Here is a 110,355-nt window from a genome sequence, read left to right on the forward strand (position 1 = left end):
GCAATTGCCGAAATTTTCCGAAGACCTGTTCCAGACGACCGATGGCCGCTGGCTGATTCCGACAGCGGAAGTCTCGCTCACCAATGCGGTGCGCGAACAGATTCTCGGCTCTATGGACCAGCCGATCCGCATGACCGCGCTGACCCCCTGCTTCCGCAGCGAAGCGGGCGCGGCCGGGCGCGACACGCGCGGCTATATCCGCCAGCACCAGTTCGAAAAGGTCGAACTGGTCAGCGTGTGCCGCCCCGATCAATGGCAGGCGGAACACGATCATATGGTCCACGCGGCGCAAAGCGTGCTTGAAGCGCTGGACCTGCCCTACCGCACGATGCTGCTCTGCGCGGGCGATATGGGGGCGACGGCGAAGAAGACATACGATCTCGAAGTCTGGCTGCCGGGGCAGAACGCCTATCGCGAGATTTCCTCGATCAGCTGGTGCGGCGATTATCAGGCCCGCCGGATGAACGCCCGCTTCCGCCCCCAGGGGGAGAAGCGCACCGAATTCGTCCACACGCTCAACGGTTCGGGGCTGGCTGTCGGCCGCACACTGGTGGCGGTGCTGGAAAACTACCAGAACGCGGATGGCTCCGTCACCGTGCCCCCCGCCCTGCTGCCTTACACCGGCGGCCTCGCCAAGCTGGAGCCTGCCGCCTGATGCGTATCCTGCTGACCAACGACGATGGCATTCATGCCAGCGGATTGCGCGTGCTGGAGGCGATCGCCCGGCAATTTAGCGACGATATCTGGGTCTGCGCCCCCTCCGAAGAACAATCGGGCGCGGGCCATTCGCTGTCGCTGTCCCGCCCGGTGCGCCTGCGCCGCCATGGCGAACGGCGTTTCTCCGTTACCGGCACGCCGACCGATTCGGTCATGCTCGCGCTCAACCAGGTGCTCGATTCCCCGCCCGACCTGATCCTTTCAGGCATCAATCGCGGCGCCAATCTGGGCGATGACGTGACGTATTCGGGCACTGTTTCCGCCGCGATCGAAGGAACGCTGGCGGGCGTGCGCTCCATCGCGCTCAGCCAGGTCTATGCCCGCGAAGGCATGGCCGACACCGTGCCTTTCGCCGCCGCCGAGGCATGGGGGGCCAAAGTGATCGCGCCGCTGCTCGACGCGCCGTTCGCCGAACGCACGCTGGTCAATGTCAATTTCCCGCCTGTCGCCGCAGAAGACGTCAAGGGCATCCGCGTGGTCCGGCAGGGTTTCCACGATTATGCCCGCACCACCGTGGTTGAAGGGCGCGATCCGCGCGGCTTCCCCTATTATTGGTTCGGCCTTCATGGTATCGAGCATACGCCTGCCCAGAGCACCGATTTGGAGGCGATTGCAGATGGTTACGTGTCGGTCACGCCGCTGATGCTCGATCTGACCCACGATGCCTCGCTGGCCGGTCTATCAGGCAGGTACAGCGAATGAAGCGGGCGCTGCTTGCCGCCATGGCGGCTCTGCTGGTCGCCGCCTCCCCCGCCGATGAAACACGCCACACCGTCCGCGACGGCGAAACGCTGAACGGCATCGCCAATCGCGCCGGGGTTTCGCCCGCCGCCCTGGCCGAAGCGAACAAGCTCACGCCGCCCTATGCCGTGCGCGTGGGGCAGGTGCTGGTGATCCCGCGCGGCGCGAAGCGGGCGTCTGCCCCGGCCAGCAAGCCGGCAAGCGGCACTTCCGGTTCGGCTTACGTGGTGAAAGACGGCGAAACGCTGAACGGTATCGCCAACCGCGCCGGGGTCTCGCCCGCCGCGCTCGCCGCCGCCAACAAGCTCACGCCGCCCTATGCCGTGCGCGTGGGGCAGAGGCTGACTCTGCCGCGCAGGAGCGCTGCGGCCGCCCCCGCCGCGAAACCGGCGGGCGAACGCCCCGCCCCAGCGCCCGCGTCCGCTAGGAGCGCGCTGCGGATCGATACCGAAACCAGCCATGTCGTCAAACCGGGGGAAACCTTCAATGGCATCGCCATCCGCACGGGCATTCCCCGTTCGGTTCTGGCGCAGGCCAACGGGTTGACCGCGCCCTACGTCGTCAAAGTGGGGCAAAGGCTGCGCATTCCGCGCCAGCGCACCCATGTGGTGGCCGAAGGGGAAACCGGCTTCGGCATCGCTTTCAAATACGGTGTGCCTTACGACGATATCCTCACCGCCAACGGGCTGGGCAAGGATGCGGTGATCAAGACCGGGCAGAAGCTGGTGATTCCGGCAATGGTCCACGATGCCCGGGCAAAGGAAGCGGCCAGGGCATCGCAGGAGGCGGCGGCGGCGGCCAGGGCCGCGGCGACCGACAGCGGATTCCGCTGGCCGCTGACCGGCAAGGTCATCACCCGCTTCGATGCGCAGGCGGGCCATCGCGGCATCGATATCGATGCCACGCTCGGCCAGGCCGTCGCGGCGTCCAAGGCGGGCAAAGTGATCTATGCCGGGGAAGAACCCGTACGCTATGGCAAAGTGGTGGTGCTGGAACACGATGGGCAATGGTACAGCGCCTATGCCCACCTGCTGTCCATCGGCGTGGCCAAGGGCGAAACCGTGAAAGCGGGTGATGTGGTCGGCCACGCGGGATCGAGCGGCGAAGCCACCCAGCCCCAGCTTCATTTCGAACTGCGTCAGGCGAACCGCCCGATCGACCCGTTGACCAAGCTGCCGTGATCCCTCGCCTGCCCCGCATCCACCGCGTGGCCACGCTCCGCCGCAATGTGCGGTTGCCGGTCTGGGCGGATGTAGCGTTGCGGCTCGCCGCCGTCCTGTTCCTGATCTTTTTCGTCGTCCTCATTCATTACTGGGAACGGCAAGGGCTGGTCGACGCTCACGATGGCGAGGTCAGTTTTCTCGACGTGGTCTATTTCACCATGATCTCGATCACGACCACCGGCTTCGGCGATATCACGCCGGTCAGCGACAAGGCGCGGCTGATCGAAGCGGTGATCGTCACCCCGATCCGCATCGCGGTGCTCTTCATTTTCGTGGGCACGGCCTACACTTTCCTTATCAAGCGCGGCTGGGAGAAATGGCGCATGGCCCGCATCCAGGAACAACTCACCGGCCATATCGTGGTGCTGGGCTTCGGTGTCAGCGGCTACGAATCGGTGTCCGAACTGATCCAGCGCGGCACCGATCCGAGCGATATCGTGGTGATGGACCCGCTCGAATCCCGCCTGTCCGTGGCGGCGGCGCTGGGCTGCAATGTCATCGCCGGCGATGCCACGCGCAACGAAACGCTGATCGATATCCGGGTCGCCAATGCCCGGGCCATTCTCGTTTCGGCGGGGCGCGACGACACCTCGATCCTGATCGTGCTGACCGTGCGGCACCTTGCCCAGCATGTGCCGATCAGCGTGGTGGTGCGCGCGGAAGATAACGAACTGCTGGCCCACCGGGCGGGCGCGGACAATGTCATCAACCCGGTCCGCTTCACCGGGTTGCTGCTGGCCGGGTCCGCACAGGGCACCCATGTCGCCGATTATCTGTCCGATCTCGCTTCGGTGGCGGGCAGCGTGCAACTGGTCGAACGCCCCGTCCGCACCGACGAAATCGGCGGCAGCCTGTCGCGGCTGGCCACCGGCGGCCTCGGGGTCAGGCTCTATCGCAAGCGCCAGGCTTATGGCTATTGGACGCCCGAAGCGCAGGATCTGCAGCCGGGCGATACGATCGTCGAAATCGTACACGCGGAAAAGGACGCCCCCGCCGGCGGGCAGGATGCGCCGCAGGACGCACCGGCCGGGACATAACGCGGCGCAGTACGGCAGGAACCCGGTAGGCCCCGCCTCGCGCCCTGCCCGCTGCCAGCGCCGCCCGCGCCAGATGCCCCGCTTCCTCGAACGAAGCGGCCACCGCGATCGGATAAGGAAACGCCTGGCCCGCTTTTGCCGTGCGTTCTTCCATAGCGGCGCGTTCGCCCGCATCTTCCGCCACGTAAACTGTCAGGCGGACTTTGGCGCCCAGTTCTTCCCGCCGCGCCTTGAGCCATTGCGCCAGCGGCTTGCCCGCCTGCGGTGCGGGGCGTTGCGCGGCATCGACAATTGTCACCACAGCGTCATGCCGGGCCAGCAGGTGGTCGTACGCTTCAGTCCAGGCGACGCCGTCGGCAGCGTTCTGCAAGAGCCGCGAACCGGAACGATAAATCCCCTCGGCCAGCGGAACGAAGAAATCGGTCATGGAGCATCTCCGAATATTGATATTGATTATCAATATATATTCCCATGTGCGGATACAAGCCAGCTTATCGGAAACCTGCCCGGCGGCGCCTGCTGGTTTGGCGCTATCGCCCTGTCAGCGCCGGATCAGCCGAGAATCCAGAACACCAGCCCCATGGCGAGGTACGCCACCAGCCAATAGCCGCCATCGATCACGCCCAGCCGGGTGGCGATACGTTGATGCAGATAGCTGAGCGCGAGCGCGGGAATCACGAAGAACAGCGCCAGCCCGCCCGACATCATGAAATAGAGCCACGGTTTCACCGCCAGCGTTTCGGTGCCTACCCGCGCGAACATATGGCCCATCATCGCGGCGGTGAGCAGCAGGAGCAGCACGGTCACCACCGCCGTGCGCGCGGTGCTGGTGCGCGCGGCCATGCCGCCCGGCCCGACCGCCTCCAGCTTCGCCCGGCCGAACAGCGGACCGTACCACAGCCCCGCCACGCCAAGCGCCGCCAGTGCCGCGACAAACACCGCCATCCAGTTTACCGGTCCCATTCTCACTCCACTTCCGTCCGCAACAGTAGCCTTTACAGCGCAAGCCGTGTAGAGGCGCGCGCGCAATGGCCACGACAATCCCCCAAGCGCGCCGAGTCGGCATGGTGAGCCTCGGCTGCCCGAAAGCGCTGGTAGACTCCGAGCGCATCCTGACAAAATTGCGTGCCGATGGCTATGCCATGTCGGCCGACTATGATGGCGCGGATGTCGTTCTCGTCAACACCTGCGGTTTTCTCGACTCCGCGAAAGAGGAAAGTCTGGCCGCAATCGGCGAGGCGATCGCCGAAAACGGGCGGGTCATCGTCACCGGCTGCATGGGCAACGAAGCCGATGCGATCCGGGCCCGCTTCCCCGAAGTTCTGGCGATCACCGGCGCGCACCAGTATGAAGCCGTGGTCGAAGCGGTGCACGAAGCCGCCCCGGCGACGCAGGGGCCCTTCGTCGATCTGATCCCGCAGCAGGATGTCAAGCTGACGCCGCGCCATTACAGCTATCTCAAGATTTCCGAAGGCTGCAATCACGCCTGCGCGTTCTGCATCATCCCGCAATTGCGCGGCAAGCTGGCCAGCCGCCGGATCGATGCCGTGCTGCGCGAGGCGGAAAAGCTGGTCGCGGCGGGCACGCAGGAATTGCTGGTCATCAGCCAGGACACCAGCGCCTATGGCGTCGATGTCCGTCATGAGGAACGCACGTGGAAAGGCCATCCCGTGCGCACGCATATGACCGATCTGGCCCGCGAACTGGGCCAGTTGCGCACTGCCGAAGGGCGCGCGCCGTGGGTGCGGCTGCACTACGTCTATCCCTATCCGCACGTCGATGCGGTGATCCCGCTGATGGCCGAAGGGCTGATCACGCCCTATCTCGACATTCCTTTCCAGCATGCCTCCCCATCCGTCCTGCGCGCGATGAAGCGCCCAGCGAACGAAGCGAAAGTGCTCGAACGGCTGAAGGGCTGGCGCGAGATCTGCCCCGATATCGCCATCCGCTCCAGCTTCGTCGTCGGCTTCCCCGGCGAGACGGAGGACGATTTCCAGTACCTGCTCGACTGGCTGGACGAAGCCCAGCTCGACCGGGTGGGCGCTTTCCGGTTCGAACCGGTGGAAGGCGCGGCGGCCAACACCCTGCCCGATCCGGTGCCGGAAGAAGTGAAGGAAGAACGCTACGCCCGCGTGATGGAAAAGACCGAGGCGATCAGCGCGGCCAAGCTGGCGGCCAAAGTCGGCCGCACGATCCCCGTCATCATCGATGAAGTGGGCGAACCGGACGAGGACGGCGATATCGGCGCCACCGGCCGCAGCCAGGCGGACGCGCCGGAAATCGACGGGCACGTTTACCTGCGCAATGTCCCCGCCGATCTGCAACCCGGGGCGATCATCGATGTCACCATCGAAGAAGCCGATGCGCACGACCTGTTCGGGGCTCCGGCCTGATGCGGCAGCAAACGGCGGTGCTGGATTTCCAGACCGCCGGGCGCGATCTGCTGGAAATCACCGGCGAAGTGCGCCGCTGGGTACAGGTCAGCGGCATTCGCACCGGCCTGCTCACGCTGTTGTGCCAGCATACCTCGGCATCGCTGCTGATCAACGAAAACGCCGCGCCCGCGGTGCGCCGCGATCTGCTGCGCTGGCTGGACCGCATCGCCCCCGAAAGCACCGCCTACGAACATGACGACGAAGGGCCGGACGATATGCCCGCGCATATCAAGGCCCTGCTCACCGGCAACAGCCTGACGATTCCGGTGGACGGCGGGCGCCCGATGCTGGGCACATGGCAGGGCATCTATCTGGCCGAACACCGTGCCCGGCCCCATCGGCGGACGGTGGCCGTGCATCTTCTCGGCGCATAGGCGCGCCGGTCAGGCGCGTTGCCGCTCTGTTTCGGCAGGCAGGCCCGCCACCCCCTTTATCCCAATGCAACCAATGCTATGCTGCCCGCCTGTTTGCCAGGCACAACGGGGCCGCATCTGCATGAGACACATCGCCAATCCTCCCGCACCAACGGCTCGTCCCGTCAGGCGGCGGGCATGATCGAACTCGTCGCGGCGGATATCGGCGGCACCCATGCCCGTTTCGCACTGGCCGCCATTGCGCCTGACGGGGCGATCGCGCTGGGCGAGGTATTGACGCTGCGCACTGACGATTATCCCGGCCTGCCCGCTGCCTGGCGCGCTTTTGCGGACCATATCGGCCGCCCTCTGCCGGGCGCGGCGGCCATCGCCATCGCCGCCTCGCTCCATGGCGGCCTGATCCGCATGACCAACAACGACTGGACAGTGGACCAGCACACGCTAGCGGCGGAACTCGCGGTCGACCGGCTCACGCTGGTCAACGATTTCGCGGCGGTCGCCCATGCCGTGGCCCACGCGGGCAGCGATCTGCTCCCCGCGCTCAGCGGGCCGGACAGGCCGCTGCCCGCCACCGGCACGGTCAGCGTGATCGGCCCCGGCACCGGTCTCGGCACCGCATCCTTCCATCGCTTTGCCGGTGGCTATCATGTGCAGGATGCCGAAGGCGGGCATATCGCTTTCGGGCCGCTGGACGATGTGGAGGATGCCATCCTCGCCCATCTGCGCCGCCGCCATGCCCGCGTTTCGGTGGAACGGGTGGTATCGGGGCCCGGCCTCGCCGCGATCTACGAAACGCTGGCCGCACGCGAAAGGCGCAGCATATCCCCCATGCCCGACCGCATCCTGTGGGAACGCGGCATAGCCGGGGAAGATGCGCTGGCTGTTGCCGCGATCGAGCGGTTCTGCATGATCCTGGGCAGCGTAGCGGGCGATTTCGCACTGGCGCACGGGGCCGATGCGGTGGTGATCGCCGGCGGGCTCGGCCTGCGGTTGCGGCAGATTCTGCCCGCATCCCGTTTCGCGGAGCGTTTCTGCGACAAAGGCCGTTATCAGGCATACATGGCCACGCTGCCGGTGCGGCTGATCACGCATCCGCAACCGGGCCTCTATGGCGCGGCCGCCGCTTTCGCCGGGGAACACGCCATCATTCCAGCACAGCGAGCATAACGATGCTGAACACCATTCCCGATCTTCTCAGCCATCTTCAGCAATTGCACGCCCACACCAGCCGGATGCCGCTGTTCAACCCGGTGTTTCAGCTCGCGCTGGACCTTTCGCGCGAACTGGAAGCGGGCGATATCGCTCTTTCCGATATCGAGGCGATGATCGCCGAACTGGAATGCGAAGCGCTGCAACACCGCGCACGGCGGCTGCGGCGGCTGGTCGAACCGGTGGCCCCGGAACGCAATCGCGCTTCCTTCGCCGCCAGTCTCGATGGCGAACCTTCGGATTTCAGCGCTTTCCGCGCGCGGTGGGAAAAGCCGCAACTGCACTGCGTGTTCACTGCCCACCCCACATTCCTGCTCTCCCCCGAACAGACCCGCGCAGTGGCCGCCGCCGCATCCTCGGCGGGCGAAATCGGCGCCGAAGCCTGCGTCGCCTCCCCCGAACGGCCCACGATCACGCTGGAATACGAACATCGAGCGGCGATGGCCGCTATCGCCCATGCGGGGGACGCGCGCGATACCCTGGTCGCCACGCTGCTGGAAAAGGCGCGGGCCCGCTGGCCGCAGGATTGGCAGGCATTCCGCCCGCTGCCGTTCCGCTTCGCCAGCTGGGTCGGCTACGACATGGACGGGCGGACGGATATCACCTGGCATGACAGCATCGGTTTCCGCCTGCGCGAAAAGGCCGAGCGGCTGGCCCGCTATTGCACCGCGCTGGACGCCATCGACGGGGCGCATCCGGTTCTCGCCACTCTGCGCGCGGCAACCGCCTACGCGCGGGATCGGGCAGACGATTTCGCGGGCGACCTGTCCGATCCCGAAACGTTCTCCGCCGTCGCCAACCGGCTGACAGCAGACGATCCGGCCAAGCTGCTGAGCCTGGCCCCGGTGATCGAAGCGCTGGAAGAAGACGCTATCGCCGCCGATCCGGCACAGGCGATCCGGCTCAAGACACTGGCCGCCGCGATGCGCGCCGATGGCCTCGGCATGGGCTGGATCCATTTTCGCGTCAACGCCGCCCAGCTTCACAACGCCATCCGCCGGGTGATCGATCCGCTCGGCGAACTCGACCTGTCCAGCCGGGGCGCACTGGTCCGCCTGCGCGAGAAACTGGCCGCAGTCCGCCCGCTCCGCTCCAATTTCGCCGCGCTGGCAATCGAAAGCAGCACCGCCATCCGGCAATTCCTCGCCATGGCGCAGATTCTCCACCATATCGATGCCGATGCGCCGATCCGCATGCTGATCGCCGAATGCGAACAGCCCGCCACGATCCTTGCCGCGCTCTATTTCGCCGAACTGTTCGGCATCGCCGGCAAAGTCGACGTTTCCCCACTGTTCGAAACCGAAAACGCGCTGGAACACGGCGGGCGCCTGCTCGATGCCCTGCTGGCGGAAGATGCCTATCGCGCTTATGTGCGCGGGCGTGGGCGGCTGGCGATCCAGACCGGGTTTTCCGATGCCGGGCGCTTTGTCGGGCAAATTCCCGCCAGTCTCGCCATCGAACGGCTGCAGGGGCGGCTGGCCGATGCGATGGCCGCCAACGGGCTGACCGATGTCGCCGCGCTGATTTTCAACACGCATGGCGAAAGCATGGGGCGCGGCGCGCACCCCGCATCGATGGCGGACCGGCTGGCCTGGCCGCTCAGCCCATGGGCGCGGCGGCGGTTCGTCCGCGCAGGGATCACGCTGGAACCCGAAGTCAGCTTCCAGGGCGGCGATGGCTATCTGTTCTTCACCACGCCCGAACTGTCGCTGGCCACGCTCACCCGCATTCTCGAACATCGCCCCGCCGAAACCGATCCCGATGCGCCGGCCGATCCGTTCTATCGCCGCACCGATCTCAGCCTCGATTTCTATCGCGCGATCCGCAACCATCAGCACGCCCATCTCGAAAGCCGCACGTATGCCCGCGCGGTCACCGCGTTCGGGCTCGGCCTGCTCAATCCCACCGGCAGCCGCGTTTCGCGCCGCCAGTCGGACATCTCCGCCGACCGCGAGATGAGCCTGCGCCAGATTCGTGCGATCCCGCACAACGCCATTCTCCAGCAGCTCGGTTATCCGGTGAACGTGATCTGCGGCATCGGCACCGCGGCGGACGGCAATTACGAGGAACTGGCCGCGCTGCTGCGCGAAAGCGAACGCGGGCGGCAACTGATGCGTCTCGCCCGTTCGGCCAATGCGCTGGCCAGCATCAAGACGGTGGCCGCGTTCGGTGAACTGTTCAATTCCGCCTATTGGGCATCGCGCCCCTATCGCGGCACGGAAACCCACCTGTCCGAACCGTGCGAGGCGCTGGCGGAATACCTGATCAAGGATGACCGGGCCGGCGTGTTCCGCCGCCTGTCGTCCCGCCTGCGGGTCGATGCGCTGAAGCTGCACCGCCTGCTCGCCCTGCTGCCCGACGAACAGCCTCTGGCGGAGCGTGAGGAAGTGCGCCGGATGATCGGCGTGTTGCAGGCGCTGCGGCTGACACTGTTCCAGCATATGTTCCTGCGCGCCGTTTCGGTGCCGGTATTCAGCCGGGCCAACGATATCAGCCGCGACGATGTGCTCGAAATGGTCTTCACCCTGCGGATCGACGAAGCGCTGGCCCAATTGCGCCGGGCCTTTCCCACCAGCTTCCCCAAGATCGGCGATTTCGCCATGGCGGAACCTGCCGATTACCCCGATGGCGCAGGGGATGGCTATGCCCAGATCCAGCGCGATTACATCGACCCGATCGAACGGGCCTATCGCCTTTCGCTGCGTATCACGATCGCCATCGCCAACGAATTCGGCGCCCATGGCTGACCGGCGCCTTCGATCAGGCTGGGCGGCGGAACCGTGTCAAGACGAGACGCCCGCCCGGCACTGCTGGCCAGGCACCGCGATTTTCCGCACACGGGTGGCATGAACACGGCAGGAAAATGGATCGGCGGCGGTATCGCGGTGGGCGTGGCGCTCCTCGCCGGGGTGATGGTGGGCACGCGCCTGCCGAGCAAGACGCCCACGGCGCACCACGCCGCCGCACCGGCACAGACCGCCTCTGCCGACACCCCCGAACCGGCGGACACGGAAACGGAAACGGTTGCCGATGGCCCCTTCGTCATCAAGCGCGTGCTGCCGATCCAGGGGCCGATCAGGTATGGCGAATGGCACTGGGACGATGCCGATGTGCCCGATGGGCCGCTGCTCGTCACCGTCGATCTCGAAGCGCGGGTGATTTCGGTGTTCCGGGGCGGTTATGAAATCGGGGCCGCGGCGGTGCTGCTCGGCACCGACGATCATCCCACCCCGCTCGGCACGTTCCCGATCATCGCCAAGATCAGGGACAATATCTCCAGCATCTATGATGCGCCGATGCCTTTCACCATGCGCCTGACCAATGACGGCGTCGCCATCCACGGCGCGCCGGTGGAAAAAGGCTATGCCAGCCACGGCTGCATCGGCACGCCCGATGCGTTCGCGCAGAAGCTGTTCGCCATCGCCAAGCTGGGCGACAAAGTCGTTATCACGCGCGGTAAGAAAGTCGATCTCGGCCACGACCTCTCCGGCGGGCAAGCGCTCTAGAGCCGATCCGTCCGATGCAGAGGGAATGAAGACTGTATGCACGGCCGATAGCGGACATGCGCATGTCTGCTAATGCCGGTTGCTCCCGGCCCGGCGCGGCGGTTCCTTGCGGAACACCCATTCGCCCGAGGGGCCGTGGCGCGCCACCACGCCTGCCAGCGTGCCATCGCGCCCTGCGGTAAGCCGGGCGATCAGTTTCGCCACCTCGCCCCCGCGCGGCACACCGCTGAGCAGGGCGATGGCACGGCCGACGATGCGCAGGCGGATCGCGGCCGGGGCCAGCGGGCGATAGACGATCGCATCCTCGCTTGCCTGCACGCATTCGGCCCATTCGCGCTGGGTCGCCCATTGCAGGACACCCTCGGCATCGGCCAGATGGCTGGCGCTCATCGCCAGTGCGGCCGGATCGAGCCAGTCGCAGGTTTCCAGCGCCTTGCGCACTTTCACCCGGTCGAACCGCAAATCCTCGTTGCTGGGGTCCTGCACCGCGTCGAGCCCGGCCGCGTTGACCAGTTCGCCCAGATCGGCCCGGCGCCAGCCGAGCAGCGGGCGGAGCAGCGGCATATCCGCCCCCGGCACCACCGTGCGCAGGCGCACCCCGGCAAGACCCGCGATGCCGCTGGCCCGATTGAGCCGCATAATCAGCGTTTCGGCCTGATCGTCGGCATGATGCGCGGTGGCGATAGCGCCAAGGCCGCGCCGCGTGGCCCATGCGTGCAGCGCCCGGTAGCGGGCGAGCCGGGCCATGTCCTGCAAATTGCCCTGCGGCACCTGCACCGGCAGAATTTCATGCGGAATGCCGTGCCCGGCGCACAGTTCCGCCACCATCGCCGCTTCCGAAGCGCTGGCACTGCGCAGCCCGTGATCGACCGTCGCCACTTCCACTTTGCCCGGCATGACCGCTTCGGCCAACAGCAACAAAGCCAGGCTGTCAGGCCCGCCGGACACCGCCAGCCCCAGCCGCTCCCCCTCGGGCCAGATCCGCGCGAGATCGCCCGCGAACCGGGCGATCAGCGGATGAGGCGCGTGTTCCGATGCGGTCTTAATTGCACTTCACCTTGGCGCGATTGGCATCGTATTGCGACTTGAGCCGCCCGGTGGCGAGCGCGGGATAGGTTTCGCTGAATTTGGCAAGCGCGATGCACGCACGCTTGGTGTCCTTGATCGCGATCATCGATTCAGCGAGATACAGCAGGCTGTCCGCCGCGCGGGCACCCTGAACATCATCGTCATAGTTCTTCACGAACCAGGGCGCGGCATCCTTGGGCTTGCCATCGTCGAGATAGGCGCGGCCGAGCAGATTGCGGCCATAGCTGATCATCCGGTGCGTGGGATACTTCTGGACATAAAGCTGCAATTGCTGCTGCGCTTCGGGGTAGAGCTTGGCTTCCCACAGCCGGAAACCGTAAGTGTATTCGTCTTCCGCCGCATCGGCTGTCGCCGGTTTGGTGATCGCCTGAACCCGCGCCAGCCGTTCGCTGCTTGGCCCGGCAGGCTTGGCGGCGGGGGCCGTGGGCGTGGCAGGCTTCGGCGGGGTGACCGCTGCCGGCGCAGAGCCGGTGGCCGGGGCCGATCCGGGGGCCGATGCCTGCGGTTGCCCGATGCCCGCGCCACCTTCCAGCGTCGCCACGCGGCCGGAAAGCAGGGCCATGGCATTGGCGTTGGTTTCGACTTGCGCCGTCAGGCTGGCGAGGCGCGTTTCCAGCGCATCGAGCCGGGCGAGAATATCGGTTACTGCCGAAGTGGCCGGGGCCGCGCCTGCCGCCTGGCCAGCACCGGCGGTGTTATCCTGCGGGAAATATTGCCCGCTGCCGCCAGGGAACACCTTGCGCTGCATCGCGCGGACTTCGGCTTCCAGCTTGCGCATCCGCGCTTCGTCGACCTGAGCCGAAGCCGGTGCTGCCGTTCCGATCACGGCCAGCGCGGACAATGCCAGCACCGCGCCGCGCCCTCCCCGCATCATTACGCCAAGTGAACGCCGACCCGTCTTCATCTGTCAAGCTCCTGTTCCTGCTTCCGCAAACAGGCGCCTGATACAACCATGACCCCGAATTGCGGCTGAACGATCCACCCCCAGCTATGCCTGTCATGCCCCTAGCTGTCGAGAATCTGGCGTATTTTAGCTGTGGGTGAACGCAAACGGGCGGCGCGATCCGATTTCGCGCCGCCCGTTTGCGCATACCGCGTTGCGCCCGGATCAGCGGGCCGGGGTGGCCGGTGCCGTTCCGCCAGCGGGGGCTGCCCCGGCGGGCCCTGCCGATGCCGTGGCCGGAGCGGCGGCGGGCGCGGCGGCCTGTCCGCGCGCGAGCAAGGCTTCGGCCGTCACCGGCACATCCTTGACGATCCTCTGCCGGTCCGCCAGCGGCGCGACCGCGCGGCCGCCGACCGTGATCGCCAGCGCATCGGGGCGCCCGGTCCAGACTTTCGGATCCTGCGCATCGGCGGGCACCGTGAACGTCTCGTCCTTGGCCATTTCCTTCTGCAGCAACTGCTTGCCCGCGCCGTCGTAGAATTTGACCCAGATGCCCGGTTCCAGCGCGGTGAAAACCACCGCCCCGCCTTGCGGCGCCGGGGCCTGCGCCGCCGCCGCCGCGGGTTTGGCCGCCTGGGCCGCCTGCTGCGGCTTGTCTTCGGTCAATTCGGGCAGAGTCGCCGCCGGGCGGAGGAAAATGAACGCCGCCACCAGCAGGGCCACCGCCACCAGCGCCATCAGCCAGCCAAGCTTGGCCGAGGGAACGCGCGCCGGATCGGCGGGCTCATAAGTGCTCAGCCGCCGGGGCGGTTCGATGCCGCTGGCGTTGAGCGCGGCGCGGACCTGCGTGGCGATTTCCGCCGGGTCCAGCCCCACCACTTTGGCCACGCTGCGTGAAAAGCCCACGGCATAGGTGCGGGCGGGCAGGCCGTCGAAATCGCTGGCTTCGATCATTTCCAGATGGCGCTGCGCGATGCGCGTTTCGGCGGCCACCTGGGCCAGGCTCATCCCCGCGCGTTCGCGGGCCGCCCTGATCTGCGCCCCGACGCCCACAACCACCTGTTCCTGTTCCAGTTCTTCGCTCAATTGCCCATTCCCGTTCCCGGCCACGGCGCGGACAAGCCCCGCCCCCTCGCAGCGCGCGCTAACAATAGCTGCGGCACCGGCAAGTCAAGACGGCCATTTCCGGCCGTTGACACCTTGCGCCAAGCCGGTGCCCGGCTGCGACAAATCCTGTGATACAAAGATATCCTAATCGCTGTCGAGCCCATGATCGAGCGCCCATTGCTGGACTTCGGCCCTGAGGTCCACAGGCGGATGGGCCAGCCAACCGTCCATCGCTTCCTTGATTTCGGCCAGATTGGTCTTGCAGACGAGTTCCTTGATCGGCCCGACCGCCGCCGGAGTGATCGACAGGCGCTTGATCCCGATGCCGAGCAAGGCCAGCGCTTCCAGCCTGCGCCCGCCCATTTCGCCGCACACGCCCACCGGCACGCCCGCCGCATCGGCGGCTGCCACCACCCGCCGCGTGAAGCGCAGGATCGACGGGTTGAGCCAGTCGTAGCGTTCCGCCAGCTTGGGATTGGCCCGATCCGCCGCGAACAGGAACTGGGTCAGATCGTTGGTGCCGATCGAAATGAACGATAGCTTGGGCAGCATCACATCGAGCATTTCCGCCAGCGCGGGCACTTCCAGCATCACGCCGTAATTGATCGCTTCGGGCAACGTTTTCTTGTGCTGCTTGAGGAACTTGCACTGCGCTTCGAACACCGCCCGCGCGGCATCGAATTCCCACGGTTCGGACACCAGTGGAAACATGACGTTGAGCGTGCGCCCGGCCGCCGCTTCGAGCAGCGCGCGGGCCTGCGCTTTCAACAGGCCTTCGCGTTCGAGCGCGAGGCGCAGGGCGCGCCAGCCCATCGCCGGGTTCTCGTCATTTTCGGCGTCGCCATCGCGCAGATAGGGCAGCGCCTTGTCCCCCCCGATATCGACAGTGCGGAAAATCACCGGCTTGCCGCCTGCGGCATCCAGCACATCGCGATAGAGCCGCATCTGCCGGTCGCGCTGCGGCAGTGTGGCCGAAACGAGGAACTGGAATTCGGTGCGGAACAGCCCGATGCCATCGGCGCCGGTCATATTCAGCATCGGCGTATCGTCGCGCAGCCCGGCATTGATCATCACGGTGATCCGCGTGCCATCCAGGCTGACCGGCTGGACATCGCGCAGCTTGGCATAGGCGGCCTGGCGTTCCTTGCTTTTGGTGAACCGCGCGTCGAACGCCTGAACCAGCGACGGGGCCGGCCGGATGGTGACCGTGCCGAGATCGCCGTCGAGCAGGAGTTGATCGCCTTCCTGCACCATGCGGCGCAGACCCGGCATGCGCCCGAGGACCGGCACCCCCATCGCCCGCGCCACGATCACCACATGCGAAGTGAGCGAGCCTTCCTCCAGCACCACGCCTTTCAGACGGCGCTTGTCGTATTCCAGCAGTTCGGCCGGGCCGAGATTGCGGGCCACCAGGATCGTATCCCCCCGCAGCCCCTTGGCCGCCGCCGTGCCGAGTTGGCCCGACACGATCCGCAGCAGGCGATTGGACAGATCTTCCAGATCGTGCATCCGTTCGGCCAGCAGCGGATCGTCGATTTCGCGCATGCGCATGCGGGTGCGCTGCTGGACGCGTTCGATCGCGGCTTCCGCCGTCAGCCCGGAATCGATCGCTTCGTTGATCCGCCGCGCCCAACCTTCGTCGTAAGCGAACATCTTGTAGGTTTCGAGCACTTCCTCATGCTCGCCGCCTACGCCGAATTCGGCCTGGCTGGTCATGCGGTCGATCTGATCGCGCATCTTGTCGAACGCGAGATAGACCCGCTGGCGTTCCGCTTCGGTGTCTTCGGCAACGACATGTTCCACCGTCACGCGCGGCTGGTGGAACACCGCCGTCCCGCTGGCCAGCCCTTTCACGAGGCTGAGGCCGCGGACGATTTCCGAGCCGCTGCGCGAGGCATCGCTGCCCAGCAATTCTTCCTCGTCCACCAGATCGGCATTGGCGATCAATTCGCTGAGCACCATCGCGGTGGTCTGCAACGCTTCGATTTCGATGTCTTCGTAGCGGCGCGGATCGACATGCTGGACGCAGAGCACACCCACCGCGCGTTCGTGGCGCACGATCGGGACACCGGCGAAGGAATGGAATTTGTCCTCCCCCGTTTCCGGGCGATAGGAAAAGTCGGGGTGCGCCGTCGCCTCGGCCAGGTTCAGAGTCTCGATATTCTCGGCAATGGTGCCGGTCAGACCTTCGCCCACCGCCATGCGGGTGACGTGGACCGCGCTCTGGTTCAGCCCGCGCGTGGCGAACAGTTCGAGCATCCCTTCGCGCAGGAGATAGATCGAGCAGACCTCGCTGTGGAGGCTGTTCCCGATGATTTCGACCACCTGGTTGAGCTTCGCCTGCGCCGGCAGGCGCGACGCCATGACCTCATGCAATCGGGTGAGGATATTCCGGGCGGCGGTCGCGGCTGAGGTCATGCATCCGGCCTATCCCAGATCGGCCGGTTTGGGAACGGTTAACCTGCGAAAAGCCTCCACCGGCCCTGCCCGGCGGCGGCGCTTTGCGCCACCTCCGGAGACCGGACGCAGGAACGGCCATCCCGGCCATCCCTGCGCGGGCGATTATCAGATAGACCCGATATCTAGATCTGCGCGATCTCTTCCTTGATCCGCAGCTTCCGCTTCTTGAGCGATTGAATGATCGTCTCATCCGGCGACGGGCGACTCATTTCGTCACGGAGTTGCTGTTCGATACCGCGATGCTTGAGTTGCAGGGCACTGATATGTGACGATTCCATTTGGGTACCTCCTTGAAGGTTACGTGTTGGTCCCCGAACCTTGTTGTGCGACTCATACCCGCAGGCATGGCCTGCGATTGTCATCCAATCACATTATCCCTACTTTGCAAAACGACTTTGAGGGGGCAATGCGGCAGAGCCCGCCAGAGGCAAGGCGAATCGTCCGCAAGGGTTTCAACGAGCAGGTGACCGGTGACCGAAGAAGAGATGCGCAAGCGGCTGGAAAGTTTGCGGATCGAACATCGCGATCTTGATGCCGCCATCGGCGCTCTGACCACGGCCGGAAGCCCCGACCAATTGCAGATCGCCCGGCTGAAAAAGCGCAAGTTGCGGCTGAAAGACCAGATCGCACTGATCGAAGACGCGCTGCTGCCCGATATCATCGCCTGAACGACCGTTTCTTTCATCGCCCGCCGTCCCCCGGCGCGCGGGCGTTACCCGGGGCGATGGCCCGGCCTCCGGCAAAAACAGTATCGCTAAGGGACAGGTCGAATTTCGGGGCGGGAAAACCCCGCCGGGTAGTGGTGCGTGAACGCGGCTTGGCCTAGCCGGTGAAGCATGACGCAGCCGGTCGATCTCAACCGCCCCATTATCGAAGGGCTCTATGCCGAAGCGCTCGTGCTGGCCGATCAGGTGCGCCGGTCGTTCGACCATGCGGCCCTTGGCACGGCGCAATTGGACGATGAAGACCCGATCCGGATCGCGCTGTCATGCGAAGCGCTGCGCACCGCCACCCGGATGATGCATGTCATAGCCTGGCTGCTGAACCAGCGCGCCTATTACAACGGCGAAATCAGCGAATTCCAGTTGCGGCGCACCGGCAGACTGCCCTCGGGCGGCAGCCGCTCCACTCCCGAACAGGCCGCTCTCCTCCCACCGAACCTGCACGAGCTGGTGGCGGCCAGCGAACGCTTCCACGCGCGCATCGCCCGGCTGGAAAGCGCCTGGCACGCGCGGTTCGCAATGCATCCCAGCGCCATCCACCGCCTGCGCGAACGGCTGGGGCAGGAACTGCACTGCCGCTGAGCGGGCGGGACAGGCCCCCGCCCTCATTCACGCTGGCAAACGCTGCAATCGTCTAAACCAAGGCGGTTATATCGCTAAGGCTATTATATCGTTGGCAGCTATGGGCTGGGCCCAATTCCCGTTCGGCCTGAGCTTGTCGAAGGCCGAACGGATGGAGTATTTGCAGACGCTGCAATCGCCCAAGCTAAAGCGTGCGCAAGGCCGCCTGCCACGCGGACAGCCGCTGCATGCGCGTGGTTTCATCCATCTGCGGTTCGAAACTGCGCCGCGCGCCGCCCATCGCTTCGCCCGCTGTGGCCAGATCGGGAAACAGCCCCGCCCCCACCGCTGCCAGCATCGCCGCGCCCAATGCGGTGGTTTCCACAAAATCGGGGCGTTCCACCGTCAGCCCCAGAATATCCGCCAGATCCTGCGCCAGCCAGTCGTTGGCCGCCATGCCGCCATCGATCCGCAGCCGTTGCCAAGCCGCGCCATCGGCCGCGAACGCCTCCGCCAGATCGCAGGTCTGATGCGCCATCGATTCGAGCGCGGCCCGCACGATATGCGCTTTCCCGGTCGACAGGCTGAGCCCACGGATCACCCCGCGCGCTTCGGGCAACCAGTGCGGCGCGCCCAGCCCGGACAGCGCGGGCACGATCACCACCCCGCCATTGTCCGCCACCGACCGCGCCAGCGCCTCGGTTTCCGCCGCGCTGGCCAGCAGGCCCAGCGAATCGCGCAGCCACTGAATCAGGCTGCCAGCGACGAACACCGAACCTTCCAGCGCATAGTGCCGCTGCCCGGCCATCTGATACAACACCGTGCCCAGCAGGCGATGGCGCGACCGGGGCGGCGCGGTGCCCGTGTTGGCCAGCACGAAAGCGCCGGTGCCGTATGTCGCCTTGGTATCGCCGGGCGCGAGGCAGCTCTGCCCCAGCGTCGCCGCCTGCTGATCCCCCGCCATGCCGGTGATGGGGATCGCCCGCCCGAACCATTCGGGCAAAGTGCGCGCCAGATCGCCCGCGTTGTCGCACACCTCCGGCAGCGCGGTGCGCGGCACGCCGAACAGGCTGCACAGCCCTTCATCCCAGCTTTCCCCGGCCAGCGGGAGCAGCAAGGTCCGGCTGGCGTTGCTCGCGTCGCTGATATGCGCCCCGCCGGCGAGGCGGAACACCAGCCAGCTTTCCACCGTGCCGAACGCCAGCCGCCCGGCATCCGCCGCCTCGGCCACGGCGGGCACATTGTCGATCAGCCAGCGCATCTTGGTGGCGGAAAAATAGGGATCGAGCAGCAGCCCGGTGGCATTGCGCACCGCATCCTCGTGCCCCTGCGCTTTCAGCGCCTGGCAGCGGTCGGCGGTGCGCCGGTCCTGCCATACCAGCGCGCGGGCCAGCGGTTCGCCGCTGACCCGGTCCCACGCTACCACCGTTTCGCGCTGGTTGGTGATACCGATAGCCGCGATCCGGCCCGCTTCCCCCGCCTGTGCTGCGACATCGCGCGCGCAGACCAGCGTCCGCTCCCAGATTTCCGCCGGATCGTGCTCCACCAGGCCCGGCGCCGGATAAAACTGCGTCAATTCCTGCTGCGCCAGCGCACGAACCTGTCCATCCAGCGCGAACAGCATCGCCCGGGTCGAAGTCGTACCCGCATCGAGCACCAGGATCAGTTCGTCGCGCATCGTTCCTCCCGCTCGCGCATCGGCCGTTCGCTCTCGACTTAACAGCATCCCGTCCCCATATGCCACCGCATGGATGCTTCTGCCCGCCCCTGGCCGACCGGAAAAGTCGAACAGCTCGAACCGCTGGTGCGGCGCGTGCTCGCGCCCAACCCTTCGGCATTCACGTATACCGGCACGCAGACTTACCTGATCGGCGATCAGGCGGGGCTGGTAGTGCTGGACCCGGGCCCCAACGATCCCACGCATATCGCCGCGCTGGTGGAGGCCATCGGCGATGCCCCGGTGCTGGCGATCACCTGCACCCACACCCATCGCGACCATTCGCCCGCCGCCGCCCCGCTCAAGCAGGTGACCGGCGCCCCGATCATCGGCTGCGCGCCGCTAGTGCTCGACACCACGGGTCCACGCGCCGATGCCCCGTTCGACACCACTTACGCCCCCGACCGGGTGCTGCGCGATGGCGATACGCTGGGCGGCAATCACTGGACTTTGCGCGCCGTGGCAACGCCCGGCCACACGTCGAACCACCTGTGCTTCGCACTGGAGGAAAGCGGCGCGCTGTTCACCGGTGATCATGTCATGGGCTGGTCCACCAGCGTGGTCTCCCCGCCCGACGGGGACATGGCGGCCTATATGCGTTCGCTCCAGCTGCTGTATGACCGGGAAGACAGGATCTATTATCCCGCCCATGGCCCGGCGGTGGAAAAGCCGCGCCAACTGGTGCGCGGCATGGTCGGCCACCGCCGCCAGCGCGAACGGCAGATTCTCCGCCAGCTCGAAAAGGGCGCGCAGACGATCCCCGGCATGGTCCCCGAAATGTACAAAGGCACCGATCCCGCGCTTTACCCCGCCGCCGGCATGTCGGTGAAAGCCCATCTGATCGATCTCGCGCAGCGCGGCAAAGTGGCGCTCAACGGCGAAACATGGTCACTGGCGGGGTAAAGAATGTGCTCTCACGCTCACCCGTCGCCCGGTTTTCCCACCGTTCGCCCGGGATTGCGGTGGCAACGGGGCAGATTTTCCTTGGGCGTTGCCCGTCCCGCCTCTAGGGACGGTGCAACACAATATCCCTGAAGCAGGAAGGGACTCATGACTATCCACACCGCCGACCTCGCTGGTATCGACGTGCGCGCCGAAATCGAACGGCTGCGCAAGGAACGCAACGCGGTGATCCTGGCGCACTACTACCAGAAACCGGAAATTCAGGATCTTGCCGATTTCGTCGGCGATTCGCTCGAACTGAGCCGCAAGGCCGCCGCGACCGATGCCGATGTCATCGCCTTTTGCGGGGTCAAATTCATGGCCGAAACGGCCAAGATCCTCAGCCCTGAAAAGATCGTCGTGCTGCCCGACATGGAAGCGGGTTGCAGCCTTGAGGATTCGTGCCCCCCGGAAAAATTCAAGGCTTTCCGCGAAGCGCATCCCGATCATATCGCGCTGACTTACATCAACTGCTCGACCGAGGTGAAAGCGCTCAGCGATATCATCGTCACTTCGTCCAGCGCGGAAACGATCCTGCAGCAGATCCCGGCCGATCAGAAGATCATCTTCGGGCCCGACCGGCATCTCGGCGGCTATCTCTCGCGCAAGTTCAACCGCGAAATGCTGCTCTGGCCGGGCGTGTGCATCGTGCACGAAGCGTTCAGCGAAACCGAACTGCTCAAGCTCAAGCAGCAGTATCCGGGCGCGCCGATCGCCGCGCACCCCGAATGCCCGCCGACGATTGTCGATCACGCCGATTATGTCGGTTCGACCAGTGGCATTCTGAACTATGCCAAGACGATGGCGGGCGACACGCTGATCGTCGCCACCGAACCGCACATCATCCACCAGATGGAAAAGGCGCTGCCGGAGAAGACCTTCATCGGCGCGCCGGGTGCGGACGGCAACTGCAACTGCAACATCTGCCCCTACATGGCGCTGAACACGCTGGAAAAGCTCTACCTCGCGCTGCGCGATCTCGAACCGCGCATCGAGATCGAGGAAACCCTGCGGCTCGACGCCAAGCGCTCGCTCGACCGGATGCTGGAAATGGCGGGCACCACGGTCGGCAAGGGCGACCTCGGCAACCGCTGATCCTGTTGCAGGGGGTGGTCCGGCAGGATTCCCCCTGTGTGCCCGGCCCAGGCCCCCTCAGGGGCGCGTGTTGGCCTCCACGGCCGCGCCGATGGGATCGGGGGTGGCCGGAATGGCGGGCGCCGCGGGCGCGGGTGCTGCGCCATCGGCTACGGCTTCTTCCGCGGAGGCTCCGCCTTCCGCTGTCTCTGCGCCCGGCTTGCCGCCCGTGCCCTTGGCCGGTTCGGGCGGGGCGAGAGGCGATTCCGAGCGCAGTTCGTCAATCGGAATCATCCCGTCGCTGATCGTGCCTTCGAGCACCTGGGCCGATGCATCGCGCCCTTTGCCTTTCCCGCCGCTATCGCCCCCGCAGGCGGCCAGCGCGAGAGCGCAGGCAAGAACGGGCACGGCAAAAGCAAGAGAACGGCGGATCATGGGCGGCTCACTCCACACGGTGTTTCCAGCGCCGCGAGGAAATCGGCGGCGCGGGCGATCAATGCCCGATCCCACTCCCCCGGCGCAACAGCAATGCCAAGTTTTTCGAGGCTGGTAACGCCATATTCGGCGATGCCACACGGCACGATCCCGGAAAAATGCGCCAGATCGGGCGCTAGATTGACTGAAAAGCCGTGCATCGTCACCCACCGGCGCACCCGCACGCCGATGGCTCCGATCTTGGCTTCCGCGCCACCCGCATCGCGCGTCCAGATACCCACGCGATCGGGCACGCTCCAGCTTTCGACGCCGAAATCGGCCAGCGTAGCGATCACCCAGCTTTCCAGCGCATGGACGAACTTGCGCACATCGCGCGCGCGGCGCGACAGGTCGAGCAGGACATAGCCGACCCGCTGGCCCGGCCCGTGATAGGTGTAGCGCCCGCCGCGCCCGGTGTTCACCACATCGAAACGCGGATCGAGCAGTTCCTCCGCCGCCGCGCTCGTCCCGGCGGTATAGACCGGCGGATGTTCCAGCAGCCAGATCAGTTCGCGTGCCGATCCTGCCGCGATGGCCGCGTTGCGCGCCGTCATCGCATCGAGCGCCGCGCGATAGGGCACCGGATCGCTTTCGCAGCGCCATTCGATCCGCTCGTTCTCATTTCCGATCATGCCGATTGCGTGGCCCTATCCGCTTCGCTTATCAAGTGCCGCTTTGCAGGTGGAGACCAGACTGATGATATTCGACATGAACCGGGCTTGGCGAGAAGCCACTGAAATGGTGAACGCCAACCGCGAGGTCATGCTCATTGTCGCGGGACTGTTCTTCTTCCTTCCCGGCCTGGCATTTTCGCTGTTCGTGCCTGCCCCGCAGCCCGCCGCCGGAATGACCCCGGAACAGGCCATGGCTCTGGTCAGCGGGTTCTATTCCAACAATGCCGTGTGGCTGATCCTGATGGCGATCCTGCAGACGGTGGGCATGCTGACGCTGCTGGTGCTGCTGCGCGATCAGGCCAAACCCACGGTGGGCGATGCGTTGAAACGCGCGGCCACCGGCATCCTGCCCTATCTGGCATCGCAGTTTCTGGTCGCGCTGGGTCTGGTCCTCGTCCTCGGGCTGGTGGTCGGCCTCGCTTCGGCCACGGGCGTGGCCGCACTGGTGGCAATCGCCCTGATCGCCGCGGGCGTGGCGATGATCTATGCGATGGTCAAAGTCTCGCTGTGCCCGGCGATCATCGCCATCGAACGGCGCAACAACCCGATCACGGTGCTCACCCGGTCGTGGGCGCTGACCAAGGGCAACAGCTTCCGCCTGTTCCTGTTCTATGCGCTGCTGGTGGTGGCTATTGGCGTGGCGGCGCTGGTGGTCGGCGGTATTCTGGGCATCGTGTTCGCGGCGCTGGGCGGCACCGTGCAGCATATCGGGCAGGCGCTCGTTTCGGGGCTGATCGGCTCGGTGGCAACGGTCTATTTCGTCGGGCTGCTGGCTTCGATCCATCGCCAGCTGGCCGGACCTTCGGCGGAAACGATCACCCGGACGTTCGAGTAAGGCCGCACCGGCATACGAAAAAGCCGGTGCCGCGCTGGTCTGGCACGGCACCGGCTGCGATCCTGTGATGGCGAAAGTTACTGGTCTTCCGCGTCCTTCCAGCCCCAGAAAAGCTGGCAAGGCAGGATGTTGAACAGTTCGAACCCGTTGTCGATGCGGGCGAAATGGCGGGCCATGAAATCGCGCGCCTTGGCCGAGAACTGGTACACCAGAAAGGCCCCGCCGGGGCGCAGGACGCGGTGGGTTGCCGCCGCGATGGCCGGACCGATCCCATCGGGCAGCGTGGAAAACGGCAGGCCCGACAGCACGTAATCGGCATGGTCATGACCATGCGCGCGGACGATGTCCTCCACATCGGCGGCCGATCCGTTGACCGCGATGAAGCGGCTGTCGCCGATCGTGCGCTTGAGATAGTCGATATAGAGCGGATTGGTATCGATCACGATCAGTTGCGCGTCGCGCCGCATCCGCTCCAGAACCGGGCGGCAGAACGTGCCGACACCGGGCCCGTATTCCACGAACAGCTTGCATTCGTCCCAGTTTACCGGGGCCAGCATCTTGTTGATAGTGAAACGCGAGGAGGGAATGATCGAACCGACCATCACCGGATGTTTGAGAAAACCCTCGAGAAAAACGCCCCAGGGACCCAGCGCGTTGTGCAGCGTGTCTTTCCACCCTGCGCGGCGGCGGCCCTGTGAAAGCTCCGAACCGGTCATGCGTGTCGCAACCTCTCTTGCGGGGGCCCCAAGCAGACCGGGACCAGAAACTATGCTTCGGCGTGGCAAATTCACGCGGTCATTGCAACCCGGCCTGCGACAATCGGAAACCGGGGCACTCTGAAATCAGAGGATTTCCCTGATCTTTTCCGGCGGGCGGCCAAGCCGCACCCCCTTTTCCGTTTCCACCAGCGGCCGTTCGATCAGTTTGGGATCGGCCACCATCGCAGCGATCACCGTGGCGTCGTCGGCTTCGGTCAGCCCGCGTTCCTTCGCGTCGGTCCCGCTGGTGCGCACGCCTTCGCGCGCGGCCATGCCCGCATCGCGATAAAGTTGCGCCAGCTTTTCGGCACTGGGGGGATTCTTAAGGTACTGCACCACCGTCAGCGCAACGCCCGGCGTTTCTTCCAGCAGAGCGAGCGCCTGGCGCGACTTGCTGCAATTGGGGTTGTGCCAGATGGTCGCCTTCATCGGAATCCTCTTCAGCCTGTTCTATCCTCCCGCCCTAGCGCGCCGGGAGCAGCACGCCAAGGGCGGGGTTCAATTCTCCGCCACCGGCGGCAGCGCGGGCACGGGTCCTGCGCCTTCCCCGCGCATGATCCGCCCGGCCTGCTGCACCGCCCGCACCAGACGCGGATAGACGCCGCAACGGCACAGATTGGGTATCGCCGCCTTGATTTCCGCCTCCTCCGGCGCGGCGTTGCGCTGGAGGAGCGCGGCCGCGCTCATCACGATGCCGGGCGTGCAGAAGCCACACTGAATCGCCTGTTCCGCCACCATCGCCTGCTGCACCGGATGCGAACGATCGCGCGACAGCCCCTCGATCGTGGTGACGAAGCGCCCTTCGGCTTCCGCCAGCGTGATCAGGCAGGACCGCAACGCCTGGCCATCGACCAGCACCATGCACGCCCCGCAATCGCCGACGCCGCAGCCATATTTGGTGCCGGTCAGATTGGCCGCATCGCGCAGCGCCCACAGCAGGGGCGTGGCAGGGTCCATCGAAAATTGAACCGGCTGGCCGTTCACTGTCAAACGCGACATCTTGCCCCCTTTTCACCCCCGGTGCGGAACGCGATCATCGCCCTGGCGCGCTCGCTTATCCCGCCAACATATGACACGCGCGTTACTTTGCGAACCGCGCCGCGAGCGCCTGCGCCGCTTCCATGACATCGCGCCAGGTCACTTCGAAACCCGCCTCGTCCCCGAAATAGGGATCGGCCACGCTCTGCCCTTCACGCCCCGGCACCATGTCGAGCAGCAGCGAAACCTGCGCCGTCGACCGCGCCGGGGCAATCGCCCGGATATCGTCCAGATTGGCATGATCGAGCGCGAAGATATGATGAAACCGGTTGAAATCGTCCGTCACCAGTTGGCGCGCACGATAGCTGTCGATTGCGATGCCGTTACGCGCCGCCATGGCGATGGCGCGGCGGTCGGGCGGATTTCCGACATGCCAGTCGCCTGTCCCGGCCGAATCGATGCGCATGGCGAGCCCGCGGTCTTCGGCCACCTTGCGCAAGGCAGCTTCGGCCAAAGGCGAACGGCAGATATTTCCCAAACAAACGAACAAAATCGAAGGTATATTCGTATTATTCATCAGTTGAACTCTCACGACTTCTTTTTTCAAGGGCATTGCTGCCGTCTTTTTGTGCTGATAATCGGACAATATGGCTTTTTGCGAAACTTGCCGCGTACGTAACCGGGCGATCTGCGCGGCGCTCGATGCCTCCGAAATTCAGGCGCTTAACGCCATTGGCCGCCAGCGCAAGCTGGAAGCGGGTCAGTCCCTTCTTTGGGAAGGCGAGGATTCGGTGCTCGTGGCCAACGTGATCGAAGGGGTGCTCAAACTTTCGACCGGCACGGCCGACGGGCGCGAACAGATCGTCGGCGTGGTCTATCCCTCGGATTTCATCGGCCGTCCCTTCGGGCAGCAGACCGCGCACAGCGTCACCGCGCTGACCGAAGCCACCGTCTGCGTGTTTTCCCGCACCGATTTCGACAATTTCGCCCGCGAACACCCCGCGCTGGAACACAAGCTGCTGCAACGCACGCTGGCGGAACTCGATCGCACCCGTGCATGGATGCTGCTTCTCGGCCGCAAGAGCGCGGGCGAACGGATCGCCGCCTTCCTCCTCGAAATGGCCGAACGGCTGGCCGCGAACGGCGCCTGCGAAAACGTGGGTGGGCACGAGACGTTCGATCTGCCGTTCTCCCGCCAGCAGATCGCGGACGTTTTGGGGCTGACTATCGAAACCGTCAGCCGCCAGTTCAGCAAACTGAAGAACGACGGGGTGATCGACCTGCCATCGCGCCGCAGCGTCACCATTCTCAACCGCGACGAACTGGAAGATCGCGCGGGCTGATCGCGCCCCTGCGGCCATCATCGCTTCACGCGATGAAACCGGCCAACCGCTGTTTGATGATCGCCTCCGCTTCGGCCACGATCCGTGTCACCAGTTCTTCGCAACTCGGGATATCGTGGATCAGGCCCTGAACCTGCCCGGCCCAGATGATGGCGTGATCGATATCGCCGTTTTCCAGCCCTTCGCGCCCTTTCGCGCCGGACACCAGCGGGCGGATATCCTCGAACACCGAATCCGGCCGGGCGAGGATTTCCACCACTTTGTCCGACACGCTGTTCTTGGCCACGCGCGCGGTGTTGCGGAATTTGCGGAAAATGATGTTGGTCGCCCGCTCGTCGTTGCCGACGATGAACTGCTTGATGTTCTCGTGGATCGGCGCTTCCTTCGTGGCGCAGAACCGGGTGCCCATGTTGATCCCTTCCGCCCCCAGCGCCAGCGCGGCGGCGAGCCCACGGCCATCGCCGAACCCACCGCTGGCCAGCATCGGCACTTTCACCTTGTCGGCCGCCGCCGGGATCAGGATCAGCCCGGGAATGTCATCTTCGCCGGGGTGGCCAGCGCATTCGTAGCCATCGATCGAGATTGCATCGACGCCCATCCGCTCCGCCGAAAGGGCGTGGCGCACGGCGGTGCATTTGTGGATCACCTTGATCCCGTGGGCTTTCAACTCGTCGACATGTTCCTGCGGCTTGTACCCGGCGGTTTCGACGATCTTCACGCCCGAATCGATGATCGCCTGGCGATATGCCGCATAGGGCGGCGGATTGGTCGACGGCAGCAGTGTCAGATTCACGGCAAAGGGCTTGTCCGTCATCGTGCGCATGCGATCGATCTCATGGCGCAGGGCATCGGGGGTCGGCTGGGTAAGCGCGGTGAGAATGCCGAGCCCGCCCGCGTTGGACACCGCCGAAGCCAGTTCCGCCCGGCCCACCCACATCATGCCGCCCTGCACCACCGGATGTTCGATGCCGAGCAGTTCCGTGATGCGGGTCTTGAGTGCCATAATCCTGCCGTCCCTCTTGTCCGGCCCGCGCGAAGGATAGAGTGCGGGTCCGATTGCGTGCGCGTTTCTGCCGCCAATGCGAAGCGAATACAACTGTGCCTGTGCAAGCGCAGCATCAGGGCGGCAGCATCAGCCCGCGATGGCGGGCCACCGTTTCGATCATCCATTTCGTCCCTGCGCGGATACGGGCAAGGTTGTGAGTGTCCTTGTGCGTCACGATCCAGAAACTGCGGGTGATCCGCCGCTCCGGCAGGACAGTGCGCAAGGCTGGATCGCTGTCCCCCAGGAAACACGGCAGAACCCCGATCCCCGCCCCCTGCGCCAGCAGGCGCTGCTGGGCGTTGATGCTGGAGGAACGCACGGCCGCCGCAAGGCCGGGCAATATCTCATCGAGATAGCGCAGTTCGGGGGCATAGAGCAGATCGGGGATATAGCCGACCAGCCGGTGCCCCTGCGCCAGATCTTCCGCCCGCTCCGGCGTTCCGGCCTGCGCCAGATAGGCCGGGCTGGCGTAGAGCCGCAGCGCATAGTCGGACAGCTTGCGGGCGATCACGGGCCCTGCCTGCGGGCGGGAGAGGACGACGGCGATATCCGCCTCGCGCTTGGACGGGCTGAGGAAGCCGCTGCTGGCCACGAGATCGAGCGTCAGCCCCGGATGGGCGGCGGCGAATTCCGGCAGGCGGCTGGCGAGGAAGCCGGTCCCGAACCCTTCGGACACGCTGATGCGCAAGGTGCCGCTCAATCCGCCGCCACCGCGCTCCTCCGATACGCCGGATACCGCGCGATCCATCGCCTCGACCGCGGCCAGCAGCCGTTCGCCCGCTTCGGTCAGCACCTGCCCTTCACGGGTTTGTTCGAACAGCGTGGTGCCCAGCCGCGCCTCCAGCCGGCGCAGGCGCCGCCCCACCGTGGTGGCGTCCACCCGCATCGCGGCGGCGGCGCGGGCCAGTTGCCCGGCGCGGGCAATGGCGAGAAACGCCTGATAATCGCTCCAGTCGATCCCTTGCATCGCGCCATCACCTGCAAAATTGCAGGCCACACTCGCAGAATTTGCCCTTGCCTGCAATCTGTGAGGGAGTACCTCTTATATCCATCCGACAATGCCAGACTCGCCCCCGAGGCCAGCCGAGAGAGGTTTTACCATGCGCCAGATCGACCATTTCATCGCTGGCGGCGCGGCCGGTTCCGCCGTCCGCCTGCACGATATTTTCGACCCCAATCAGGGCACCGTTCAGGCGCAGGTCGCGCTTGGCGATGCCGCGCTGCTCGACAAGGCAGTGAACGCCGCGCTCGCCGCGCAGCCGGAATGGGCCGCCACCAACCCGCAGCGCCGCGCCCGGGTGATGTTCAAGTTCAAGGAATTGGTCGAAGCCAATATCGATGAACTGGCTCTCATGCTCTCGTCGGAACACGGCAAGGTCGTGGCCGACGCCCGGGGCGATGTGCAGCGCGGGCTGGATGTGATCGAATTCGCCTGCGGCATCCCGCATGCGCTGAAAGGCGAATACACTCAGGGCGCGGGCCCGGGGATCGACGTTTATTCGATGCGCCAGCCCATCGGCATCGGCGCGGGCATCACCCCGTTCAATTTCCCGGCGATGATCCCGATGTGGATGTTCGGCGTCGCCATCGCCTGCGGCAACGCTTTCATCCTCAAGCCGTCCGAACGCGATCCCTCGGTGCCGGTGCGCCTGGCTGAACTGATGCTCGAAGCGGGCGCGCCCGAAGGCATTCTCCAGGTCGTCCATGGCGACAAGCAGATGGTCGATGCGATTCTCGACCATCCGGCCATCGGCGCGGTCAGCTTCGTCGGCTCCTCCGATATCGCACATTACGTGTACAATCGCGGCGTCGCGGCGGGCAAGCGCGTGCAGGCGATGGGCGGCGCGAAGAACCATGGCGTGGTCATGCCCGATGCCGATCTCGATCAGGTGGTGAACGATCTCGCCGGGGCCGCTTTCGGTTCGGCGGGCGAACGCTGCATGGCGCTGCCTGTTGTGGTGCCGGTGGGCCATGACACCGCCGAACGCCTCAAGGCCAAGCTGATCCCGGCGATCGAAGCGCTCAATGTCGGCATCTCCACCGATCCGCAGGCCCATTACGGCCCGGTGGTGACGCAGGAGCACAAGCAGAAGATCGAAAGCTGGATCGCCAAATGCGCCGAAGAAGGCGGCGAAATCGTGGTCGACGGACGCGGGTTCAGCCTGCAAGGCTATGAAAAGGGCTTTTTCGTCGGCCCGACGCTGATCGATCATGTCACGCCCGAAATGGACAGCTACCACAACGAAATCTTCGGCCCGGTGCTGCAGATCGTGCGGGCGGCCGATTTCGAAACCGCGCTCGAACTGCCGAGTAAGCACCAGTACGGCAACGGCGTGGCGATCTTCACCCGCAACGGCCACGCGGCGCGCGAATTCGCCGCCCGCGTCAATGTCGGCATGGTCGGCATCAACGTGCCGATCCCGGTGCCGGTGGCCTATCACACGTTCGGCGGGTGGAAGCGTTCGGCGTTTGGCGACACCAACCAGCACGGCATGGAAGGGGTGAAATTCTGGACCAAGGTCAAGACCGTCACCCAGCGCTGGCCCGACGGTTCGCCCGACGGCGGTAACGCTTTCGTTATCCCGACAATGGGTTAAGGCTGGTTCCCGGTTCGGCGCGGCGGGATAACTTGGCGGCGGCCAGCGTTGTCCTGCTGGACGGACAAAGGAGTTGACTCCATGCGCAAGACCTTGGTTCCCCTGACTTTCGCCGTGCTGGCCCTGGCGGCCTGCGGCGACAGCAAGACGAACGAACCGGACAACCCCGCCACACCGGGGGCAGAGATTCCTGCCCCGGCAGTCCCCACCCCCACGGATCAGGGTGCCGCACCGGCCGAACCGGCCGGAAACGGTATCCCCATCGCGCTGCAAGGCCGCTGGGGCATGGTCCCGGCCGATTGCACCAGCACGCGGGGCGATGCCAAAGGGCTGCTCAAGATCGACGGCAAGACGCTCGAATTCTATGAATCCGTCGGCACGCTGGGCGAAGTGAAGGAACAGTCGGCCACTCGCCTGCGCGCCACTTTCGCATTCACCGGCGAAGGCATGAACTGGAGCCGCGACGAAGTGCTGGACGTGCAGGACAACGGCCAAACGCTGGTCCGCCGCGAATACGGCGAGGATGCATCGCCCGAGCCGTTCAAGTATAGCAAGTGCGCTTAACAGGAGGATTGTACGATGACGATGAAGCCGCTGTTCCTGATCGCCCCCGCGCTGATGCTTGCCGGATGCGCCGCCGCCCAGCAGGATGCCGAAAGCACGCCGCCTCCGGGCAAGTGCAACGCCGAACCGGCCCAGTCGCTGGTCGGCTCCACCGCCAGCGAAGCGGTGGGTACACAGCTGCTCAAGCTCACCGGGGCCCGCGTGCTCCGCTGGGGTCCGCCGCGCACGCCGATGACGATGGATTACCGCTACGATCGCCTGACCGTCTCCTACGATGACGATCTGAAAATCCAGCAGATCGCCTGCAACTGATCGCAAAGAGCAAAACGCCAACCCATGACCGCCCAATTCGACCTGACCGAAGACCAGTCCGCCATTCAGGACATGGCCCGGCGCTTCACCGCCGACGCCATCACCCCGTTCGCCGCGGAATGGGATGAACAGCACGCTTTCCCGCGCGACACGATCAAGGCCGCCGCCGAACTCGGCTTCGGCGCGATCTACGTCAGCGAGGAAGCGGGCGGAATCGGGCTCGGGCGGCTGGAAGCGGCGCTGATCATGGAGGCGATGGCCTATGGCTGTCCCTCCACCAGCGCGTTCATTTCGATTCACAACATGGCCGCATGGATGATCGACCGGTTCGGGTCGGACACGCTCAAGGCCAAATATCTGCCCGATCTTATCACCATGGATGCCATGGCGAGCTACTGCCTCACCGAACCTTCGGCCGGGTCCGATGCCGCCGCGCTCAAGACGCGGGCCGTGCGCGATGGCGATCACTACATCGTCAACGGGTCGAAGCAGTTCATTTCCGGCGGCGGGTCGAACGACCTCTACGTCACCATGGTCCGCACGGGTGATGACGGGGCCAGGGGTATTTCCTGTCTCGCCATCGGCAAGGACATGCCCGGCGTCAGCTTCGGCGCGCAGGAACGCAAGCTCGGCTGGCATTCGCAGCCGACCGCGCAACTGATTCTGGAAGACGCGCGGGTGCCGGTGGAAAACCTGATCGGCGCGGAAGGCGAAGGCTTCAGGATCGCCATGACCGGGATCGACGGCGGGCGGCTCAATATCGGCGCCTGCTCGCTCGGCGGGGCGCAGCGCGCGCTGGACGAAGCGATTGCCTACACCAAGGAGCGCAAGCAGTTCGGCAAGGCAATCGCCGATTTCCAGAACACCCAGTTCAAGCTGGCCGAAATGGCGACGGAGCTGGAGGCGGCCCGCGCTCTGCTCTATCTCGCGGCGACCAAAGTCAGCGCCGAAGCGCCCGACAAGACGCGCTTTGCCGCGATGGCCAAGATGTTCGCCACCGAAACCGGATCGCGCGTGGTCGATCGCGCGCTGCAGATGCACGGCGGCTACGGCTACCTGATGGATTATCCCATCGAACGGCTGTGGCGCGATCTCAGGGTTCATTCGATCCTCGAAGGGACCAACGAAGTCATGCGCCTGATCGTGGGCCGCGACCTGCTGCGCGATTGAACGGCCCCTCCCCGCCGGACCGGAAGAAAAGACGCCCCTATGACCGACGAAGTCCATATTCACGTCCACGGCCAGGTCGGCCATATTTCGCTCAACCGGCCCAAGGCGATCCATTCGCTGACGCTGGCCATGTGCGAAGCGATGACGCAGGCGCTGCTCGCCTGGCGCGATGACGCGGCGATCCGGCTGGTGATCGTCGACCATGCCGAAGGACGCGGGTTCTGCGCGGGCGGCGATGTCACGCTGCTGCGCCGTTCGGCGCTGGAAGACGGCGGCGCGGCGGCGCGGCACTTCTTCGATGTCGAATACAAGCTCAACCACCTGATGTTCACCTATCCCAAGCCCATCGTCGCGTTCATGGACGGGATCACGATGGGCGGCGGCGTGGGCATTTCGCAGCCCGCGCAGTATCGCGTGGCGACGGAGAACACCCGTTTCGCCATGCCCGAAACCGGCATCGGCCTGATCTGCGATGTGGGCGGCGGCTGGTATCTGCCGCGCCTGCCGGGGCAGACGGGCAAGTTCCTCGGCCTCACCGGCGCGCGGCTGGACGGAGCGGAATGCCTCTGGGCGGGCCTTGCCAGCCATTACCTGCCGAGCGAGGCGCTGGCCGAAGCCAAAGCGCGGATCATCGCCGATCCCGCCGCCGTGGAAACGGTGCTGGCCGATCTGTCCGCCCAGCCCCCCGCCCCGCGCCTTGCCGCCAACCGGGACGAGATCGACCGCCTGTTCGCGCCCGATACGCTGGAAGGGATCGTGGCCGCGCTTCATGCCGATGGCGGCGAATGGGCGGGCAAGGAAGCGCAAACGCTTGCCACCAAGAGCCCGCGCACCTGCAAGCTGGTGCTGCGCCAGCTTGCCCTCGGCGGTGCGGCGGCAACGTTCGCCGAAAACATGGCGATGGAATACCGCGCGGCTGGGCGAGCGGTGCTGCTGCCCGATTTCGCCGAAGGCGTCCGTGCGCTGCTGGTCGACAAGACCAACGATCCCCACTGGCAACCCGCCACCCCCGAGGAAGTGAGCGAAGCGATGGTCGATGCCATCTTCGCCCTGCTCCCCGCCGGAGAAGAATGGAAACCCCTATGAGCTACGAAACCCTTCTGGTCGAAACGCGCGGCGCGGTGACGCTGATCACGCTCAACCGCCCGCAGGCGCTGAACGCGCTCAACTCGCAGGTTCTCTCCGAACTGACCGAAGCGTTCGCCGCATTCGAAGCCGATCCGGCGCAGCGCTGCGCCGTGCTCACCGGCTCCGGCGAGAAGGCTTTCGCCGCTGGCGCCGACATCAAGGAAATGGCCGACAAACCCGCCGCCGATTTCTTCCTGGAGGATTTCTTCGCCGGGTGGACGGCGGACCTGGTCAAGAAAGTGCGCAAGCCGTGGATCGCGGCGGTCAACGGCTTCGCCCTCGGCGGCGGGTGCGAACTTGCGATGATGGCCGATTTCATCATCGCGGCGGACACCGCCAAATTCGGCCAGCCGGAAATCAAGCTCGGCGTCGCCCCCGGCATGGGCGGATCGCAGCGGCTGACCCGCGCGGTGGGCAAGTCCAAGGCAATGGAAATGTGCCTTACCGGGCGGATGATGGGTGCGGAAGAAGCCGAGCGTGCGGGCCTCGTCGCCCGCGTGGTGCCGCTCGCTGACCTGCTTGACGATGCGCTCAAGACTGCCGAGACCATTGCCGCGATGCCCCCGCTGGCCGCCATGGTGAACAAGGAAATGGTCAACGCCGCGTTCGAAACCACGCTGGATCAGGGCCTGCTGCACGAACGGCGGCTGTTCCAGATTCTCACCGCCACCGAAGACAAGGCCGAAGGGATGAACGCCTTCGTCGAAAAGCGCGCCGCGCAGTGGAAGGGGCGCTGAGCTCCACCCCCGCGAACGCGATACCCAGGAGATGATGCAATGAAGATCGCCTTTATCGGCCTCGGCAACATGGGCGGCGGCATGGCTGCCAATCTGGTCAAGGCCGGCCATGATGTGAACGCTTTCGATCTCAGCCCCGATGCGCTGGCGCGGGCCCAGGACAATGGCTGCGCGCCGTTCACTTCGGTGCGCGAAGCCGTGGCGGGCGTGGACGCGGTCGTTTCGATGCTGCCCAACGGGGCTATCGTCGAAAGCGTCTATACCGCCGACGTGCTCGGCCAGGCGCCCGCCAGCGCGCTGCTGCTCGACTGTTCGACCATCGATGTCGCCACCGCGCGCAAAGTGGAAGATGCAGCGGCGGCGGCCGGGTACGCCATGGTCGATGCCCCGGTTTCGGGCGGGATCGCGGCGGCCAACGGCGGAACGCTGACTTTCATGGTCGGCGGCAGCGACGCGGCGTTCGCCCGCGCGGAACCGATCCTTTCGGCCATGGGCAAAGCCGTGATCCACGCGGGCGACGCGGGCGCGGGGCAAGCCGCCAAGATCTGCAACAACATGATCCTCGGCGCGACGATGGTCGCCACCTGCGAGGCGTTCAAGCTGGCCGAACGGCTGGGGCTCGATCTCCAGACGTTCTACGACATTTCCTCCAAGGCTTCGGGCCAATCGTGGTCGATGACGAGCTACTGCCCCGTCCCCGGCGTCGGCCCGCAGAGCCCGGCGGACAACCAGTACCAGGGCGGTTTCGCCACCGCGCTGATGCTCAAGGATCTCAAGCTGGCGATGGAAGCGGCGCAGACCGCCGGCAGCGACACCCCGATGGGCCGGCGCGCGCGCGAACTCTACGAAGCGTTCGACGCGGCGGGCAACGGCGGGCTGGACTTCTCCGCGATCATCAAGACGCTGTAAGCGGGGCTACGGAAACGATTGGGCCGGGGCAAGATGCGTTGCCCCGGCCCTTTCCGTTTGTCCGCCCCCGGTTCCCGCTCAGCCCCCCTCCCCTCGGCGCATCCGTCCATCCCCCCATCGCTCATCCTGAGCCTGTCGAAGGATGCGCACAAACGGCAGCCCTACCTTCCAACCCGGTCCCCGCCACACCCTGACACGCGTCCTTCGACAGGCTCAGGACGAGCGGGGGTGGGTTTGTCCCTCTGATTCACCCACCCCGCAGGTTGACGCAGAATGGCCCGAAAGTGCGGCCCCTGCACCGTCACCACCACACACTCCGATCATGCCCGCGCAAAGCCCGGTCATACTGCGAGAGCAGCCGCAACAGCGCGGTATCGCTGGGCTGGCGGCTGACCGCAGCAAAGCGCCCGCGATACATTCGCACCAGCACCGGCCGGCAAAAGCGAGCGCGGGCAGATCATCGGGTGTGACTTTCCGCGCCGGTATCCTGATACCGGCCCGCCCGGCCAGCGCGGCATCCCACGCGGCGGCGAACCCTGCCGCATCGGCCCGGCGGCGCAGGCGATAGGCGCTCTCGCGCGAACGCCCCACCCGCGCGGCGGCTTCGGAGACGGAGCCGGTCTGCGCCAGCCAGCCGATAAACTGCCCCTGCCGCACAGCATCCCACCCATCGCGCCGGGCGCGCACCGGGACGGGCACGAATGCGGGCAGGCGGCGGTAGGACGGCCACAAGGGACGGGCCGATGATTTACGGGAGCGGGCTTTTCGGGCGGTTGCCTGCCGGGGACGGACGGACGGATTTCTGCGCTGGATCATCCGGCAGGTTAGGGCAGATTTCGGGCGTGTAGGAAAGTGTTTTGCCGGGGGATACTGTCGGTCCCATTATCCCCAAACCTCGTCATTCCCGCGCAGGCGGGAATCCAGCCGCAACCGTAGAACTGGATTCCCGCCTGCGCGGGAATGACGAAGGGAGTGTCAGGTCAGCCTGCATGGCAAGCTGACCGGAAAGCCAATGCCCCCAAGTCCCCCATCCGTTCGTCCTGAGCCTGTCGAAGGACGCGCCCCACGGTAGCGGCTATGCCACCAGCGCATGGGGCCAATGGCGGCGCGTGGCCTTCGACAGGCTCAGGACGAACGGGGTGGGGTCTTCGCCCTTCCCCCGCCACCCGCACGGCACTGCCCCGTCGGCCCGCGGCCTTTCGCCGGAAGCCGTGCCCGGACACCTGAAAAGCCACCCCCTAAAAAGATGAAAAGCCTGCCGCTTTTCGCGATATAGGAAAGACGAGAAGCCGACGATGGAGGGGGTATGGCTGATGCGACCGGTGCCGGTGAGGCCGGGATACATCCACGGCCGTTTGTGCGGGATTTCCGGCAGATTCTGCTGTGGCCGATCCAGCTCCTGCCCCCGGCCGAAGGGGCGCAGTCGCGGCAGCAGCATGGCGAACGGCTGGCCCGGCTCGGCGGCCCATGGGAGGAGATCGCGGACGAATTCACCGAAGACGTGCGCGATTTTCAGGAACGGCACTATGCCGAATTCGTCACTTTCATGCCCGATGTGCAACGCTTCCTCTATGGCGAGGCCGCCGGCGCCGCGTATGGCGCATCGCCGATCCGGGTCTTTCGCCGGCGCGATGTCGCCACCGCCCGCGCACAGTTCCGCCCGGGCGAAACGCCGGTGGAATTCACCGTGGCGCGCGTCGAACTCTATTTCTTCTACGATATCGATCTCGCCATCATGGCGGTGGAGCTGCTCTGCCACGATCTGAGCCTGGCGCAGGCGCAGGACGCGCTGTTCCGGCTCGGCCGTGCCTATCCGACGACATGGGCCCCCGATGGCGGAGGGACGAACTGCTGCGCGCGGATCAGCCTGCACGATGCCGACGGCGCCGAACTCGCCGCATCCGATTACGAGCACAAGGCGCGCTATCTGGCGCAGGTCTGCCGGCACCGCACGCCGCGCATCGCCGCGCACTGGCAATACCTGATGCATCCGCTGACACCGGATGAAGGGCCCGAATCCGCAGGGCAGGAGGGGGCGGACGGCGGCATCCGTTTCCGCCCGCTCGAACATCAGCGCATCCCCGTCCTCGGCTGTCTGGCGGTGGCCGATCCGGCGGCGATCGCGCGGGAGGACTGGATACGGCTCGGCCTGCTGGCCCCGCCGGGGGATGCGGGCGTCACGCCTTTCGCGCCCGCGTTCCTCGCCGATTTCGAAAGCCGCCATTGCTATGACCGCTTCTGGGATGCGGATGGGCGGCACGACCAGATCGTGACCCGGATGCTTTGTTCGGGGCAGGCTTTCGTCATGGTCGGCGATGCGGGCGATCCACGCTATACCGATGTGTTGACCGGGATCACCTGCCAGTTCCGCCATCAGTATTTCCTGCTCGGCCTGATCGCCCATTTCCACCGTGCCGCGCTGTTGATTTTCCGCGACCGGCTGGTGACGGCGATCAGCGGCCTTGCCGACTATGCGCCCGAAACGGTCAAACGCTTCAAACGCGCGGTGCGGCTGACGCACGAGAATTTCCTGCGCTTCGCCCATCGCTACTGGTTTCAGGAACTGTCCAACCAGGCCCCGGCGCGCGATCTGTTCGCCATGTGGACGGGCCATCTGGGATCGAACCAGTTGTTTGCCGAAGTCCGCCAGGAAGTGCTCGACATGATCGATTATCTCGACAGCGATTCGCTGCGGCGGCAGGCGAACACCGTGGTCCGGCTGACTGTGGTCACGTTTTTCGGGCTGATCATGTCGCTGACGGTGGGTTTCCTCGGCGCGGAGCTGATCAATATCGACAACCGGCCCGCGCACGAAAAAGCCATGCATTTTCTCATCGTGATCGTGCCGATGGCGGCGTTCATCTTCTACACCGCGAAGAAATCGCACCGGCTGGCCGAATTCGTCGACGCGATTTCGGATGAACGGCAATCCATCGGCTACAAGCTGCAGGCGTTTGTCCGCATCTGGAAGCGCAAGCGATAGGCGGCGGCTAGCGCCTGTGCGGATGGGCGCGCCGCCACCGCAGCCCGATCATCAGCACCATCGGCCAGAAGATCGTGTTGAGGATATCGAACGCGCTGTCGGGCATCCGCCACGATCCGTGCGCGAGCCGGTCGGCCCCTTCCTTGGCCAGGGCCGCCGCGAGAACGCACAGGAACGGCGTCCACGTGGCGAGCGAACGCCGGGTCACGATGCGGGCGAGAAACAGGACGATCATCCCGCCATGGACATGCAGCAGGCTGTCGGACGCCCCGGTGCTGAGGCTCAGATTGCCGCTCAGCGGGCGGTAGAACTCTATCAGGCTTTCCATCGGGCTTCCTCATCACCGGGCAAATGAACCTGCCGTTACCAATTCGCCGGGCATGGCCGCAACCGGGCGCGGAACGCGCCGCGATGCCCGGCGCATCGGAACAACCGATTTTGCACGGGCGCGCGCTCTCCGGGGAACGATGCAAGGTCTGTCTTAGGATGCCCCCGCCTCACTCTGCCACGAACAGATTGGGGAACTGCCGGGGCTGACAGCGGAGGAACTGGTCGGCGGCTTTCACGCGCGCGCCCAGATGCGCCGCGGCGTGCCAGGGCCAGCGCGGATCGTAGAGGATCGTGCGGGCAAGGCAGACCATATCCGCATCGCCGGTGCCGACGATCGCTTCGGCCTGATCGAAATCGGTGATGAGCCCCACGGCCGACACCGGCATGCCCACGGCCTGCCTCACCGCGCGGGCCAGCGGCACCTGATAGCCGGGGCCCACGGGAATCTGCTGCCGGGCGTGGAGCCCGCCGCTCGATACGTCGATCGCAGCGCAGCCGCGCGCTTCGAGCGCGCGGGCATAAGCGGCGGTCTGTTCCACGTCCCAGCCGCCTTCCATCCAGTCGGTGCCCGACACGCGCAGCATCACCGGCTTTTCCGCCGGGAACGCGCCGCGCACCGCATCGAACACTTCCAGCGGGAAACGCATGCGGTTTTCGAGGCTGCCGCCGTAATCGTCCTCCCGCCGGTTGGAGAGCGGGGAAAGGAACTGGTGCAGCAGATAGCCATGGGCGGAATGGACCTGCACCGCATCGTAGCCGAGCCGCGCGGCGCGGCGGGCCGCCTCGCCGAAGGCGTCGCGGATACGCGCCATGCCGCCGCGATCGAGCGCCACGGGCGGATGGTCGGTTTCGGCAAAGGGAATCGCGCTGGGCGCGACGGTCTGCCAGCCCAGGGCATGATCGGGCGGCAATTGCGCGCCGCCATCCCACGGCTTGGCGCAGGATGCCTTGCGCCCGGCATGGGCAAGCTGGATCGCCACCGGGATATCGCTGTAGCGCCGCACCGCATCCAGCACGCGCGCCATCGCCGCTTCGGTCGCGTCGTCCCACAATCCGACATCGCCATAGGAAATCCGCCCTTCGGGCAGCACGGCGGAGGCTTCGACCACCAGCATCCCCGCCCCCGACAACGCCAGATTGCCGAGATGGATCGTGTGCCAGTCGGTCATCCGCCCCTGTTCGGCGGTGTACTGGCACATCGGCGCGACCACGATACGGTTGCGCAATGGCAGCGATCCGATCCGGATCGGATCGAACAGACTGGCCCTGATCATTCCTGACTCCATGCTGGCCCAAAGGGGCCCCTGCTGTGCACGGCGGGAGGGGCGCTTGTCCATGCCGGTCGTGCGCAAAAGCGAGGGGCGAGGGGCGCGGCGATGGAATCGTTTGCCAATACTCCACCCGTTCAGCCCGAGCGGGAATTGTGCCGGGGCCGTTCGTATTTGCAAAGAAAGAGCCCGGACCAGCGCCCCGAAAAGGGCGCCGATCCGGGCAAGGCATGGACAACGCCAGCGGGGAGAGGTCGTGGCATCGGTCCGTCCACCCGAAACGCAGCAGGTAAGCATCCGGGTGAGAAGAGAACGGGCGCTTCCGGGCAAACCATGGAAAAGTACCGGAAACGTCCGCAACCCTGTCTGCAAGGCTTGTGCCATTATTGATATCAATTCGCAATAGCTATTTTTGCACGCCGGAAGTGCATGGCGATTTTCGGCGTGGGCGGCTCTCCACCGACGCGCCGGAAGCCCCGGAAACGGCCATTCATCCGCCGGACGGCGTTGTAACCGCCCGCCCGCGAACCGGCACGCCCGGTTACACTTTAAGACCAATCCCCCCTTGCCCGGCATATCCGTGCGACAGGCGCGGGGTAGGTTCTGCTCAGGCCCGCAGAGGGCGCGAACTTTCGCTGAGGAGAATCAGTCATGAAAAAGATCATCGCCGCCGCCATCGTTTTCTCGATGATGGGCACTTCGGCCATGGCCGCCCCCGCTTACGGCGGACACAATCGCGGCCAGATGGCATGGAACGACCATAACCGCGGCCACGGCACCTATCGCAACCACGATCGCCGCCCCGCCCAGCAGCGTCACGTCCAGTGGCGCAAGGGCGAACGGTTCGACCGCCACCGCGCGCCCGATTACCGGGTGATCGATGCGCCCCGTTCGTATCGCCTCTACGCGCCGCCGCGCGGCTATCAGTGGGTCCGTTCGGGCAACGACGCGGTCCTGGTCGGCATCACCAGCGGCATCGTTTCGGCAATCATCGCCAACGCGATCCGCTAGGCCGGCCCCCTTCCCACCCGATACCCCCGTCCGCCGGGGGTATCGGCGCATTCTTTCCGGCGCTTTCCGCCGATGACACGGGGCTCGCCGCGCGATAGGCAGGCGCCATGGCCCCTTCGAAAATCCAGCGCGGCACACCGGCCTATCGCCGCATCACGTTCGCCATGCTGCTGGCGGGGCTGGCGACATTCGGCGCTTTCTACTGCGTTCAGCCGCTGCTGCCGCTGTTCAGCCAGTTGTTCGGCGTGAACGCGGAGGAGGCCAGCCTCACCGTTTCGATCACGATCGGCCCGATGGCTTTCGCGCTGCTGGCGGCGGGCATGGTATCCGATAGAGTGGGCCGCCGCCCGCTGATGATCGCTTCGCTGCTGCTCGCCGCCGTGTTCACGCTGCTCTGCGCGGCGGCACAGACCTGGGCCATGCTGCTGGCCCTGCGGCTGCTCGTGGGAGTGACGCTGGCAGGGGTGCCCGCCGTGGCGATGGCCTATATCGTCGAGGAAGTGGACGATCCCTCGGTCAGCCATGCGATGGGCGTCTATATCGGCGGCACGGCGATGGGTGGGCTGGCCGGGCGTCTGCTGGGCGGGATCATCACCGATTTCGCGGGCTGGCGGGTGGCGCTGGCCGTGGTCGGCGGGTTCATGCTGATCACCGCGCTGGCATTCTGGCGCAGCGCGCCGCCATCGGCCCATTTCGCCCCGCGCCCGGTTTCGCCGCGCGCCTATGCGCAAGGGATGAAGCGCCTGTTCAGCGACCGCGCGATTCCGCTGCTGTTCGCCGAATCGTTCCTGCTGATGGGGGCCTTCGTCGCGCTCTACAATTATGTCGGCTTCCGCCTTGCCGCACCGCCCTACAATCTCGGCCCGGCTCTCGTCAGCGCGATTTTCCTGCTCTATCTGCTCGGCTCGTTCAGTTCGACGTTCGCGGGATCGCTGGCCGGGCGGCATGGCCCGCGGCGCATTCTGTGGATTGCGCTGGCGATCTTCCTCGCCGGGATCGCCATCACCCTGCGCGCGCCCTTGCCGCTGGTGGTGTTCGGCGTGGCCGTGGTCACCATCGGCTTCTTCGGCGCGCATGCGGTGGCATCGGCCTGGGTCGGCCGCCGCGCGCGGGCGGACCGGGCACAGGCATCGGCGTTCTATCTGTTCTTCTACTACATGGGCGGCGGCATTCTCGGCTCCATCGGCGGCTTCGCCTGGACGCATGGCGGCTGGCCCGGCGTCGCCGCTTTCACCGGTGGGCTGATCGCGCTGGCGGTGCTGATCGGCATGCGCCTGGCCCGCATCCTGCCGCTGCCGCCCGAAAGCGGCGGTCCCGCCCGATAATCGCAGCGGGACCGCCGCCGGACCGATGCCTACATCGCCAGATAGACGAGCCCGGCAATCGCGCCGACAATCGCTATTGTCAGAAGCAGGCCGTTGCCGAGATCGCGGATCTTGAACCCGTCGACATGGTCGGCGCGAAACTGCGCATAACCTTCGCGGATGCTCTCGTTCTGGGCGAGCAGCCCGATATCGAGCGCGGAGGCTTCCCGGCGGAACCAGTGCAGCAATTGCTGCACCTCCTCCTGCGAAAGGGTGGGATAGGCTTGCAACTGCGCTTCGGCGCGCAGCCGCTTTACAACGCCGTCATCGGCGTTGGGGGACATGTCTTGCATGATCGCTCCTGAAGTCGTGCGTTGGGGAACCGGCGCGCGCGGCGCGCGCCGACGACGTTTCAGGCGGGGGGCGGCCCCCGGGGGTGGAGCGTGAGAGGATACCATTCCCGTGCCGGCGGGGCGGTGGAATCGGGCCGAAGCGCGGGGCCGCGCGGCAGCGCACGATCCGCCAGCAGCGCAGGGACGGCGGCCCACAGCGGCGGCGGCACCAGCGGCGGCACGAACCGCACCTGCGGCGCCGTGTCCTGCCGCAACGTCAGCACGGCGACATCGTTCGTCCCCACGCTGAACGCGGAACCGCGCTGGGCCGGGGCGCTGTCCGGCGCACGGCCCTCCAGCGCCTGCACACCGATTGTCATCAGCAGCAGGGCAAGCAACAGCCGGATGGCCGTGAACCGGGCGGACAGGGCGGACATGCCCCGCAACGTATGCGCGGGCGGCCGATATTTCAATTTCGGGGGGCGCGGACCCGGGCCCGCCTGCCCGCAATCAGAAGGGGAAGAACACCAGAATCATCATGATCGCCATGACGCAGGTGATGAGATTGAGCGGCAACCCCATGCGCACGAAATCCATGTAGCGATAGCCCGCCATCTGATAGACGATGACATTGGTCTGATAGCCGAACGGCGTGGCGAAGGCCGCGCTGGCCGACATCATCACCGCGACGATGAACGGGCGCGGGCTGACCCCGAGGCTTTCGGCCAGCGCCACCGCGATCGGCGTCACCAGCACCGCCACCGTGGCGTTGGACAGCAGTTCGGTCAGCACCATGGTGATGAGATAGAGCGTGATCAGCGCCACCAGCGGGCTGAGGCCGTGGACCGAATTGATCAGCAGCTTCGATGCCTCTGCCGCCAGCCCGCTCTGTTCGATAGCGATGCCGATCACCACCATCCCGGCGATCAGGATCAGGATTTCGGGCTTGAGCCCGCGATAGGCTTCATCCGCGCTGATGACGCGCAGGATAATCAGGAACACCGCCCCGGCAAAAGCCGTGGCCGCGATCGGCGCGACGTTCATCGTCGCCAGCACGATGGCCCCGGCAAAGGCGCCCAGCGCCGCCCAGGCTTTCCACGGCACCAGCGGGCGCCGTTCCTCGAACACATGGGCATCGCCGACCTGCGCGTTGCCAATATGGGTTTCGTCCACCGTGAACGCGGAGACGGGCAGATCGGCTTGCTCCTCCTCCCCCTTGCGGACCAGCCGCCCGCTGAAGAAGTAGAGATAGATCCCGCCGATGATCGCCATCGGCAGCCCGACCGGGGTCACTTCGAAAATCCCGAAGCGCGGCTGCCCGGCAACCGCCGCCATATCGTCCACGATCAGATTGGTGGACGTGCCGATCAGCGTGCAGCAGCCCGTCAGCACGGTAATATAGGACAGCGGCAGCAGGAACCGCTTGGGCGACATCTTGAGCGCATTGGCCACATCGCGGATGACAGGCGCGGCCAGCACCACGATGGGCGTGCTGTTGAGGAAGCAGGAGGCCGAGCCGATCATCGTCAGCATCGCCCAGATGCCCGATGCGCCCATGCGGCGGCACATCCGCACCGCCAGAGTGATCGCCCGGTCCAGCAGCCCGGAGAGTTCGAGCGCATAGACGATCACGAACAACGAGGCGAGCGCGATGATCGCCGGGCTGGCGAACCCGCCCTGCACGTCCACCGGGCGCACCACGCCGGTCATCAGCAGAACAGCGGACCCTGCCAGCGCCACGACATCCGCGCGGATCTTGTCCCAAATCAGCATCCCCACCACAGCGGCGAGCACGAGCAGCGTAAGTATCTGATCCACTGTCATACACAGGTGCGTTCCTTCCAACGCGGCCTGTGTCAATGGCAAATGCCCGATTTTTCCGCCTGCCCCTCTATAACCGGCGCATGGTGTTTGTTATGCCTGCCCCATGCATGAGCCCGAATTCCGTACCAGCAGAATAGCCATTGCCCTTGGATTCCTCGCCGTTCTGGCGGTGGGCGGCGGCGGTTTTCTGATCGGCCGCTACATGGCTCCGCAGCCGCATCCCACGCAGGCGGCGCCGTCCGCCCCGATGATTACCCTGCCCACGGAACGCCCCATGCTCTCGCGCGCGGACTTCCTTTCGCTCGCCGGCAAGGCGGCCGATGCAGTCGCTTCCGGCGCGCCTATGCCCCAGGAAGTCCGCGATGCGGCCGGGCGGCGGTTCGATCTGGTGATGCCGGTCGGCTGCGACGCGCCTTCGGAGGAGCGGAAGGACCGGCCAAGCTGGAGCTATGACGAAAGCCGGGGGCGGCTGCGCATCACCATCCCCGCCATCACCTGGGAACCGGCGGACTGGCGGCTGGGCGATACGCCCAAGATCAATGCCATCGAAGGGTTCTGGATCACCCGCCCGTGGACCAGCAGCGACACCTGTCCCCCGCCGGTGGCCTTGCCCACGCCTGCCGAACAACCGGCCGAAGCGTCCGCGCAGGAAGCGGCTACCAAGGAACGGGCCGCCAAGGAACAAACCGGGCCGGACAGCGACACGCAACCCACCCCGCCCGCTGCCGCCGCCGAAGACGCCGCCCCTGCCCCGCTCGCGCCCCGCGCCCGCGAAACGCTGGCGGTGGCGCAGTTCTTCCTCGACAACGGGACCAGCGGCATCCGCCGCATGGGCCGCCCCTACAGCATCATCACCCGCATCGCGCCGGATCAGTTGAAAGCGGCGCAGGGGTTCCGCATCCGGCTGACCGGGCGGGTCGACCGCGTTCCCGGCGGCGACCCGGTGCAATGCACCCAGCCGCTCGGACGGGACAATCCCCCGTCATGCGTGATCGCCACGGTGCTGGACGAAGTGCGGGTGGAAAATCCCGCCACCGGCGCGGTGCTCGCCACGTGGAGCGCGGGCCACTCCAGCCGCTAGAGCAGTTTCGAAACGGGCGGCATCACCTGCCGCCCCCGCACCACCCGTCACCGGGTGATGCGCACTTCCTCGATCCCGCCGGTAAAGGGGAAGCGGCCGGTATAGCCTTTGCCGACCGGCGATCCGCAGCTTTGGCCCACGCAGAACGCGCCGAGATAAGACGGCATGAAAATGCGCGGCACCGGCGCCTGGCCGACTTCGCGCCCGTTCACCAGCAGCCGGCCGATCTGCGTGCCGTTTTCCGCGCTGAGCACGAACGAGACGGTCGCTTCCCCCGCGGGCAGGGCTTCGACCGACCGGATCGTGTCGTAATGCACATCGGCCAGATTGTTCTCGTACACGAGATGGCCGTCCTTGAGATAGAACGCGTATCCGCCATCGCGCGCGCCGTTGGCGGCGATAATGCCGTTCGCATCGGTGGCGGGCACCGTGATTTTCGCGTCGATCCGGTGCGGCCCGAACAGCATCGGAACCCCGAATGAGGGGATCGGCGCGGTCGTGCGCTTGTAAACGAATTCCTTGCGCCCGCGATCGAGCGAAGGCTGGGCCTTCATCAGTTCGGCGCTCAGCGTCTGCGCCGTCAGCGGCTGGGCATTGTTGCGCCTGGCCTCGCTTTCGAACAGCGCCTGCATCTCTTTCAGCCGTTCCGGCTCCTGTGCGGCCAGATCGGTCGCCTGGCTGAAATCCTTGTCGAGATTGTAAAGCTCCCACCGGTCGGCGCTGAGCGGCTTGTCTTCCTCATGCAGCAGCCACGGCGTGTGATGCCGCGCCCCCGCCATCCAGCCGTTGGCATAGATCCCGCGATTGGCATGCATTTCGAAATACTGGGTGCGCGGCGCCTGCGGCACCGGGGCTTTCAGCGTCGCGGCGAAACTGATGCCGTCGATGCTCATCTGCTCGACGCCATCCACCGCCTTGGGCGGGGTGATCCCGATCAGTTCGTAAAGCGTGGGGGCGACATCGATCACATGCGTCCAGGTCGAACGGACTTCGGCCCCCTTGGCGGTGCGGCCCGGCCAGCTCAGCACCATCGGATTGCGCATTCCGCCAAGATGCGATGCGATCTGCTTGGTCCACTGGAACGGCGTGTCGCTGGCCCAGGCCCAGGCGCTGGCAAAATGGTTGTCGGCCTTGGCGCTGCCGAGATCGTCCATCCGGGCGATCTGCTGCGCCAGCGGCTGCCCCTTGCCGGTGATCATGTCGAACAGATTGCGATCCGACCCGTCCAGCCCGCCTTCGGCGGAGGCGCCGTTATCGCCCATGATATAGATCACCAGCGTGTTGTCGCCGCCCGGCCCCTTGCGCGCTTCGTCGATCATGCGGCCGATTTCGTGATCGGTCTGTTCGAGGAAACCGGCATAGACTTCCATCTGCCGCGCATAGAGCCGCCTGGCATCGGCGCTGAGGCTGTCCCACGCGGGCAGTTCGGCCGGGCGTTCGGTCAGCTTGGCATCCTTGGGGATCACGCCCAGCTTCTTCTGGCGGGCGAACGTCAGCTTGCGCATTTCGTCCCAGCCGGCATCGAATTTGCCGCGATACTTGGCGATCCATTCCGGCGCCACGTGATGCGGAGCGTGTGTCGCCCCCGGCGCGAAGTAGAGGAAATAGGGCTTGCCCGGCGCCAGTGACTGGTGCGTATGCAGCCAGCCGATCGCATCGTCGGCGATATCGGTGTTGAAATGATAGCCGGGCGTATCGGGCGCCATCATCGACACCGTGTTGCGATAGAGGATCGGCTGCCACTGATCCCCTTCGCCCGCCATGAAGCCATAGAAATATTCAAAGCCCAGCCCCGTCGGCCAGCGGTCGAACGGGCCGACCGGGGTTGCCTCCCAGTTGGGCGTGTTGTGCCATTTGCCGAAGGCGGCGGTGCTGTAGCCGTTGTCTTTCAGCACCCGCGCCACCGATGCGGCCGATTTCGGCCAGATGCCGTTGTACCCGTCGACCGGCTTTTCCTGGCCCGAGACATTGCCGAACTGCACCCGATGCTGGTTGCGCCCCGTCAGCAGCGCGGCGCGCGTGGGCGAACAGACCGCCGTGGTGTGAAACCGGTTGTAGCGCAGCCCTTCGGCCCCCAGCCGGTCGAACACCGGCGTGGCGATCGGCCCGCCGAATCCGCTGGCCGCGCCGAAGCCGACATCGTCCAGCAGAACGAGAATCACGTTCGGCGCATTCTTGGGGGCGGTCGGCTGCTGCCAGTCGGCCACAGGCGGGGCCTTGGCTTCCTGTGCGGCCAAGGGCCCGCCTGCCGCCAGCCCCACCGCGAACGCCAGCCCGCTCACCATCGCGCGCATCTGCCTGCTCATACCTCATCCCCTCTCTGTCCGGTCGTTCGGCTGTGCCCGCCGGGATTTGCCGTTCGGCCTTGTCCGTGGCCTCTGAAATCTTTAAGTGCACACACTTAACGGAGGCGTTTTATCGCCACCTGCCATGACCGGCAAGTTGCAAAATGCACGCGGATCGTCAGAAAGCGGGCCATGCCAAACCAGCGCTGCACCATTCCCGAAATCACCGGCCACCACGGCACGCGCGAGCGGCTGATGATGGCGGGGGAAGCGCTGATGGGGCAGCACGGCCTGGGCAAGGTGCCGCTTGAGGAAATCGCCCTCCATGCGCAGCAGCGCAACAAGTATGCGGTGCAGTATCATTTCGGCAACCGCGATGGGCTGGCCCAGGCGATCATGGACGTGCGCTTCCGGCAGATCGAACAGCGGCGCGGCGAATTGCTGGAAGCGATCGATCCGGCGGATATCCACGCGATCCTGACGGCTTTCATCTATCCGCTGGCGGAACAGACCGATGCGCAAGGCCAGCACAGCTTCGCCCGCTTCATGCTGCAATTCATTACCCGCGACGATCCGATCGCGCAGATCATGCACCCGGTTTCGGCCGCGCGGGCGGGCAGCCCGACTGTCGCCCTGTTCGACATGGCGTGCCGCGCCATCGGCATCGATGCGGCGAATCTCTATGAGCGGGTGAAACTGTTTCTCCCGGTGCCGCTGGGGTTCCTCGCCCGGCAACCGGGCGGAACCGATGTGCCGGTTATCCCGCCCGCGTTTCCCGGCGTGATCCGCATGATCGCGGCGGCGCTGTCTGCCGATACCGGCACGGACAGCGGCGGACCGGCCTGATCCTGCGCAGGATTGGCCCGCTTGCCGACGCGGCGAGAGGAGCCCCTACGTCACCCCTGAACCTGTCTGGCGTTCATATTCTTTAGACAGGTAAGCTTCCTTGTCATTCCCGCGAAGGCGGGAATCCAGCTGCCACGCCGGAACTGGATTCCCGCCTTCGCGGGAATGACGAAGGTTGTTTGGTGCAGTGGGATAATCGCCAAGCCGGTTCAGAGGCGCGATGGATGCTGAACCCAGTTCGGCATGACGGAACAGGAGGAGGAGGCAGCGCCCGCGATTGACCCGCGATTCCACACCGCATGACCCACACCCAAAAGAAAGATGGCGGTATACCCCCAACCCCGCTCGTCCTGAGCCTGTCGAAGGACGCGCGCAACGGCAACCTTCCACGCTCAAAATCCTGGCCACACGTTCGGCGCGTAGCCTTCGACAAGATCAGGCTGAGCGGAAATTGCGCCAGAGCAATTCGTCTTGGCAAACGACACAATCCCCAAAAAGAAAAGGGGCGGGGCACCGGCCCCACCCCCTCTGCAATCGTTGTGCCCCGGATCAGAAGGCGAAGTTGACTTCCAGACCGTAAGTCCGGCCGTTGATGTACTGGATCGTCTGGACGATGGCGGTCGGCCCGAACAGCGCCACATCATCCTTGTCGAACAGGTTCTGACCCCAGAGCGATACACCCACTTTGCTGCCCATGAACGGCATATCGACAAGGCCAATCCGGCCATCGACGATCCAGTGCCCCTTGGAAACAGCCAGCTTTTCCAGCGCCGGCGTATCGGGCGCAAACGTACCCAGTGCCACCGTCGAGCGATAACGCCCATCAAGCCGGGCCATGAAGTGGCCGCCACTTGAGAATTCGGGGAAATTGTATTGTCCCGAGAAGCGCATGTTCCACTTCGGTGAATAAGTCGGCTGGGCAATATCCGACACGTCGGTCACTACACCGCCAACGGCCGAGAGGTACTCCTTATACTTGAAATTGGTGTAACCGATGTTGGCTTCAAGCGTCAGGCCATCGGTGGGCACGGCGGTGAATTCCGCTTCGAGACCCCAAATGCGCGCCTTGCCTGCATTTTCGAACCGTTGCACACCGTCCTGGAATGTCTGGATCTGCATGTCCTTGTAGTCCATCAGGAAGGCTGCAAGGTTTGCACGCAGACGGCGGTCGAACAATTCACTCTTCAGACCGATTTCATAGGACGTCAGCTTTTCCGGATCGTACGGAATGGCGCTGAGGATACCGCCCGCCACATAGCCGGTCGAGATTTTCGCATAACCGGTGATATCGCTGGTCGGACGATACGTCGCAATCGCCGTATAAGTGAACTCGTTGAAAGTCTTACGATAGGTGCCTGGCGGCAGAATGCCCCCGCTACCCAGCCCCGGCGCGCCGATAAAGATCAGTTCCATCTTGCGCTTGTCTTTGGTGTAGCGTCCGCCCAGCGCGATATCGAACTTGTCGGTCACGTGGAACGTCGCCTGCGCATAACCGGCGTAGGACTTGTTGGTCGCGGTATTGACGTTGATGCCGCTGCCGAACGCTGCGTCAAACGGCGTGGCGATCACATTGCCACCCACTGTCGGCTGCATCACGCCCAGCACGTTCTTCGCAGGCGAACGTTCACGGAAATAGAACCCGCCGAACGTCACATCGAACACATCGCCCGTGTAGATTCCCTGCAATTCCTGCGTGAACTGCTTTTGCGACGTGCTCCTCGCGGTCAGCAAGGTATAGAGGTGATCGTTCGGCCCCGGCGGATTGGCAGCAATAATTGCTCCCTTTTCTGCGTCAGTCAGTTTTGGGTTCAACATGGCGCCAAGCTGTGTCTGAGTGAACAGGAGCCCACCAGTTCCAGCAAGGTCGAAGGCATTCGGCTTCTGCTTGAACTTGCGATACCCCGAAATACTCTTCACAACGAAATTATCGCTCGCCTGCCAGGTCAGCGTCAGGTTATGCCCCTGCACCGTCAGCGGTTGCACCGAAGTCGCGTTGGCCACCGTCTTGAGCGGCTTGCCGCTACCCACAAAATTGGTGATACCGCCGTAATACGGCTGCAGGGCAAAAATCGCCTGGGTCAGGCCGGCGAGTTGCCCCGTATGACCGAGGACCTGCACCGGCGCGCCCACCGTTTTGCTGTCCGTGTAATCGAACCGGTAGTCAGCCGTGACATCGCCCATATCCAGATGCGCGGCAAGCTGGACTGCGTCGACATTGCGCGCGCCCAGGCGATCCGCATAAGTCAACGTCCCGAAACTGGGAATGCGCGCAGAATAGTTCATTTTCTGCCCGCCGAGCTGGTTCTTCATCCAGCCATGCGATTCATCATGCAGATAGGAAACCTTGACCGATAACGGGCCCATTGCCGGCAGATTGACCGTAGTACGCAGGCGCAGCGAATCCTGATTGCCGTACGAAGCCATTGCCTTGACACCGAATTCGCCGGTCGGCTTGGCCGTCACAAGGCTGATAGCGCCGCCAGTAGCGTTGCGGCCGAACAGTGTTCCCTGCGGCCCGCGCAGGACTTCAACCTGCTGGATATCGGCAAGATCGAAAATCGCGCCCACCGAACGACCGATATAGACGCCATCAAGATAGACGCCGATCTTCGGGTCGACCGCGTTATCCGATGTACCCGAGTTGATACCGCGCATGGAGATGGTCGGGATCGACTGGATCCCCTGCGACGAAATCTGCAAGTTCGGCGCCAGACCGGACAGGTTCTGCACGTCTTTGACGCGCATGTTATCCAGCGTATTGCTGTCCAATGCGGTCACGGCAACCGGAACGTCCTGAATGTTTTCCGAGCGCCGCTGCGCCGTGACGACGATTTCGCTCAACCCGCCCGAACGGGCGCTTTCTTCCGTCGTCTGCGCCGAGGCCATGCCCGGCATGGCCGCGCCGGCCGCTATCGCGACGACCGCTGTCCGCACCAAAAGACTACGCTTATTCATCCTCCCAAACCCTTTCCTTAGACGTTCTTGAGACGTTTTGCCATTGTTATACTTGCTATTGTTCCGTCAGTGCCCGCTATTCTTACCAAGCATCACACCGCGTCTTTGCAGACCCCTAAAAACCTAAACTATAGTCTATTTTGTTGCTGGCAGACATGATCACAGCCGGAAAAATCAACCGGCCAAGCCACATCGCAAACGGGAAAAATGGTTCCGGAAAGGCAAGACGTTTCACAAGCGGATTGCGTCACTCCGCAAAATGTCGGCCATTTCAAGGGAATCAAGCAACACCCCGGCGGCACGAGTGTGCCCGGACCATTGTAAGCGACCCTTCGAATGCCACAGGGCTCACCTTCATAAGCCACCTCCCCAGCATATCCGTATATATCTTTATTATCTACTTGCGATGCTACCGCCGAAAATTCGATTCGCAAGGTGTAAATAATTACCGGCAAAGTTACCGTTCTCCGCGCGGCGCAAAGGCAACACCTGCCCAGCGCCGTTTGACGGGGCCGTTCGCCTGGCGGCCTGCGCACCGCCGGAAAATCGCCACCAAACCCATGAATCGCCTGCCATGGCTTGGCGGCCGGGCCGGAGCGTCCTATTCCCGCGTCATGGCCCGTTGCGGGCCGGCCATCCGGGGGAGCCGCCGTCGCCATGCCCAGCACCGAGCTTACCGAGCTTCCCGCCCTGCTCGGCATTCTCGATCTGGCCGGGATCGCGATCTTCGCGCTTTCCGGCGCGCTGCTTGCCGCGCGGCTGGGGCAGACGTTCGTCACGCTGTCCTTCTTCGCGGTGATCACCGGGGTCGGCGGCGGTTCGGTGCGCGATCTGCTGATCGGTGCGCCGGTGTTCTGGATTCACGATCCCTGGGTCGCGCCGGTATGTCTCTGCGTGGCGTTGCTGGTGTGGTTCACCCCGCATCGCCTGTGGGACGGCAAACTGCTCGAATGGGCCGACGCCGTGGGCCTTTCCGCCTATGCCGTGCTGGGGACGGCCAAAGCGCTGAGCTATGGCGTCGCCCCCGTCACCGCCGCGCTGATGGGCGTGATCAGCGGCTGCGTCGGCGGGGTCATCCGCGATGTGCTGGCCGGACGCCCGTCGATCATCATGCGGCCCGAACTCTATGTCACGGCCGCCGCACTGTCCGCCGCCCTGTGCGCGGCGGGTACGGAACTGGGCCTGACCGGCTGGATCGTATGGCTCGCTTCCGCTGGAGCCGGTTTCTGCCTGCGCGGCGCGGCGATCCATTGGGGGCTGGGCCTGCCCGCCTACCGCCACCGCTGATACCTTGCGGGCGGATATCTTGCGGGGCGGGCGATCAGCCTTCGCCCGTCATGATCCGCATCCCCGCGCGCAACCGGCGCCCCACGTCCGCCACGCGATTGGCCGAGGGGCGCGCGAACTGCGTCAGCGCCACCCCGATCGACCACAGCGATTGCAGATGAGCGGTGAGCGCTTCCTGCCGGTCGGCGGAAATCCGCCCGTCGGGCGCGCCGCGTTCCAGCCGCATGGCCAGCGCATCGGATGCCAGATCGGGTTCGCGCCAGCCCATCAGGAACAGTTCGCATGACGCCAGGAACAGCGGCACATCGCCCACCCGCTGCTCGACGATCATATAGGTGAAGACATCCGCCATGCGCCCATGCGGCCCGGATGCGGAAAAATGCGGCCATTGCGCCATCTGCGTCAACGGTTCGGCCGCCATGAAACGCTGGTGCACCGCCCGGTAGAGCGCGGTCAGCAAGGCCCGCCGATCGGGGAAATGATACAGCACGGAGGACGGCGCGACCTGCGCCCGCGCGGCGATCTTGCGATAACTCAGCGCGTCGGCCCCGGTTTCCGCCGTCAGCGTGACCCCCGCGTGAAGGATATCGGCCGGAACGCCGCCCTGCCTCTCCACTTCCGCCGGCCCTTTTCCGGGCCGCTTGCCGCGCAGGGCGCGAAAGTGCGCCAGCCAATAGCCCGCGCCCGCTTCTTCCACCCGGCATGCGAGGCTGACCAGTTCGCGGTTCAGCACATCGCTTTCCCGCCGGAAAAGCGCGGGGCCGCTGGCCAGGACAAGGCCGACCAGCAGTTCGACCAGGAACAACGCCTCGTCCGGCTCCAGCAGGGCCGCATGCGCCAGCGCCGCGGCCGTTTCCGCCGCCCATCGCTCCGCCAGCGCGGCATAGGCGGGATCGCGCACGGCTTGGACCAGCAGATGCAGCACCACGGCGGTGTGTATCGCCGCCGCGCCTTCGCGCAGCCATTCGGCGGCCAGCGCCACGGTGATATCCCGCCGCACCGCGCGCCGCACCGAATCGGGCTCGCCCCCTTCCCCACCGGGGGCAAGCGCGGACAGAACGGCCGCCGAACCCGCCAGATGGCTGGTGACTGCCTGCGCGTAGATCGCTTCGAGCAAGTGCGCCTTGCTGCGGAAATGGTGTTGCAACGTCGGCGGCGGAATGCCTGCCCGCTCCGCAATCGCGCGCACGCTGGCCCCTTCCGGCCCGGCCTGCGCGATCAGTTGCCCGCCGGCTGCGAGAATCAGATCGGCGGTTTGCCCGTTGCCCATCCCGCTGGCGTAGCAGAGCCGCCGCCGCTTGGCCAAGCGCGCCCGCATCCCATCCGCACACATGTATTGCCACCCTGCTCAAACCAGCGGATTTTTGAAGCCTCTGTCATGAACCTGACATATAAATTGCCCAGATACCCCACGAATCTTTTGATTTACTGTACGACACGTATTGAAACATTCGTATGGTCCTGATAGCCACTCCTCAAAATCGGGAGGATTGAATGACTGAATGGGGTAAAGCTTTCTGGTTGCTCGCAGGCAGCAGCATCGCACTGACCGCGACGCCCGCCACAGCCCAGACGGCTGACGAAACCGCTGCCGCGGAAGCGGGGGGCACGGAAATCATCGTCACCGCACAGCGGCGCGATCAGAAAATCACCGACACTTCGGTTTCGGTCGCGGCCTTTTCCGAAGAACGGCTCGAAGCGCTGGGGGCGCAGGATGTGCGCGATGTCGCGCTGTTCGCGCCCAGCCTCAATTTCGTCAAAAGCGCGCAGATCAACCAGATCGCCATTCGCGGGCTCGGCTCGCCCGGGCTGGACGAATTCGAAAGCGCGGTCGGTTTCTACACCGATGGCGTCTATTCCTCGAAATCGCGCAGCGCGCTGACGCCGTTCTACGATCTCGCCGGGGTCGAAGTCTTGCGCGGCCCGCAAGGGGTGCTGTTCGGCAAGAACGCGCTGTCCGGCGTCATCAGCATCCGCACCGCCGAACCGGAAGAGGATTTCGGCGGCTATGTCACCGCGCAAGCGGGCAGTTTCGGCCTGTTCGAAGCGCAAGGCGCCGTGACCGGGAGCGTGGGCGACAATGTCAGCCTGCGCCTGGCCGGGATCGCGCGCACGCGCGGCGGCTATCTCGACGATCTCGCCCCCGGCAAAAGCAACGGCGGGCGCCAGCGCACATACGGTCTGCGCGGCCGCGCCAATATCGACCTGAGCGACACCACCCGGCTCAAGGTCAAGTACGAATGGTTCCGCGACACCGAATACGGCTACACCCGGCAATTGACCGCGGTCGGCCCGGCCGATGCCGCCAACCCGCTGTTCAACGGCATCGAGACCAAGCTCGATCGCAGAGTCTATTCGGGGCAGACCGGGATCTACAACGTCGATGCGCTGGTCGGCACCGAAGCGCATATCGCCATGGCCGAACTGGAACACGAACTGGGCAACGGCGACACGTTGACCGTGGTTGGCGGCTATAACAACTTCTACCACCGCCTGCGGCGCGGCGACGCCTTGCCGATCGACACGCTGTTGCAGGCCAACCCCACCCGCAACGAAGCCGCGACGGCGGAAATACGGCTGACTTCGGCCAGCGACCGCCCGCTGCGCTATATCCTCGGCGCTTATGGTGACATGACCTGGACTTCGCGCAGCGGCTATTCCGCGCTCAACCTCGCCGCTGTCGGACGGGGCGTGCGCCAGGCGCTGATCGGGCAAGGCATTCCCGAAGCGCTGCTGCCTTCGCTGGCCGGATTCGACGCGGCCAACACGCTGGTTCTCGCCAGCCCGTTCCGGCAGCGCGGCAAAAGCTGGGCGGTGTTCGGCGAAGTCAGCTACGACATCACCCCCGCGCTGACGCTGACAGGCGGCCTGCGGTATAGCTGGGATCGCGTCAGCGTGCGGCGCGGCTTCGGCAACACGCTCGATCTCAACGGCCACCGCTTCGCCTCGGTGGATAGCTACGGCGCGGTCGTGCCGGTGCCCGGCTTCGAACTGCGGCCGGGCCTGACGGTGGAACAACTGCTCGCAGGCACGATGCAGGGCGTCTATGGCAGCATCGTCGCCCTGCCCGGCACGCCGGACGACAATCTGCGGATGAGCGACGGGCGCCTCCAGCCCGCCCTGCGCATCGAATACCGCCCGTCAAACCGCCTGCTGATCTACGGCACGGTGCAGACCGGGACCAAGCAGGGCGGCTTCAACACTTCCAGCCTGCTGCCCGCCACTTCGTTCTCCAAGGAGAAGGCGCTGGCTTACGAAGTCGGGGCGAAATACGATTTCGGCAAAGGGTATTTCACCCTTTCCGCTTTCCGCACCACGTTCGACGATCTGCAGGTTTCGGCGACCAACACCGCCGGCGCGGTGGACACCACCAACGCGGCCAAGGCCGTTTCGCAAGGGTTCGAAGCGGAACTGGCGGTGCAGCCGGTGCACGGCCTGCGCCTTGGCGCGTCCTATTCCTATGTCGATGCGCATTACCGCCGCTTCGCCAACGCGCCCTGCACGATCGACCAGCTTCATGCCAAGCCCACCGGGTGTTCGCAGGATCTGAGCGGGCGCGCCCTGCCCAACGCGCCGCGCCATTCGGCATCGGCCTATGCCGATCTGAACACGCCGCTCAGCGATGGGGTCAACCTGCTGGCTTCGGCCAATATCGGCTGGAAAGCGGGCTATTACACCGAAATCACCGACACGCCCCAGCAGCGGGCGGATGCGCTGGCGATCGTCAACGGCCGCATCGGTGTGGAACTGCCCGATACCGGGCTGACGGTGGCGCTGATCGGCAAGAACATCTTCAACGCGCGCGGTGCGCTGATGGTGCAGCGGGCTTCGAACGCGCGCGATCCGGGCACGCTGATGTCGATGATGAACGAACCGCGCAGCATTGCGGTGGAGGCGCGAATCGCGTTCTAAGAGTATCGCGCGGAAAGCGGAGCAGCCGGTCTTTCCGTATCGTGCGATCCGATGGCGAGAATGGGGGCAGGCGGCCCATGGCATATGGCCGCCGCCCGCCCCCGGCCCGGGGACCCTCGGTCTGGGCCCCCTGAGTTGGGAAAGAGGAGACCCATAAATGAAAGCGAAATCCCTGAAATTCGGCGCGGCGATCCTGTCCGCCGCCCTGCTGGCCACCGCCGCCGGCGCACAGACGGAACAGCCCGCCTTCGTGCCCGATGCGCCCGGCCAGAAAGCCAACGGCTGGACCAAGGCGCCGGAAGCGCGCCCCGACACCATCCGCTTCGTCGTGGTCGGCGACCGGACCGGCCTGGCCCGGCCCGGCGTGTTCGAACAGGCAGTCAAGCAGGCGGACGGGCTGAAGCCCGAATTCATCATCAACGTCGGCGATCTGCTCGAAGGGTACACCTCTGACCCCGCCGAACTGGCCAGCGAATGGGCGGAAATCGAAACCGCCGTCGCCGCATCCAAGACCCCGTTCTTCTTCGTGCCGGGCAATCACGATCTCGGCAACCAGCTCATGCTGGACAGCTGGCGCGAACGGCGGGGCGAACCCTATTACGCCTTCACCTGGAAAGGCGCGCTGTTCCTCGTCCTCGACACGGAAGATCCGCCGATGGACATGCCCGCCGATTTCGCCAAGATGTTCCGCGAAATGGCCATGGGCATGCGCACCGATCCGGTGGGGACCGAAGCCAAGCTGAAGGAAGCGCTGGGCGATGTGAACGCCAACCGCGCCAAAGGCCAGTCCGATGGGGCGATGAAAGCGCTGGAAGGCGCGCGCTTCAGCAAGAAGCAGGTCGACTGGGCGCTGGATGTCCTGTCACGCCACAAGGATGCGCGTTGGACATTCGTGCTGATGCACAAGCCCGCTTGGACGCTCAATTCAGCGGAATTCGACCGCATCGAAAAGGCGCTGGGCAATCGCGGCTACACCGTGATCGCCGGCCACAATCACTATTACAAGTATGACCAGCGCAACGGCCGCGATTACATCACCATGGGCACTGCGGGGGCGATTTCGCACCAGCACGGGCCGGGCGAGATGGATCATCTGGCCTGGGTGACGGTGGAAGATGGCGCCCCGGAAATCTCGCTGCTGAAGCTGACCGGCATTCTCGACCGCAAGGGCGAAAGCGGCCAGCCGCTGGCCAAGTAAGACGGCGGCATGCGCTGATCGGGTTGAGGGACCCGGTCAGCGCGGCTCCGTCCCCCGGACGATGATATCGACGATCTGTTCGATATCGATCGTCCGGTCGGGCAGCGCGCTGATCAGTCTGGCATAGACGATCGCGCCCACCGCGATGTCGAACAGGGCATCGCTGTCCACATCCTTGCGCACCATGCCGCGCGCCTTGCCCTTGGCCAGAACGCCGCGAAACATCTCGCGCGCTTCCTGTTCCTGGCTGGCTTCCAGTTCGCCCCGCAAGGCGGGATCGCGCTGCCAGGCGACCAGCGCCCCGATGGAAGCCGCCGCCACATCCTTCTGGCTGTAGCGATCGTGCAGCAGAGTGAGAATGGCCCGCATTTCCGCGCGCATCCCTTCCTCCTCGATCACATCGGGAAACACGGTATTGCCGCGTGTGGCGATATCGGTGACGAGATGCGCCTTGCTGGGCCAGCGGCGATAGATCGAAACGCGTGAAATGCCCGTTGCCTGCGCCACCGCCTCGAATGTCAGCGCATCGGCCCCCTGCGTCGCCAGGATTTCGCGCGCGCAGGCCAGGATCGCCGCGTCGTTGGCGGGGTTGCGCGGCCGGCCGCGCGTTCTCGGCTTGCGCTCACCTTCCGTTTCGCCAACCTCGCGGGTCATGCTATTCTCCGTTCCGTCATAACGCATGTTCTAGCCCCCAAGCGGGCCGGATCACAAAGATTAAATTACACCTTGTTCACTATATCGGAATGTTATACGTTACGTTTTGTACCGTAAATAGGATGGACGTGCGGGCGATTCCCGCCCATCCCCAGCAAGGTTTGAGAGGACGCTATGGGTTTCGATCTGCTCATCAAGAATGCCCGCATCTGCGACGGTTCGGGCGGCCCGTCTTTCACCGGTTCCGTCGCCGTGCGTGACGGGCGGATTGTGGCGGTCGGCGACGTTACGGGCGATGCCGCCGAAGCGATCGACGCGCAGGGCCTCGTCCTCGCGCCCGGGTTCATCGATCCGCACACCCACTACGATGCGCAGCTCGTGTGGGATGGTCTCGCCCAGCCCGCGCTCGAACATGGCGTGACCACGATCGTTCCGGGCAACTGCTCGCTCAGCCTCGCCCCCGTGCGTGCGGCGCACCGCGCACTGCTCGGCGCGACGTTCCGCAAGATCGAGGAAATGCCGCAGAACGCGTTCGACGCGGGCCTCACCTGGAACTGGGAAACCTTCGGCGAATATATCGCCGCCATCCGCAGCCAGCTCGGCATCAATATCGCGCCGCTGGTCGGCCACAGCCTGCTGCGCCTGTGGGTGATGGGCGAAGATGCGCGCAAGCGCCCGGCGACCGATGCCGAAATCGCCACGATGCAGGAAGCGCTGGCCGAATGCCTGCGCGACGGCGCCATCGGGATGAGCGGTTCGTGGGTCGACATCGATCATGAGAACATGCCGGTTCCCGCCCGCCTCGCCGAACCGCGTGAGCTTGACGCGCTGTGCGCCACGCTGGGCGAACACGGTGCGATTCTCCAGATCGTGCCCGAATTCTGGGACCCGGATCTGCTCTGCGCCCGGATCGACATCATGGCCGATCTGTCGCGCAAGCATGATCTCACCGTCACCTTTTCGCCGCTGTTCGACAGCAACTCCTCGCCCGATCTGGTCGATATCGCGCATGAACGCGTGCGTTTGCAGACGGCGTTCGGTGCGCGCGTGGTGCCGCAGATGCAGACCCGCCCGATCGACCTTTCGTTCGATCTCACCGCGCCGATGTCGACTTTCGCCACGCTGCCGACCTGGTGGGCCACCACGCTGCTCCCGCACGAGGAAAAGATCGCCGCGCTGCGCGATCCCGCACACCGGGAAAAGCTTCGGGCCGAAATCGAGAATTTCATGATGCCGATCGGCCTCCATCTCGATTTCGCCGACGCGTTCGTGAAACGCCCGGGCAAAGCCAGCGCGGACCTCGTCGGCCGCCGCCTCGGCGATATCGCCAAGGAACGCGGCTGCCATCTGGCCGATGCGATCATCGATATCGCGCTGGCGGACGATCTGCAGACTTCGTTCGGCCTTGAATCGCTGGGCCACAGCCGCACCGACAAGATCGCGCATTTCCTGGCCGATCCGCTGATCGGCATCGGCGCGGGCGATGGCGGCGCGCACGTCACCAACTTCTCGACCTATGGCGACACCGGCTTCCTGTTCAGCCATTATGTCCGGGGTCTGGGCGCGATGTCGGTCGAACAGGCGGTCCACAAGCTGACTTACGATGTCGCCCGCATCTGGGGGATCAAGGATCGCGGGCTGCTGAAGCCCGGCTATGCGGCCGATCTGGTGCTGTTCGATCCGGAAACGATCGATCGCGGCCCGGAAATCGCGGTGCACGATCTGCCCGCCCCCGGTTTCCGCTTCATTCGCCAGGCCGAAGGCGTGCGCGAAGTGTTCGTCAACGGCCAGCGCGCCTACCATGTCGAAACCGGCTACACCGATGCCCGCAACGGTGCCGTGGTTCCGCAGGCCGCCTGAGACTGGAAAAGAGATAGACCATGCTTAACAACGTCACCATTCCGCCCCGGCGCGCTTTCATCCAGCCGGAGTTCGGCGACACGTTCGAAACCCTGGCCAAGCGCCTGCTGCCTGACGAACCGCTGGAAGAAGCCGTCCAGAAGCTGACGAGCTGGAACCTGTTCCTCGCGTTCCGCCCCGGCGGCGGCGGCATGACGCCGTCGGACCTGTTCTTCACCGAACCGCCGCACGCCCCCATGGCGATGCCGGGCATGGATTGAATGTTGCTGGATGACGGCAACCATTGAATCGATCGGCTTCACCGCCACGCATGATGGGGAGGTCGCTCTGGCTGTCCTGATCCGCTTTCCGAACGGCGGCATGTCGCAAGTCCAGATCCTGAACGAAGATATCGCGAAAGTGATGGAAAAAGCGGATGTCGCCGCGGCGGGCGAACTTGTCGGCAAGCCGTGGAGCGTTCTCAATATCTGATGGGCGGGGCCTTTCCGGGGCCCCGCTCTTTTGCTTCCATTCTTCCAGAATGCGTTGAGGCAGGCCCTTGGCGTGCTGGCAAATTCCCCGGGAGGCTGGAACTTTTTCGGCCATGGATCGCTTTTTCCGATGCGACAATTTTGGAGAATGCCATGCTGGGAAAGATTCTTGGCGCCGTTGCTGGCGAACGCGCATCGCGCCATTTTACCGGGATTGACGGCCCCATGGGTGCCGCGTTGGGCGCCGGGGCCATTTCCCTGGCGCGGCGCTGGCCGCTGGGTCTCCTTGCGGTGGCTGCGGGCGGCTATGCGATGAAGCGTTACCGCGACCGGCAGGACCGCATGCCGACTGCCCGCCCCCCTGCCGCCCCGGCAGCGGATAAGGCGGCAGCTACGCCCAAGGCGTAGGTTTTTCACCACAGGGGCCAAATCATAGAGGATCGGACACCATGAAGAAACTTGCTCTTACCGCTGCCCTGACGATGGGTCTGGGGCTTGCGGCCTGTTCTCAGGAAACTTCGGATCATGCATCCAACGCCGCCGAATCCGCGAGCGAGGATATGAAGCGGGCCGCCGATGCAGCGGGCAACGCGGCGGAAGACGCGGCGAAGGCCGCCGGTTCGGCCGCCGATGCCGCCGCGCACAAGGCGGACGAAGCGGCCAGCAAGGCGGGTGCCGCGGCTGAAAAGCTGGGCGCGAAAGCCGAGCAGAAGGCCGCCGAAGTCGAAGCCGCGGCCCAGAACGAGCCGGTCGAAAAAGCCAAGGTCGACTGACCTTCGCCCAAGTGAATGAAAGGCCCCGCCTGCTGACCCGAACGGGATGCGGGCGGGGCCTTTTTCATGGCGATTCCCCGGTGGATAGCGCCCCCCCCTCCATGCGCCTTGCTTGACGGCACGATCGCCGGGTATGCGCTTTCCATGCCTACCTATCGCGTTCTCGCCATTCTCGCTGCTTGCGTTTTGACGCCCGCCTGCAGCCCCGCCCCGGCGCCCGAAGCCGCTGCACCCCGCCCTGCCACACCAAGCCCTACCTCTTCGGCTCAGGGCGCCGCGCAGGGTCAGGCCTTTGCCGCCGCCCACTGCGCATCCTGCCATGGCGTGGCCAGAAACAGCCTCTCCCCCATTCCGCAGGCCCCCGCTTTCGAAGTGATCGTGAACACGCCCGGCCTGACGCCGCAAACGCTCGCCACATGGCTGCGCGATTCCCACAATTATCCCGAGATGATGAATTTCGAGATCGCGCCCGAACAGCTTGATAGCCTGTCGGCCTATATGCTGACTCTGCGGAATACACGCTGATCGCGTACGCCATTGGGCAAGCGCATTGACACTGTCCCGGATTTGGCATTGTGCCATCCGGATACCGCGCCATGGGAAGGGATGCCACATTGATCCGCCATCGCATCGATACCGATGTCACCGAAATCGCCCGCTTCGGCGAACCGGCGCAGCTTGCCGCGGAAGTGCTGCTGCCTGAAGGGCAGGTGCCCGATCTCGTTTTCGTCTGCCTGCCCGGCGGGGGGATGAACCGGCGCTATTTCGATCTGCCCACACCCCCGGGCGAAGCGGAAGCGAGTTTCGCGCAGGCGATGCTCGCCCGTGGCCATGCCGTCGTCCTGATCGATCCGCTGGGTGCGGGGGACAGCACCTGTCCGGCGGACGCCTATCTGCTGCATCCCGACCGCACCGCCGATGCGGCCGCACTGGTGACGGACCGCATTCTGGCGGGCCTGCGCGAGGGCGGCCTCGTTCCGGGCGTTCCGGCGATGCCCGCGCTCCGCTCGGTCGGCGCGGCGCATTCGCTGGGCGCCCTGATGACGATCGTCCAGCAAGCCCGCGCGGGCCAGCATGACGGGCTCGCTCTGATGGGGTTCCACACTGCCGGGGTTCCCGCACATCTGACGGATGCGGACCGGGCGCTGGATGTCGTCCATGCCCGCGAAAATCTGGTCGCACTCGCCCGCAAGCGCTTTCCCGCAGGGCCGTGGCATGAATTGCAGGCCCAGCCCACCAAGCGCGCCGTTTCGGCAGCGGCCGCCATCGAACGCGTTATGATGACCCCGTCCCTGATGGCCATGCTCCCCGAAATCATCGCCGGGGATGCGGCATCGATCACCGTGCCTGTGCTGATCGCCCTTGGCGACAGCGATCTCCACGGCGATCCCTACCGCACGCCGCAGGCTTATGGCGCCAGTCCCGAAGTGACATTGCTGGTGCTTCCCGAAACGCGCCACAACCACTTCGTCTATCCCAGCCGCACCCACCTGTTCGAACGCGTCGCCCGCTGGGCTGAGAATCTGCCTTAAGGCCGGGTGGCGCGATAACGACAGCAGTTGCAGCCAGCCCGCCAGTGCGGCAAGGAACGGACAAGGGGTGGGTGGAGTGAAGCCATCCAACTTTCGAACATCATCTCATCCAACGCCGACCCGCTTGCAGCGGTGAAGGCGTAGGGGACCCTTATGCAATCCTACGCGGAACTGTTCGACAAGAGAGGGGCCGCATACGATTTTGCGATGCATCGCTACCCCGATGCACGGCAAGCGGAATTCGCCCAGCTTCTCCAGCTCGCGGATATCCAGCCGGGCATGCGCGTGGGGGATATCCCCGCCGGCGGCGGTTATCTGAAAGCTTACCTGCCTTCCGGAGCGATCTGGGAAGGGCATGAACCCTGCGCGAGTTTCACCAATCACGGCACGGGCCAAAGCGCTTCGGCAAGCCGGCCGCTGCTCCCGCTGCCGTGGGATGATGACGAACTGGATGTGGTTGTCAGCCTGGCCGGGTTACATCATCTGGAGGACAAGCGCGAACTGTTCACGGAAATCGCCCGCGTTCTCAAGCCGGGCGCGCGCTTCATCCTGTCGGACGTGGCCGAAGGCAGCGCAGCCGCGCGGTTTCTCGATGGGTTCGTCGGCGATCACAACAGCACCGGCCATGACGGCAGGTATCTGGGGGAACGGACGTTCGAGGAACTGCAGGCCGCAGGCTGGCACATCGCATCCAGCCAACAGCAGAATTTCACCTGGGATTTCATAGACCGTGAAGGAATGGGCGATTTCGCTTATCACCTGTTCGATATCTGCAAGAGCACCCCTCACGCCGCAGCCGATGCCATCGAACGGGAACTGGGCATCGTAAATCTGCCCGATGGGCGGGTCGGCATGAACTGGTCGCTGCTGACCATTGCCTGCGTGAAACCTGAACGGCATTCGACGACACGATGACAACCGATGCCAACCCGAACCGCGAAGCCTGGTCGGTGGTCGGGCCAGTGCAACTCATGCCCGGCTATGGCTATGGCTTCAGCTATCCCACCATCCTGCTCAACGTCACCATCCCTTCGCTGACCGGTGACCGGCGGCAAGAATTGTGGGAGGAGTTTCGGGGCCTTTTCAGCGGGCTCCCCGATCTGCCGCCCCTGCCCCCGGTCAACGATGCCGTTCCAGCTGACGAAACGGACTATATCGCAACGATCAAATGGTTTGCGCGAACCGTCGATCACCTTGCAATCATCGCCCAGTTGCCGATTGCGCAAACGACAAGCTGCGTAGGCATCGACGCCCCTACCACTACGTTCGCGATACCGGGCTTGGCATTCGGCAGAACGCCGCAGATGAACCTCGTTATTCAGGCACTGGCACTCTTTCAATCGCTGGCGCGCGGCACGGTCCCGGAACAAGAAAGGGCGGACGCGCGGCAGGCATGGCATGAGCAATTCAGGCTGTTGCAAGATACAAGACCACGCAACAGCAATGTGCCGCGCATGCTCTGCGCCGCTGTGCAAAACGGCATCGCGTTTCAGGAACTGCCGGGCATACAGGCCATCCAGTATGGCCTCGGACGGAAATCCGTTCTGTTCAGCAGCACTTTGACCCAATTCACACCCGTGCTGGGCACGCACCTTGCGCGCAATAAGCACGAAGCAGCCTTGATCCTGCGACGCCATCGCCTCCCCGTGCCCTTGCATCACCTTGCCGGGAATGAGGATGAGGCGCTTCGGATCGCCGAACAGCTGGGCTATCCCGTCGTGGTCAAACCGGCCGACAAGGACGGCGGGATCGCCGTGCATGCCGATCTGCGAACAGCGGATGAAGTGCGCGAGGCCTACGCAGTGGCGAGGCAGAAATCGCATCTCGTCCTCGTGGAGCAATTCGTCAAAGGCAACGATTACCGTCTGACCGTGTTTCGCGGCCAATGTGTGTGGGCCGTGGAACGACAACCCGCCGGGGTCGTGGGAGACGGCGTGTCCACCATTCAGCAACTGGTGGACGCGGCCAATACGAACCCCGCGCGCGGCGAAGGGCCCCATACTCCGCTCAAGCGGCTCAAGCTGGATGACGAAGCGCAGGGCCTTCTCGCCCGCGAAGGTCTGGCCATCGATGCAATTCCGGATGCGGGCCTGTTCGTCCGGATGCGGCGGTCCTCCAATGTCAGCAGCGGCGGCATGCCGGTGGCCGTCACCGAGAGAATGCATCCCGACAACGCCCTTCTGGCTGTCCGCGCAGCGCAAGCCCTGCAACTGGATGTTGCCGGGATCGACCTCATCATCCCGGATATCGCGACAAGCTGGCAGCAAAGTGGCGGCATGATCTGTGAAATCAACGCCCAACCGCAGCTGGGCGGCACAACAGGCAATCATCTTTACCCGTTGCTGCTCCAGACGATGCTGGGCGGTGATGGGCACATTCCCGTGATCGCCGTGCTTGGCGGGCAGACGGCCGAACGCACTTCGCACCAACTCGCTCTTGCGCTGGCAGGCCAAGGCATCCGTGCCGGACTGCACAACCGGGCGGGCATTGCGATCGGCACGACTCTGCTCGAACAGGGCCCGGTTTCGCAACTCGCCGCAGGCCAGATGCTGTCGATGAACCGCGCGGTCGATCTGCTGATCTTCGGCGCGACCGATGCCATGCTCCTCCAGGAAGGATTCCCTGTTCCCCGGATCGATATGCTCGTGCTGACCGGAGAGTGTCTCGAGCGCGGCGGATTGGCTATGGACGGTACGGATTCATGGCTGATGAGCCTCGCGCTACGTCTGCTCGCTCCGGCGGCGCGCACTGTGGTTCTGCTTGATGAAGCATCCGGTCAGGCTGGCGATGTGGCATCTGCCTTGGACGCCTTGCGCATTCCCTTTCAGACGGCGGGACAGGAAGCCATTCTGAAACACGCCGAACACCTTTACAGAACAGTTTAGGCAGCCCCGCAAATTACCCGTTTACCCGTGGATCGGTGGAAAGCGGTACAGGCCACTTGCGATAGAGCCGGGCGCGGTGCACCAAGGAAGCGGTTCGGCCAAGCGCCGCCGATTTGGCCCATGAATAGTTTGATCGCGCCGGTGGCAGGTCCTGCGATCCACCGCCGCTAAGGGAGGAATGGCATGTCCGCATTTTCGTTGACGCTGCGCACCGGGCATCGCCGGGCCGCGCGGAGAGGGGCTGCGGGGATCGCGCTGGCGGGCCTGCTGATGGCGACGACGGCCTTCGCGGCGGCGAAAGCGGATATGGTGTTCCTGCATGGTAATGTCGTGCCGATGACGGCCCCCGATGCACGGGCCGAAGCCGTGGCGGTCAAGGATGGCAAGATCCTCGCCGTCGGCAGCGACAGCGAGATCGAGCGTATGCGGGGCCGCACGACCAAGGTGGTCGATCTGCAAGGCAAGACGGTGCTGCCCGGCTTTATCGATGCGCACGGCCATATCACCGGCGTCGGCCAGCAGGCCGATCTCGCCGCGTTGCAGCCTCCGCCGGTGGGCCCGGTTTCGGATATCGCCAGCCTGCAAGCCGCCCTGCGGCAATATGCGCAAACCCATCCGGACGGATGGGTGATGGGCACCGGCTATGACGATGCCGAACTGGTGGAGAAGCGCCATCCGACCCGGCAGGAACTGGATGCCGTTTCCGCCGACCGGCCGATCCTGATCGCCCATGTTTCAGGCCACCTCGCCGTGCTGAACACCAAAGCGCTGGAACTGGCGAAACTGCTGCATACCGATGCCGACCCGCCGGGCGGCGTCATCCGGCGCGAAGCGGATGGCAAGACGGCATCGGGCGTGATCGAGGAAAGCGCCATCTTCGTGGCTTACGCCATCACCCCGCGGCCCACGCCGGAAAAGCAGGTTGAGCAGCTCAAGAAAGCGCAGGCAATCTATGCCAGCTACGGCCTGACCACGGCGCAGGATGGCGCCGCCCTGCCCGAGACATGGACTCTGCTGGAGACCGCGGCAAAGCAGGACGCGCTGTTCATCGATATTCATGCCCTGCCCCTGATGCAGGCATGGCCGACCGGGCTGGAGCAGGTTCCCTTTTCACGGACATACACGCAGCACCTGCGCGCGGCGGGGGTGAAGATTCTTGCCGACGGATCGCCGCAAGGGCGCACCGCGTGGCTGACGCATCCCTACCATATCGTGCCCCATGGGCGGGAGAAGGACTACAGCGGCTATCGCCAGATTCCCGATGACGTGCTGCAGGGGCTCCTGCGCAAGGCGGCGGATCACGATTGGCAGGTCTTCGTCCATGTCAATGGCGACGCGGCGATCCAGCAGTTGATCGACAGTGTGCAGGCGGTGGGGCAGACGCGCGGCAAACCGATGCAGCGGACCATCGCCATCCACGCGCAAACGGCGCGGGTGGACCAGTTGCAAGCGATGAAAACGCTGGATATCGAGCCTTCGTTCTTCGCCGCGCATACGTTCTACTGGGGCGACTGGCACCGCGAGGTGACACTGGGCCTGCCGCGTGCGGAACATATCTCGCCGCAGCGCGACGCGTTCGATCTGGGCTTGCACCCGAGCATTCACAACGATGCCCCGGTGGTGCCGCCCGATGTCATGCGCATGATCTGGTCGGCCACCACGCGCCGCACACGCTCGAACGACATTCTCGGTCCGGAAGAGCGGGTCACGCCCTATGAGGCCCTGCTCGAAGTGACGCGCAACGCCGCCTACCAGTTGCACGAGGACAATGTGAAAGGGACGTTGGAACCCGGCAAGCTGGCCGATCTCGTCATTCTCGACCGCGATCCCACGGCCACATCGCCGGAACGGCTGCTGGATATCAAGGTTTCGGGAACCGTAAAGGAAGGGCGCTATATCTACGGCGCCCCCTGATGGCGCCCGCCTGTTACCGGCCCATCGAAAACATCACGATCGCGACGATGGCAAAAGCGATGACCGCCACCGCCCGCGCCACCCACGGCGCGATCAGCCAGCCGCCGATGGCGCCAACCGCCTTGCTGCCCGCATCGCTTTCCGCAAAGCGGGCCAGGCCGGATTTTTCCGCGATCGGATAGCCGCATTGCGGGCATGCGGCGGCCCTGGTCGAAACCTGATGTTTGCATTCGGGGCAAGGGATGAGCGCCATGGTCTGTCTCTCTGCTTGAAGTCTGTTGCTAGGCCGGGGGCGGAAGGAGGCTGATTTCCACTCTGCGGTTGCGTTGCCGCGCTTGCGGATCGTCACTGCCATCGGGGTGGGCATTGGCGGCCACCGGCTGCCGTTCGCCCATGCCTTTCACCGTCGCATCGCGCCCAGTCTTTTCTTTCAGCCATGCGGCCACGGTCTCAGCGCGGCGGAGCGAAAGCCGGTCGTTGTAGGGATCGTCCCCCTTGGCATCGGTGTGGCCGACGACACCGAGCGGCGCGCGTTCGTATGCGCTGATCAGCCGTGCGGCCTTTTCCAGCGCCTGGGCCGCATCGGGGCGCAAATCCGCCTTGTCGAAATCGAACAGGATATCGGCGGGCAAATCGAACTGGATCGAGCGATCCGGCATCTCCCGCGCTTTCAGCTCGGAAAGCAGGGTTTCGGTTTCCGCCAGCCTGTCCGGGGCGACCTCAGCCGCGCGGAAGACGGAATCCTCCCCGGCCGGGCGGAAGCTGCTTTCCCATGCGCGGTTCGCCCCATCGCCGTTCTGCTCCAGAAGAACCATGCGCGATTGCGGCGCATCGTCGCGCACCGTCATCCGGCTTTCCATATCCTTCAGACTGCGCGGTTCCGGCCGCCATTCGCAGCCGGACAGCAAGGCCGCACCCGCCAGCATCAGCACCGCCACACGGCAAGCAACCGGGAATACGGCTGAGCCAACGCCCGAAACGCCCTGCCATCTCATGCCCATCCCCCTTGCTGCGTTGTATCCCGCGCAAGGTAACCGCAGCTTTTTGAAAGAAGAAATCGCCTCACCGCACACAGGAACCGGGCAATCCTGATATCGAAGGTTGCGAAGGGGTGGGCCGAGCGGCGTGCTTCGCAATTGCCACTGCCCCCGTTCGGCGGCACAAACAGGGCAGTGGCAATATACGGCAACATCAGGAACCGAAGATGGCACTGGCCCGGACTGTTATAGCGTGCACCATCCTGCTTACCGCCACCGCCGCAGAGGCGGCCAAACCCGACAGGTCCTATGGCATCTGGCAGAACCCCGGCGGCAGCGTCCAGGTCCGCGCGGAACCGTGCGGACAGGCGATGTGCGGGGTGGTCGTCTGGGCCAGTGACAAGGCGATTGCCGATGCCCGGAAAGGCAGCGATCAACCGCTGGTCGGCTTGACGCTGTTTCGCGATTTCAGGAAAGTGAGAGACGGGGTCTGGCGCGGGCGGGTCTATGTCCCCGATATCGGCAAGACTTTCTCGGGCACGATCACCGTGCGCGGCAAGGACCGGCTGGAAGGCAAGGGCTGCCTGGTCGGCGGCATCGGCTGCCGTTCGCAGATGTGGACCCGCCTACCGGGCTGAGCCGCCCGCTGTCCAAGAACTCTTGCGATCCGGCGCAATTGCTGTGAAAAGCCCGGCCTTCATTCTCGCAGCATAAATAGAATCCTCGGAAGCTGCGCCGGATCGGGAAGGTGTCCATTGGCCGTTCAATATCCCCGCTTTCTGGGGCCTCGCATGGTGTTGCAGGCCTTCCTGATCTTCAATCTCGCCATCGGCCTCACTTACGGCGCTTTCGGTGTCCTGGTCACTCCGATGGAAGCACGGATGAACACCGAACGGTCGGTGGTGGCGCTGGGCATTTCCCTGATCATTCTTGCCAACGGCCTGCTTTCCCCCGCGCTCGGCTGGCTGATAGAGCGCTTTTCCATCCGCAAGCTCATGCTGTTCGGGGCCGTGCAGGCCGCGCTCGGCTATGCCGGGCTCGCCTTCGCCGGAAGCGCGCTCGAAATGCTCGTCTGCTATGGGCTGTTCATCGGCCCCGGCATCACTCTGATGGGCCCGATTCCGTGCTATACGCTGGTTTCCAACTGGTACAGGGAAGGTCAGGGCCGCGCGCTCGGGCTGGTCAACATGCCGATCCTGGCGATGGCGGTGCCGCTCGCCGTGGTCCAGCTCCTGCCGCTGCTCGGCTTCCGCGATCTCTGCCTTCTGCTGGGCCTTTGCTATCTGGCCGCGATCCCGATCATCTGGACCGTGATCGATCAGCCCGCGCAGGTCGGGCAGATGGCACGCGGCCAGACCGCAGCGGATGAAACGGGCAAAGTGCAGGCGGAACAGGCAGAAACCTCCGCCTGGGCCCTGCTCAGGACACCCGCTTTTCTGCTGCTCGTCGCCGGTTCCGGCCTGCTGGTGGGTGCCGGGGTGGGCAAGACGGCCCATATGGTGCCGCTGTTGACGGAAGCCGGATGGGACTATGGCCGGGCTGCCTTGCTCCTGTCGATCTCCGCCGGAACGGGGATTATCGGCTCGGTCGCTTTCGGCTGGCTGGCGGACCGGCTGAATGCCAGTGTCGCGCTGACCGCCAACGCCCTGCTGCAGGCGGTGGTGTGGATCATTCTCATCATCCCGGTCAGCTATCCGCTTCTGATCCTCGATGCGGTGCTGATCGGCGCTTGCGGCGGCGGCTTCATCAGCGCCAAGGGCGTGCTGGTCTCCCGCATCTACGGCGCCCAGCGCTTTGCCACCGTGATGGGCATTTCCGGGTTCGCCACGTTGCCGTTCCTGTTCGGCATGGCCCCGCTGGCCGGGCTGCTGCGGGAAGCGATGGGCGATTACGATCTGGCGGTACAGGTCTATATCGGCGGGTTCGTGCTGGCGGCGATCTGCTTCGCCCTGCTCGCCCGCGTGGAACGCCGCGCGGTCAGCGGCGCCTGACCGCGCAAGGCCGCAGCGGTGTTATAACAAGAAACCCCGCCATACGCCGGTCCGGCGCATGGCGGGGCGAAATTCAGGCCGGTCGATCCACGGAATATGTGCCGCGAAGCTGCCCGCCCATTGGATGGCCGGCATGGGGATAACGGCTGCGCCCCTCCCCATGCCGGCAACCGATCAGAACTTGCCGATCAGGCTAACCCCATAGGTGCGCGGTTCGCCGAATTCGGCCACCGTCTGCGCCCTCAACGAAGCGAAGCTGCCCAAGGCGACCGTGCGATAATCTTCGTTGAAGATGTTCTTGCCCCACAGTTTGAATTCGACGCTGCCATCGCCACCCACGTTCCTGCGGATGAGCGAAATGCTGGCATCGACCAGATTGCGCGCATCGAGCATGCGATCATCGGTGAGATTGGTCGAAGTGTGCATCTTGCCCTGATAGGAATAGCCGATGTGGGTGGAGATACCCCAATCATCGGTAATTTCCCGATCATAGTCGACTGACAGCGTGCCTGAGAATTTCGGCGCGTAGGAGAACGGCTTGATGAACTTTTCCGTCACGGTTTCGCCGGTATCGCGCAGCACGTTGAGCGAACTCTGCCCGAACTTGGTGTGCAACAGACCCATGCTTCCGTTCAGGCGCAGCCCTTCCGTCACCGCCACTGTCACGTCCGCTTCGATGCCGTAGATCTTGCTGTTGTCGATCCCGACGAAGTCGCGGTCACCCGGCGTCGAACCGGTCTGCACGCTGGCCTGATAGTTGTCGATCTTCACATAGAAGGCCGCCATGTTGAAGCGCACGCGGCGATCGAAGAAATCGCCCTTGATGCCCGCTTCATAGGACATCAGCTTTTCAGGCTCGAACCCTTCGGTGAAATTGGTCGGGTTGGCCGAACGTTGCGACGAGCCGCCGCTCTTATAACCAGTGGCCGCCTTGGCATAGATGCGCACATCGGGGTTCACATCGTAGCCGATCGTCAACGCCGGGCTGAAATTGTGGAATTTCTTCTTGTAGCGCGCGCCCTGCACCGCCCCACCGGGCGTACAGGTCTGCCCCAGCGCCGCGAAAGTGCTGGCAAGATACGCGCAATTGTCCGCCGTGAAGCCGCCCAGTGCCGCGAAGGAGAGGGAATTCTCGTTCACACGGTTCGCTTCCCGCTTGTCGCTGGAATAGCGCGCACCCAGCGTGATGTGCAGCCGCCCGTCATCGCCGCCCGGCGTGTAAGTCAGCTCGGTGAAAGCCGCCAGAGACTGGTTGTCGACTTCGGCGAACGCTTGCGCACGCGGGCCGGTGATTGCTTCGCCCGGCGCATCCTGACGGCCGTGGTCATCGTAGAAATAGACCCCGGCGACATAATTCAGATTGCCGCCGCCGATATCGGCATCGCCAAGAATCTGCAGTTCCTGTGAGAAATTGCGATACTTGGTATGCGCATTCGTCGCGCTGACCGCCCACGGCCCGTTCCTATTTAGAACGGTTCCGGCGGGGAGGCCCGGCGCACCCGGTGGCAGAAGGATCGTATCGAACTGTCCGGTCTGCGTCGGCAGGCTGGTGGTGTACGACCGGCTGTCGACCTTGCGATAGCCGGTGATCGAACGGACGGTGACACGATCCGCCGCCTGCCATTCGGCAGTGAAGGTGTGACCATAGACCTCGGACCGCGACGGCAGGTATTCCCTCAGCGCCTCGGCGCTCTTCGGGCGCTTGGAACTGAACGGGAAAGGATCCGAATATTTCACGATCAACGTGGGCAGCGCCATCCCGATCCCCGGAATGGACACCGGACCGGAAACCGGAGTGCTGAAGTTGCCGCCCCCGGCGATAGGCACCGAAAGGTTGCCGGTATCCTTCACCAGCGAATAATCGAACGCATAGTCGAACGTCAGGTCCGAACTGGGTTGCAGGCGGAAGGCCGCACGCATCGCCTTGCGGTTCTGCTCCGCCCAATCCTTGCCGAGGCCGGTGTTCTTGTACAGCCCGTCACGCTTGGTGATCAGCCCGGACAGACGGAACGCAGCGACATCCTTGGCAATCGGCACATTGATCGACGCCTTGGCGTTGCGATAATCGTAATTGCCGTAGCTCAGTTCCACCTTGCCGCCGAAATTGTCGGTGTTGGGCTTGAGCGTGATAAGGTTGATCGCACCGCCGGTGGCATTGCGCCCGTAAAGCGTCCCTTGCGGCCCGCGCAGCACCTCAATCCGTTCGAGATCGACCGCATCGAAGCCCGCGCCGAAGGAAGAACCGACATAGACGCCATCGATATAGAGCGCGACCGAGGGGTCCTGCGTCACCGATACGTCGTTCTGGCCGATCCCGCGAATGAACAGGCGGACCGTATCCGCGGTGCCGTTGAAATTGTTGACGAACAGATTGGGCACATTGCTCGCCAGATCCTCGATCTTGGCGATGCCCAGTTTGGCCAGCTTCTCTTCACCGAAACTGGCGATCGAAATCGGCACGTCTTTCAGCGACTGTTCGCGCCGTTGCGCGGTGACGATGATTTCTTCAAGCCGGGTGCCTTGCCCGCCCTGTTGCGCCTCTTGCGCAAAGGCTGGTTCGGCCAGCGTCGCGGCAGCGACAACCGACGACATCAGGACTGTCCGTAATTTCATTTGCCCTCTCCCCTCATTATCATCGCAGGCAATGCCTGCGTGCTTCCACGTGCTCTCTTAAGTGAGCTTCGTGGTCCGCCAGATATCCCAAATATGTGACACAGTGTAAAGGTTATACAGGTTGTACAGGCGCCAAGATCCGCGCCTGGGAAACAATGTTTCCTTACAAGGAAATAAGCAGATTCTTCGGGAAGGATTCGGAGAACCAATTGAATTTATGGACTTAAGTACATCTTCTCTACTTCCGGATTTTCGTGCGACTCGCTTGCGGGCCGGTGCAAATCCACGCGGCCGATCGCATCAACGCACGACCAGAACCGGGATGGAACTGCGCGCCAGCACGGCGGACGTCTGGCTGCCCAGCAGGACACGCCCCAGCCCGGTGCGCCCGTGCGATGCCATCACGATAAGCTGGCAATCTTCGGCTTGCGCCGCCCCGATAATCGCATCGGCGGGGCACGCATCGCGCACATGGAGCGTTCTGGCCGCGACACCTGCCCGCCTTGCCGTGGCCTGTGCGGAAGCCAATGTTTCGCCGGCGATTTCGTCCTGGCTCAGGCTGTCTTCATAACCAGGCCGTTCGCCCGATGCCGGGTCCCATTTCAGCGTCCCGCGATGATGGCCAAGCCGCTCGGTGACAGTGAGGATCGTGACTTTGGCCCGCAGGCTTTTCGCCAGATCGAGGCCGCATTCGACCCCCTTTTGCGCCACGTCCGAACCATCGGTCGAAATCAGAATATGCTCGTACATCCCTTGCTCCACAGCCAACGGGGGGCTTTCGCCCGGCGATCGTGCGACTGTCCTACAGCGGGGGACGGCAGGATTGACTGATCCAGATCAAGAACATGGAAGCATGGATCATCATGCTCGACAATTGTATCGCGGCGGCATAGGGGCCTTGGCGATTCCTTAAATCGCTTCTTTTCAAAGGTCCGTTGCAACATGCACAGCATCAAATTTCTCATCATCGCAGCATCCCTGGCCACTGTGCCCGCCATGGCGCAGGAAGCCAGCGCACCTGCTGCTGCTTCTAACGTGAAGCAGGGCGTCATGGTCTATTCTGCTGACGGCCGCCGGATCGGGCGTGTGGATCGCGTGCGCGATGGCGCTGTAAGCATCATCTTCGATGGCCGCATCGTCAGGATTCCGGTCTCGACGCTGAGCGACGCGGAGAAGGGCGTTACCACGTCGCTGACGCGCAAAGACGTCACCAAGCTCTGATCGCAAACCAAGCGATAGCGAAACCCCTCTGGAGGCATGGAGCTTCCGGAGGGGTTTCTTGTATCAGCTATTGGGGGCGCATGACGGGCGGCCCAACAGCCCACACTTCCCCACCACCACCTGGCGGATGATGGCCGCGCGACGCTGGCCGGGAACGGATTGCAGAGCAGGAGGTTCAGACACGGGCAACAGGAAGAACGCGGCTGGAGAACCCGATAGATTGGCCTGAAACCCCATCCATCTCCTCGTCGCCTCTCGGCCTGCAAGCCTCCACACTTTCAAGAAGGATGCCATGGAAGGCCTGGACCAAACGCTCATCTGGCCGATTGTCGGGGCAATGATAGCAGGCGCTGTCATCGGTGCAGAGCGCGAATATCGCGCAAGCCCTGCGGGACTGCGCACGCATGTCCTGGTCAGTCTGGCCTGCTGCCTGCTGATGGTGTCGGCGGTGCACCAAATGGCCTGGCTGAGCGACACGCCGATAGACGTTATTCGCATCGATCCGGTGCGTATGGCGCATGGCATTCTCACCGGCATCGGCTTCCTGTGCGGCGGCGTCATTTTTCGTGAGGGCTTCACGGTCCATGGTCTCACGACTGCCGCCTCCCTCTGGGCCACTGCAACGCTCGGAACGCTTTTCGGGATTGGCTTCTATCAACTGGCGATCGCCGGAACCGTGGCCACCGTGCTGGTCCTGGGCGCGGCGACGCTAACGGAAAACCGCTCTCTTAAACGCCGCATTGCGCACATATCGGTGGCGTTCGAGGCCACGGCAGAATGCAGCATCGCCGAGTTTCGCCAGATTCTGGCGGATCATGGATTGAAAGTCGGCGTCACCAGGCAGGATTTCACCGGGCATTCGTTTGAATATACCGCCGTTGCCAGCGGTTACACCGAAGAGGCGATGGACGAATTGGTCGCCGCCTTGCGCAAGGATGAGCGTATTCGCAGCTTCACCATCAAGCCGCAAACCAACTGATCCGATGGGTCGGTCCGCACGATTTGCAGCCGCGATCAGGGCTTGGCGTCGCTCGTCGATAGCGCAGCGGGAAACGGCGCATGGCCACGCCTTCGTCCATGCAGAACGCGGGTGCAGCGGCAGAGTAGATGTACATTGGTACATCTACCAACCGAGCGGAAGTCTACTAAATGATTGGAAAAGTGGTGCCGCTTAGGTGACTCGAACACCTGGCCCCATCATTACGAATGATGTGCTCTACCAACTGAGCTAAAGCGGCACTGCGGGCAGCGCTCTATCGGCGTTCCGCGATGGGTGCAATCGCTTTTGTCGGAAATTATCCAGCGGGGCGCAAATTTCCCGCCCTCCCCCGGCCTAGCTCAGGAAAAGGCCGGATTACTTGGCCGCGAACAGCAGGTGGCCCACGCCCAACCGGTCCAGGACATCACCGATATCGCGGCGGCTGACGGCAAAGCAGCCCTGGCTGCGCCCGACTCTGCCCTGGCTTTCCACCACTTGCCCGCTGACGTAATCCGCGCCGTGAATCACGATCGCGCGATGGAGCGCATTGCTGTTCTCCGCATCCAGTCCATCCAGCCGCCGGGAATAACCGTGCTGCCCATAATAGGAAGGCCCCACCACATAAGCGCCATCCGACGACGCGTTCGAGCCGGGGCGGTTGGAAAACCGCTGCACCCAGCCGCTGTTGCCCGGGTCCGACCCGCTGCCATGGGCGACGAGATAGGAAATCAGCACTCTGCCATTGGTCACGCTGACAAGATGGAAACGCGCCTCACGCGAATGGGCCGAGAAATCGACCAGCCCGACCAGATCGCGGTTGGCGATTCGATAGGCATGGGTATCGAGCGCCATCAGGGCGCGCGGCAGCAGGTCCGGCCGTTCGGCGGCGCGGACCTGGGCAAAAGCACGGGGGGCGAACAGACTGGCCGTTCCCGCAACGGCCGCGCCGAGAAACAGGCGCCGATTACATTTCATGCGTCACGATCCCAGACGACTTCCGTGTGTACTGTAATGGCGGGGCCCCGCGCCGCGCAAGCCGCAAGTTCAACGACCGGACGCAGCGGCCGGATAATCGCAATCGGCCCTTGCCTGATCTCCCGCCAGACGTGATCATGCCCCCATGCCGAGCATCGCGACTCTGACTCTCAATCCGACGATCGACACCGCTTACGAAGTCGATCGCGTCTTTCCCACGCACAAGATGCGCACGATCAAGGAACAGTACGATCCGGGCGGCGGCGGCATCAATGTCGCGCGGGTTTTCAAACGGCTGGGGGGCGATGCGCATTGCTATTACCTGTCCGGAGGGGCGACCGGCGTGGCGCTGGATGGGCTGCTGGACCAGCACCAGCTGCCCCGGACGGCGATCGCCATCGCCGGGCCGACCCGCATCAGCGCCTCGCTCTATGATCGGGGAAGCGGGCAGGAATACCGCGTCGTTCCCGCGGGCCCCACTGTCGCACCCGCCGAATGGCAGGCCTGCCTCGACGTTCTGGCGACAGCCGCGTGCGATTATCTCGTTGTCAGCGGATCGCTGGCCCCCGGGATACCGGACGATTTCTATGCGCGCGTGGCCGCCACCGCCGCGGCGCGCGGGATCAAGGTGGTGCTCGACAGTTCCGGCGCGGGGCTGCGCGAAGGGCTGGCAAGCGGGCACATCCACCTGTTCAAGCCCAGCCTTGGCGAACTGCGCCAGTTGTCCGGCCTGCCGCTCGAAAGCGATGGCGAGATTGCGGCCGCCGCGCAGGCCGTGGTCGCCAGCGGGCAGACGGATCTCGTCGCCGTGACCATGGGGCACGAAGGGGCCCTGTTGGCCAGCAAGGACGGCTGCATCCGCCTTCCTGCTCTGCCGATCGAAGCCGTCAGCACCGTCGGCGCGGGCGACTGCTTCGTGGCGGGCATGGTCTTCGCCCTGGCCAGCGGCCAGACCCCGGCGGAAGCGTTCCGGTTCGGCATCGCCGCGGGATCGGCGGCGGTGCTGACGCCCGGAACCGATCTGGCCCATCCCGCCGATATCGAACGGCTGCTGCCGCAAGTCGGCCCCGTCTGACCGCTTCCCGCCGGGCGCCGCCTGTTCGCGCCGGATTTTCGCCATGGCGCCACAAACGGACGACCCCCTGCCGTATTGGCTGGTCTCTGCCCCGGGAATGCAGGAAAATCGCCCCCGGGAAAACAGGCAGAGGACGATCATGACCAGCCCCACGGGAAGCAAGCAGCACGGACTGTCGCATATCTGGCGCGAGTTCTGCGCCCAGCTGGCCGAAGCGGGCGAAGTGCTCGACCGGGCGGAAGCGCCGGACAGCGAATTCGATCAGGCCGAAGGATTGCGCTATCTCAGCCGCCTGACGCGCACCGCGCTCAACATGCTGGTGGATTCGGGCGATCCCGATTTTCCGCGGATTTTCCAGCTCACCGATGACAAGATCAAGATCGGGGCGGACAATCCCGACAATATCTATCAGCAGGCCGTCGTGCGCGGGGACCGGGATTATCGCATCTGGGGCAAGCGCGGCACCGTACCCTATCTCAGCATCGGATCGAAAGCGAACCGCTACGCCATCGACGGCACGATGACATCCACCGGCGAAATCGAATTCGCCGATGTGGCGCTGGATGCCGATGGCAATTTCGAAATCATCGTCAGCGCGAAGGAACAGCCGGGCAACTGGCTGCCGATGGCGCAAGACACCACCTTCCTGATTATCCGGCAGACGTTCGAGGACAAGGCGACCCAGATCCCGGCCGAATTCCATATCGAACGGATCGGCGACGGCCCCGCAGTCCCCGCGCTGCTGACCCCCACCGCGATCACGGATCAGTTGCGCGGTTCGGCCGCCTGGGTGCGCGGCACCGCCAACACGTTCGCGGACTGGTCCGAATGGTTCAAAAGCCAGCCCAACCGGATTTATGATGGCGATCAATCGGTGTTCTATCGCGGCGGCGGCGATCCCAAGATCTGGTATGGCCATATCTATTTCGATCTGGCGCCGGATGAAGCACTGGTGCTCGAAGTTCAGCCCCCCGCAAACTGCCGCATGTGGAATTTCCAGATCGACAACTGGTGGATGGAATCGCTCGATCACGTGCATCAGAAAGTCTGGCTGAACAACGCACAGGCCCGTTACGAGGCGGATGGCCGCGTGGTGCTGGTCTGCGCGGACCGCGATCCGGGCTTCGGCAACTGGATCGATCTGGCAGGCCATCGCAAGGGCACCGGCCTGTGGCGCTGGATCGAGGCGGATGCCCATCCCGTTCCCGAGTGCCGCATTATCAAGCTGTGATCGCGGGCCGGGGGCGGGCCATGCAACACAACGCTTGCCATGATCCCGGCCGAGGACTTATTTTGCGCGCCATGGCAAACAGCGATCTGGCAGAGTTCGGCTGGAACATCGTCGGCAGGCTCAGCGCTGGCGAGACCGAGGTCGTGCTCGCCGATCACCCTGCCGCCGACTGGATCGACCGCACCCATCTGCGCGACCGCCCGGCGCTCAGCCTGCTGCTATCCCCGCAAAGCAATCCTTCGCGCGGGTGCTTTCTCGGCAACAACAACACCGAATGGCAGGTCTCGATGGGCAACATCGTGCTGATCCCCCCGGGGATGCCGATCAGGGTCCGCGCCGATTCGGTGCCGCCGCGCCGCCTGCTGAACTGCACTCTGCCCCTGCGCGGCGATATGGGGGGCATCGACGCGCTGGCCCGCCTGGAACAGTGCATGAATGTGCGCAACGGCGCGGTGCGCACCGCTTTGCAACGCATTGTCTCCGAACTGGAAGCGCCCGGCTTCGCTTCAAACGCGATCATCGAAGGCCTGGGCATCTATCTGTCCGGCGAACTCGCCAGCCTTCTCGCCGAAGACAGCAAGGCGGCGCGTTCAGGCGGCCTTGCCCCGTGGCAATTGCGCCGGATCGACGAGCATCTGCAAGACGGCAACTGGGACTGCCGCATCAGCGATCTTGCCACCTTGTGCGGCATCAGCGCCCGCCATCTGATGCGCGCTTTCCGCCAGAGCACCGGGCGTTCGCTGGCCGACTATATCGCCGCCGTGCGGGCCGATCATGCCCGCGCCCTGCTGCTGGACGAGACATTGTCCATTTCCGAAATCGCCCAGAGGCTGCGCTTTTCGCGGCCTGCCGGGTTCACCACCGCTTTCCGCCGGCTCACCGGGCTGACGCCCAGCGCCTACCGCCAGTTCCAGCGCGCGCGCCACTGATCCGGCGTTTCGTCACACCCGGCACGCCCTTCGCCGCAAACCGCGAAACCCGAAAGCCGTCCGCGCGTTGATCGCATGCCCCGAGTGGGCGCCGAACCGACCTTGCAAACGGAACGCGATCCATGGAGCAAGAGTGCGACAGGCTGCGCGCCAGGCAGCACGCATATCAGCGGCAGATGTTGCGGCAGGCCCTGCAACAGATGCACGAGCACGCTCTCCCCGCGCGCCAGCAGCAAATGCCCCAGCTGGATGAAACGAACGCGCTTTGGCGCGTCCGCCAGCAACAGCAGCGTCAGCAGCAAGGATGAAACGCCCGAACGGTGGAGCTGACAATCGGCTGGTTTGTTCGAAAGTCTGGAGGCCCGAGCCGGAATCGAACCGGCGTATACGGATTTGCAGTCCGCTGCGTCACCACTCCGCCATCGGGCCTCAGGCGCAGAATTGCGTGGGAAGCGGGCCACTAGCCCAAGGCGGGCGGCAGTGCAATCCGCTTTGACGCAATTGTTGGGGGCGCACGCAAAAAACTGCGTGCGCCCGCCGTGTCATGCCGCCGTGGTGTTGACCCCCATCGACTGGAGGTAGCGCTTCACGTTGCGCGCCGCCTGGCGCAGACGCTGCTCGTTCTCGACCATGGCGATACGGACATAGCCTTCGCCATCTTCGCCATAGCCCACGCCCGGCGCCACAGCGACTTCGGCATGAGTGAGCAACTGCTTCGAGAATTCGAGGCTGCCCATATGCTTCAACGCCGGAGGCAGCGGCGCCCAGGCGAACATCGAAGCCTTGGGCGGCGGGATATCCCAACCGGCCCGGCCGAACGCTTCCACCATCACATCGCGGCGCTTCTGATAGAGCGTGCGGTTTTTCTCGACGATATCCTGCGGGCCGTTGAGCGCGGCGCACGCCGCCGCCTGAATCGGGGTGAACGCGCCGTAATCGAGATAGGACTTCACCCGCTTGAGCGCGGCAATCAGCTTGGCATTGCCGACCGCGAAGCCGACGCGCCAACCCGCCATCGAGAATGTCTTCGACATGGAGGTGAATTCCACCGCCACATCCTTCGCCCCCGGCACTTCGAGGATCGAGCGGGTCGGATTGCCGTCGAAATAGAGTTCGGAATAGGCGAGATCGGACAGGACCCAGACCTTGTTTTCCTTCGCCCAGGCCACCAGCCGTTCGTAGAAGGCCAGGTCCACCGTTTCCGCCGTGGGGTTCGACGGGTAATTGACGATCAGCACCGAAGGGCGCGGCACTGTGAAGGCCATCGCGCGTTCGAGCGATTCCCAATAGCGTTCATCAGGCGTGGTCGGCACCGAACGGATCGTCGCCCCGGCGATGATGAAGCCGAACGTGTGGATCGGATAGCTGGGATTGGGCGCCAGAACCACATCGCCGGGCGCGGTGATCGCGGTGGCAAGGCTGGCCAGCCCTTCTTTCGAGCCCATCGTCATCACGACTTCGGTTTCCGGGTCCAGATCGACGCCGAAGCGGCGACCATAGTAATTGGCCTGCGCGCGGCGGATGCCGGGAATGCCCGAGGATGCGGAATAACCGTGCGCATCGGGCTTCTGGGCCACTTCACACAGCTTGTCGATCACGTGCTGCGGCGGCGGCAGATCGGGGTTGCCCATGCCAAGGTCGATGATGTCGCGTCCCGCCTGCCGCGCTGCCGCTCGCATCGCGTTTACTTCGGCGATGACATAGGGGGGCAGGCGCTTGATGCGGTAAAACTCGTCTTCCATGACCTTAAGATTTCCGTTTTCGCCGGCGGGATTGCCGGGCTTCCATGACTCTAGGCGATAAACTCCACCACGCAAATGGCGTTTCGCCTTGCATCATGGCCGATCCCCCTGCCACATGTCGCCTTGGGCTGCATGAAAATTCGTGCATGGCGGGAGGAGGATTTGATGAGCGAAGACCAATCACCCGACTTCGGCACTCTGATCAGCCAGTTGGTCGCCCTTCAAGGCAACGCGGCGCAGCAGTGGTTCCAGCAGATGCTGCCGCAGACCGCGCACAAGTTTTCCGATCCGGGCGCGATGGCCGAATGGATGGGTGTCGCGCACCGGCTGCAAACCATGTGGCTGGCATTCCAGAGTGAGCGCGCCGGGGCGGCGATGCCCACCAATCCCTTCACCGATCCGGGCAAATGGCTGGAACTGGCCACGCGCTTCGTCCAGCAGTCGCCCCTGGCCGATCCGCAGCGCCAGCAGAAGCTGTGGGCCGACAGCATGACTCTGTGGGACAGCGTGCTCGGCCAGTATGGCCTTGGCCGCGGGGCCGCTGACGAAGACAGGCCGAACGAACCGAAACTGCCGCGCCAGGACAAGCGCTTCGCCGATCCCAAATGGCGCGAGCAGCCGTTCTTCGCCGTCGTCCATCAGACTTACCTGATGATCGCCGAACAGCTCGAAGCGATGGTCGAATCGTTCGAGGGGTTGAGCGAGGATCGGCGCGACCAGATGCGGTTCGTCACCCGCGTGCTGATCGAAGCGCTGAGCCCGGCCAATTTCCCGCTCACCAATCCCGCCGTGGTCGACCGCACGCTGGAAACCAAGGGCGAGAATCTGGTCAAGGGAATGGAGCACCTGCTGGCCGATCTCAAACGCGGCCAATTGACTCACACCTCGCCCACCGCGTTCAAGCTGGGCGAGAATATTGCGGTGACGCCGGGGGATGTCGTCTATCAGACCCCGCTGTTCCAGTTGATCCAGTACAAGCCGACAACGCCCAAAGTGCTGGAAACGCCGCTGGTGATCTTCCCGCCGTGGATCAACCGCTATTATATCCTCGATCTCAATCCGAAGAAGAGCTTCATCCGCTGGGCCGTGGAACAGGGGCTGACGGTGTTTGTCGTCTCGTGGAAATCGGCCGATGCCTCGATGGGCGATCTGACGCAGGACGATTATATCCGGGCCCAGATCGAAGCGATCGACGCGGTGCGCGAACGGCTGAAAGTCCCCGCCGCCCACACGCTCGGCTATTGCGTGGCGGGCACCACGCTGGCCGCGACGCTGGCCGTGCTGGCGCGCCGGGGCGAAGCGGAAAAGGTCGCCAGCACGACGTTCTTCACCGCGCAGGTCGATTTCGAGCGCGCGGGCGATCTCAAGATTTTCATCGACGACCTGCCGCTCAAGCTGGTCGATGAACTGAGCGAGGACGGCTATCTCGACGGGCGCTATCTCGCCGCCACGTTCAATCTGCTGCGGGGGCGCGAACTGATCTGGAACTACGTCATCAACAACTACCTGATGGGGGAAGACTATCCGGCGTTCGATCTGCTTCACTGGAACAGCGACACCACCAATCTCCCGGCGCTCTGGCACAAGGCCTATCTGCGCGACCTTTATCGCGACAACAAACTGGTGGTGCCCGATGCCCTCAGCGCGGACGGCACGCCTATCGATCTCACCCGCATCCAGACGCCGGCCTATATCCAGGCCGGGCGCGAAGATCACATTTCCCCGCCTGAAAGCGTGTTCCGCATCACCCGGCACCTGCGCGGCCCGATGCGCTTCGTGCTGGCCGGTTCGGGGCATATCGCGGGCGTGGTCAATCCTCCCGATGCGCGGAAGTACCAGTACTGGATCAACGAAGACCCGGCCGGTTCGCTGGAGGAATTCACCGCAGGGGCGACGGAGCATCCGGGAAGCTGGTGGCCCGACTGGATCGAGTGGATTCGCACGCATGGCGACAAAACGGTGGCCGCGCGCGGCAAGCGGAAACCGGGCGGAAAGAACGATTCCGTCATAGAACCGGCCCCGGGGCAGTACGTCAAGACCCGCTGAGGATCGATTTAAAGATAGGATTACTCTTTTCCCGCAGTGATTTAGACAGAGTTCCCCTCCTCCTCGGCACTGGCCCTCAAGCCGCGCTCCGCGAGCTATTGTGCAGTGCACAAAAAATACTTGACTTCGCATGTGCGATGTCTATTTTGTGCACTGCAACATGAGCCCGATCGGGGCCAAGTTCGAGGAGCGAGCATGTCCAACGACAGCCAGATCAAGGCCATCGAAACGGCCGAAAAAGCCAAAGCCCCCGAAGCTGCGGCTGTGAAGATTGCCGAAACGCCGAAGCCTGTTGTGGCTGACGTCAAGGTTCCCGCCCAGCCCGTTGCGGCGGCCAAGCCCGCAGCACAGCCTGCACCCGTGAAGGCCCCGGCCGCACCGGCCGCCGCCGTGTCGGCAAAGCCTGCTGCACCGGCGAAGAAGGCCGTGGGACGCAAGGCTGGCAAGAAGCCTGCCGTAGCGGCCAAGCCCGCCCCGGCGAAGAAGGCCGCTGCCAAGAAGGCTGCGCCCGTGCGCAAGGCCAAGACTGTCAAAACTGCCGTAAATGCTCTGACCATTCCCCAAATCAAGGAAAAGATCATGTCCAAAGCCACCACGCAGAAAGATCTTTCGAAGCTGCTCGACAACGCTGTGAGCACCGTAAAGACCCAGGCCAAGGCCGCTTATGCCAAGGGCAGCGCAGTTGCCGGTGAAGTCGGCGAACTGTCCAAGGGCAACATCGAAGCCGTTGTTGAATCGGGCAAGATTCTCGCCAACGGCGTGAAGGCGATCAGCGCCGACTACGTCGCTGAAACGAAGAGCGCTTATGAAACCGCCACCGGCGATTTCAAGAAGCTGGCCGCTGTCAAGTCGCCGACCGAGCTGTTCCAGCTCCAGGGCGAACTTATGCGCCGCAACTTCGACGCCGCCGTTGCGTTCGGTTCGAAGGAAACCGAAAAGCTCGTCAAGCTGAGCAACGACACGTTCGCGCCGATTTCGAACCGCGTCAGCCTGATTGTCGACAAGGTTTCGAAGGCCGTCTGAACCTTCATATCTTAGCGCCGGGTGCCTCCTACCCCCGGCGCGACACCAGCAGGCCGGGCAGTGCGAACTGTCCGGTCTGTTTCGTTTGCGGGCCCGGTTTTCCTGCCCGTTTGCCGGGTCGGCCCGCCGGCAGCCCGGCGCGGTTGCGCTTTTTGGGGTTTGCGGCCTTGCAGCCGACCGCTTCGATACGATATTCTCCCCCTATGACGACAGAACTGGACATGCACACGGCCGTTCGCGACCAGCGCCCCCGCGCTGGCGACAAGGACGATTCGCGCGAAGGCGATGGCCAGGTCGGTATCGCCACCAAGACCCGCGCGAAGCCGAAGAAGCCGAGCCAGTTCAAAGTCCTGATGCTGAACGACGATTACACGCCGATGGAATTCGTCGTCATGGTGCTGAAACGCTTCTTCCATATGGATCTGGAACAGGCGACCCGGGTGATGCTCCACGTTCATCAGAAAGGCGTCGGGGTGTGCGGCATCTTTCCCTACGAGATCGCCGAAACCAAAGTGAATCAGGTGATGGATTTCGCGCGCCAGAACCAGCACCCGCTGCAATGCACGCTGGAAAAGGCCTGACCGCCGCCCGCCCTGCCCCCAGCCGTTTGCCGCATTGAGCGCCCGGCGCGTACCGGCGCGCGCAAAACATGCATGACCTCGGCGGCAAGCCACGCTATAGCCGGGGCAGACCTCTCGTTCCGCGCGCAATCACGGCCAACCGCTTGAAATTTCTGACAGCCATAGACCGCTACATTCTCAAGGCGACGCTGCTGCCGATGATCGCGGTCTTCATCATCGCGGCTTCGCTGCTCGTGCTCGACAAGATGCTGCGGCTGTTCGACTTCGTCGCCGTGGAAGGCGGGCCGGTCGGCGTGGTTTTCAAGATGCTGGCCAATCTCCTGCCCGAATACGCCAGTCTGGCAATCCCGCTGGGCCTGATGCTCGGCATCCTGCTCGCCTTTCGCAAGCTCGCCACCAGCAGCGAACTGGATGTGTTGCGCGCGGTCGGGCTCGGCTACAATCGCCTGTTGCGCGTGCCTTATATGCTGACGATCCTGCTCGCGATCGTGAATCTGCTGATCGTCGGCTATCTGCAACCGCTGTCGCGCTACTACTATGAACAGATGCAGTTCCAGTTGCGCTCGGGCGCCCTGGGGGCCTCGATCAAAGTGGGCGAATTCAATACCTTGAAAGACCGCATGGCCCTACGGGTGGAGCGGAGCGAGGACGGCGGCACGAAATTGATCGGGGTCTTCGCCCGGATCGCCAATGCGAAAGGGCAGGTCCTTTCCATTTCCGCGCGCGAAGGCCGGTTTCTCGCCACGGCGGACAGCCGGGATACGATCATCCTGCGGCTGGTGGATGGCACGCTGATTCAGGACACCGGCAAAGCCTCGCCCCGCGTGCTCAGCTTCACTGTGCACGATCTGCCGATCGATCTGCCCAAGATCGAGGAATTCCGCCAGCGCGGGCAGAAAGAGCGCGAATATGTCCTGCCCGAACTGCTCAAGATCGGCTGGAACAAGGAATTGCCCCACGACAAGCGATTGCAAAGCTTGTCCAATCTCAACTACCGCCTGGTCGAAGTGGTGATGATGCTGTTGCTGCCGCTGCTCGCGGTGGCGCTCGCCGTTCCGCCCAAACGCTCGACCTCCTCGCTCGGCGTCTTCGTCTCGATCGTGCTGGTCGTCGCCTATCACAAAGTGAACGAATACGGCGCCGACGTCGCCAGCCTCGGCATGATCCATCCCTTCATTGCGCTGTGGGGGCCGTTCTTCCTGTTCGCCGCGCTGATCGTGTGGATGTATTATCGCGTGGCGTTCGTGCCCGGCGGGCAAGCCATCGGGGCCCTCGAATCGGTCTATGCCAAGGTTATCCGTTACCTGAAACGCTTCTCGCCGCAACAGCGGCGACTGGAAGCCGTGAAAGCCAGACATGCGGCTTGATTTCTTCCCCTCGCGCACGCTCACGCTCTATCTCGCGCGGACGTTCATCACCCGTATCCTCGCGGTGCTGGTGATGCTGGTGCTGGTGCTCCAAATGCTCGACCTGCTGAGCGAAAGCGGCGACATCCTGGCCTATCCGGGCAATGGCGAAGCGCAGCTGTGGGCCTATGTCGGCCTGCGCGTCCCCCAGTTGATCGCGCGCTTCCTGCCTTATTCGGTGCTGCTGGCGACAATCATCACGCTCGCCACGCTGAACCAGAACAGCGAAGTGATCTCGATGAAAGCGGCAGGCATGTCCGCCCATCAGATCCTGGCTCCGCTAATGCTGACGGCGGCGATCGTGTCCGCGTTCAGCTTCGCGTTCAACGAACGCGTGGTCACCCGCGCCACCGCCACGCTGAACGTCTGGGAAAAGCAGAAATACGGGCCAATGCCCAAGGAATCCAATGTCCGGGCCAACGTCTATCTGGCCGATGGCGACAACATTCTCGCCATCGGCCAGCTTGCCGGCCGGGGCGCGGACATGCGGATGACGGATGTCACCTGGTATCGCCGCAACGCGCAGGGCATCGTCCTTCAGCAAGTGCGTGCGCCCTCCGCCACCTATGGCGCATCCGGCTGGCGTCTGGCCGATCCGATTTCGTTCGATGTCCAGTCGGCCGTCCAGAAGCCGGTCGCGCCGCTTACCGTCGCCCCCCAACTCACCCCGCAGCGCATATCGCTGACCGGTGTCGATGCCGATGGGGAAAGCGTGATCGAACTGCGCCAGTCGATCGACCGGCTGAAAGCCGCCGGGCGCCATACCGGCGAACTGGAAGCTTCGTGGTGGCACAAGTTTTCCGGGCCGCTGTCCGCTTTCCTCATGCCTCTGCTGGGCGCAGTGGCGGCGTTCGGCCTTGCCCGTTCAGGCCAGCTTTTCGTGCGCGCGGTGATCGGCATGGCGCTGGGCTTTGCCTATTTCGTGGTAGACAACGCGGCCATCGCCATGGGCAATTTCGGCGGTTATCCGCCGCTTCTGGCCGCGTGGGGGCCGTTTTTCCTGTTCCTTCTGGTCGGTGAAACGGTGCTGATGCGGACGGAGGAGTAAGCGTATTCACCGCTGCTCTCCAGCCTGTTAGAATAGCTGGCCTTGCTTCATAACGAGGAGAAGCGGAATGAAGACCCTGGCCAAGACAGCCCTGATCACGATGGGCATCGCCGCGCTGGCCGCCTGCGGCGAGAAAGCGGAAAATCAGGAAGCGACCGAGAATCCGAGCGCGACCGAAGCGGCGCTCCCCGCCCCTGAAACACCCCCGCAGCCAGCGGACGAATGGGTGACCAAGCCCGATACGGGCGTCGATGTCACGCTGCCCGAAACGCCGATGACCACCGAAACGGCCACCCCCACGCCCGGCAACGAACAGCCCAAGGCGCCCGAAGCGGGCCAGTAAACAGGATTCCATGGGCCGGGGCGGCGCGCATTGCCCGCTCCGGCATCCTGGACGGAAGCCGCCGGTTCAGACCCGGCGCATGGTGTTGCGAGCCAGACGGCCGACCAGCATGAACAGGCCGGGATAGCTGGCCTTGTCATAGGTCGATTGTCCGCCCAGTTGCGCCCGCAGGCGGCGATGCGCTTCGCCCAGCGCATGATAGGGCAGGCTCGGCAGCAGGTGATGCAGGGCGTGATAGCGCAGCCCCACGGGCGCCCAGAGCGGCGCCATGAACGCGGGCGGCGGTACATTGACCGAATCGAGATATTGCGCCGTCACCGTCATCGCATCGCCTTCGTTTTCCCACAGATGCGCCACCAGAGTGCGCAACTGGTTGAGCAGCGCGGTGCCCGACATGATCACCAGCGCGATCAGCAGCGGCCGCCAGCCGAGGAAATGGATGCTCGCCAGCAGAGTGATCGCCCACAGGCTGCCGCCCAGTTCCTGCCAGAACACCATGCGCTTGAAGGCCCCTTCGGGCGGGCGGCGGCGGAAATCGGGATTGATGGAAAGCGCGGAGAAACGTTGCCAGACATATGTCCGCAAGGGCGGGATCACCGCGCCGAGCGGAACCAGCACGGCAAAGCGGAACAGCAGCGCGAAAGGCGCCAGCACAGCGATCAGCAGGAACACCGGCAAGGACCACGGCTTCATCAGGGCCAGAGGCAGATATTCGGGATCGTCCGCCGTGCCGTAGCGCGTGCGGGCATGGTGCAGCGTGTGCACCCCTTCATACATGAAGGACGGGGTCAGCAGCGGAATGCCGACCAGAATATTCCACCCGGTGCGGAAGCCCGGCAGGGCGTTCTTGTGGATATGGGTCAATTCATGAATGAACAGCAACGCCCGATAGAGCGCAACCGCGGCGACCACCCCCGCCAGCACGGACACAACCGGGCTCCGCGCCAGAATGGCAACGGCAATGCAGCCATAGCCCACCAGCGCCGAAATCAGCATGTCGGGCCAGTAGATACCCGGCCGGGCCGCCGAAATATCGCGCGTCAGATCGACCGCCGCGCGCAACATGTCCATGTCATCCGGAATCGCGGCATGCCAGCCGCGCGCGGCGGGCTGGGGCGAACCGGGAATGTCGATGGTTTCGTGGGCAGTCATGCAATCGTTCCGCAATGGCCGATAGGGGCCGTTTCCCTGCGTTCCTGCCTTTAAATCGTGGCAGCAACATGTCCATGCCCGCAAGCGCATCGCGCGGAAAAGCGATATCCGGCCTTCCCGCATCGGGCGATGGCGCCGCAAGACGCATAACGAGCGGCGCGATACCGGATCGCGCCGCCCATCCTAGATGGGGACGACGCGCCGCTTGACAAGTTGCCGCGAGAGTACGCAGTGCAGCATCTTTCTGCACAAAGGCACGTATTGTGACCCAGGCTTCCCTCGTCATTTCGCCGGTCAACGGCAAGCGCGATTTCAACGCGTTCATAGACTGCGCCTATCGCCTCAACGCCAGCGATCCGCATTGGGTGCCGCCACTGCGCCGCGAGATGGTCGAGATTCTGACACCGGGCAAGAACCCGTTCCACGACCATGCCGAAATGCAATTGTTCCTGGCCCGGCGGGGCAAGGACGTGGTCGGCCGCATATCGGCGCATATCGATTTTCTCGCTCTCGAACAGCCGCCCGAACAGGGGCTCGGCCCCGGCACGGGCAACTGGGGCATGTTCGAAGCCGCCGACGAGGAAACCGCCCACGCGCTGATCGCCACGGCGGAAGACTGGCTGCGCGCGAAAGGCATGACCCGGGTCGTGGCCCCGCTCAGCCTCTCCGTCTGGGAAGAGCCGGGGCTGCTGGTCAAGGGTTTCGATCACGATCCCACCGTGATGATGGGCCATCATTCGCCGCTTTATCAGGGATGGATCGAAGCGCTCGCCTATACCAAGGCGACCAGCATGCTCACCTATGAACTGGATATCACCAGGGAATTCCCTCCTCTGGTGCAGCGGATCGTCGCCTCGGGTGAACGCAACAAGCGCATCCGGGTCCGCCAGGTCGAACTCAAGGAATTCAAGCGCGAAGCGGATATCGTCATCCAACTGGTCAACGATGCCTGGTCCAAGAACTGGGGGTTCGTGCCGTTTACGGAGCGTGAGGCGAAGTACGCGGGCGAACATATGAAGCCGCTGATTCGCGAAGATCTGAACATGATCGCCGAACTGGACGGCGAACCGGTGGCTTTCATGCTGACTTGGTCGAACATCAACGAAGTGCTCAAGCCGTTCAACGGCCGCTTGCTGCCGTTCAACTGGATCAAGCTGCTGTCCTGGATGCGCAAGCCGCGTACCCGCACCATGCGCGTGCCGTTGATGGGCGTCCGCAAGGATTTGCAGAATTCCCGCCTCGCCAGCCAGCTCGCTTTCATGATGATCGAATTCATCCGCCGCAATGCGGTGGCGCATTACGGCGCGGATCGTGGGGAGATCGGCTGGATTCTGGAAGACAATCAGGGAATGGTGGCCATCGCCGATGCGATCGACAGCACGGTGAACCGCGAATACCGAGTGTATCAGAAACCACTCTGACCCACGCGGGTCCTGGGCCATTTCCCGTTTCCCAATAAAAAGGCCTCCGCTCGTTTCCGGGCGGAGGCCTTTCGGGATCGTATCACCAGCCGTTTGGACGGGAGGGGGAGGTCTCGGCGGTGACATGGGAGAAATGCCCGGCCAAGCCATCGGTTCCCGGCCCAGACGATTTTTTGAAAATTCTCTCTAAACCCCCGAAAAAGAGGGAAAGACGGGCGCTGCCCGGCCATGCCGCGAAACCGGATCATGGAAATTACCTGATGGCACGAAAAGTCAGGAACAGGCTCCCGCCGTATGAGTTTCTAGTACGCTAGCCATCTCTCTACCGGGAAGGGGTTTTATGTCGCTCAGCGCGCAAGTCGCTAACAATTTGCCTTTTCTTCGCCGTTACGCCCGTGCCCTCAGCGGTTCACAGGCGACCGGCGATGCCTTCGTTCATGCCACGCTCGAAGCGGTCCTCGCCGACAAGGCCTTGCAGGAATCGCTTTCCGGCGGGCGCGTGCCGCTCTACAATGCGTTCAACAAGGTCTGGTCCAGCGCCTATCTCGACGTTCCGCCGGGCGATGCCGCGGGCGCGGGCGAACACGAAGCGGCCGTGCGCGAACGGCTCGGCACGATCACCCCGCTCAACCGCCAAGCTTTGCTGCTGACCACGCTGGAAGATTTCTCCGTGGCCGAAACCGCGCAGATTCTCGAACGGGATGAAAACGAGGTGGAAGACCTGATCCGCGACGCCATCGCCGAAATCGACCGTGAATCGACCACCAGTGTCCTCATTATCGAGGACGAACCGCTGATTTCGATGCAACTCGAAGAACTCGTCTCCTCGCTGGGCCACACGATCTGCGGGACGGCCGCCACGCGCAGCCAGGCGCGGCAGGTCGTGGCGGAACGGATGCCCGGGCTGGTTCTGGCCGATATCCAGTTGGCCGACGGCAGCTCCGGCCTCGATGCGGTGGACGATATCCTGCAGATCGGCGACGTGCCGGTGATTTTCATCACCGCCTATCCCGAACGGCTGCTGACCGGGGACCGCCCCGAACCCACCTATCTGGTCACCAAGCCATTTCAGGAAGTGACCGTTCGCACCGCGATCAGCCAGGCGCTGTTCTTCGGTTCGAGCCGCCCCCTCCCCTGACAGGAAGAAGCCCCACGCGCGCAGGATGGCATTCGGCATCCCTGCGCGCGTTTGCATGCCGCATCGCGCGCGCCTGAACAAAATATCACGGAAAAACGCGCCGTGTTGCCGCCGCTTTCTCAGGCAGAAGGCGGCGTTTCGCTTTGCCGGGGCTGACGGCGCGCGCGAATGGCGAATTCGCTGGCCTGCCGCACCGGCACGGTCAGCGCGCATTCGACGCCGTGCCGCTCGAACCGCAAGTCCACCGGATTGCCCAGTTCGTGCGCCACGATCTTTTCGATCAGATCGAGGCCGAAGCCGCGATTGCCTTCGCCGTGGACCGGCGGGCCGCCCTTCTCCACCCATTCGATCCGCGCCAGCGTATCGGAAACGAGATGCCACGACACGGCCACGCTGCCCTGCGCTGTGCTGAGCGCGCCGTATTTCGCCGCATTGGTCGCCAGTTCGTGAATCGCCAGCCCGAGTGACAGCGCATCGTTGGGGGCCAGTTCGATATCGGGGCCGGTCAGCGTCACCAGATGTTCCCCGCCTTTGGTATAAGGAGCCAATTCGGTTTCGATCACGGCGCGGATAGGCGTCGCCCCCCATTCCGATTGGGTGAGCAGGTTGTGCGTGGCCGACAAGGCGCGAATCCGCCCGTCCAGCCCATCCACGAAACTGTCGAGATCGGTCGCCCGGCGCCGGGTCAGCGCGATCAGCGACAGCACGTTCGCCAGAGTGTTCTTGACCCGGTGATTCAGTTCACGCGTCAGCGACAGGCGGATGGAATTCTGCTGTTCCAGCCACGCCAGCGCCAGCCGGTCTTCGAGCGCCTGCTGCGTCAACAGCCGGGCAACGACCATTAGCAGGCTGGCGATCAGCAGGCCGGAGATCAACGCCAGCAACGACAGCGGCGACAAGGTATCGCGCTGCGGCGCCCACACCTGCAGCACCCAGGGGCGAGTCGCGATCGTCATCCCGCGGACCACGGTCATCCCTTCCCTTTCCGGGGCGTTCGCCTGCGCCAGCAACCGATCCGGAGCGATCTTGCGATCGTACAGCCGCACCCCGTATCCACCCAGGGGCTCACTATGCAGCGCGGATTCGAGGAATTTCTGCGCATTGAAAGCGCTGGTGACGAAGCCCCGCACTCTCTTGCTGCCGGAATTGGCTTCGAACACCGGCATGTACATGACAAAGCCGTCGGGACGCATGCCCCTGCCCTGAATCAGCACCAGCTTGTCGCTCGCCACCGGGCGTTCCTTGGTCGCGGCTTTCTTCAATGCGCCGCGCCCGCCGTCATCGGACAGCATGTTCAAACCGATCGCGCCGAGCGTCAGTTCGTTTGCTGGCAGGACATAGGCCAGAGGAATGGCGTAGGCCTGATCCGGCCGGAGCGCCGGATAGATCCTGAAAGCGCGGCCATATTCCTCGGTCATCCGTTTTTCGAAGGCGGGAATCTCCGCCCGCGGCACCACCGGACCCCAACCGACATTTTCCGCCCCGCGAAAATCGTCCTGCATCTTCAGTTCGCTGATCAGGCGGCTGAAACTTGTCCCGGTGATTTCTGCCTGATGCGAGAGCAGCGCCGAGGAGGCGCGCAGATAAGCGGCATTGGCATCCGCGCGCCGTTCGAGCGCAACACCGACCGCCAAAGCGGTCTGTTGCAACTGGGCTTTTTCTTTCTGCGCCTCGGACTTTTCAATCGCATAGACACTGATGCCAATTACAACAAGACTAAGTAAGAATATAACAAGAGGGAATGCACGCGGGAAACGCAGCAGCCATTGCCTGAATTCGATTCTGGCGGGCATAATACTGCTCAAGTGCCGTCCTGCTTTGTCTTTCATACCCAATTGTACGGCCGGAAAATTCCAAACTCCGACGCCTCGATTGGCAGAGCGCGATGCCCGATTCCACAGGAGCCCTCAAACCCCCTTCACATTCTCACTCGAAGGGAACAAGTACGGTCGAATTTCGTTCCAGATTGCAATGCAAGATTCCCCGACCATCGGGGATCATCGGGAATTTATCGCAACGGCATGATCGACAAAAGCAAGAAAACAGCGCCCGGGCGTGGCACGCACGCAGTTCACCCCCCGGTCGCAAAGCCCGACTGGGCCAGTGGCCTTCGCCGCCTCTACGATTCCGTGGTGGAGGAACCGCTGCCCGACAGTTTCAAGGATCTCCTGGCGAAACTGGATGACCCCAACAAATGAGCGGCCCCGCCTCTGAAGAGCCAGCCGGCTTCAAGCGTGAGCTTTCGGCCGTCATTCCGCATCTGCGCGCTTTTGCCCGCGGGCTCTGCGGCCGGCCCGACATGGCCGACGATCTGGTGCAGGAAACCATGCTCAAGGCCTGGGCCGCGCGTGACCGGTTCCAGCCCGGCACCAGCATGCGCGCGTGGACGTTCGTCATCCTGCGCAATGCCTATCTCACCGAAATGCGGCGCAACCGTTTTCGCGGCGATTACGATGAAACCGTGGCCGAACGGATTCTCACCGCCCCGGCCGGGCAGGAGGAGCCGATCCATCTGGCCGATATGCATCGTGCGCTGTTGCAGTTGCCGCCCGAACGGCGCGAAGCGCTGCTGCTCGTCGGGGCTGGCGGATTCAGCTATGAAGAAGCGGCGGAAATCTGCGGCTGTGCGGTCGGCACGATCAAAAGCCGCGTCGGGCGCGCCCGCGCCGCGCTGAACGCGATGCTGGAAGACGGCGCCATCCCTCACCGCGGCCATGGCGATGACGAAGCCCATAGCGCCATTCTCGGCGAACTGGATGAAATCGCCGGCAACGGCCGGCAGGATTGAAGCTCGCAGGTGGAAGCGCCCCGGATGAGGGCGCTTCCCCTGAGATCAGGTATCGGCCAAGCCGATCAGCCCGGATACTTCCATGCCTTGCCGCGAGCGAGATTCTCGGCCGCGAAATCCCAGTTGAGATGACCGTCGATCACCGCCTTGAGATAGTTCGGGCGGGCATTCTGATGATCGAGATAATAGGCGTGTTCCCACACGTCGATCACGAGCAGTGGGTTCGCATCGCCATCCACCAGCGTATCGGCGTCATGCGTTTCGGCCAGCGCCAGCTTGCCGCCCTTTTCAACCAGCCAGACCCAGCCGCTGGCGAAGTGGCCCGCGCCGATTTCGGCGAGCTTTTCCTTCAGCGCATCGAACGAGCCGAAAGCTTCGTCGATCTTGGCGGCCAGATCACCCGAGGGCGCGCTCGCCGTGCCGGTCAGCGAATACCAGTAGAAACCGTGATTCCACGTCTGAGCGGCGTTGTTGAACAGGCCCTGGTTCGAACCGCGCGCCGCAACGACGACGTCTTCCAGCGACTTGCCGGCCAGATCGGTCCCTTCGACAGCCGCATTGGTCTTGTCGACATAGGCCTTGTGATGCTTCCCGTGATGGAACGACAGCGTTTCGGCGGAAATGGCGGGGGCCAGCGCGACGCTGTCGAAAGGAAGTTCGATCAGTTGGAAAGACATGATTTCTCCATGGGTTGCAATTGGTCTTCTCCCCCTAACGCTCCGGCTCGCCTTGCGTTGCACAATCTTTTCGATCAGCCTTATCGACGCGGCCGGGCGGACATGTCATTGCCCGCAATAACGCCATGTGCGCATATGCCTGCGCTTGCAAGAGGATGGACCCACGCATGGTTCGCAAATATTTCGGGACTGACGGCATACGAGGCCGCGCCAATGACGGCGTGATGACAGCGGAAACCGCGCTGAAAGTGGGGCAGGCCGCTGGCCTCCATTTCGTGCGCGGCCTGCACCGCCACCGGGTGGTGATCGGCAAGGACACCCGCCTTTCCGGCTATATGATGGAAAACGCGCTGGTGGCGGGCTTCACCAGCGTGGGCATGGACGTGGTGATGACGGGGCCCCTGCCCACCCCCGCCGTGGCCCTGCTGACCCGCGAAATGCGCGCCGATCTGGGCGTGATGATTTCGGCCAGCCACAATCCGTTCGAAGACAACGGCATCAAGCTGTTCGGGCCCGATGGCTTCAAGCTGTCGGATGAGGACGAACTGGCGATCGAGCAGGCGATCAACCAGCCGCACACGCTGGCGCAGGGCGAAGCCATCGGCCGCGCCCGCCGGATCGACGATGCACGCGGGCGGTATATGCACGCGATCAAGCAATCGCTGCCTGACAACGTCCGGCTGGATGGGCTGAAAGTGGTGGTCGATTGCGCGCATGGCGCCGCCTACACCGTCGCCCCGTCCGCCGTGTGGGAACTGGGCGCCGAAGTGGTGGCGATCGGGGTGAATCCCGATGGCGTCAATATCAACGATGGGGTCGGATCGACTTCGCTCGATGCGCTGAAAGCCCGGGTGGTGGCCGAAGGCGCGGATATCGGCATCGCGCTGGATGGCGATGCAGACCGCCTGATCGTGGTCGACGAAAAGGGGCAGACGGTCGATGGCGACCAGATCATGGCGCTGATCGGCCGCGACTATGCCGCCCGGGGGATGCTCAAGGGCGGCGGCGTGGTGGCCACGGTCATGTCCAATCTCGGGCTCGAACGGTTTCTCGACGATATCGGGTTGTCGCTGGTGCGCACCAAAGTGGGCGACCGCCATGTGCTCGCCGCGATGCGGGCGGGCGGCTACAATGTGGGCGGGGAACAATCCGGCCACGTGATCCTGCTCGATCATGCCACCACCGGCGATGGCTGCGTGGCCGCGTTGCAGGTTCTGGGGGCGCTGGTCCAGTCGGGCAAGCGGGCGAGCGAACTGCTCCATCTGTTCGACCCGGTGCCGCAACTGCTCAAGAACGTGCGTTATACCGGCGGCGCGCCGCTGGAAAACGTCGCGGTGCAACATGCCATCGCCGAGGCAGAGGCCGCGCTGGCGGGCCGGGGCCGGCTGGTCATCCGCCCATCGGGCACCGAGCCGGTGATCCGCGTCATGGCCGAGGGCGACGATGCCGCCCAGGTCACGCAGGTGGTGAACGATATCTGCGCCGCCGTGGCGGAGGCGGCGTAACCGGCGTGCCCCCCCCATCCGGCGGGCCGCCGCGCATCCTTTCCATCGCCGGTTCGGACAGTTCCGGCGGCGCGGGGATTCAGGCCGACATCAAGACCGTGACCATGCTGGGCGGCTATGCGATGACCGCGATCACCGCGATCACCGCGCAGGACACCACCGGCGTGCACGGGGTGCAGGCCCTGCCCCCGGCCATGGTCGCAGCGCAGATCGATGCCTGCATCGGCGATATCGGGGTCGACGCGGTCAAGATCGGGATGCTGGGATCGCCCGACATCGCCGCGCTGGTGGCCGACAGGCTGGAAACGCTGGATGCGCCGGTGATTTTCGATCCGGTGATGATCGCCACCAGCGGTTCGGTGCTGGCCGACGCAGCGACCATCGCCGCGTTTGAGCGGCTGATGCGGCTGGCCGCCCTGACCACGCCCAACGTGCCGGAACTGGCCGCGCTGGGCGGCGCGGCGGCGATGGCGCGGCGCGGTATCGTCTATATCGCCAAAGGCGGCGACGCCGAAGGGCCGGTGGTGGAAGACCGGCTGGTGCGCCCCGGCCATGACGATGTGGTATGGCAGGACGATCGCATCGTGACCCGCCACACCCATGGCACGGGCTGCACTTTCGCCAGCGCCATCGCCACCCATCTGGGGCACGGCCTGCCGCTGACGGAGGCGATTGCCCGGGCGCGCGATTTCGTGCGGCAGGCGCTACGCCATGCGCCCGGATACGGCAGCGGGCATGGCCCGCTGGGCCATCAGTCGGTGCACACCCCGCAATCGAGATCGTAGAAATCGGTAATGCATTGCCATGCCTCTTCGGCGGTTTCGCACCAACTGAAGAGGTTGAGATCGTCGCGGTTGATCGTGCCTTCCTCGGCCAAAGCCTCGAAATTGATCACCCGGTCCCAGAACTGCTTGCCGAACAGCAGAATCGGGATCGGCTTCATCTTGCCGGTCTGGATCAGAGTCAGCAGTTCCATCAGTTCGTCCAGCGTGCCGAAGCCGCCGGGGAAGACCGCCACGGCGCGCGCGCGGATGAGGAAATGCATCTTGCGCAGCGCGAAGTAGTGGAAATTGAACGACAGATAGGGGGTGACGAAACGGTTGGGCGCCTGTTCATGCGGCAGAACGATATTGAGCCCGACCGATTCCGCCCCGCCTTCCAGCGCGCCGCGATTGGCCGCTTCCATGATCGATGGCCCGCCGCCCGAACAGACGACGAACTGGCGCTTGCCCTGTTCGATCGGCGCGCATTCGCTGGCGAGCTTGGCCAGCCGGCGGGCTTCATCGTAATACTTGGCCTTGTCGGCCAGGCTGCGGGCCACGGCCTGCGCCCCCTCGTCACCCGCCGCCGCCGCGGCCACCAGCGCTTCGGCCTGATCCGGGGCGGGGATGCGCGCCGAACCGTAGAACACCAGAGTCGAGCCGACCCCCGCTTCTTCCAGCAGCATTTCCGGCTTGAGCAGTTCGAGCTGGAAGCGGATCGGCCGCAGATCCTCGCGCAGGAGGAAGTCGGGATCCTGAAAAGCGAGACGATAGGCCGGATGCTGCGTCTGCGGGGTGCGCATGATCGCGGCTTCGGAAAACGCCGCTTCCTGCTTGGCCTTGTAGAATTTGCGATCGGTCAGCCCCCGATCGTCGCTGCGCTCGCTCATGCGGTTTCCTTGTTACGGCGTAGGTCTTGCCCCTACGCCGTAAGCAGCGCACTTGCGCCGGGCAAGCGCCGTCTCGCGATCAGCCGATGAAGATCAGCAACAGAGCGATGACGGCGAGCCCGAAAAGCACGTTGAACAGCGGCAGCGCTTTCACCGCATGCTGGCTTTCGGGCCCGGCAAAGCGGCGGGCCACCATGCTCGGCGTCCAGATCAGCCAGAGATCGACGATCACCACCAGAATGAACCCGGTGATGCCGGCCCACATCCCCCACCGGTTCTCGAACATGGCGCGGGTCGCCGGCGGCCAGGGCGAAGCTTCCCCCGACAGCATCAGGCCGACGGCAAAATACATCCCCAGGATAAGCGGCATGAGCCAGGCCGGATTGGTCAGGAAATCGGCCACGGCCCCCAATTTCCGCCCGGCAAGGGCGGGAATGGACAACCGCAGCGTCGCCAGCAAGGCGAACACGGCCAATACAGCAGCGATTGTCCACATATCGACGTTCGGCATCATTCGGCAGGTTCCGCCACGAGCTGCGAGCCTTGCTTGACCGGACGCGGCATTTCGAAGGTTTCCCCTGGCCGCCCGAACAGCACACCCAGTTTCTGGCGCCAGGTCGGGGCGCCCCGGAAATCACGAAAGAGCGGCGTGAACTCGTGCATCATGACTTTGAACGGATTGTTGGATTCCAGCGGATGCGTGATGCCGTACACCGGCGGCACATCGTCGCGCATGGCCTGATAGGTGCCGAAGACATGATCCCAGATCATCAGCAGCCCGCCATAGTTCTTGTCGATATAGATCGGATTGCAGGCATGGTGGACACCGTGGTTGCGCGGTGTCACGAACAGCCATTCGAACCACGGCGCCAGACGGCCGATGCGGGTCGTATGGCAGAAAGTCTGGAAAGCGGGCGCGGTGATGGCCATCAGCACCAGCACCAGCGGGTTGAAGCCCAGCATCACGATCGGAATCCAGATCAGCAGACGATAGATCGCCTGAAACGGCACATGCCGCAGATTCACTGTGAAATCGTAGGTTTCCGCGGAATGGTGAATCGAATGATCCGCCCAGAACAACCGCACTTCGTGGCCGAGGCGATGGAACCAGTAGTAAGCGAATTCCGCCGCCAGGAAATAGATCGGCAAGGACCACCAGGTGACCGGAATGCGCAGCGGCGACAGGTTGTAGAAGAACGTCAGCCCACCGATCAGCGCGGCGTTGATGAACACCCCCTCGAGCACCGGCCCGAGCGGGAACAGGGCAAGGCTGCTCAGCCCTTCCCGGCTCCACAACGACTTGCCTTCGCGGCGGCGCAGAAGCATTTCCGCGCTCAGCACGAAAGTGAGAAAAATCGCCCCGCCGAAGCCGTAGATTTCAATCGATTTCGTCAGTTGTTCGATGAACGCCTGATCCATGCCATACCTCCCTTGGCAGCACCTTATCGCTGGGCTGCCGCCATATTCCGTTGCATCGCCCGCAGGCCTTCGCACATGCGATCGAGCTGATAGGCGAAAAACTCTTCCGCGAAGACGGGCAGCGATGTCAGGCTGAGCATCTGCTCCACCTGTCCGCGCGTAACCGGATCGAGACTGGCCAGTTCCTGCGGCGTCAGATTCTGCGGCACATCGCGGTTACGCAGTTCGACGTTGATCGCCCCCATGGCCACGTGCCACACCCATAGCGTGGCGCGGGCGTGCGCTTCCCCCGAAAAGCCCATCCGGCCCAGAGCTTCGGACACAACCATGCCGCGTTCGAGCCAGGCAATCGACGTGTGGCCGCCTTCCCATACCAGCACGTTGATCAGTTGCGGGCAGGCCAGCATATGCGCGCGCATGGCCTGCGCCCAGCGGATCACCGCGTCCAGCGGTTCGGTATCGGGCGCGATGTCCAGCGTGAAATCGGCCAGCAGGCGATCGCTCAACGCCTGGAGCAGTTCGTCCTTGCTGGCGAAGTAGGTGTAGATCGCCATCGGCGAAATCTTCAACGCCCGGGCGATGCCGTTGAGCGAAGGCAGTTCATCGGGATTTGCTTCGGCCAGAGCCGCCGCGGCATCCAGAATCATGTCCCGCGAAATACGCGCAGGGCGGCCGCGCGGCTTCGCGGCCCCGGTCGACTGGCGTTTTGCGGCGTTATTTTCCATATGCCATATATCAATTAACCCGCCCGCGCTGTCAAGCGGTTGCAGCGGTGCAAATCTTTGCCGGATTCCCACATCGGCGGATGACGGGCAGGATTCTTCGCATGGACGCAATGCGCCAGATGGAGCCTTGCCAGCGACTGACGGATGAAAGCCACTCTACATCGTTCATCGGCGCGTTATCTTGCCCGGCCTAGTTTTCCCTCAATGATAAGGGAAAGGCCCAAGTATGTTTACAATGAAAAAATTCGCTCTCGGCGCTCTACTTGGCGTGACTACTGTCGTAGCCTTGCCGGAAAGCGCATCGGCTCATGGGCGTTATGATCGCCACGGCTATTCCGGGTATGACGACAGCTATCGCGGGCACCGGGAGTATCGCCGCGAATACTATCAGGAATCCCGGCGCTACGACCGGGATCGCCGCTATTATCGCCATAAGCAGCGCTGCCGGACGAGCGGCACCACCGGACTGATCGTCGGCGGTGCGGCCGGGGCCCTGCTCGGGCGCAGCATCGACCGCTATGGTGACCGCGCGCCCGGCACGATCATCGGCGCCGCCGGCGGGGCCCTGCTCGGCCGGGAAATCGATCGCAAGCGCCGCTGCTGAGCCCGATGCACCGCCCGGCCCCATCCGTCATCGCCCCTCGCGATCCAGCTCTGACCGGCCCGAAATTCACGGCCGGTTCAGAGCGGGGCGGTTAGCCATTGCATGATGCCCGCCGTGGCTTCTCCGCCCCGGCTGGCGCTGGAAAGGAAGTAAGGATCATGGGCATTACCTTCAAACGCCTGAGCCTTGCGGTCGCTCTGGCAGCGAGCACTTTCACTGCCGCAACCGTGGCCCAGGCCCACGGCTATCGCGACCGTGATGACGATGCCGCCATCGCGATCGGCGCCGGGATCATCGGCCTGGCCGTCGGCGCGGCCATCGCCTCCGACAACGACGACCGGTATTATTACCGCGACCGGCGCTATTACCGCGCTTATCCCGATCGCTATTATTACCAGGACCGGCGGTATTATCGCCCTTACCCGGACCGGTATTACTACAACCGGCACCACTATCGCGATTACCGCGATTACCGCGAATACCGGCACGATCGTAGGCATTACGACCGCCGCCGCTGGCGCCGCTGACGGCCTTTCGCAGCGCTGGCGTTTTCCGCCAGGGCTGCGCGGCCACGCTTTGACCGCACACCGTCCGCTGCCGTGAGGCGCAGCCCATCGCGGGTCGCGCTCTGGGGATGGGAGCCTGCCCTCTCAAGCCCTCTTCCTGCCTTGCGGCCGGGAACCGGCCCGCATGCCGTTCATTCCAATTCCACTTCGCCAGCCAAAAGTGGAATGTAAAAAATGGCAACGCAGCCTTTCGAAAATCTGCCTTCCCCTTTCCTTTCGGATACCTTTCAACGCACACTTTCTTCCTGGAACCGGGAGCGGCTGGCCCCGGCCTTTCCCGCCGCCGATTGGGAACTGGCGCAGAGGCGCGCCTACAATATGCAGCGGCTCGAACGGGCTTTCCTCGAAAGCCTGCGGGCGGAAGTCAGCCACAGGGCGAAGGCTGTTCCCCGGGAGCCCGGCCCGTTCATGGAATGGTTCGAAAATCTCAAAGTGGCCGGCCCCGGACAGGGCGATCCCCTGTTCCCATGGCTGGCCGAAGAGGCGGACCGCAGCCAGATTTGCTGGATACTCGAACAGGAAGCGGCGGGCGAAGCGGGGTTTGACGATCTCGTTGCCCTGACTCAGGTCAAGCTGCCTTCCGGCCCCAAGCTGGAGCTGGCGCGCAATTATTGGGACGAGATGGGGCGCGGCAATGCCAAGGGCATGCATGGCCCGATGCTCGCGCGGCTTGTCGAAGCGCTCGATCTGCATCCGGCCATCGAAACCACGGTATGGGAAAGCCTGGCGCTGGCCAATGCGATGACCGCGATGGCCACCACCCGCGCTTATGCATGGCACAGCGTCGGCGCGCTCGGGGTCATCGAACTGACCGCGTCCGGGCGTTCCGCCTATGTCGCCAAAGCGCTGCGCCGGATCGGCCTGAGCGGGAAGGAGCGGCAATATTTCGACCTCCACGCCATGCTGGACATCAAGCATAGCGCCGACTGGAACCGCGAGGCGATCCTGCCACTGGTGGAAGAAGACCCGCGCCGCGCCGTCGCCATTGCGGAAGGGGCCTTGATTCGGCTGGAAGCAGGCAAGCGCTGCTTCGACCGCTATCGCCGTGCATTGTGGAACGCGCCCGCCCATTCCTGAAGGCCGAAAAGCAGCGGAAGGCAGCCGGGCACCACAGCCCCGCCTTCTCCCCAGACATTCCAGCACCATACAAACAGGAGGCTTTCCGTGGATCACATATTCACCAGAATATCCGGCGGATCGTCGCGCATCATGGGGCGGCCGGTTTCCTTCATCATTTCCGTTCTGTTCGTGATCGTATGGGCGCTTAGCGGGCCCGTCCTGAATTATTCCGACACCTGGCAACTGATTATCAACACCGCGACCACGGTGCTTACATTCCTGGCCGTGTTCCTCATCCAGAACAGCCAGAACCGCGATGCGGCCGCGATGCAGGCGAAATTGGACGAAGTTCTGCGCGCGCTGGAAAACGCGCGGGTCGAATTCGTGGGTATCGAGCATCTGACCGACGCCGAGATCGAGAAAATCAGGGAAGCGCTGGAACACGATATCGGCGACGGGGACGGGCGCAACAGCACGACGGGGACGACAGTCGAGCGCCTGCTGGAACGTTATTGAACCCGGCGCTGTCGGACGCGTAACGCGAAGGGCAGTCTAGCCCTGGCCAGTCCTGCGGAAAATGTTCCACAGGCCGCCCACTTCGAGTCTCAGCGAAAACCTGTACTGATCGTTCTCGAACACGTCCGCTTCGCCGCAGTTCAACCGGCTGACCATATGGAAAGCATCCGTCTGGTCAGCGTTGAATATCGCTGCCGGTTCGCTCTTGTCGATGGGAACAATGGTCATTCGGCGCATGGCGATGCTCCATACTTGGCGGGAGCACGCAACAATGCTGTCTCTCGGCACCAGCTGCCGTTCAATCAGGCTGGTGATGGCCGCCTTTTACCCCCTTTCGCCCGGAGAACCGAATCATTTCTGGGCGCGGATCGATTTCCGGCCGTCACGCAGGCCGCTTCCGGCGGCAATCTGCAAGGCTTTTCCAAACCTTGCGCCCAGCGCATGGGCGAAGCTTTGCGGCCAGGGGGCTTTCAACGCGCGCAGCCAGTTGCCCAGTTCGCTTATCATCCAGATCAGCATCGCCGCGCTGCCGATCAACAGGAAAAACTGCGCCACGCCCTTCAGCATAAATCCCCCTCGGGCGCTGGCGTTTATCACCCTTTGCGCCCCTTGCCGGCCATCGGACCTGCCAGATCGTTTTATCGCGTTTTCCGCAAAGATGCGCCACCTCTCTCGGCTCTGTCCACATATCGGACAGTTCGCGGTGCATCGCCTCTTCTTGCAGGATGTTCGGGGCCCGGCGGCCAGCCCGGCAATCCGTCTTTCAAACCCCACCGTTCACCCGGCAAGACGGCAAACTGGCCGCCAAGCGCGGAACCAAGCGGCGTCCAGGCGTTTGCCCAAGAATATGAGGAGAGACGCCATGTCCAAGCTTGTACTTTCCGCCGCACTGGCCGCCAGCTTCCTGCTGGCCGCCTGCAACACCATCGAAGGGGCCGGGGAAGATATGCAGTCCGCCGGCGAAGCCGTTTCGGATACCGCGCAGGACACCAAGTGAACGGTATGGGGTGAACGGCACGGGGCAGCGGCAATTCCGCCAGCCTCCTCGTTCGGCTTACGGGTGGATGGAGAAAGATATGCCAACCTATTCGCTGGTTTTTTCCCAGGATGAGTGCGGCGAAGCACAGCGTATAGAATTCGATGCCGACGATCCGGCCGCCGCGTTGAGCCCGGCATTGTATGCCAGATCGGGCCGCGCCGCGGAACTGTGGGACGGCAACCGCAAGCTTGCCGATGTTATCCGCTGGGGGCCGGGATTCTGGCAGATCGGCATCCGGGCACAATCACCGCGATGAACGGAACCTCCGCGCGGCCTCCGCGTTAAGCTGTCGTCTCTTTCACCGAGACGCGTTTATCAACTGACCTGCGGCACCAACCTTACCCGTTTGCCGCAGGTTTTTTGATGCCTGAAATGCGCCGCCCCCGGGGCGCTGAATAGCCCCGGCAGCGCTCATCCCATAAACGGTTCGCCTTGTCGCTGCGCCGCTCCGGCACGGAAACGAATGCTCTTCCGAGGCGTCTCATCAACGGACGGGATAACCACGGAGAATGGTATGCCCAACAACCAGAACGACCGGAACCAGCAGCAGAACCAGTCTGGTCAGGACACCAACCGTCAGCGTCAGCAGGAACAGCAGAACCAACCCGGCCAGCAGGGCCAGGATCAGGACAGGCAGCGCCAGCAGGAACAGGAACAAGAGCAGCGCCGCCAGCAGGGCGAAAACCAGAAGCCCCAGCAGAACCGCTGATATCGGAGGGCGGCTGCGGCCGCCCTTTTCCACCCCAACAAGGATATTGGTTATGCCTGAGCAATTCACGGACGCCATCGCGCTTCTGAAAGCCGATCATCGCACGGTGGAAGAGCTGTTCCAGCAATACGAGAACACGAAGACCGCGAGCAAGAAACAGAGCCTGGCGCACAAGATCTGTGTTGAACTGAAAATGCACACGACGATCGAGGAAGAAATCTTCTATCCCAGCTTCCGGGGAAAGATCGACGACAGCACGTTGAACGAAGCCTATGTCGAACATGACGGCGCCAAAGTGCTGATCAACGATATCGAATCGTCCAGCCCCGAGGACGAGTTCTTCGATGCCAAGGTGAAAGTGCTGTCGGAAGACATCAAACATCACGTGCATGAGGAAGAGATGCGCGGCGACGGCATGTTCGCCCAGTGCCGCAAGACCGATGTGGATCTCGTCGCGCTGCGCCATCAGATGATGATGCGCAAAAGGGATCTTCAGGCGCAGGAGAAGAACGGCGGCCTGCCGGAAGCGCAGCCTCTTGCCGTCAATCTGATCGCTGCCTGACACGCCGGGCGGGTCGCCCCCCGCCCAGACACGGAGCATGTTATGCCTGATCAAACCGCCCGCACGACGGAGCCACCCACGCATCTGCCCGCGCACAAAGGGCAGGAGAAACGGGACCGCGAACAAGCGCCGCGAGAAGAACGCCGCCGCCAGAAAGGCGAGGATGATCGGCTGCAACCGCCCCATGACAACCGGTGACCGACTGGCGCCGCAAAGGATATCCCATGACTGTAGAAACGAATGAAACCTGCCGCCTGATCGCTTCCAACAAAGTGGAAGGCACCGCCGTTTACAACCACGAGGGCGAGAAGCTCGGCGCGATTTACAACTTCATGGTCGACAAGCGGTCCGGCCAGGTCGAATACGCCGTGCTGCAATTCGGCGGCTTCCTGGGCATTGGCAGCGACTATTACCCGCTGCCGTGGCAGGTGCTGACCTATCATGAGAGCGAGGGCGGCTATGTGATCGACCTCGACAAGGAAACGCTCAACGAAGCGCCGCGCTATGCCGCCAATGCCGAACCGGATTTCGATGAAACCTACGGCCGTCAGGTCCATCAGTTCTATGGCCTGACCTACCCTTACTGACCATACGAAAACGGCCAGGGTTCGCCCTGGCCGATCATCGCAAACCACCTGCAGGGCCGCCCAGCGGCGGCCCTGTAACCCGGATTACTGCGCAGGAGCCTTATCCGCCTGCTTTTCGATCGCATCCGCTTTCGCATCGCCTGCATCGCGAACCGCATCGGCCGTGTTTTCCTGTGCGTTTTCAGCCGCGCTGTCGACGCCATCCACGACGGGGTCCTTGTTGTCGGCTGTCGCTTCCAGTGCGTCGGCCTGCGCTTCCGCGGAATCGCGCACCGCATCGGCGCGGTCTTCCGCGGCATTTTCCTGCGCGCTGTCGCACCCTGCAAGGGCAAGGCCCAGCACGGCCGCCGAAACAAGTCCGGCCATCGGTTTCGAAAATCTCTTCATAACATACTCCCCAGTGGTCGCCGCCGGATGCCTCGACATGCGCATGCGAAAGCATCTGACGGCGATTGGTACTTGCGTCATGCAAGCAAGACCCTCAACGTTCGAGAGGTTTTCGCGTTCCGAATATCCGCGAAAGCAAGCCCCCCATGCGGCGAGGAGCAGCATTTCAACGATGGATGGAACAGCACGATTCCGCCCCTGGGGAGAGATTGCGCGCTTTCGCGCCATTCCGGGCATCGGATAGCGAACGGCGAACCGATTGAGGCAAAAGATTGATTTTCAAGGGAAGTAGCTGGATGCCCCGCGAGGAGGAGATAGGTCCCACGGGAAACCCGCTGATTTGCGTAGTTTCTTTGTCTCAGATGGGGCGTTTCGTACCCCATTTTTGTACCACCAACAAGGGGCGGGAGGCCCAGACGACGATATGAAAACCACCAACAACACTCAGGCCACTATCGAAATCCTGGACGGCGAAGCGCTCGATATGGGCGGCGGCTCATTCATGCTTATCCAGGAATGCGACCACTACGGCCCCCAACGCATTCTGATCCAGGAGGATGACTTGCGTCGCCTTCTGGCAGCTTTGGGCTAACCTGCCGTGGCCTGGTGGGAATGGATCATCATGCTCGGCCTGTGGGGCTGGGTCGCTGCCGATATGGCACTCTTACGGCGATGGACACACGAGAACCTTGTGCTCGTTAACGAGCGCCGAAAGGAAGCGTGTCACGCCCTAGAATACGATATCCGCGAACTGAAACGTGGCCAGCGGAAATTCTGATAACGGACGGGGGGCTTCGGCCTCCCGCTTCATATCCCCCAAATTCAGAAGATATGAAGTAAGACTTCCTCATGCTTTCCTGCAGATAAAAATCCCCAAAATACAGAAATTTGACTAAAATCTAATTTGTGATATATGGAGGTTTGCAGGATTATTTTATAGAGGAAAAATTGCTTAACTTCATTGCAACTTTCTTTTTAATTATTTCTTCCATGTTGATCGTCGCAACCTACATGCGATTTAGAACACCCCAGCCGGAGCCCGGCGTTTCTTCCGGAACCGCAGCAATACCGGCTTTCGGGTTAGCGTTTGCCATGCTGGCTCTCGCAGGGATGCTGATGTTCTAGGGCCAACCGCCCACCGAACCTCAGAAAATAACCCCTCCGGACACTGTGAGGTAATCCAGAGGGGTTATTTGCGTCAGCTCGTGGAGACGCCCTGACGCTCGGCCTCTACAGCCCTCGCTCGTTCCACCATCGCCTGAGCTTCAGCCAGCAGTGCGGCCTTCTCGTCTTCGCTCGGCAACGTGCGGGGCTCCCTTTTCTGCTCCCCGCTATCGCTGCGCGAACTTTCGAACAGTATATCTGTCTTTCTGTCCTGTAGCGCTATCCATTCATTCCTCCGCCCGCTGTACCATCTTGGGCAGAAACGGGGCATCGAACCGTCAGGCTCGAACTGGAGGAATGCCCTGGGGTCATCTGGCGATGCTTCAGGGACCAGCCGGGCAGCTTCCCGCTTGGCCCAGGCAGCCAATGCTTGGCCCGCGTAGGAAGCGATGACGCACGTCCAGTACCAGACGCCCAGCGGCGACAGCAGGACCACTTTCCGGCCCAGTTCTCCCGAGACGTCATCCCCTTCAGCGACCTCTGCGCCAATGCTTCGGCAGCATTCAGGAATATCCGGATCATTCGCCGCCAGGTCCACCGTTGCGTAAGTGTATCCCAAGGCAGCGGCCAGGTCTCTGACGTCAAACCAGAGAGTTCCGTCAGCCTTCACAACGCGAACCGGATGCTTGTCCTTGAAGAGAAGTTCCACGCTCTCGTTATCAGGCGGTGTCATGTCGGCCACCAGCCTTAGCCCCGAAGTATGCGCCTGCGCCGGTCGCCACGGCCCCAAGGATACCCCCCAGGACCCCGCCAGACTGCTTAGTCTTGGAAGTGCTGGTTGAAGTCCCGCTCTGGCCCCACTGGTTCCCGGCAACGATGTTTGCGTACCGGTTGAGGAGGTCGAAATCGCGCTGGTCCTGGCCCTGCCATTTCTGATAGGCGGCGTCGAGTTCGCCCTGCTGGTCGGCCTGTTCGCGGTCGTAAGTCCCAGTGATCTGGCCATAGGCGTCGTATCCGAGCTGGGCACCTTTCGCCAACGCGTCGATGCCCGAAGACCCGAGACGGGCGTAAGCGTCCCCCGCCTTGCCGTAAGCATTAATCTTACGGTCCAAGTCGCCTTGCGCCATATTGAGGCCGTTGTTCCACGCTTGGCTCCTGAGGTTCGCGCCGATCTGGGCGATTTCCTCGGCAGCTCCGCGTTGAGCGATACCGGACGCAATACCGGCACGGGACGAATTGATGTTCCCGCTCGCGCTGGCGGACCTATCGATACTCGGGAGGAGGTTTTCGCGAAGGTTGCGGGTAATGTCACCGGCCGCCCCGTCAATCTGGGCCTGAAGGTACGGGTTGTCCGCATACTTCCCAGCCGCCGACATAATGGCGTCCGTATTATCAGCGCCAGCCAGCTCTAGGTATTTGTCGAGGGATGAACCGGCCTTATCGGCATAGCCCGCCATGGACTTGCCGATGTTGCTGATCGAGCTAGCCGCGTTGAGGCCTTCGCCGCTCGCATATTTCCGCAGGTTGTCCAAAGCCGATTTGGCCTCTGGGGACATCCCCGCGTAGAGGTCGCCCTGGTAGTAGGGCGTTCCAGCCGCCTTGTCGTAGGCGTCCTTCGCCCCCTGAAACAGGGGATCGAGATAGCCCTTCTGCCACGAGCTCGGGCCAGTATCGAAGCTCTCCTTCGTGGTGGTCTTGGTAGACCCGCCGAAAAGACCCATTAGTAGTTTTCTCCATATTGGTATTCATCTTCATCCGGAACGGGGTCATCAGGCGGAATAACGCGACCGACCAGTCCCGCGCCCCGAGGCCATAAGGCGTGCAAGTGATCGCTGCGGGCCTGACGAGACAGGGCAATCTCGTCCATCATGCGGGCGATATCTTCGACGGCCTGCGGGTCCCGACTGGTCACAAGGTCCGCCACGCTCTGGCTGTATTCCTGCTGCGTAGGACGGGCCAAGCGCTCCGCCAAAGCGTCAGTCATCCGCTGCCTGAAGCCACGAGGGCTCAACGGAATACTGTCTCCGCCTGAAGCTGCGGGCGAGCCGCTCTTCGAAATGCCCCGCCAGTTCGCTGTAGCTTGCCGTTCGAACTCGAAGACGTCCTGAAGGTCACGAACGCCCCCAATGTTGCCGGTGATATCCGATAGGGCCGCCTGTTTGGCATCGTCCCCAAGCATGGCTGAGGCTCTGCCCGCTACGTCTCCGTAAGGGTGGCGAGCGGCATAGCGTGAAGCCTCGTCAGCAATCGCAGTGCCCGCCCCGGTTGCCCAAGCCTCTTGCGCGAACTCAGGCATCGAACGGGCCTGGGCGGCAATCTCCGGTCCCGTCAGCTTGCCGATGTCCTGCCCCTGCCGGAAGGCGTTGGCGTGGGCCATGTCATCACCGTACTGGCGGATGACCTGAGCATACGGAGCATTCTGGGAGGCCAGTTCATCCCGGAGTTGCCCTGCCAGCGAGTTGATGTGGACAGAGTTGGTATTGTTCTCAATCCGCCCTGTGACAGGATTGCGCCCCGCAGCCTGTACACCAGCGTCCCGCA

The 110,355-nt window shown here is 64.1% G+C and carries 116 protein-coding genes and 2 tRNA genes (2 of these 118 cut by a window edge); 70 read left to right on the plus strand and 48 right to left on the minus strand.

Annotated elements, in window-relative coordinates; all coding sequences use genetic code 11:
- The 4 genes in view from serS to K5X80_RS15750 are tightly spaced (each overlapping or abutting the next) and all read left to right on the plus strand, a layout consistent with a single transcriptional unit that may run on beyond the window.
- A protein-coding gene (gene serS, locus K5X80_RS15735) for a serine--tRNA ligase (RefSeq protein ID WP_222558645.1) crosses the window boundary here: on the plus strand, window positions 1–655 show its 3' portion. The gene continues 626 nt to the left of window position 1, outside the view; 655 of the gene's 1,281 nt are visible here — the last part of the coding sequence; the start codon falls outside the window, past its left edge; its stop codon occupies window positions 653–655.
- Window positions 655–1,419 (plus strand): 5'/3'-nucleotidase SurE, encoded by a 765-nt coding sequence (surE, locus tag K5X80_RS15740; protein ID WP_222558646.1) that lies wholly within the window; start codon window positions 655–657, stop codon window positions 1,417–1,419. Before serS ends, surE begins: the two co-directional genes overlap by 1 nt.
- Window positions 1,416–2,639, plus strand: coding sequence for a LysM peptidoglycan-binding domain-containing M23 family metallopeptidase (locus tag K5X80_RS15745; RefSeq protein ID WP_222558647.1), 1,224 nt, complete (start codon window positions 1,416–1,418; stop codon window positions 2,637–2,639). The genes surE and K5X80_RS15745 overlap by 4 nt, the downstream gene beginning before the upstream one ends.
- The gene (locus tag K5X80_RS15750; RefSeq protein WP_222558648.1) at window positions 2,636–3,718 is read left to right on the plus strand and encodes a potassium channel family protein; all 1,083 of its coding nucleotides are present in this window, start codon (window positions 2,636–2,638) and stop codon (window positions 3,716–3,718) included. The genes K5X80_RS15745 and K5X80_RS15750 overlap by 4 nt, the downstream gene beginning before the upstream one ends.
- A 552-nt stretch (window positions 3,719–4,270) precedes the next feature.
- Here K5X80_RS15750 and K5X80_RS15755 read toward each other — a convergent pair.
- Complete coding sequence (locus tag K5X80_RS15755) at window positions 4,271–4,681, minus strand: DUF1761 domain-containing protein (RefSeq protein WP_222558649.1); 411 nt, start codon at window positions 4,679–4,681, stop codon at window positions 4,271–4,273.
- 65 nt (window positions 4,682–4,746) lie between these two features.
- Between K5X80_RS15755 and rimO the strand changes: the two genes are divergently transcribed.
- The 5 genes from rimO (at window position 4,747) to K5X80_RS15780 (ending at window position 11,242) form a co-directional block, all read left to right on the plus strand.
- Entirely contained in the window at window positions 4,747–6,111 is a 1,365-nt protein-coding gene (gene rimO / locus K5X80_RS15760) for a 30S ribosomal protein S12 methylthiotransferase RimO (RefSeq protein ID WP_222558650.1), read from the plus strand.
- Window positions 6,111–6,527 carry a secondary thiamine-phosphate synthase enzyme YjbQ gene (locus tag K5X80_RS15765; protein ID WP_222558651.1) on the plus strand — a complete coding sequence of 139 codons (417 nt, stop codon included), beginning with the start codon at window positions 6,111–6,113 and terminating at the stop codon, window positions 6,525–6,527. Before rimO ends, K5X80_RS15765 begins: the two co-directional genes overlap by 1 nt.
- 177 nt (window positions 6,528–6,704) lie before the next feature.
- Window positions 6,705–7,694, plus strand: coding sequence for a glucokinase (gene glk, locus K5X80_RS15770; RefSeq protein WP_261390569.1), 990 nt, complete (start codon window positions 6,705–6,707; stop codon window positions 7,692–7,694).
- 2 nt (window positions 7,695–7,696) lie between these two features.
- Window positions 7,697–10,483, plus strand: coding sequence for a phosphoenolpyruvate carboxylase (locus tag K5X80_RS15775; RefSeq protein WP_222558652.1), 2,787 nt, complete (start codon window positions 7,697–7,699; stop codon window positions 10,481–10,483).
- A gap of 99 nt (window positions 10,484–10,582) precedes the next feature.
- Window positions 10,583–11,242: a L,D-transpeptidase family protein gene (locus K5X80_RS15780; protein ID WP_222558653.1), complete on the plus strand. Its 660-nt coding sequence runs from the start codon at window positions 10,583–10,585 to the stop codon at window positions 11,240–11,242.
- A 69-nt stretch (window positions 11,243–11,311) separates the two neighbouring features.
- On the opposite strand, the gene tilS is transcribed toward K5X80_RS15780, so the two are convergent.
- From tilS to K5X80_RS15805, 5 genes are all read right to left on the minus strand, one after another.
- Window positions 11,312–12,190: a tRNA lysidine(34) synthetase TilS gene (tilS, locus tag K5X80_RS15785; protein WP_222558654.1), complete on the minus strand. Its 879-nt coding sequence runs from the start codon at window positions 12,188–12,190 to the stop codon at window positions 11,312–11,314.
- 94 nt (window positions 12,191–12,284) lie between these two features.
- Complete coding sequence (locus K5X80_RS15790; RefSeq protein ID WP_222558655.1) at window positions 12,285–13,205, minus strand: tetratricopeptide repeat protein; 921 nt, start codon at window positions 13,203–13,205, stop codon at window positions 12,285–12,287.
- Window positions 13,206–13,439: 234 nt separating this feature from the next.
- The gene (locus K5X80_RS15795) at window positions 13,440–14,300 is read right to left on the minus strand and encodes a helix-turn-helix domain-containing protein (RefSeq protein WP_222558656.1); all 861 of its coding nucleotides are present in this window, start codon (window positions 14,298–14,300) and stop codon (window positions 13,440–13,442) included.
- A 165-nt stretch (window positions 14,301–14,465) separates the two neighbouring features.
- Window positions 14,466–16,739, minus strand: coding sequence for a phosphoenolpyruvate--protein phosphotransferase (ptsP, locus tag K5X80_RS15800; RefSeq protein ID WP_283249187.1), 2,274 nt, complete (start codon window positions 16,737–16,739; stop codon window positions 14,466–14,468).
- A 164-nt stretch (window positions 16,740–16,903) separates the two neighbouring features.
- Complete coding sequence (locus tag K5X80_RS15805; RefSeq protein WP_222558658.1) at window positions 16,904–17,059, minus strand: YdcH family protein; 156 nt, start codon at window positions 17,057–17,059, stop codon at window positions 16,904–16,906.
- 192 nt (window positions 17,060–17,251) lie between these two features.
- Between K5X80_RS15805 and K5X80_RS15810 the strand changes: the two genes are divergently transcribed.
- The gene (locus tag K5X80_RS15810; RefSeq protein WP_283249188.1) at window positions 17,252–17,449 is read left to right on the plus strand and encodes a YdcH family protein; all 198 of its coding nucleotides are present in this window, start codon (window positions 17,252–17,254) and stop codon (window positions 17,447–17,449) included.
- Between the two features lie 168 nt (window positions 17,450–17,617).
- Window positions 17,618–18,085, plus strand: coding sequence for a DUF1465 family protein (locus K5X80_RS15815; protein WP_222558659.1), 468 nt, complete (start codon window positions 17,618–17,620; stop codon window positions 18,083–18,085).
- Between the two features lie 184 nt (window positions 18,086–18,269).
- On the opposite strand, the gene glpK is transcribed toward K5X80_RS15815, so the two are convergent.
- Window positions 18,270–19,742, minus strand: a complete 1,473-nt coding sequence (glpK, locus tag K5X80_RS15820; RefSeq protein WP_222558660.1) for a glycerol kinase GlpK — start codon at window positions 19,740–19,742, stop codon at window positions 18,270–18,272.
- 69 nt (window positions 19,743–19,811) lie between these two features.
- On the opposite strand from glpK, the gene K5X80_RS15825 reads away from it, so the two are divergent.
- Both K5X80_RS15825 and nadA read left to right on the plus strand, forming a co-directional pair.
- Window positions 19,812–20,684: an MBL fold metallo-hydrolase gene (locus K5X80_RS15825; protein WP_222558661.1), complete on the plus strand. Its 873-nt coding sequence runs from the start codon at window positions 19,812–19,814 to the stop codon at window positions 20,682–20,684.
- A gap of 147 nt (window positions 20,685–20,831) precedes the next feature.
- Complete coding sequence (gene nadA / locus K5X80_RS15830) at window positions 20,832–21,818, plus strand: quinolinate synthase NadA (protein ID WP_222558662.1); 987 nt, start codon at window positions 20,832–20,834, stop codon at window positions 21,816–21,818.
- Between the two features lie 57 nt (window positions 21,819–21,875).
- Here the strand turns inward: nadA and K5X80_RS15835 are convergent, their stop codons facing one another.
- Together K5X80_RS15835 and lipB are read right to left on the minus strand one after the other, a co-directional pair.
- Window positions 21,876–22,232, minus strand: a complete 357-nt coding sequence (locus tag K5X80_RS15835; protein ID WP_222558663.1) for a hypothetical protein — start codon at window positions 22,230–22,232, stop codon at window positions 21,876–21,878.
- Window positions 22,229–22,903: a lipoyl(octanoyl) transferase LipB gene (lipB, locus tag K5X80_RS15840; RefSeq protein WP_222558664.1), complete on the minus strand. Its 675-nt coding sequence runs from the start codon at window positions 22,901–22,903 to the stop codon at window positions 22,229–22,231. Before lipB ends, K5X80_RS15835 begins: the two co-directional genes overlap by 4 nt.
- A gap of 64 nt (window positions 22,904–22,967) precedes the next feature.
- Between lipB and K5X80_RS15845 the strand changes: the two genes are divergently transcribed.
- A complete protein-coding gene (locus tag K5X80_RS15845; RefSeq protein ID WP_222558665.1) occupies window positions 22,968–23,780 on the plus strand; it encodes a DUF7847 domain-containing protein in 813 nt (270 codons plus the stop codon).
- A gap of 77 nt (window positions 23,781–23,857) precedes the next feature.
- Here the strand turns inward: K5X80_RS15845 and K5X80_RS15850 are convergent, their stop codons facing one another.
- The 4 genes from K5X80_RS15850 to K5X80_RS15865 form a co-directional block, all read right to left on the minus strand.
- Window positions 23,858–24,496, minus strand: coding sequence for a class I SAM-dependent methyltransferase (locus K5X80_RS15850; RefSeq protein ID WP_222558666.1), 639 nt, complete (start codon window positions 24,494–24,496; stop codon window positions 23,858–23,860).
- Between the two features lie 126 nt (window positions 24,497–24,622).
- Complete coding sequence (gene arsC, locus K5X80_RS15855; protein ID WP_222558667.1) at window positions 24,623–24,967, minus strand: arsenate reductase (glutaredoxin); 345 nt, start codon at window positions 24,965–24,967, stop codon at window positions 24,623–24,625.
- Window positions 24,968–25,036: 69 nt separating this feature from the next.
- Window positions 25,037–25,537, minus strand: a complete 501-nt coding sequence (locus K5X80_RS15860; RefSeq protein ID WP_222558668.1) for a (2Fe-2S)-binding protein — start codon at window positions 25,535–25,537, stop codon at window positions 25,037–25,039.
- 82 nt (window positions 25,538–25,619) lie between these two features.
- A complete protein-coding gene (locus K5X80_RS15865; RefSeq protein WP_222558669.1) occupies window positions 25,620–26,093 on the minus strand; it encodes a low molecular weight protein-tyrosine-phosphatase in 474 nt (157 codons plus the stop codon).
- A 70-nt stretch (window positions 26,094–26,163) separates the two neighbouring features.
- Between K5X80_RS15865 and K5X80_RS15870 the strand changes: the two genes are divergently transcribed.
- On the plus strand, window positions 26,164–26,859 hold the full coding sequence (locus tag K5X80_RS15870) for a Crp/Fnr family transcriptional regulator (protein WP_222558670.1): 696 nt from the start codon (window positions 26,164–26,166) through the stop codon (window positions 26,857–26,859).
- A gap of 25 nt (window positions 26,860–26,884) precedes the next feature.
- Here the strand turns inward: K5X80_RS15870 and K5X80_RS15875 are convergent, their stop codons facing one another.
- Both K5X80_RS15875 and K5X80_RS15880 read right to left on the minus strand, forming a co-directional pair.
- On the minus strand, window positions 26,885–27,862 hold the full coding sequence (locus K5X80_RS15875) for an NAD(P)H-dependent flavin oxidoreductase (protein ID WP_283249189.1): 978 nt from the start codon (window positions 27,860–27,862) through the stop codon (window positions 26,885–26,887).
- A gap of 115 nt (window positions 27,863–27,977) precedes the next feature.
- Complete coding sequence (locus K5X80_RS15880) at window positions 27,978–28,871, minus strand: LysR substrate-binding domain-containing protein (RefSeq protein WP_222558671.1); 894 nt, start codon at window positions 28,869–28,871, stop codon at window positions 27,978–27,980.
- Between the two features lie 133 nt (window positions 28,872–29,004).
- Here K5X80_RS15880 and K5X80_RS15885 point away from each other — a divergent pair, with 133 nt between their 5' ends.
- The 7 genes from K5X80_RS15885 to mmsB all read left to right on the plus strand — a co-directional run bounded on the left by K5X80_RS15885 (window position 29,005) and on the right by mmsB (window position 35,321).
- A complete protein-coding gene (locus tag K5X80_RS15885; protein ID WP_222558672.1) occupies window positions 29,005–30,501 on the plus strand; it encodes a CoA-acylating methylmalonate-semialdehyde dehydrogenase in 1,497 nt (498 codons plus the stop codon).
- Window positions 30,502–30,582: 81 nt separating this feature from the next.
- Window positions 30,583–31,065, plus strand: a complete 483-nt coding sequence (locus tag K5X80_RS15890) for a hypothetical protein (protein WP_222558673.1) — start codon at window positions 30,583–30,585, stop codon at window positions 31,063–31,065.
- Between the two features lie 15 nt (window positions 31,066–31,080).
- Window positions 31,081–31,377: an I78 family peptidase inhibitor gene (locus K5X80_RS15895; RefSeq protein WP_222558674.1), complete on the plus strand. Its 297-nt coding sequence runs from the start codon at window positions 31,081–31,083 to the stop codon at window positions 31,375–31,377.
- Window positions 31,378–31,401: 24 nt separating this feature from the next.
- On the plus strand, window positions 31,402–32,547 hold the full coding sequence (locus K5X80_RS15900) for an acyl-CoA dehydrogenase family protein (RefSeq protein WP_222558675.1): 1,146 nt from the start codon (window positions 31,402–31,404) through the stop codon (window positions 32,545–32,547).
- Between the two features lie 39 nt (window positions 32,548–32,586).
- A complete protein-coding gene (locus K5X80_RS15905) occupies window positions 32,587–33,633 on the plus strand; it encodes an enoyl-CoA hydratase/isomerase family protein (RefSeq protein ID WP_222558676.1) in 1,047 nt (348 codons plus the stop codon).
- Window positions 33,630–34,412: an enoyl-CoA hydratase-related protein gene (locus tag K5X80_RS15910; protein ID WP_222558677.1), complete on the plus strand. Its 783-nt coding sequence runs from the start codon at window positions 33,630–33,632 to the stop codon at window positions 34,410–34,412. Before K5X80_RS15905 ends, K5X80_RS15910 begins: the two co-directional genes overlap by 4 nt.
- A gap of 39 nt (window positions 34,413–34,451) precedes the next feature.
- The gene (gene mmsB, locus K5X80_RS15915; protein ID WP_222558678.1) at window positions 34,452–35,321 is read left to right on the plus strand and encodes a 3-hydroxyisobutyrate dehydrogenase; all 870 of its coding nucleotides are present in this window, start codon (window positions 34,452–34,454) and stop codon (window positions 35,319–35,321) included.
- Window positions 35,322–35,534: 213 nt separating this feature from the next.
- On the opposite strand, the gene K5X80_RS15920 is transcribed toward mmsB, so the two are convergent.
- Window positions 35,535–36,137, minus strand: a complete 603-nt coding sequence (locus K5X80_RS15920) for a helix-turn-helix domain-containing protein (RefSeq protein WP_222558679.1) — start codon at window positions 36,135–36,137, stop codon at window positions 35,535–35,537.
- Window positions 36,138–36,627: 490 nt separating this feature from the next.
- Between K5X80_RS15920 and K5X80_RS15925 the strand changes: the two genes are divergently transcribed.
- Window positions 36,628–38,304: a hypothetical protein gene (locus K5X80_RS15925; RefSeq protein WP_222558680.1), complete on the plus strand. Its 1,677-nt coding sequence runs from the start codon at window positions 36,628–36,630 to the stop codon at window positions 38,302–38,304.
- Window positions 38,305–38,311: 7 nt separating this feature from the next.
- On the opposite strand, the gene K5X80_RS15930 is transcribed toward K5X80_RS15925, so the two are convergent.
- Window positions 38,312–38,632: a hypothetical protein gene (locus tag K5X80_RS15930; RefSeq protein ID WP_222558681.1), complete on the minus strand. Its 321-nt coding sequence runs from the start codon at window positions 38,630–38,632 to the stop codon at window positions 38,312–38,314.
- A 169-nt stretch (window positions 38,633–38,801) separates the two neighbouring features.
- Window positions 38,802–39,908, minus strand: a complete 1,107-nt coding sequence (locus K5X80_RS15935; RefSeq protein ID WP_222558682.1) for an NADH:flavin oxidoreductase/NADH oxidase — start codon at window positions 39,906–39,908, stop codon at window positions 38,802–38,804.
- 645 nt (window positions 39,909–40,553) lie between these two features.
- On the opposite strand from K5X80_RS15935, the gene K5X80_RS15940 reads away from it, so the two are divergent.
- Window positions 40,554–40,913 (plus strand): RcnB family protein, encoded by a 360-nt coding sequence (locus K5X80_RS15940; RefSeq protein WP_261390570.1) that lies wholly within the window; start codon window positions 40,554–40,556, stop codon window positions 40,911–40,913.
- A 107-nt stretch (window positions 40,914–41,020) separates the two neighbouring features.
- Entirely contained in the window at window positions 41,021–42,238 is a 1,218-nt protein-coding gene (locus K5X80_RS15945) for an MFS transporter (RefSeq protein ID WP_222558683.1), read from the plus strand.
- Between the two features lie 29 nt (window positions 42,239–42,267).
- Here K5X80_RS15945 and K5X80_RS15950 read toward each other — a convergent pair whose 3' ends face one another.
- From K5X80_RS15950 to K5X80_RS15960, 3 genes are all read right to left on the minus strand, one after another.
- The gene (locus K5X80_RS15950; protein ID WP_222558684.1) at window positions 42,268–42,570 is read right to left on the minus strand and encodes a hypothetical protein; all 303 of its coding nucleotides are present in this window, start codon (window positions 42,568–42,570) and stop codon (window positions 42,268–42,270) included.
- A gap of 59 nt (window positions 42,571–42,629) precedes the next feature.
- Window positions 42,630–42,986 carry a hypothetical protein gene (locus K5X80_RS15955; protein ID WP_222558685.1) on the minus strand — a complete coding sequence of 119 codons (357 nt, stop codon included), beginning with the start codon at window positions 42,984–42,986 and terminating at the stop codon, window positions 42,630–42,632.
- A gap of 73 nt (window positions 42,987–43,059) precedes the next feature.
- Window positions 43,060–44,373: an SLC13 family permease gene (locus tag K5X80_RS15960; protein WP_222558686.1), complete on the minus strand. Its 1,314-nt coding sequence runs from the start codon at window positions 44,371–44,373 to the stop codon at window positions 43,060–43,062.
- A 103-nt stretch (window positions 44,374–44,476) separates the two neighbouring features.
- Here K5X80_RS15960 and K5X80_RS15965 point away from each other — a divergent pair, with 103 nt between their 5' ends.
- Window positions 44,477–45,454, plus strand: coding sequence for a hypothetical protein (locus K5X80_RS15965; protein ID WP_222558687.1), 978 nt, complete (start codon window positions 44,477–44,479; stop codon window positions 45,452–45,454).
- 47 nt (window positions 45,455–45,501) lie between these two features.
- On the opposite strand, the gene K5X80_RS15970 is transcribed toward K5X80_RS15965, so the two are convergent.
- Window positions 45,502–47,760, minus strand: a complete 2,259-nt coding sequence (locus K5X80_RS15970) for an arylsulfatase (protein WP_222558688.1) — start codon at window positions 47,758–47,760, stop codon at window positions 45,502–45,504.
- Window positions 47,761–47,931: 171 nt separating this feature from the next.
- Here K5X80_RS15970 and K5X80_RS15975 point away from each other — a divergent pair, with 171 nt between their 5' ends.
- Window positions 47,932–48,585 (plus strand): TetR/AcrR family transcriptional regulator, encoded by a 654-nt coding sequence (locus K5X80_RS15975; RefSeq protein WP_222558689.1) that lies wholly within the window; start codon window positions 47,932–47,934, stop codon window positions 48,583–48,585.
- A gap of 549 nt (window positions 48,586–49,134) precedes the next feature.
- Here the strand turns inward: K5X80_RS15975 and K5X80_RS15980 are convergent.
- A complete protein-coding gene (locus K5X80_RS15980) occupies window positions 49,135–51,540 on the minus strand; it encodes a TonB-dependent receptor (protein ID WP_222558690.1) in 2,406 nt (801 codons plus the stop codon).
- A 657-nt stretch (window positions 51,541–52,197) separates the two neighbouring features.
- Between K5X80_RS15980 and K5X80_RS15985 the strand changes: the two genes are divergently transcribed.
- Window positions 52,198–52,827, plus strand: coding sequence for a trimeric intracellular cation channel family protein (locus K5X80_RS15985; protein WP_222558691.1), 630 nt, complete (start codon window positions 52,198–52,200; stop codon window positions 52,825–52,827).
- Window positions 52,828–52,861: 34 nt separating this feature from the next.
- Here the strand turns inward: K5X80_RS15985 and K5X80_RS15990 are convergent, their stop codons facing one another.
- Complete coding sequence (locus K5X80_RS15990) at window positions 52,862–54,145, minus strand: TetR family transcriptional regulator (RefSeq protein WP_222558692.1); 1,284 nt, start codon at window positions 54,143–54,145, stop codon at window positions 52,862–52,864.
- A gap of 176 nt (window positions 54,146–54,321) precedes the next feature.
- Between K5X80_RS15990 and K5X80_RS15995 the strand changes: the two genes are divergently transcribed.
- The gene (locus tag K5X80_RS15995) at window positions 54,322–56,739 is read left to right on the plus strand and encodes a TonB-dependent receptor (RefSeq protein WP_222558693.1); all 2,418 of its coding nucleotides are present in this window, start codon (window positions 54,322–54,324) and stop codon (window positions 56,737–56,739) included.
- Between the two features lie 157 nt (window positions 56,740–56,896).
- Window positions 56,897–57,937: a metallophosphoesterase family protein gene (locus K5X80_RS16000; protein ID WP_222558694.1), complete on the plus strand. Its 1,041-nt coding sequence runs from the start codon at window positions 56,897–56,899 to the stop codon at window positions 57,935–57,937.
- Between the two features lie 36 nt (window positions 57,938–57,973).
- On the opposite strand, the gene K5X80_RS16005 is transcribed toward K5X80_RS16000, so the two are convergent.
- Entirely contained in the window at window positions 57,974–58,591 is a 618-nt protein-coding gene (locus K5X80_RS16005; RefSeq protein WP_222558695.1) for a TetR/AcrR family transcriptional regulator, read from the minus strand.
- A 174-nt stretch (window positions 58,592–58,765) separates the two neighbouring features.
- On the opposite strand from K5X80_RS16005, the gene K5X80_RS16010 reads away from it, so the two are divergent.
- The 10 genes from K5X80_RS16010 (at window position 58,766) to K5X80_RS16055 (ending at window position 68,025) form a co-directional block, all read left to right on the plus strand.
- Complete coding sequence (locus tag K5X80_RS16010) at window positions 58,766–60,451, plus strand: N-acyl-D-amino-acid deacylase family protein (protein WP_222558696.1); 1,686 nt, start codon at window positions 58,766–58,768, stop codon at window positions 60,449–60,451.
- 20 nt (window positions 60,452–60,471) lie between these two features.
- Window positions 60,472–60,711: a hypothetical protein gene (locus K5X80_RS16015; RefSeq protein ID WP_222558697.1), complete on the plus strand. Its 240-nt coding sequence runs from the start codon at window positions 60,472–60,474 to the stop codon at window positions 60,709–60,711.
- Window positions 60,712–60,721: 10 nt separating this feature from the next.
- The gene (locus K5X80_RS16020) at window positions 60,722–60,922 is read left to right on the plus strand and encodes a hypothetical protein (RefSeq protein WP_222558698.1); all 201 of its coding nucleotides are present in this window, start codon (window positions 60,722–60,724) and stop codon (window positions 60,920–60,922) included.
- A 152-nt stretch (window positions 60,923–61,074) separates the two neighbouring features.
- On the plus strand, window positions 61,075–61,329 hold the full coding sequence (locus K5X80_RS16025; protein ID WP_222558699.1) for a hypothetical protein: 255 nt from the start codon (window positions 61,075–61,077) through the stop codon (window positions 61,327–61,329).
- Between the two features lie 41 nt (window positions 61,330–61,370).
- Entirely contained in the window at window positions 61,371–61,694 is a 324-nt protein-coding gene (locus K5X80_RS16030; protein ID WP_222558700.1) for a hypothetical protein, read from the plus strand.
- 144 nt (window positions 61,695–61,838) lie between these two features.
- Window positions 61,839–62,219 carry a c-type cytochrome gene (locus K5X80_RS16035; protein WP_222558701.1) on the plus strand — a complete coding sequence of 127 codons (381 nt, stop codon included), beginning with the start codon at window positions 61,839–61,841 and terminating at the stop codon, window positions 62,217–62,219.
- 71 nt (window positions 62,220–62,290) lie between these two features.
- A complete protein-coding gene (locus K5X80_RS16040; RefSeq protein WP_222558702.1) occupies window positions 62,291–63,226 on the plus strand; it encodes an alpha/beta hydrolase in 936 nt (311 codons plus the stop codon).
- A gap of 153 nt (window positions 63,227–63,379) precedes the next feature.
- Window positions 63,380–64,141, plus strand: coding sequence for a class I SAM-dependent methyltransferase (locus K5X80_RS16045; protein ID WP_222558703.1), 762 nt, complete (start codon window positions 63,380–63,382; stop codon window positions 64,139–64,141).
- Complete coding sequence (locus tag K5X80_RS16050) at window positions 64,138–66,111, plus strand: acetate--CoA ligase family protein (protein ID WP_222558704.1); 1,974 nt, start codon at window positions 64,138–64,140, stop codon at window positions 66,109–66,111. Before K5X80_RS16045 ends, K5X80_RS16050 begins: the two co-directional genes overlap by 4 nt.
- 183 nt (window positions 66,112–66,294) lie before the next feature.
- Window positions 66,295–68,025, plus strand: coding sequence for an amidohydrolase (locus K5X80_RS16055; protein ID WP_222558705.1), 1,731 nt, complete (start codon window positions 66,295–66,297; stop codon window positions 68,023–68,025).
- A gap of 13 nt (window positions 68,026–68,038) precedes the next feature.
- On the opposite strand, the gene K5X80_RS16060 is transcribed toward K5X80_RS16055, so the two are convergent.
- Together K5X80_RS16060 and K5X80_RS16065 are read right to left on the minus strand one after the other, a co-directional pair.
- Window positions 68,039–68,278: a zinc ribbon domain-containing protein gene (locus tag K5X80_RS16060; RefSeq protein WP_222558706.1), complete on the minus strand. Its 240-nt coding sequence runs from the start codon at window positions 68,276–68,278 to the stop codon at window positions 68,039–68,041.
- A 28-nt stretch (window positions 68,279–68,306) separates the two neighbouring features.
- Entirely contained in the window at window positions 68,307–69,020 is a 714-nt protein-coding gene (locus K5X80_RS16065) for an OmpA family protein (protein ID WP_222558707.1), read from the minus strand.
- 209 nt (window positions 69,021–69,229) lie between these two features.
- Between K5X80_RS16065 and K5X80_RS16070 the strand changes: the two genes are divergently transcribed.
- Complete coding sequence (locus tag K5X80_RS16070; protein ID WP_222558708.1) at window positions 69,230–69,640, plus strand: DUF2147 domain-containing protein; 411 nt, start codon at window positions 69,230–69,232, stop codon at window positions 69,638–69,640.
- A 153-nt stretch (window positions 69,641–69,793) separates the two neighbouring features.
- Complete coding sequence (locus K5X80_RS16075) at window positions 69,794–70,993, plus strand: MFS transporter (RefSeq protein ID WP_222558709.1); 1,200 nt, start codon at window positions 69,794–69,796, stop codon at window positions 70,991–70,993.
- Between the two features lie 174 nt (window positions 70,994–71,167).
- Here K5X80_RS16075 and K5X80_RS16080 read toward each other — a convergent pair whose 3' ends face one another.
- Together K5X80_RS16080 and K5X80_RS16085 are read right to left on the minus strand one after the other, a co-directional pair.
- A complete protein-coding gene (locus K5X80_RS16080) occupies window positions 71,168–73,606 on the minus strand; it encodes a TonB-dependent receptor (protein ID WP_222558710.1) in 2,439 nt (812 codons plus the stop codon).
- Window positions 73,607–73,906: 300 nt separating this feature from the next.
- On the minus strand, window positions 73,907–74,356 hold the full coding sequence (locus tag K5X80_RS16085) for a universal stress protein (RefSeq protein ID WP_222558711.1): 450 nt from the start codon (window positions 74,354–74,356) through the stop codon (window positions 73,907–73,909).
- A gap of 192 nt (window positions 74,357–74,548) precedes the next feature.
- Between K5X80_RS16085 and K5X80_RS16090 the strand changes: the two genes are divergently transcribed.
- Window positions 74,549–74,827 carry a hypothetical protein gene (locus K5X80_RS16090; RefSeq protein WP_222558712.1) on the plus strand — a complete coding sequence of 93 codons (279 nt, stop codon included), beginning with the start codon at window positions 74,549–74,551 and terminating at the stop codon, window positions 74,825–74,827.
- Between the two features lie 292 nt (window positions 74,828–75,119).
- Window positions 75,120–75,806, plus strand: coding sequence for an MgtC/SapB family protein (locus K5X80_RS16095; RefSeq protein WP_222558713.1), 687 nt, complete (start codon window positions 75,120–75,122; stop codon window positions 75,804–75,806).
- A gap of 183 nt (window positions 75,807–75,989) precedes the next feature.
- On the opposite strand, the gene K5X80_RS16100 is transcribed toward K5X80_RS16095, so the two are convergent.
- Window positions 75,990–76,065: transfer RNA gene (locus K5X80_RS16100), tRNA-Thr, on the minus strand.
- 116 nt (window positions 76,066–76,181) lie between these two features.
- Window positions 76,182–76,781, minus strand: a complete 600-nt coding sequence (locus K5X80_RS16105; protein WP_222558714.1) for a murein L,D-transpeptidase catalytic domain family protein — start codon at window positions 76,779–76,781, stop codon at window positions 76,182–76,184.
- Window positions 76,782–76,926: 145 nt separating this feature from the next.
- Here K5X80_RS16105 and K5X80_RS16110 point away from each other — a divergent pair, with 145 nt between their 5' ends.
- From K5X80_RS16110 to K5X80_RS16120, 3 genes are all read left to right on the plus strand, one after another.
- Window positions 76,927–77,856 (plus strand): 1-phosphofructokinase family hexose kinase, encoded by a 930-nt coding sequence (locus K5X80_RS16110; protein ID WP_222558715.1) that lies wholly within the window; start codon window positions 76,927–76,929, stop codon window positions 77,854–77,856.
- 139 nt (window positions 77,857–77,995) lie between these two features.
- Window positions 77,996–79,087, plus strand: a complete 1,092-nt coding sequence (locus K5X80_RS16115; protein WP_222558716.1) for a DUF1214 domain-containing protein — start codon at window positions 77,996–77,998, stop codon at window positions 79,085–79,087.
- 71 nt (window positions 79,088–79,158) lie between these two features.
- The gene (locus K5X80_RS16120) at window positions 79,159–80,016 is read left to right on the plus strand and encodes an AraC family transcriptional regulator (RefSeq protein ID WP_222558717.1); all 858 of its coding nucleotides are present in this window, start codon (window positions 79,159–79,161) and stop codon (window positions 80,014–80,016) included.
- Here K5X80_RS16120 and K5X80_RS16125 read toward each other — a convergent pair.
- The 3 genes from K5X80_RS16125 to K5X80_RS16135 form a co-directional block, all read right to left on the minus strand.
- Complete coding sequence (locus K5X80_RS16125) at window positions 79,986–80,318, minus strand: hypothetical protein (protein ID WP_222558718.1); 333 nt, start codon at window positions 80,316–80,318, stop codon at window positions 79,986–79,988. The genes K5X80_RS16120 and K5X80_RS16125 overlap by 31 nt on opposite strands.
- Window positions 80,319–80,371: 53 nt before the next feature.
- Window positions 80,372–80,445: transfer RNA gene (locus K5X80_RS16130), tRNA-Cys, on the minus strand.
- 113 nt (window positions 80,446–80,558) lie between these two features.
- Complete coding sequence (locus K5X80_RS16135; RefSeq protein ID WP_222558719.1) at window positions 80,559–81,758, minus strand: LL-diaminopimelate aminotransferase; 1,200 nt, start codon at window positions 81,756–81,758, stop codon at window positions 80,559–80,561.
- A gap of 165 nt (window positions 81,759–81,923) precedes the next feature.
- Between K5X80_RS16135 and K5X80_RS16140 the strand changes: the two genes are divergently transcribed.
- The 6 genes from K5X80_RS16140 to K5X80_RS16165 all read left to right on the plus strand — a co-directional run bounded on the left by K5X80_RS16140 (window position 81,924) and on the right by K5X80_RS16165 (window position 88,205).
- Window positions 81,924–83,804 carry a PHA/PHB synthase family protein gene (locus K5X80_RS16140; protein WP_222558720.1) on the plus strand — a complete coding sequence of 627 codons (1,881 nt, stop codon included), beginning with the start codon at window positions 81,924–81,926 and terminating at the stop codon, window positions 83,802–83,804.
- A gap of 195 nt (window positions 83,805–83,999) precedes the next feature.
- Window positions 84,000–84,827 carry a phasin family protein gene (locus K5X80_RS16145; protein WP_222558721.1) on the plus strand — a complete coding sequence of 276 codons (828 nt, stop codon included), beginning with the start codon at window positions 84,000–84,002 and terminating at the stop codon, window positions 84,825–84,827.
- 221 nt (window positions 84,828–85,048) lie between these two features.
- Window positions 85,049–85,408, plus strand: coding sequence for an ATP-dependent Clp protease adapter ClpS (clpS, locus tag K5X80_RS16150; protein ID WP_222560497.1), 360 nt, complete (start codon window positions 85,049–85,051; stop codon window positions 85,406–85,408).
- 143 nt (window positions 85,409–85,551) lie between these two features.
- Window positions 85,552–86,775: an LptF/LptG family permease gene (locus K5X80_RS16155; protein ID WP_222558722.1), complete on the plus strand. Its 1,224-nt coding sequence runs from the start codon at window positions 85,552–85,554 to the stop codon at window positions 86,773–86,775.
- The gene (gene lptG, locus K5X80_RS16160) at window positions 86,765–87,862 is read left to right on the plus strand and encodes an LPS export ABC transporter permease LptG (protein ID WP_222558723.1); all 1,098 of its coding nucleotides are present in this window, start codon (window positions 86,765–86,767) and stop codon (window positions 87,860–87,862) included. Before K5X80_RS16155 ends, lptG begins: the two co-directional genes overlap by 11 nt.
- Before the next feature lie 67 nt (window positions 87,863–87,929).
- Window positions 87,930–88,205, plus strand: a complete 276-nt coding sequence (locus K5X80_RS16165) for a hypothetical protein (RefSeq protein ID WP_222558724.1) — start codon at window positions 87,930–87,932, stop codon at window positions 88,203–88,205.
- A gap of 66 nt (window positions 88,206–88,271) precedes the next feature.
- Here K5X80_RS16165 and K5X80_RS16170 read toward each other — a convergent pair whose 3' ends face one another.
- A complete protein-coding gene (locus tag K5X80_RS16170) occupies window positions 88,272–89,357 on the minus strand; it encodes a fatty acid desaturase family protein (protein WP_222558725.1) in 1,086 nt (361 codons plus the stop codon).
- A gap of 263 nt (window positions 89,358–89,620) precedes the next feature.
- On the opposite strand from K5X80_RS16170, the gene K5X80_RS16175 reads away from it, so the two are divergent.
- Both K5X80_RS16175 and K5X80_RS16180 read left to right on the plus strand, forming a co-directional pair.
- A complete protein-coding gene (locus K5X80_RS16175; RefSeq protein ID WP_222558726.1) occupies window positions 89,621–90,778 on the plus strand; it encodes a hypothetical protein in 1,158 nt (385 codons plus the stop codon).
- A gap of 340 nt (window positions 90,779–91,118) precedes the next feature.
- A complete protein-coding gene (locus K5X80_RS16180) occupies window positions 91,119–91,916 on the plus strand; it encodes a response regulator (RefSeq protein WP_222558727.1) in 798 nt (265 codons plus the stop codon).
- 119 nt (window positions 91,917–92,035) lie between these two features.
- Here the strand turns inward: K5X80_RS16180 and K5X80_RS16185 are convergent, their stop codons facing one another.
- A complete protein-coding gene (locus K5X80_RS16185) occupies window positions 92,036–93,565 on the minus strand; it encodes a CHASE domain-containing protein (protein ID WP_222558728.1) in 1,530 nt (509 codons plus the stop codon).
- Window positions 93,566–93,937: 372 nt separating this feature from the next.
- Here K5X80_RS16185 and K5X80_RS16190 point away from each other — a divergent pair, with 372 nt between their 5' ends.
- A complete protein-coding gene (locus tag K5X80_RS16190) occupies window positions 93,938–94,114 on the plus strand; it encodes a NepR family anti-sigma factor (protein ID WP_222558729.1) in 177 nt (58 codons plus the stop codon).
- On the plus strand, window positions 94,111–94,704 hold the full coding sequence (locus K5X80_RS16195; protein WP_222558730.1) for a sigma-70 family RNA polymerase sigma factor: 594 nt from the start codon (window positions 94,111–94,113) through the stop codon (window positions 94,702–94,704). Before K5X80_RS16190 ends, K5X80_RS16195 begins: the two co-directional genes overlap by 4 nt.
- Before the next feature lie 65 nt (window positions 94,705–94,769).
- Here K5X80_RS16195 and K5X80_RS16200 read toward each other — a convergent pair whose 3' ends face one another.
- Window positions 94,770–95,381, minus strand: a complete 612-nt coding sequence (locus K5X80_RS16200) for a superoxide dismutase (RefSeq protein WP_222558731.1) — start codon at window positions 95,379–95,381, stop codon at window positions 94,770–94,772.
- Between the two features lie 167 nt (window positions 95,382–95,548).
- Between K5X80_RS16200 and glmM the strand changes: the two genes are divergently transcribed.
- Window positions 95,549–96,886: a phosphoglucosamine mutase gene (gene glmM / locus K5X80_RS16205; protein ID WP_222558732.1), complete on the plus strand. Its 1,338-nt coding sequence runs from the start codon at window positions 95,549–95,551 to the stop codon at window positions 96,884–96,886.
- Between the two features lie 5 nt (window positions 96,887–96,891).
- Window positions 96,892–97,671 carry a bifunctional hydroxymethylpyrimidine kinase/phosphomethylpyrimidine kinase gene (gene thiD, locus K5X80_RS16210; protein ID WP_261390572.1) on the plus strand — a complete coding sequence of 260 codons (780 nt, stop codon included), beginning with the start codon at window positions 96,892–96,894 and terminating at the stop codon, window positions 97,669–97,671.
- Here thiD and K5X80_RS16215 read toward each other — a convergent pair.
- From K5X80_RS16215 to K5X80_RS16230, 4 genes are all read right to left on the minus strand, one after another.
- Complete coding sequence (locus K5X80_RS16215) at window positions 97,638–98,537, minus strand: LOG family protein (protein WP_222558733.1); 900 nt, start codon at window positions 98,535–98,537, stop codon at window positions 97,638–97,640. The genes thiD and K5X80_RS16215 overlap by 34 nt on opposite strands.
- A gap of 79 nt (window positions 98,538–98,616) precedes the next feature.
- Window positions 98,617–99,051, minus strand: a complete 435-nt coding sequence (locus K5X80_RS16220) for a hypothetical protein (RefSeq protein WP_222558734.1) — start codon at window positions 99,049–99,051, stop codon at window positions 98,617–98,619.
- A complete protein-coding gene (locus K5X80_RS16225; RefSeq protein ID WP_222558735.1) occupies window positions 99,048–99,956 on the minus strand; it encodes a sterol desaturase family protein in 909 nt (302 codons plus the stop codon). Before K5X80_RS16225 ends, K5X80_RS16220 begins: the two co-directional genes overlap by 4 nt.
- Before the next feature lie 23 nt (window positions 99,957–99,979).
- Window positions 99,980–100,681: a TetR/AcrR family transcriptional regulator gene (locus K5X80_RS16230; protein ID WP_222558736.1), complete on the minus strand. Its 702-nt coding sequence runs from the start codon at window positions 100,679–100,681 to the stop codon at window positions 99,980–99,982.
- A gap of 268 nt (window positions 100,682–100,949) precedes the next feature.
- Here K5X80_RS16230 and K5X80_RS16235 point away from each other — a divergent pair, with 268 nt between their 5' ends.
- The 4 genes from K5X80_RS16235 (at window position 100,950) to K5X80_RS16250 (ending at window position 103,426) form a co-directional block, all read left to right on the plus strand.
- On the plus strand, window positions 100,950–101,285 hold the full coding sequence (locus tag K5X80_RS16235; RefSeq protein ID WP_261390573.1) for a glycine zipper 2TM domain-containing protein: 336 nt from the start codon (window positions 100,950–100,952) through the stop codon (window positions 101,283–101,285).
- A gap of 158 nt (window positions 101,286–101,443) precedes the next feature.
- Window positions 101,444–101,812, plus strand: coding sequence for a hypothetical protein (locus K5X80_RS16240; RefSeq protein WP_222558738.1), 369 nt, complete (start codon window positions 101,444–101,446; stop codon window positions 101,810–101,812).
- A 213-nt stretch (window positions 101,813–102,025) separates the two neighbouring features.
- A complete protein-coding gene (locus tag K5X80_RS16245) occupies window positions 102,026–102,928 on the plus strand; it encodes an iron-containing redox enzyme family protein (protein ID WP_222558739.1) in 903 nt (300 codons plus the stop codon).
- Between the two features lie 87 nt (window positions 102,929–103,015).
- The gene (locus K5X80_RS16250) at window positions 103,016–103,426 is read left to right on the plus strand and encodes a low affinity iron permease family protein (protein ID WP_261390574.1); all 411 of its coding nucleotides are present in this window, start codon (window positions 103,016–103,018) and stop codon (window positions 103,424–103,426) included.
- 36 nt (window positions 103,427–103,462) lie between these two features.
- On the opposite strand, the gene K5X80_RS16255 is transcribed toward K5X80_RS16250, so the two are convergent.
- Together K5X80_RS16255 and K5X80_RS16260 are read right to left on the minus strand one after the other, a co-directional pair.
- A complete protein-coding gene (locus tag K5X80_RS16255; RefSeq protein WP_222558740.1) occupies window positions 103,463–103,654 on the minus strand; it encodes a hypothetical protein in 192 nt (63 codons plus the stop codon).
- A gap of 123 nt (window positions 103,655–103,777) precedes the next feature.
- Window positions 103,778–103,981, minus strand: a complete 204-nt coding sequence (locus tag K5X80_RS16260) for a hypothetical protein (RefSeq protein ID WP_222558741.1) — start codon at window positions 103,979–103,981, stop codon at window positions 103,778–103,780.
- A gap of 307 nt (window positions 103,982–104,288) precedes the next feature.
- Between K5X80_RS16260 and K5X80_RS16265 the strand changes: the two genes are divergently transcribed.
- Window positions 104,289–104,423, plus strand: coding sequence for an entericidin A/B family lipoprotein (locus K5X80_RS16265; protein WP_222558742.1), 135 nt, complete (start codon window positions 104,289–104,291; stop codon window positions 104,421–104,423).
- Between the two features lie 79 nt (window positions 104,424–104,502).
- Window positions 104,503–104,721, plus strand: a complete 219-nt coding sequence (locus tag K5X80_RS16270) for a hypothetical protein (RefSeq protein ID WP_222558743.1) — start codon at window positions 104,503–104,505, stop codon at window positions 104,719–104,721.
- A gap of 228 nt (window positions 104,722–104,949) precedes the next feature.
- On the opposite strand, the gene K5X80_RS16275 is transcribed toward K5X80_RS16270, so the two are convergent.
- Complete coding sequence (locus tag K5X80_RS16275) at window positions 104,950–105,207, minus strand: hypothetical protein (protein WP_222558744.1); 258 nt, start codon at window positions 105,205–105,207, stop codon at window positions 104,950–104,952.
- A gap of 19 nt (window positions 105,208–105,226) precedes the next feature.
- Here K5X80_RS16275 and K5X80_RS16280 point away from each other — a divergent pair, with 19 nt between their 5' ends.
- The 3 genes from K5X80_RS16280 to K5X80_RS16290 are packed head-to-tail and all read left to right on the plus strand — an operon-like array spanning window position 105,227 to window position 106,323.
- The gene (locus K5X80_RS16280; RefSeq protein WP_222558745.1) at window positions 105,227–105,736 is read left to right on the plus strand and encodes a hemerythrin domain-containing protein; all 510 of its coding nucleotides are present in this window, start codon (window positions 105,227–105,229) and stop codon (window positions 105,734–105,736) included.
- 42 nt (window positions 105,737–105,778) lie between these two features.
- On the plus strand, window positions 105,779–105,934 hold the full coding sequence (locus K5X80_RS16285; RefSeq protein WP_222558746.1) for a hypothetical protein: 156 nt from the start codon (window positions 105,779–105,781) through the stop codon (window positions 105,932–105,934).
- A 26-nt stretch (window positions 105,935–105,960) separates the two neighbouring features.
- Window positions 105,961–106,323, plus strand: coding sequence for a PRC-barrel domain-containing protein (locus tag K5X80_RS16290; RefSeq protein WP_222558747.1), 363 nt, complete (start codon window positions 105,961–105,963; stop codon window positions 106,321–106,323).
- 84 nt (window positions 106,324–106,407) lie between these two features.
- Here K5X80_RS16290 and K5X80_RS16295 read toward each other — a convergent pair whose 3' ends face one another.
- A complete protein-coding gene (locus tag K5X80_RS16295; protein ID WP_222558748.1) occupies window positions 106,408–106,710 on the minus strand; it encodes a hypothetical protein in 303 nt (100 codons plus the stop codon).
- A gap of 424 nt (window positions 106,711–107,134) precedes the next feature.
- Here K5X80_RS16295 and K5X80_RS16300 point away from each other — a divergent pair, with 424 nt between their 5' ends.
- Both K5X80_RS16300 and K5X80_RS16305 read left to right on the plus strand, forming a co-directional pair.
- Window positions 107,135–107,302, plus strand: a complete 168-nt coding sequence (locus K5X80_RS16300) for a hypothetical protein (protein WP_222558749.1) — start codon at window positions 107,135–107,137, stop codon at window positions 107,300–107,302.
- A 329-nt stretch (window positions 107,303–107,631) separates the two neighbouring features.
- Entirely contained in the window at window positions 107,632–107,835 is a 204-nt protein-coding gene (locus K5X80_RS16305) for a hypothetical protein (protein WP_222558750.1), read from the plus strand.
- Between the two features lie 73 nt (window positions 107,836–107,908).
- Here the strand turns inward: K5X80_RS16305 and K5X80_RS16310 are convergent, their stop codons facing one another.
- The 3 genes in view from K5X80_RS16310 to K5X80_RS16320 are tightly spaced (each overlapping or abutting the next) and all read right to left on the minus strand, a layout consistent with a single transcriptional unit that may run on beyond the window.
- Window positions 107,909–108,547: a BRO-N domain-containing protein gene (locus tag K5X80_RS16310; RefSeq protein WP_222558751.1), complete on the minus strand. Its 639-nt coding sequence runs from the start codon at window positions 108,545–108,547 to the stop codon at window positions 107,909–107,911.
- Entirely contained in the window at window positions 108,534–109,535 is a 1,002-nt protein-coding gene (locus K5X80_RS16315) for a hypothetical protein (RefSeq protein ID WP_222558752.1), read from the minus strand. Before K5X80_RS16315 ends, K5X80_RS16310 begins: the two co-directional genes overlap by 14 nt.
- Window positions 109,535–110,355 carry the 3' portion of a hypothetical protein gene (locus K5X80_RS16320; protein WP_222558753.1) on the minus strand. Its footprint extends 388 nt past the window's final position, so only the last 821 of its 1,209 coding nucleotides appear in the window; its start codon lies beyond the right edge, outside the window — the gene reads right to left on this strand; it ends in the stop codon at window positions 109,535–109,537. Before K5X80_RS16320 ends, K5X80_RS16315 begins: the two co-directional genes overlap by 1 nt.

The sequence above is a fragment of the Caenibius sp. WL genome, from assembly GCF_019803445.1.
In the GTDB taxonomy this organism is placed as follows: domain Bacteria; phylum Pseudomonadota; class Alphaproteobacteria; order Sphingomonadales; family Sphingomonadaceae; genus Caenibius.

Excerpts from the sequence above, each read along its gene's own strand:
- K5X80_RS15745 (WP_222558647.1), top strand. The coding sequence starts at position 1,416 with ATGAAGCGGGCGCTGCTTGCCGCCATGGCGGCTCTGCTGGTCGCCGCC.
- K5X80_RS16050 (WP_222558704.1), top strand. The coding sequence starts at position 64,138 with ATGACAACCGATGCCAACCCGAACCGCGAAGCCTGGTCGGTGGTCGGG.
- K5X80_RS15870 (WP_222558670.1), top strand. The coding sequence starts at position 26,164 with ATGGCTTTTTGCGAAACTTGCCGCGTACGTAACCGGGCGATCTGCGCG.
- K5X80_RS15765 (WP_222558651.1), top strand. The coding sequence starts at position 6,111 with ATGCGGCAGCAAACGGCGGTGCTGGATTTCCAGACCGCCGGGCGCGAT.
- K5X80_RS15970 (WP_222558688.1), bottom strand. The coding sequence starts at position 47,760 with ATGAGCAGGCAGATGCGCGCGATGGTGAGCGGGCTGGCGTTCGCGGTG.
- K5X80_RS15930 (WP_222558681.1), bottom strand. The coding sequence starts at position 38,632 with ATGGAAAGCCTGATAGAGTTCTACCGCCCGCTGAGCGGCAATCTGAGC.
- K5X80_RS16265 (WP_222558742.1), top strand. The coding sequence starts at position 104,289 with ATGTCCAAGCTTGTACTTTCCGCCGCACTGGCCGCCAGCTTCCTGCTG.
- K5X80_RS15940 (WP_261390570.1), top strand. The coding sequence starts at position 40,554 with ATGAAAAAGATCATCGCCGCCGCCATCGTTTTCTCGATGATGGGCACT.
- K5X80_RS16245 (WP_222558739.1), top strand. The coding sequence starts at position 102,026 with ATGGCAACGCAGCCTTTCGAAAATCTGCCTTCCCCTTTCCTTTCGGAT.
- K5X80_RS16070 (WP_222558708.1), top strand. The coding sequence starts at position 69,230 with ATGGCACTGGCCCGGACTGTTATAGCGTGCACCATCCTGCTTACCGCC.
- K5X80_RS16310 (WP_222558751.1), bottom strand. The coding sequence starts at position 108,547 with ATGACACCGCCTGATAACGAGAGCGTGGAACTTCTCTTCAAGGACAAG.
- K5X80_RS15850 (WP_222558666.1), bottom strand. The coding sequence starts at position 24,496 with ATGACCGGTTCGGAGCTTTCACAGGGCCGCCGCCGCGCAGGGTGGAAA.
- K5X80_RS16285 (WP_222558746.1), top strand. The coding sequence starts at position 105,779 with ATGCCTGATCAAACCGCCCGCACGACGGAGCCACCCACGCATCTGCCC.
- K5X80_RS16180 (WP_222558727.1), top strand. The coding sequence starts at position 91,119 with ATGTCGCTCAGCGCGCAAGTCGCTAACAATTTGCCTTTTCTTCGCCGT.
- K5X80_RS16090 (WP_222558712.1), top strand. The coding sequence starts at position 74,549 with ATGCACAGCATCAAATTTCTCATCATCGCAGCATCCCTGGCCACTGTG.
- K5X80_RS16170 (WP_222558725.1), bottom strand. The coding sequence starts at position 89,357 with ATGACTGCCCACGAAACCATCGACATTCCCGGTTCGCCCCAGCCCGCC.
- K5X80_RS16035 (WP_222558701.1), top strand. The coding sequence starts at position 61,839 with ATGCCTACCTATCGCGTTCTCGCCATTCTCGCTGCTTGCGTTTTGACG.
- glpK (WP_222558660.1), bottom strand. The coding sequence starts at position 19,742 with ATGCGCGACGAACTGATCCTGGTGCTCGATGCGGGTACGACTTCGACC.
- K5X80_RS15920 (WP_222558679.1), bottom strand. The coding sequence starts at position 36,137 with ATGATCCAGCGCAGAAATCCGTCCGTCCGTCCCCGGCAGGCAACCGCC.
- K5X80_RS16135 (WP_222558719.1), bottom strand. The coding sequence starts at position 81,758 with ATGGAAGACGAGTTTTACCGCATCAAGCGCCTGCCCCCCTATGTCATC.
- K5X80_RS15755 (WP_222558649.1), bottom strand. The coding sequence starts at position 4,681 with ATGGGACCGGTAAACTGGATGGCGGTGTTTGTCGCGGCACTGGCGGCG.
- K5X80_RS15980 (WP_222558690.1), bottom strand. The coding sequence starts at position 51,540 with ATGAATAAGCGTAGTCTTTTGGTGCGGACAGCGGTCGTCGCGATAGCG.
- K5X80_RS16000 (WP_222558694.1), top strand. The coding sequence starts at position 56,897 with ATGAAAGCGAAATCCCTGAAATTCGGCGCGGCGATCCTGTCCGCCGCC.
- K5X80_RS15900 (WP_222558675.1), top strand. The coding sequence starts at position 31,402 with ATGACCGCCCAATTCGACCTGACCGAAGACCAGTCCGCCATTCAGGAC.
- K5X80_RS15790 (WP_222558655.1), bottom strand. The coding sequence starts at position 13,205 with ATGATGCGGGGAGGGCGCGGCGCGGTGCTGGCATTGTCCGCGCTGGCC.
- K5X80_RS15895 (WP_222558674.1), top strand. The coding sequence starts at position 31,081 with ATGACGATGAAGCCGCTGTTCCTGATCGCCCCCGCGCTGATGCTTGCC.
- K5X80_RS15860 (WP_222558668.1), bottom strand. The coding sequence starts at position 25,537 with ATGTCGCGTTTGACAGTGAACGGCCAGCCGGTTCAATTTTCGATGGAC.
- K5X80_RS15955 (WP_222558685.1), bottom strand. The coding sequence starts at position 42,986 with ATGTCCGCCCTGTCCGCCCGGTTCACGGCCATCCGGCTGTTGCTTGCC.
- K5X80_RS16055 (WP_222558705.1), top strand. The coding sequence starts at position 66,295 with ATGTCCGCATTTTCGTTGACGCTGCGCACCGGGCATCGCCGGGCCGCG.
- K5X80_RS16165 (WP_222558724.1), top strand. The coding sequence starts at position 87,930 with ATGAAGACCCTGGCCAAGACAGCCCTGATCACGATGGGCATCGCCGCG.
- K5X80_RS16190 (WP_222558729.1), top strand. The coding sequence starts at position 93,938 with ATGATCGACAAAAGCAAGAAAACAGCGCCCGGGCGTGGCACGCACGCA.
- K5X80_RS15910 (WP_222558677.1), top strand. The coding sequence starts at position 33,630 with ATGAGCTACGAAACCCTTCTGGTCGAAACGCGCGGCGCGGTGACGCTG.
- K5X80_RS16030 (WP_222558700.1), top strand. The coding sequence starts at position 61,371 with ATGAAGAAACTTGCTCTTACCGCTGCCCTGACGATGGGTCTGGGGCTT.
- K5X80_RS16215 (WP_222558733.1), bottom strand. The coding sequence starts at position 98,537 with ATGAGCGAGCGCAGCGACGATCGGGGGCTGACCGATCGCAAATTCTAC.
- K5X80_RS16295 (WP_222558748.1), bottom strand. The coding sequence starts at position 106,710 with ATGAAGAGATTTTCGAAACCGATGGCCGGACTTGTTTCGGCGGCCGTG.
- glmM (WP_222558732.1), top strand. The coding sequence starts at position 95,549 with ATGGTTCGCAAATATTTCGGGACTGACGGCATACGAGGCCGCGCCAAT.
- K5X80_RS16255 (WP_222558740.1), bottom strand. The coding sequence starts at position 103,654 with ATGACCATTGTTCCCATCGACAAGAGCGAACCGGCAGCGATATTCAAC.
- K5X80_RS16145 (WP_222558721.1), top strand. The coding sequence starts at position 84,000 with ATGTCCAACGACAGCCAGATCAAGGCCATCGAAACGGCCGAAAAAGCC.
- K5X80_RS16230 (WP_222558736.1), bottom strand. The coding sequence starts at position 100,681 with ATGGAAAATAACGCCGCAAAACGCCAGTCGACCGGGGCCGCGAAGCCG.
- K5X80_RS16040 (WP_222558702.1), top strand. The coding sequence starts at position 62,291 with ATGGGAAGGGATGCCACATTGATCCGCCATCGCATCGATACCGATGTC.
- K5X80_RS16300 (WP_222558749.1), top strand. The coding sequence starts at position 107,135 with ATGAAAACCACCAACAACACTCAGGCCACTATCGAAATCCTGGACGGC.
- K5X80_RS15885 (WP_222558672.1), top strand. The coding sequence starts at position 29,005 with ATGCGCCAGATCGACCATTTCATCGCTGGCGGCGCGGCCGGTTCCGCC.
- K5X80_RS16005 (WP_222558695.1), bottom strand. The coding sequence starts at position 58,591 with ATGACCCGCGAGGTTGGCGAAACGGAAGGTGAGCGCAAGCCGAGAACG.
- K5X80_RS16240 (WP_222558738.1), top strand. The coding sequence starts at position 101,444 with ATGGGCATTACCTTCAAACGCCTGAGCCTTGCGGTCGCTCTGGCAGCG.
- lptG (WP_222558723.1), top strand. The coding sequence starts at position 86,765 with ATGCGGCTTGATTTCTTCCCCTCGCGCACGCTCACGCTCTATCTCGCG.
- K5X80_RS16045 (WP_222558703.1), top strand. The coding sequence starts at position 63,380 with ATGCAATCCTACGCGGAACTGTTCGACAAGAGAGGGGCCGCATACGAT.
- K5X80_RS15975 (WP_222558689.1), top strand. The coding sequence starts at position 47,932 with ATGCCAAACCAGCGCTGCACCATTCCCGAAATCACCGGCCACCACGGC.
- K5X80_RS16080 (WP_222558710.1), bottom strand. The coding sequence starts at position 73,606 with ATGAAATTACGGACAGTCCTGATGTCGTCGGTTGTCGCTGCCGCGACG.
- mmsB (WP_222558678.1), top strand. The coding sequence starts at position 34,452 with ATGAAGATCGCCTTTATCGGCCTCGGCAACATGGGCGGCGGCATGGCT.
- K5X80_RS16200 (WP_222558731.1), bottom strand. The coding sequence starts at position 95,381 with ATGTCTTTCCAACTGATCGAACTTCCTTTCGACAGCGTCGCGCTGGCC.
- nadA (WP_222558662.1), top strand. The coding sequence starts at position 20,832 with ATGACTATCCACACCGCCGACCTCGCTGGTATCGACGTGCGCGCCGAA.
- K5X80_RS16270 (WP_222558743.1), top strand. The coding sequence starts at position 104,503 with ATGCCAACCTATTCGCTGGTTTTTTCCCAGGATGAGTGCGGCGAAGCA.
- K5X80_RS16025 (WP_222558699.1), top strand. The coding sequence starts at position 61,075 with ATGCTGGGAAAGATTCTTGGCGCCGTTGCTGGCGAACGCGCATCGCGC.
- K5X80_RS16225 (WP_222558735.1), bottom strand. The coding sequence starts at position 99,956 with ATGGATCAGGCGTTCATCGAACAACTGACGAAATCGATTGAAATCTAC.
- K5X80_RS15960 (WP_222558686.1), bottom strand. The coding sequence starts at position 44,373 with ATGACAGTGGATCAGATACTTACGCTGCTCGTGCTCGCCGCTGTGGTG.
- K5X80_RS16140 (WP_222558720.1), top strand. The coding sequence starts at position 81,924 with ATGAGCGAAGACCAATCACCCGACTTCGGCACTCTGATCAGCCAGTTG.
- K5X80_RS16010 (WP_222558696.1), top strand. The coding sequence starts at position 58,766 with ATGGGTTTCGATCTGCTCATCAAGAATGCCCGCATCTGCGACGGTTCG.
- K5X80_RS16280 (WP_222558745.1), top strand. The coding sequence starts at position 105,227 with ATGCCTGAGCAATTCACGGACGCCATCGCGCTTCTGAAAGCCGATCAT.
- K5X80_RS15990 (WP_222558692.1), bottom strand. The coding sequence starts at position 54,145 with ATGCGGGCGCGCTTGGCCAAGCGGCGGCGGCTCTGCTACGCCAGCGGG.
- K5X80_RS15890 (WP_222558673.1), top strand. The coding sequence starts at position 30,583 with ATGCGCAAGACCTTGGTTCCCCTGACTTTCGCCGTGCTGGCCCTGGCG.
- K5X80_RS15835 (WP_222558663.1), bottom strand. The coding sequence starts at position 22,232 with ATGATCCGCCGTTCTCTTGCTTTTGCCGTGCCCGTTCTTGCCTGCGCT.
- K5X80_RS15880 (WP_222558671.1), bottom strand. The coding sequence starts at position 28,871 with ATGCAAGGGATCGACTGGAGCGATTATCAGGCGTTTCTCGCCATTGCC.
- K5X80_RS16075 (WP_222558709.1), top strand. The coding sequence starts at position 69,794 with ATGGTGTTGCAGGCCTTCCTGATCTTCAATCTCGCCATCGGCCTCACT.
- K5X80_RS16315 (WP_222558752.1), bottom strand. The coding sequence starts at position 109,535 with ATGGGTCTTTTCGGCGGGTCTACCAAGACCACCACGAAGGAGAGCTTC.
- lipB (WP_222558664.1), bottom strand. The coding sequence starts at position 22,903 with ATGATCGGAAATGAGAACGAGCGGATCGAATGGCGCTGCGAAAGCGAT.
- K5X80_RS15865 (WP_222558669.1), bottom strand. The coding sequence starts at position 26,093 with ATGAATAATACGAATATACCTTCGATTTTGTTCGTTTGTTTGGGAAAT.
- K5X80_RS15875 (WP_283249189.1), bottom strand. The coding sequence starts at position 27,862 with ATGGCACTCAAGACCCGCATCACGGAACTGCTCGGCATCGAACATCCG.
- K5X80_RS16095 (WP_222558713.1), top strand. The coding sequence starts at position 75,120 with ATGGAAGGCCTGGACCAAACGCTCATCTGGCCGATTGTCGGGGCAATG.
- surE (WP_222558646.1), top strand. The coding sequence starts at position 655 with ATGCGTATCCTGCTGACCAACGACGATGGCATTCATGCCAGCGGATTG.
- K5X80_RS16065 (WP_222558707.1), bottom strand. The coding sequence starts at position 69,020 with ATGAGATGGCAGGGCGTTTCGGGCGTTGGCTCAGCCGTATTCCCGGTT.
- clpS (WP_222560497.1), top strand. The coding sequence starts at position 85,049 with ATGCACACGGCCGTTCGCGACCAGCGCCCCCGCGCTGGCGACAAGGAC.
- K5X80_RS15845 (WP_222558665.1), top strand. The coding sequence starts at position 22,968 with ATGATATTCGACATGAACCGGGCTTGGCGAGAAGCCACTGAAATGGTG.
- K5X80_RS15925 (WP_222558680.1), top strand. The coding sequence starts at position 36,628 with ATGGCTGATGCGACCGGTGCCGGTGAGGCCGGGATACATCCACGGCCG.
- K5X80_RS16120 (WP_222558717.1), top strand. The coding sequence starts at position 79,159 with ATGGCAAACAGCGATCTGGCAGAGTTCGGCTGGAACATCGTCGGCAGG.
- K5X80_RS15985 (WP_222558691.1), top strand. The coding sequence starts at position 52,198 with ATGCCCAGCACCGAGCTTACCGAGCTTCCCGCCCTGCTCGGCATTCTC.
- K5X80_RS16015 (WP_222558697.1), top strand. The coding sequence starts at position 60,472 with ATGCTTAACAACGTCACCATTCCGCCCCGGCGCGCTTTCATCCAGCCG.
- K5X80_RS15780 (WP_222558653.1), top strand. The coding sequence starts at position 10,583 with ATGAACACGGCAGGAAAATGGATCGGCGGCGGTATCGCGGTGGGCGTG.
- K5X80_RS16105 (WP_222558714.1), bottom strand. The coding sequence starts at position 76,781 with ATGAAATGTAATCGGCGCCTGTTTCTCGGCGCGGCCGTTGCGGGAACG.
- K5X80_RS15935 (WP_222558682.1), bottom strand. The coding sequence starts at position 39,908 with ATGATCAGGGCCAGTCTGTTCGATCCGATCCGGATCGGATCGCTGCCA.
- K5X80_RS16195 (WP_222558730.1), top strand. The coding sequence starts at position 94,111 with ATGAGCGGCCCCGCCTCTGAAGAGCCAGCCGGCTTCAAGCGTGAGCTT.
- K5X80_RS16220 (WP_222558734.1), bottom strand. The coding sequence starts at position 99,051 with ATGATGCCGAACGTCGATATGTGGACAATCGCTGCTGTATTGGCCGTG.
- glk (WP_261390569.1), top strand. The coding sequence starts at position 6,705 with ATGATCGAACTCGTCGCGGCGGATATCGGCGGCACCCATGCCCGTTTC.
- K5X80_RS15995 (WP_222558693.1), top strand. The coding sequence starts at position 54,322 with ATGACTGAATGGGGTAAAGCTTTCTGGTTGCTCGCAGGCAGCAGCATC.
- K5X80_RS16115 (WP_222558716.1), top strand. The coding sequence starts at position 77,996 with ATGACCAGCCCCACGGGAAGCAAGCAGCACGGACTGTCGCATATCTGG.
- K5X80_RS16085 (WP_222558711.1), bottom strand. The coding sequence starts at position 74,356 with ATGTACGAGCATATTCTGATTTCGACCGATGGTTCGGACGTGGCGCAA.
- ptsP (WP_283249187.1), bottom strand. The coding sequence starts at position 16,739 with ATGACCTCAGCCGCGACCGCCGCCCGGAATATCCTCACCCGATTGCAT.
- K5X80_RS15945 (WP_222558683.1), top strand. The coding sequence starts at position 41,021 with ATGGCCCCTTCGAAAATCCAGCGCGGCACACCGGCCTATCGCCGCATC.
- K5X80_RS16060 (WP_222558706.1), bottom strand. The coding sequence starts at position 68,278 with ATGGCGCTCATCCCTTGCCCCGAATGCAAACATCAGGTTTCGACCAGG.
- K5X80_RS15905 (WP_222558676.1), top strand. The coding sequence starts at position 32,587 with ATGACCGACGAAGTCCATATTCACGTCCACGGCCAGGTCGGCCATATT.
- K5X80_RS16020 (WP_222558698.1), top strand. The coding sequence starts at position 60,722 with ATGACGGCAACCATTGAATCGATCGGCTTCACCGCCACGCATGATGGG.
- K5X80_RS16110 (WP_222558715.1), top strand. The coding sequence starts at position 76,927 with ATGCCGAGCATCGCGACTCTGACTCTCAATCCGACGATCGACACCGCT.
- K5X80_RS15965 (WP_222558687.1), top strand. The coding sequence starts at position 44,477 with ATGCATGAGCCCGAATTCCGTACCAGCAGAATAGCCATTGCCCTTGGA.
- K5X80_RS15950 (WP_222558684.1), bottom strand. The coding sequence starts at position 42,570 with ATGCAAGACATGTCCCCCAACGCCGATGACGGCGTTGTAAAGCGGCTG.
- K5X80_RS16290 (WP_222558747.1), top strand. The coding sequence starts at position 105,961 with ATGACTGTAGAAACGAATGAAACCTGCCGCCTGATCGCTTCCAACAAA.
- arsC (WP_222558667.1), bottom strand. The coding sequence starts at position 24,967 with ATGAAGGCGACCATCTGGCACAACCCCAATTGCAGCAAGTCGCGCCAG.
- K5X80_RS15815 (WP_222558659.1), top strand. The coding sequence starts at position 17,618 with ATGACGCAGCCGGTCGATCTCAACCGCCCCATTATCGAAGGGCTCTAT.
- K5X80_RS15775 (WP_222558652.1), top strand. The coding sequence starts at position 7,697 with ATGCTGAACACCATTCCCGATCTTCTCAGCCATCTTCAGCAATTGCAC.
- rimO (WP_222558650.1), top strand. The coding sequence starts at position 4,747 with ATGGCCACGACAATCCCCCAAGCGCGCCGAGTCGGCATGGTGAGCCTC.
- K5X80_RS15825 (WP_222558661.1), top strand. The coding sequence starts at position 19,812 with ATGGATGCTTCTGCCCGCCCCTGGCCGACCGGAAAAGTCGAACAGCTC.
- K5X80_RS15805 (WP_222558658.1), bottom strand. The coding sequence starts at position 17,059 with ATGGAATCGTCACATATCAGTGCCCTGCAACTCAAGCATCGCGGTATC.